Origin of the sequence: Acinetobacter sp. UNC436CL71CviS28, from assembly GCF_000620525.1 — a bacterium.
GTDB lineage: Bacteria > Pseudomonadota > Gammaproteobacteria > Pseudomonadales > Moraxellaceae > Acinetobacter > Acinetobacter radioresistens.
The window spans coordinates 1-89,095 of sequence record NZ_JIBB01000011.1; the positions used below are offsets into that span (position 1 = coordinate 1).

The window sequence follows — 89,095 nt, forward strand, 5'->3', positions numbered from 1 at the left end:
TCGACCTTGTCGGACTCGGAGCCGTCATCCATACGGGCAAAGCCGACAGACTCAGGGGCACCGGCCACATAGAGCGGGCCTTCGATGGTACGGGGAGTGCCGCCAGTAATACCGGCCTTGGCATCTGCCTCATCGGCACGCAGGTCGAGGTAGTGTTCAAGACCGAGCCCGGCAGCGAGCAGGCCGAGTTCATTGGCCTGACCTGCATCAGTCAGGTATTCGAGGCCTTTCCAGACTTCAGAGGGCTGGATGTCGAGGTCTTCGATGGCCTGGAACAGATCCCCGAGCAGGCGGACGACGATCTGCTGAATGCGCTCATCGACCGGGCCTTTGGCAGTATCGACATTCATTTGTTTTACGAGCGCATCAATTTGTTGACGGTTCATACTATCACTCCTTAAGTATGTATAAGACGCTAACAGGGGCTGACGAGAGATCAGCCTCTGAAAAAACGTCTTGTTGTTATCTTTCCTTGGTACAACTTGTTTTATGGGCTATGGCTGGTATTACTCTGTAAAAATTTTTCGCTATAAATCCGATAATCCTGCAACTCTTCAATATCCAGCCAGCTTTTGACTGCCTCAATCATGGGTGGAGGACCACACAAATACATATCAAATGCCTGCTCAGCGAGCTGGTCTCTATTTAAATGCTCCTGAATATAGCCAGTTTTTCCTGTCCATGTACTTGAAGCTTTAGTCACAATCGGCTGATAACTAAAGTTGGGAATACGTTCAGCATAACTCTGCAGCCGCTGCTGTTCACATAAATCAGCCTCACTATTTACACCATAAAATAGCTGAACGGCAGGTGTGTTAGGCTGTTCTGCGATATTGTCGAGCATACCCAAAAAGGCTGACAGTCCGGTTCCACCAGCGATAAAAACCAGTGGACGTTCTACTTCGCGCAAATAAAAGCTGCCTAAAGGGGCTTCCATCATTAAGATTTGACCAACCTCACAGCGCTCACGTAAGTAATTGCTCATTACTCCATCCGGCAACAACCGGATTAAAAACTGTAGCTGGTTAGAGTGATTTGGCCGGTTGGCAAAAGAATAAGAGCGCCAGTCTGGTGTGCCTGGAATCTGTAAGCGTGCATATTGTCCTGGCAAAAACTGTAACTGTTCCTTATGTGTGCTGGCATCAAGGTGTAAAATTGCAGTTGTTTCAGAAACCAGCTCAACAGCAGTGACTGTGGTGGCAAGCTTGAGCGTGTCACCTGCGTTACAGATATTTGAGTTATGGTCAAAATAAAAAGCAGCATTTGACATGACCCGGGTCTGACAAGCCAGCATTTTACGCTCAGCGAGATCCCGCTCGCTTAACGCATCTTCATCAACATAATCCTGCTCGTAAATGCCAGTTTCACACTGTCCTTGACAGGTGCCACATACACCTTCACGGCAGTCTAAAGGGAGGTTGATTCCCTGACGAACAGCCGCATCCAGCAATAGCTCGTCATCATTTACCGAGATAAAAAAAGTTTTACCATCTGCAAAGTTGAGTGCAACAGAATGCCCCATGTGTCACTCCTTATACATGATAAAAGTCGAGTACGGAATCAATCTTGTCATTAAGCAAAACAGTGTGCTGACGACGGATCCGAAACGTTTCTTCAGTTTTGCGCAGAATATAAGTTGCATGTCCGTAGAAACAGCCTTCCAGACCTTGACGGTTGTAGAGGGTCTGCCAGACAACATTTGCCTGAATTAAACCATCCTCAAGCATCTTGACCCGTATATTGTTAATACTGTGCAAAGTACGTGGCAGAGGAGTTGCAGATGCTGCTTTACCTGTACGGATACGGAATACCCGGTCTTCTAGTCCTGAACGGTCTGCATAATAAATATAAGACAAGCCCTGATTTGGATCTTGTACATAGGTATGGTCATCTATCCACTGTGGAATATGATATTCGCTGTCTTCATCATATAACTCGAGATAGGCCTCCCATTCATAGGCATCACAAAGCTCTGCCTTACGGTAAAGAAATTGAGAAACGGCGAAATGGAGTTCTTGAGACATGATTACACCTCATCCGTTACAGTATGATTTTCATAAGTAATATCATGCAGTTTTAAAGCTTTCTTTTTTAGGCCGTCTAACATTAACTGTTGCCAGTGACCGTGCTGGTTCACATAAAGTCCTTCATGTGTGAATTCACGCCCGGTAATGACAGGCTCAATACCCAAGTCCTGTGAATTCTGGGTAGGGCCATAACACCACGTATGGTGGCCACGTGAAATATCGCTCCAGCGTTCCAGACGTGCTTGGAAACCTTTCTGCTGTTCACGGAACTCGACCAGATCATCGGGAGTGCCTAGGCCGGATACATTAAAGAAATCTTCAAACTGACGAATGCGGTTACGGCGAGCTTCAGCTGACTCTCCTTTAACCCCAATGCACTGACTGATTACTTCTGTCTTGTTCCAGGCGACCGGGCGTACGATTCGTAACTGCGAACTGATCTGGTCCATAAAAAACAGACTTGGATAGAGGTTTAAGTTTCTGAGACGGTGCATTGCCCACTCAGCACGCTTTGGACCATATTTCTCGACCAGATAGGGCATGACTGTTTCATATCCAGGGCGGACCGTCGGGTTCGGCATATCACTAAATAAAACGCTATGACCGTTTTTAAAGCTAAACCAGCCATCATCAGTTTCATTATCACCCGCACCCAGCTTGCTATAATCAAGAGTATCAAGATCACTACCTTTGGCTGCATTGACCTGCTGGCGATGCTGTACAGTTGAAACATAATTGTAGTGAACAGTACTGACATGATAGCCATCTAGGCCATTTTCATTTTGCAGTTTCCAGTTACCTGCAAAAGTATAAGCCGACTTACCCTGTAACACTTCCAGCTCACCGGTAGGTGACTGCTCGACCATCAGGTCGAGAAATACTTTGGCATCACCTAAAAAATCTTCGAGGCTATCTGTAGCCTGCACATCAAGGCTAACAAATACAAAACCACGATAGCTGGCAATCCGGCCCTGCTTTAGACCACGACTGGATTTGTCAAAATCTTCACAATATTCACTTGGTGCTTTAACCTTAACCAGACGACCATCGGACTTATAGCACCAGGCATGGAACGGACAGGTGAAAGTAGACTGATTGCCTTTGGCAACCCTGGTTAAGGTTGCTCCACGATGTTCACAGGCGTTAACCATAGCATGCAGTTCACCCTTACCATCACGGCTGATGATGATAGGCTGTCGGCCAATCTGGACAGTTAGAAAGTCATGGTTATTGGGAATTTCACTTTCATGACAGGCATAAATCCATACTTTTTCAAAAATGAATTCCATTTCAAGATCAAACAATTCTGGCTGCGTGAACATATCACGCGCTATACGGAAAACCCCGTCATTTGGACGAAAATCAATGCATCCTGCAACGAAATCCTGCCATTCAGTTACGCTACGTGAGGCCATTTTATAATACTCCATTCAATCAGCGCTTTTCTTGATTGAACCGCGATTACCATTTGGCCTCTATCCGATTTTTCCAGAACTTTATCCAGTTTTTGCAGAAACGTCTTTAAAGTACTATATATATAAATAGAAGAAGATTCAGCGATGATATAACTTGCTTGAGATCAATAAATAAATTTTGAAATTTTATTGGCAGAGGCCGTAACCAGATTCGCAATTTCGTCTTTAAATACATTTTCATCATAAGTACTAAGAGGACAGCTCACTGATAAAACTGCAACCATTTCCTGTTTAGACTGTTTAAAGATAGGAGCAGCACAGGCAGCCATATCATGATTAAAATGACCCCAGCTCACCATAAATTTTTGTTCACGTACTAAATCAAGTCTAGCTAGTAACTCTTTTAAATTTTTGGGTGTGCGCTCGGAAAAGGACTTCCAGTCCTGAAATTTGCTATAACGCTGCCGTACCTCGTTCTCAGGCAAACTTGAAAGTAGATATTGTCCAATTACTGTAGCATGGGCTGGCCATCGGGTTCCCACCTGTAAAGTACTCGTAAATGCCCCAATAGCCTGAACATTATGAATAAAAATAATGTGTGTTCCTTCAAGAACAGACAGATGTGCAGCAACCTGAGTTTGGTCCCGCAGTTCTTTCATAATAGGTGTAGCAAGATCGGTCAGCGAAAGTTTGGACAAGCTGTTAAATCCGAGCTCCATAACTTTTGAGTCTAGGGCATAGGTCTTGGCGCTGGCTTTTCTAAGATAACCTGATGCCTCAAGCGTGTAGATCAGGCGAAAAGCGCTCGAACGGTTCACATTTAGAATCTCTGCAATTTCAGAGATGGTCATTTCACTTGCTTCCTGATTAAAAGCCTGCAAAACAGCCAGCCCTCGGACTAGGCCTGGTACCAGATATCGTTCCTCATTCTTATTGTTTGAAAGGTCTTCAGTTGTATCGTCTAGTGCAACAGTCATGATGAAATTACTCAAACCAGTAAATTTTAATATAGTTTCAGATTCATTGTAATGTTAAAGAATAATTAAAACAATTTTCACATATAAAACTTTTGATTCTATTTAAAACAAAATTATTTTAATAAAAATATTAAATATTTGATTATTAGTAAAATATAAAATTTGACATAAAAAATAATTTAAGGGTATTCTTTTATAAAGTTTCTTATATTAAATATTGTTTTATATACAAAACAAAATGAGGACGCAAGGTATGAGTTGGATCTCAGTTTGTCAGCAGGGTGACGTTAGCGAAGATGAGCCGAAAGCCATCGAAATTGAAGGGAAAAAAATTGGTGTTTTTTTTGTCGATGAAAATTACTTTGCTATCGAAAATGTTTGCCCTCATGCGTATGCCTTATTAACCGAAGGATTTATCGAAGATCAGACTGTTGAATGTCCATTGCACGAAGCAATTTTTGACATTCAGACAGGTGAGCTAAAAAGTGGACCAGGGTGTAGAAACCTATGTACGTACCCGGTTCGTGTTGAAGGACAGGATATTCAAATTCAACTCTAGTCCTCACATGTACAAGGAAGCAGAACAATGAAGACATTTAATGAAAAGTTGGCAAGCTGGATTCATGCAACGCCAGCAACCGAAGCAGGTATCAACAATATTCAAGTTCCAGGTCAATCTGAATTGTTGGTTTGGCAGACACGTTATAAAGAACCAACTCTCTACGAACAAGACTTTGTAAAAAACTTGATTCAGGCATTTTCTGCGGGCGCAACTGAGTTAGATGAGGTTGTTTCTGCCCTTAATCAACAGGGTTTCCGTTGTGAATCTGGTGATGAATGGACTTCTGCAAGCTTTACAGAAGAAATGCAACGTTTAGGTTATTGATTCAGGGAAGAATAAAATGAACGCAATCGTATCAACTTCACAAAGCGCTGAAGAATATTTAGAACTTGGTTTACGTGACCAATGGCACCCGGTTTTAGCAAGTTGGGAAGTCGCTGCTAATCCAGTCGGAATTACTCGTTTAGGCGAAAATATTGTAGTTTGGCGTGATGCTGAAGGTCAGGTTCACGCGCTTGAAGATCGCTGTCCACATCGCGGTGCTCGTCTTTCACTGGGTTGGAATTTGGGTGACCGAGTTGCTTGCTGGTATCACGGTGTTGAAGTTCGTGCTGACGGTGTTGTTGCTGATGTGCCAGCCGTTCATGAATGTCCAATGACTGGTACTAAATGTTTAAAGAACTATCCTGTCATTGAGCAACATGGCGCAATCTTTATCTGGTTTGGTCTTGATGCAAATGAACAACCAGCGCCGCTTGAGTTTCCAGAGCAACTTGCAAGCGAAGAGTGGAGTTCATTCCTTTGCCAAGCAGACTGGAAAGTAAACCATCAATACGCGATTGATAACGTGATGGACCCAATGCATGGGACCTATTTACACGCGACATCGCACTCAATGGCAGATGGTGAACGTACTGCAGAGATGAAACACCGCACGACCGATAATGGCTTTGTTTTTGAAAAAGAAGGTCAAACCGGTGTGAACTTTGACTGGGTTGAATATGGTTCAACAGGTGCAAGCTGGTTACGTCTTTCAATTCCATACCGCAAACAATTTGGCCCAGGTGGCGAATTCTGGATTGTAGGTTATGCAACGCCAATTGATGCCAACAATACTCGCGTATTTTTCTGGCGCTGCCGTAAGGTGAGTTGCTGGCAACGTAATGTATGGCGTTTCTTATATCGCAATCATTTAGAACAGTTGCATTGGGATGTATTGGAACAAGACCGAATTATTTTAGAAAACCTTGCGCCAAATGCCCGTGAAAAAGAATTCCTCTATCAACACGATGTGGGTCTTGCACGTTTACGCCGTTTAATGAAGAAAGAAGCCGAGAAGCAATTAAAGAAAATTGCTGCGTTAAATGCATCAAACCGTATCGAGATGCAGGAAGAAGCTCATGGCTAATGTAGCGTTGTTGCAAGGCAAAAAAGTTTTAGTGACTGGTGCTGCACGTGGTTTAGGCCGAGATTTTGCTCAAGCCATTGCTGAGGCTGGTGCTGAAGTCGTAATGGCAGATATTTTGTCTGACCTCGTGCAACAAGAAGCACAGGTCTTACAAAAACAAGGACTCAATGTTCATGCAGTAACAGTTGACCTTGCCAATGCAGACTCTATTGAAAATGCTGTCGCAAAAAGCATGGAAGTATTACAAGGACTAGATGGTCTTGTGAACTGTGCAGCGCTTGCAACCAATGTTGGTGGAAAAAATATGATTGATTACGATCCTGAACTTTGGGATCAGGTCATGAAGATTAATGTGAAAGGCACATGGCTCATTAGTAAGGCATGCGTTTCACATTTAAAGCAATCGGCCGCCGGCAAGATTATTAATGTTGCGTCAGATACAGCACTTTGGGGTGCGCCAAACCTGATGGCTTATGTGGCGAGTAAAGGTGCAATTGTTGCCATGACACGTTCAATGGCAAGAGAGTTGGGTCAGTTTAATATCTGTGTCAACACCTTATCTCCGGGCCTTACTCTGGTTGAGGCAACCGAGTATGTGCCTCAAGAACGTCATGATTTATATATCAACGGAAGAGCGATTCAACGTCAGCAACTTCCCCAAGATTTAAATGGAACAGCATTGTATCTACTGTCGGATTTGTCCTCTTTTGTGACAGGTCAAAATATTCCGGTCAATGGCGGTTTTGTCTTTAACTAAGGAGTGGTCAAATGATTACAGGGATCGAGATTTTAAAGTTTGGAGTTGAAGATAGAGCCGCTTCAAACAAGTTTTTGGCAGATTTTGGTTTAAGCCAAAGTACTTCAGATATTGAAGGTGCAGACTTATACCAGACTCAAAACGGTAGCAAAATTTATTTATTTAATTGTGATGATGACCGTTTGCCATCTGCTATTGAGCAAGGTTCAACTTTACGTGAAGTCACGTGGGGTGCTGATAGTCTTCAAGACCTTGAAGACTTGGCAGCTCGTTTGGCCGATGTAGACGGTTTTAAACGTACTGAAACGACAGTTCAGTGTCTTGACCCCAATGGTATGACCATTCGTTTTGAACAAAGTTTTGTAAAAGAAGTACCAGAACTTAAAACGGAAGGCATTAACCAGTACGGTAATATTCAACGTGTCAATGCAGCAAGCCCAGTTTATGAAAAAGGACAACCGGTAGCAATTGGACACGTTGTATTTTTTACGCCTGATCTGGCAACCACCGAGAAGTTTTACATTGAAAAATTAGGCTTTCATTTATCTGATGCCTACAAAAATCGCGGTGCATTCTTACGTTGTCGCGGTGAAGGTTATCACCATGATTTATTCCTGCTCAGTGTTCCAAATAAACCTGCTGGCCTGAACCACGTTGCGTTTGTTGTTCGTGATATTCATGAGGTAATTGGGGGCGGTTTACATATGAACCGTTCAGAGTGGTCAACTTTTATCGGGCCAGGACGTCATCCAATTTCTTCTGCTTATTTCTGGTACGTCAACTCACCATTGGGCGGTGCATTTGAGTATTACACCAATGATGACTATCTGACAGAAGAATGGCAACCACGTACAGAAGAACACTGCCTTGAGCTTTTTACCGAATGGGCAATCGAAGGCGGTTTGGATAACACTACTCGCCGTCAGGTGAAGTCTTTGTAAAAAATGCCTGAGCCAAGGAGAGCAGAATCATGGAAAGAATTGTAATTGTTGGAGCCGGGCAGGCTTCTGGCTGGGCCGTAAGCACATTACGCCAAAATGGGTTTTCGGGTGAAATTCATGTGGTCTCTAATGAAGAACAGGTCTTCTATGAGCGGCCACCCCTGTCTAAGCAGGTCCTGTCTAGAGAGGCTGATTATGAAAGCCTAAGCTTATTTTCAGCCGATCAAATTGAGAGCTTTAATATTCAGTGGCACAAACCGGCTTTTGCTACGCAGCTAGACCGTCAGCACAAACAGGTCATACTGCAAGATGGTAAAACTCTACCTTATGACAAGTTACTGATTGCTACAGGCAGCCGAGCACGTATACCAGTAAAAACCTGGCAGTTTATTCCTAATGTACTGACTTTACGAAATGTACAGGACTGTGAATATTTGGCTGAACGTTTAGAAAAGGCAAATAAGGTAGCAGTGGTGGGTGGTGGGTGGATTGGTCTTGAAATCGCCGCTACTGCGCGAAAACAGGGCAAGCAAGTGCATGTTTTTGAATATGGAGACCGGTTGTGTGCACGTAGTGTCAGTCCAGAGCTTTCCAGTGTTTTAAAACAGATTCATGAACAGCAAGGTACGGTGATTCATTTAGAGAGTAAGCACGTGCATCTGGTTGAGGCGTATCAGCAAAAAGTAGAGGTTGTTAATTATCCTCAGGCGAGTGAACTCTTTGATTGTGTCGTTGTAGGAGCTGGTGCAGAAATTGCAAAAGAGCTGGGCAGCAACGCAGGTCTGGATGTGAAAGATGGGATTGTAGTGAACTGTTTTGGGCAAACCTCAGATCAGGACATTTATGCCGCAGGAGACGTCGCGATACATCCGGGTTTGGGCTATTGCATTCAGTCTTGGGCGAATGCGCAGAATCAGGCTATAGCGGCCGCCAAGTCAATGCTCGGAATAGCAACTGAATATAACGATATTCCATGGCTCTGGTCGGATCAGTATCACTTTAATATCCAGATTTTAGGAAATTATCAACCTGAAAAAACTAAAAAAGTGATCATTCGTCAAGGTGGTGAAAACCAGGTGAGCTATTTATATCTGGACCATGAAAATCTTTTGCTGAACATGGTTGCCATTAATGATTCTAAACTGGTCAAACTGGCAAAACGCTGGATTCAGTCTGAAACCCAGCTTAACCCTGAACAATTACAAGATCCTGAATTTAATGTCATGAAATTAAAACCTTAGACATAGAATCCGGCACTCATTACTAGACTCAAGGAAAGACATATGAGTAATGAAGAAAAAAATGGATTAAAGCACTGGCTTCCAGCTTTTGTCCTGATGGTATGTGTAGTACTGGCATTTTTCGACAAGATCAGTATCGCAGTTTTGTTTTCCGATGCGCATTTCCAGGATGCGATGGGGATCGCAGGTGACAAGGCAAAGCTGGGCTGGCTGATGACCAGTTTCTTGCTGGCTTATGGTTTTTCATCTGTATTTTTGAGTTTTCTGGGCGATATTTTTAATCCTAAAAAAATGCTGTTCTGGAGCGTAGCTGCATGGGGCATACTCATGCTCTTTATGGGATTTACCACCAGCTACGCAGGAATGTTATTTCTACGCGTATTGTTGGGGCTTGCAGAAGGACCACTCTTTGCGCTGGCATATACCATCGTTAAACAGACCTATACAGACCGGCAGCAGGCACGCGCCTCTACCATGTTTTTACTTGGTACTCCAATTGGCGCATTTCTAGGCTTTCCAATTACTGCCGCGGTACTGGCTAATCACGACTGGCATACCACATTCTTTGTAATGGCTGGACTTACGATTGTTGCTTTACTGGCTATTGTATTTGGATTACGTAATCTGCAACTCAAGAAAACCATTGAACTAGAAGCTGGTGCTAAGCGCATCAATTTTCAAGGGCATATTGCAAACACTAAATTCCTGTTACAGAACAGTTCGTTCTGGCTGGTATGTATATTCAATATCGCCTTAATGACTTATCTCTGGGGGTTAAATAGTTGGGTCCCGTCTTATCTCATCCAGGATAAGGGCTTTAATCTTAAAGAATTTGGTGTTTATTCAAGCTTTCCGTTTATTGCCATGCTGGTTGGTGAAATCATTGGCGCCTTTCTTTCAGACAAACTGGGACGTCGTGCTGTCCAGGTCTTTAGCGGTTTGCTGGTAGCCGGAATCTTTATGTATGTCATGGTTCTGATGACTAATCCAATTCTAATCATTGCTGCGATGTCTTTAAGTGCTATGGCTTGGGGCTTTGGTGTCGCTGCTGTATTTGCCTTGCTTGCCCGCGTGACAACTGCAGATGTCGGTGCAACTGCGGGTGGAATATTTAATGGTCTTGGCAATTTTGCAAGTGCAATTGCGCCTGTACTGATCGGTTACATCGTGATGCAAACACATAGTTTTAATTTGGGAATTACCTTCTTGGCTGCGGTCGCTGTCATTGGGTCGTTGTTCTTGGTTCCTCTTTTAAAACGTTATTAATTCACTGTATAGGAGTTTAAAAAATGACTACACAACAATTCGAATCGTGGAAACAGCCAGAAAATGCTTCTTTAGAAGACTGGTTAAACACACGTATTGCTCGCTTTGAGACACGTAAATACGACTTTGATGCCTTGAAGTTCCAAGCCGATTACGATCCGAAATATCGCCGTGCACAAATGCGCTATATGGGTACGGGGGCAACAGGTGTCGTAAATGACGGTAACACCGTTCCGGCAGAAAACTTCACGTTTTCAACCATGGTTCTACCACCACAGTGTGAAGGTCCTTTGCACATTCACCACGACGTTGAAGAAGTTTTCTTTATGCTCCGCGGCGAAATTGATTTGTTCATTGAGCACAACGGCGAGAAATTTGAGACCCGTTTAAAAGAGCGTGACCTGATTTCAATTCCACCGGGTATTTACCGTGGTCTATTTAACCCAGGTCAAGAAGATGCCTTGATGTGTGTGATGTTAGGAACAGGTAAACCAACAATTCCGAACTATCCACCAGAGCATCCATTGTCTCAAATCAAACGTTAATTGTTTGATGAAGTGAATGAAGGGAAAGAATTAAAAATGATGACACTCATTGAAAAGTTAGCAGAATTTCCAGTGAAAACGGTCAATGTTCAAGGCCAGCAGCAAGCCTATCGCGAAGCCGGTCAGGGTGAGTACCTTGTGCTGTTGCACGGCATTAGTTCAGGTTCTGCTTCATGGGTAAACCAACTTGAAGTGCTGTCTCATCATTTTCATGTCATTGCCTGGGACGCACCGGGCTATGGCAAATCAGATGTACTTTTAACTGATCAGCCCAATGCGACCGACTACACAAAGCGTTTGGCAGCATTGTTCGATACTTTAAAAATTGAAAAAGCAATTGTGGTCGGACACTCATTAGGTGCCTTACAGGCGAGTGCATTTGCTGCACTTTACCCAGAGCGAGTGGAACATTTAGTTGTTGCTAACTTAGCTCAAGGCTACCAACGCCACGATGAACAAACACAAATTCAGGTTTTTGAAAAAAGACCAAAAATGTTGAAAGAACTCGGTGCTAAAGGAATGGCCGAAAGCCGTGGACCTCATTTGATTTATAAACAAGAGCCACAGGCCTTAGCTTTAGTTTCAGAGGTGATGCAGCAATTGACCCTACAAGGTTTCACACATGCATCGTACTTACTGGCATATGACGAAATACGTAATTACTTAATCGATTTAAAAGTCCCATGCACAGTGATTGCAGGGCAGCAAGATCAAATCACTCCTGCGTTAGGTATACAAGAGCTTGCTCAGGAATTGCAGTTGGAACAGCGCTTTGTCATAGAAGATGCAGGACATTTAAGTTATGTCGACCAACCGCAAGCATTTAACCAAATTATATTGACGATTCAGGAACAATCGTAAGAGAGATTAAGGATTATGAGCTTCCAAGTTGAAGGAAAAGTTGCAGTTGTTACCGGTGGCTCATCTGGGATTGGGCTGGCTGCTGTTGAAATACTGGTTGCAGAGGGTGCAAAAGTTGCTTGGTGTGGTCGCGATGAAGAACGTTTAAATGCTTCTAAGCACTATATTTTAGAAAAATATCCGCATGCCAATATTTTTACCAAAGCATGCAATGTGTTGAAAAAAGAAGAAGTTCAGCAATTTGCCAAAGACGTCAAACTCAATTTGGGCAATGTGGACATGCTGATTAACAATGCTGGGCAAGGCCGTGTTTCAAATTTTGAAAACACACAAGATGAAGACTGGATGAAAGAAATTGAGCTGAAATATTTCAGTGTTTTACATCCGGTAAGAGCTTTTCTTGAAGACTTAAAACAGTCGGCCAATGCCTCAATTACCAACGTGAACTCGTTACTGGCATTGCAACCGGAACCGCACATGATTGCGACGTCATCTGCACGCGCTGCACTGTTGAATTTAACCCATTCGTTGGCGCATGAGTTTACTCAATATGGTGTTCGTGTGAACTCGATTTTACTTGGTATGGTCGAATCTGCGCAGTGGAAACGCCGTTATGAAACCCGTTCAGATTTAAATCTGTCATGGGAAGAATGGACCGGCAATATCGCAAAAAACCGTGGTATTCCCATGCAGCGTTTAGGCCGTCCAGAAGAGCCTGCACGTGCTTTAGTTTTCTTGGCATCACCATTGGCATCTTACACCACAGGTTCAGCAATAGATGTCTCGGGTGGTTTTAACAAACATTTATAAATATCAGGTGCTGTCATGAAAAAGTTGATGATGATTGGTTTTGGCGCCATGGCAGCAGAAGTGTATGCCCATTTGCCTCAAGATCTGCAACTCAAATGGATTGTCGTGCCATCTCGCAGTATTGAAAAAGTTCAATCACAAGTCTCATCTGACATTCAAGTGATTTCCGATATTGAGCAATGTGATGGTACGCCAGACTATGTCATTGAGGTGGCAGGTCAAGCAGCAGTGAAAGAGCATGCTCAAAAAGTTTTAGCAAAAGGCTGGACCATTGGTCTGATTTCGGTGGGTACTTTGGCTGATAGCGACTTTCTGGTTCAGCTTAAGCAAACTGCCGAAAAAAATGATGCCCATCTGCATTTACTGGCAGGGGCTATCGCAGGTATTGACGGTATTTCTGCTGCTAAAGAAGGTGGCTTGCAAAAGGTCACTTATAAAGGCTGTAAAAGTCCAAAAAGCTGGAAGGGCAGTTATGCAGAGCAATTGGTCGATTTAGACCATGTTTCAGAACCTACGGTCTTTTTTACTGGAACTGCCCGTGAAGCTGCGACCAAATTTCCTGCCAATGCCAACGTTGCAGCAACCATAGCACTTGCAGGGCTTGGAATGGATGAAACCATGGTTGAGTTAACTGTTGATCCAACCATCAACAAAAACAAACACACCATTGTGGCAGAAGGTGGCTTTGGACAAATGACCATTGAACTGGTGGGCGTGCCGTTACCAAGTAACCCAAAAACATCAACTTTGGCTGCGCTTAGCGTGATTCGTGCTTGTCGCAACAGTGTAGAAGCAATACAGATTTAAGAAGGATTTGATCATGGCAAAGGAAATTTATATTGCGGGTGAATGGCGATTAGGCCGTGGTGCAGTCATTCAAAGCCTGTTTCCGGCAGATCAGTCGGTAAACGCTGAGCTTTCAACAGCAACGCTTGAAGATGTAAATGAAGCAATTGAAAAAGCGGATCAGGCTTGGCGTCAACCGAGCTGGAGAAACAGCTTGCCGCATGAGCGAGCACGGATTCTCTATAAAGTTGCAGACATTATTGAGGCGCGTGTCGATGAATTATCGAAATTATAAACACGCGATAATGGTAAGCCTTTAACCGAAACTCGTGGTTTGGTCATGAGCGCTGCGGCGACTGCACGTTATGTTGCAGCTGCATGTGAAACGTTGAATGATGAGCTCACCACTCAGCGTGCTCCAGACTTTATGACCATGAGCGTGCATGAACCTGTGGGCGTTGTGGCAGCCATTACCCCTTGGAACTCTCCAATTGCGAGTGAAGTTCAAAAACTTGCTCCAGCTTTGGCAGCAGGAAATGCAGTGGTGTTAAAACCTGCAGAAGCGACTTCACTGATTGCTTTAGAGCTTGCCAAAATTTTTGAAGAAGCTGGCTTACCAAAAGGTTTACTCAGTGTGTTAGTGGGGCGTGGTTCAGTGATTGGTGATGCCATTGCTCAACATCCATTAGTTCGAAAAATTTCTTTTACAGGTGGGACAACCACGGGTCGTCATTTGGCACACATTGCCGCAGATAAACTGATTACCACTTCACTTGAGTTGGGTGGTAAGTCACCAACCATCGTTTTACCTGATGCAGATGTTGAACTGGCTGCTAAAGGTGTAGCGTACGGTATTTTTAGCTCGGCAGGCCAAGCGTGTATCGCAGGCTCTCGCTTGTTTATTCATAGCAGTCTTTACGATCAGTTTTTAACACGTTTGGTTGAAATTACCAAAGGCTTACGTGTGGGCCATCCGGAACAAGCTGGTGTGCATTTAGGACCACTGGTCAATGACAAACATTTGCAGTCAGTTGACCGCTATGTGCAACTTGCTAAAAGCGAAGGTGGTCAGGTTCTGATTGGTGGTGAGGCACTTACAACTGGTGACTATGCCAAAGGAAGCTATTACTTACCAACCATTATCACGGGCTTAAATAACAGTGCTCAAACCTGTCAGGAAGAAATTTTTGGCCCTGTTTTAGTCGTTATGAAATATGACAATGAGCAAGATTTAATTGCCCAAGCCAATGACAGTTGTTTTGGTCTTGCCGCAGGTATTTGGACTGAAAGCTATCGCAAAGCTTGGCGTATAGCACGTGCCTTAGAAGTGGGAACGGTATGGATTAATACCTACAAAAAATTCTCGATTAGTGCGCCGTTTGGTGGCTTTAAAGACAGTGGGATTGGGCGCGAAAAAGGCCGTTTGGGCATTTTATCGTACATGCAACAAAAGAGTATTTATATGGGGCTGAATGAACAGCCTAACCCTTGGTGCGATTAATAAATTCAAGGACTGAAAACAAATTTTGAGGAACAGACATGACTGAACGTGTAAATGTAGGCGAAGCAATCGCAAGAGTATTAGAAGCGCACCAAGTTGATAGTATTTATGGTGTTATCTCCATCCACAATTTACCCATTGCCGATGCAGTAGGGCGCCGTGAAAAAATGCGCTTTGTCGCAGCCCGTGGTGAAGCGGGTGCGGTTACTATGGCAGATGCACACTCACGCTTTAAAGGCCTAGGTGTAGCGTTAACCAGTACGGGTGCTGGCGCAGGTAATGCAGTGGGTTCACTCATTGAAGCAATGAATGCAGGTAGTCCTGTATTGCATTTAACAGGTCAAGTTGAGCGTGAATATCTCGACCGTGATGCAAGCTTCATTCATGAAACTAAAGACCAACTTACATTCTTACGTGCATCAAGCAAAGCGGCGTTCCGTATTACCAGTCCAGACAATGCCGTTGGTGTGATTCGTGAAGCCATCCGTGTCGCAACTACAGTTCCAATGGGACCGGTAAGTGTTGAGCTGCCGATTGATGTGCAGGCAGCAGAAATTGATTTGCCACTTAACTTAGGGGCAGTCAAAGCACTTGAGTTACCACAGGCAGAGCAAGCAGAAATTGATCTTCTTGTCAGTGAAATCAAAAAAGCAAAACGTCCAATTTTCTGGATTGGTGGTGGAACTTTAAATAGCGTTGCTGAAGTGAAAGCAATTGCAGATTTAGGTATTCCAGTTGTGTCGTCTACACATGGTCGTGGGGTATTGCCAGATGATCATCCACGTAGTTTAGGTGCTTTCCATAACTCGGCAGGTGTGGAGCAATTATTAAAAGATGCTGACCTGATGGTTGTGGTGGGTTCTCGTTTACGTAGTAATGAAACTAAAACTTATTCGGTTGAATTCCCTGAAAACATTATTCAGGTAGATGCCAACCCGGTGGCTCAGCAACGTAATTACAAAATCCGCAACTTCATTTGTGGCGATGCGAAAGATGTCCTAACACGTGTGTTAGAGCAGCTTCAAGGAACTTCAAAAATTGATGCCGATTACGATGCTGCTGTAGTCGCGGCTAAACAGGCTGCAATTGATGCACTACACAAGCAAATCGATCAGTACGCTTTAATTTGTGACTACTTACGTGCAGCTTTACCTCAAGACGGTATTTTTGTACGTGACATCACCATGTCGGGCAGTACATGGGGCAGTCGTTTATTTCCTGTACAGGCACCAAACCAAAACATCCACTCACTTGCGGGTGCAATTGGTTTAGGTCTTGCAACAGCAATTGGTGCTTCGGTTGCTAACCCTGACAAAAAAGTAATTGGTTTAGTCGGCGATGGCGGCTTAATGCTGGGTATTGGTGAAATCGCAACCATGGTGCAAGAAAATACCAACATGGTCTTAATGATTATGAATGACGGTGGTTATGGCGTAATGCGTGGCATTCAAAATAACTACTTTGGTGGCCGCCAGTATTTCAATGAATTGCACACACCTGACTACAAACTCCTTGGCGAATCAATGGGTGTGAAAAGCTGGAAAGTCGGTAGTGCAGATGAGTTTAAAACGGTTATTCAAGAAGCTGTTGCTTTTGAAGGGCCAACCGTGATTGAGCTCGATATGAACTCGATTGGACCATTAAACTTTGCGGGTCCACCGCAAAAGAAACTGTATTAACCAGTTTGGATGGTTTAGTACATATGCTATGGGAGCTGCTAAGCCATCCTTTTTTTAGATAAATTTTTTTGTCTAAAAAACAATAAAAACGAAGTTTTACAGGTAAAGCAAATAAAGTTCCAGCAGGACGCTGGAACTCAATCAAGGATGTAGAGATGAAAAAGACTTCATTAATCATGGCATTCATTGCACCGCTTACGCTGGGGATAAGTGTAAATGTATTTGCAAAAGATTCATTGCTTGAATGGAAAAGTGCTGACGGCACCGACTCATTAAAGTTAGGTGGATTGGTTCGTTTAAATCAGCGCTATGAGAGTTGGGATAGCCCTAACCGTGGAATAGGTAAACTTGATTTTGATATTTTTAGAATTGATTTAAAAGGTACTTTTGATGATGCATATCTAAACGCGAGTTATATCATTCAGGATCAGGAAAAAACATCAATTGAAAAGGCATATGTTGGTTATAACCTAGATGTCAATAACAGCATTGAAGCGGGTCTGGTTTATAAACCTTTTACGATTTATCCCTATCCGCAAAATGGCTGGACTTACCACATTCCATTTTTTTTAGGTTATGGCAACAATATTGCACCGGGGATTAACTGGAATTATCACGACAAAGATTGGGATGTAAAACTCGGTTATTACCCGCAAATGTTAGAAACGAACTTGCGTTATTCACCTGAGAGTGCAACTTATGATGACTTGGCAGGGAATGCATTTCCATCTCAAAAAGCCTATCAAAATGAAAAACGTCATCAGGTTAATACTCGCATTGTTCGCAAGTTAGAAACTGATTTTGGTAAACAGGAGTTTGGTATATCGGGTGCAATTGCACAATTACATAATAATATTACCGATAAAGACGGCAAATATTATGCAGTCGGTTTGCATACTGAAAACAACTATAAGCGCTTTAACTTACAAAGTTCGGTCATTCACTATCAGTACGATGCTAAAAATCCGGATGGTGTAAATAGTGATATGACTTTGATGGGGGCAAACGGTTTAACGCCGGCATACTTTATAGCCTCTGAAGGTACAGTTACGAGTTTAAATCTGGCCTACACATTGCCGGTTAAAGATTTTGGGAAATTAAAAGCTATTCGTTTTTATAACGATTATAGCTATTTAGATAAAGCTCGTAATGACTGGTCCGATTCACAAATGAATACAACAGGAATGATGTTTATTGCATCACCATTTATGGTTTGGGCAGATTATACGTGGGGTAAAAACTCCAATATTATTGGTGGTTCAACTAACTCAACAGGCTATACCTCTGCAACTTCACCAAATAGTGATAAATGGCTATACCGTATTAATTTAAATCTTGGATTTACTTTTTAAACTACTAAAAGGATTAAAGGCCAAGCTTAAAAAATGGCCTTTAATTTTATTAATGGCTTAAAAATAGATGAATCTGTCAAGAACTCTATTATATTTAAAAATTAATAACGCAGGAAATAAGGTAAAACGGCAAGCACTAAACCAATACCGCCCAACAGGAAAAGATTCTCTACAAAATAGGGAAAAATGATCAATATCAGGCCGCAGACTAAGGGAACAGTCATACTCTGTTTCCTGCCATATAAGAAATAGCCTAAACCAATAGAGCTAAAGAGCACTCCAAGCAACAGTTGTGTAGCGGTCATAAACTTAACCGATAATATTCTATATTTATTTTATAATACGAGAAATTGAAGAGGGAATGTAGCTGCTTCCGTCATTTTTAATTTATTGTAAATCAAAATATAAATGTCTATTAATCGCAGGGAGAAAGAGGGATGAGGGATGAGTATCAGCTTGCCAGTAGCCCAGCGTGGTGAAAAAGTTTTAACTTTAAAAGCTGCAGAAGTTTCAGAAAATGAATTTAACACTGAATGGCTAAGGCAGCTTGCTCAAGCTATGCACACGACTATGCTTGAGCAAAATGGAGTAGGAATTGCAGCACCACAGGTCTATATCTCTAAACGTATTATTATTGTAGCATCACGCTCTAATCTACGTTATTCCGATGCACCGGAAATGGAGGCAGTAGTGATGGTGAACCCGGAAATATTAGAATTTTCCAGAGAAACTTGTATGGGAGAGGAAGGCTGCCTGAGTGTACCGGATGTGCGGGGTACTGTAGAGCGGGCTGAGACAGTTAAGCTGCGTTATTTAACTTTAGAGGGTGAACCAGTAGAAACAATATATAAAGGTTTCCCCGCCCGGATCATACAACATGAGATTGATCATCTGAACGGAATTTTATTTGTCGAGCGGTTATAGTAATCCAATGGTTCATCTTAGAATTCTATATTTATAAATATAAAATTAATTATATAGAAATAAATTTTTAAAATAGCCTAAGTATAAAAATCTGTTTTTATAAATATTTACGTCTACAATTTTTTGAAATGGGTAGGTTCACGTAAAAATATTGATTCTAATTTTTAGAACTCCTGAGTCATAAAATACAGTAAAAGTGCAGTTTTTTGCCTAACACTTTTCAAGCAGTTATGTTTATTATGAATATTAGTGAACTAAAACTATGTATGTTTTATCAATACAGCTACTTACTTTACCAAGCCTAAAATACCCAGAAAACATGTGGGCAAGATAAACTAAAAATGGATAAGGAAATTTATGTCAGCTTATTATCAGTTACTTGAGCGTAAACAGAATCAGGATGGTACGGTTACAACATTCTATAGCTCTAATCGGCATGCGCAAGGTGCATGGAATCCGCATGAACAGCATATGGCGCCTGCAACCGGAATTATGTGTGCTGAACTGGAACAGTTTATGCCACGTGATGATATGCGTATCGGTCGAATTAGCCTGGATATTTTTGGACTCATCCATTTTGGTGATTTTTCAATTACTTCTCGCGTCATTCGTCCTGGAAAAACGATTGAGCTGATCGAAGCAGAAATGCAAGCTGGAGGGAAGACCTGTATTGTGGCGCGTGCTTGGCGTATGCTGAAAGCTGACTCTTCAAAAGTGGCAGGAATTGAAGATCAATCTGTCACACATCCTGAATCGCTACCCGTTTGGGATGGTATGAAGCGCTGGCCAGGTGGTTATATTGAAAGTATCGAGGCACGTACCGATGAAAACCACCGGGCAGGTAAAGGTACGGTCTGGCTAAAAAATGAACTTGATATGGTTAACGATAAATCTACTACTGATTTTGTTCGTTTACTCGGGATGGTTGATACAGCGAATGGAATAGTGCCACGTCAGGAAGGCAATTTTGAATGGGGTTTTCCAAACCTGGACTTGCAGCTGCATTTATACCGTATTCCACAAGGAAAATGGCTGGGCATAGAAGCTGTACAACAGTATGGAGAAGATGGTATCGGTTTAACTAGCGCTGTATTACACGATACCCAAGGGCCTTTTGGACGCAGCGAACAGATACTTACCTTAAGAAAAATGAAAGCTTGAAATTCAGTAGAGCAAAAAAATGGGCCTTTAAGAGCCCATTTTTTATAAGTTTATATTTAGGGTGACTCAATTTTTATTTCATCAGGATGGTAAAGACCCAGTTCAGTTAAATGCTGTCTTAGAATATGGCGCAGTTCAAGAATAGTTTCTGGCGTCATTTGAATAGAATGGCCACCTTTAAAGATTTTTTCAGAGGCCGCGCCTTCTAGGTGAGCACTTTGATAGGTAACTACACCATCTGTAATCACATTTGGATCTTGACTGTCTGTATTATTTCCAAGAATTGAATGATATACCAGACCATCAACAGGCATCACATCTTCAGTCAAGTCAATAAATTTAGATTTATAGCTTAAATTGCTTGGTCCATTCTGAATTAGTGAGCGATCAACCTGCTGTAAGATATCCTTAATACTCAAGTCATCATTTCGTAGAGATTCGCCAATTGCATTTACGAAAGTACCTGGTATGCGGATAATTTTACGTGCTGCCAAGGTAAACCAACGATCAGCATATCTAGTTCCTTTATGAGGAGTTGCCAGAAATACAGCGCGAGTAAAATTATTGATAGGTTGCAGGCGTAGACGCTCGCGAATCATGGGCTCATTTCGATACTGTACCAGCTGGTAAGAGTTCATTTTCTGAAGTGCTGTTTCTGAAAGGTCAGCCTGACTTACCAATAAGCGGCTAATAATACCTCCCATACTATGACCAATCAGAACTGCATCTTTAGCAGAGGGAGCATTTGGGTCAAGATTCTTGAAAGCTTGCTGTAGCAAGGCATAGATCTGAAAACGACTTTCAATGATTGGCATATTGGTAGAGTAGAAAACTTGCCATACCTGATAGTGTTCACGTAATACATTATCACCCATAATGTCGTTAGTTACTGCAATCCAAGCCTCTGGACTGCTGGCCAGTCCATGGACCAATACGATTACTTTTTTGTCCGGGTTATAGGGCTCAAGCATGTATAAATGCGGCATAGTTAAATCTTGCCGCCGGTCAAGCAGGGTAAGATAAGCCGCAATACCCAGATTATTCTGAGCCAGCCACAAACCGTAAGGTGCAGAAAAGTTGGCCGCAAGTGGATAATTTTCACCTCCTACTTTAACTTTCTTGGTACTGTAAGGATCATATACATTTAACTGAAAGTGCGGACTGTTTAATATTTCTTCTATACTGCTCTCTGTCTTTGGCTGAGCTGTAATAGTTACTGCTAGATAGCGAGCCTTATGAATATTCGGATTTACGCCATTTTCATAAGAAAAGTTCATTGGGTCAAGGATATATTTATCTACTTCCTTACGCTCTTCCTGTGGTAATACTACAACAAACTCAGAGCCAAAACCGTCACGACGGTTAATTGAGCGTAGCCCTGAGAAGTTAAGGTTATAACTTGAAAGCAATTGTTCTAATGGCTGGTTTTTAAGCTGTGGGTATTGATCTACATTAATAGTGTAGATACTTTTACCCACCTTAATTTGGGGTGAAACCGTTTTACTAGGATGGCGTAAACTATAAGTTGTAACCAGCTTTGCTAGCGCCTGGTTATAAAAATCACGAATCTGTACCTGACGGTTATCAAAAATCCGGTCTTCAGGATGGCGTTCTGTTTTAAACAGATAGGCATAGCTATAACGGATGCTTTTGTCCAGAAGATTCAGCTGTTGATCCAGACACTGATTATAATTCTGTTCCTGTAATTTTCGCTTCTCCATAGCTTTAGTTGAGTCACCTTTACTCTTTGGTGCTGTGCATTCGGCTCCTCCAGAAAGTTCAAGCGACTTTGCCAGATATATCTCACTAGCAGCGGAAAGCATCTGCTCATCCATGATCTGTGGAATCTGCTCGAGTTCTTTAATACACTCATCCGGCTTCTCAGTACAGGCCTCAGCTTCACGTCCCGTCATGGACAATACGTTCAGACTGGCCTCACTCATCCGGTCACGGGTTAAAATGCTATCGCGTTCATTTGCGATACTGATATTCAATGCTTGCTGTTTAACACTGACCACCTGGCAACCGCTGAGCAGCACAACGGATAGGGTAGATAATAGCCAGATTCTATTTATTTTATTTCTAAACATGGGCTGAAGAATCAACAAGATAATCTCGATTAAATCATACGTGAATTCTGGCTGTTTTCAATTCAAACCCTATAAAAATAGGCTGCCGAAGCAGCCTAAATTGTGCAAAATGTGTGAGAGTTATGAGGCAGGTTGTGCAGGAGTGGCAGTACCTGGAGCTGCTGTAGCTACAGGTGCAGATGGAGTGGCAGGAACATTTATATTTAATATCTGCCAGACATTCCAGCGGCCCCGCTTGTCAATTTCTTCAATCAAACGGTCAGCAACTTCGGCTTCTTGCGAATATTTTACTTTATAATTTTTTAGAGTTGTGGTCGCATTCTTTTTCTGTTCCATTGCAATATAGTTATTAGCTGCTGAAAGATAAGCTTCCTGTACGCCAAATTTCATTGCTTTATCCAGATATGGAATCGCTTCACGCTGACCGCCACCTTCAGACAGGGCAAAGCCAAACCAGAAATTGGCTTCTGGATCATCTTGATTAATACGTAAAATACGCTGTGCATAAACTAGTGACTGAGTCGTATAGTTTTTACCCAGGTCCAGATTGCGTGCCATTACACTTGCTTTGAAAGCACGAATTAATACATCGAATGAAGCATTTGGATTAGCTGCCAGTGTATCGAGTCGTTGACTAACCTCTTTAAGTTTATTTTCAAAACCACGACGTTCCTGACGTTCGGTAAAGCGTGGTGGATAATGGCGTGCCTTACCTTCTACCAGCTGTAGAAAGTCATCAATTTCAGTAATATCAATTTCATTTTCACCAGCCAGTACAGCAAATTTCATGGCGCGCTGATTACTGTTGATAATTGGAACAATAAGTTTATTGGTTTCAAGGGTCGTAGTCTGGCCAGTGGTTGGGTCTGTGACCTGAAGCTTGGTAACTGGCTGTGCTGCGGCTGCTTTTAGCGCAACTTCAAATGGAGGCGGAGCATTATAATCAAACGGGTTTAGTGCATAAAATGGTGGAGAAATTTCAGGTTCAGTAAAGACGACCGGTTCATTGTTTACTTTCTGTTTTACTGGTCCGGTTGAACATGCAGTAAGAAATGAAGTAGCAATCAATGCACAGGCCAGTGGCTTAAAAGTCATATAATTCTTCCGTTAATTGTTATCTACATAAGAGAAGCACGTTTGCCAGTCTAAAAAATCCTATGCAAACATGCAATGTCCAGCTTGTGAGTATATGTTTTAATTTAGCTCAAGCTTTGGTCTGGGTACTTTGTGCTTCGCATTCACGGCGCACTTCTTCAATAATCTTTAACTCTTCTTCACTAAATGGGTGCTGTTCATTTTGTGCTGAACGCTTAAATGTCGGGTCAAGTAGCGATAAACGCTGACATAAGGTGTTCATGCGTTTCTCGTTATATTCAATACGGTCCAGCAATACACGCATACCTTCAAGAATAGGATCGGCCTGTTCCTGTGTGGCGGCATAAGGCTGGAAACCTATACGTTCTGCATAAGAACGACGACGCGCTTCCTGTTCGTTATCCTGAGCTTCTTTATCTTTAAAAATGTAACGTGCCGGTCCGCCTACCGCTGTAACCCCTGCAGGTATAGCCTTTGTAACTACTGTATTCGAGCCTACTTTGGCATTTTTCCCCACAGTAAATGGTCCAAGAATTTTAGCACCTGCACCGACTACTACGCCATCTTCAAGTGTAGGATGACGTTTGCCTTTATTCCAGGTAGTGCCGCCTAAAGTAACGCCATGATAAAGAGTAACATCGTCTCCAATCTCTGCTGTTTCACCGATCACTACACCCATACCATGATCAATAAAAAAGCGTCGGCCAATCTTTGCACCCGGATGAATTTCTATACCAGTGGCAAAGCGGCTGAATGAAGATAAAAGCCGGGCTGTACCCTTGCAGTCTTTCTTCCACAGTTCATGGGCTACCCGATGCATAATTAATGCATGAATACCTGGATAGGTCGTTAATACTTCCAATGTGTTACGGGCAGCGGGATCACGGGCAAATACGGCCTTAATATCTTCTTTAAGCTGCTTAAGCATCTGGCTGCTCCTTTTGGCTGTTCGACTTTTTCCATGTGCCATTGTTCAAGGCCTGCACCCGACTAAAAATGCCACGCAATAAATGATATTCCATACGATCTAATTGTATACGTCCGAATAAGCGACGCAAGCGTAAAGGTAACAGGCGTTTATTGTTGGGATCTAAAAATTCAATCTCTTCAAGCATTTTTTCTAGATGGGGATAAAACTGCTCCATTTGCTCATGTGTAACCAACGGCTCATCCCAGTCCATCATAGACTTGCCAGCTACCGGCATTTGATTGGTTTCTTGAGGTGGAGTATCCATCAGCTCCAGTGTAGCCATACGCATTTCATAGCAGATTACTTGAATTGCCTGAGCGACATTAAGTACGCCATAATCTGTATTGACTGGAATAGTGACATGATAATTGGCCAGTGCCAGCTCTTCATTGGTCAGGCCACGGTCTTCACGGCCAAATACTACCGCAATTTCCTGCTGTTTACTGACAACTGCCTGCATAGAGGTTTGTGCTGCCGGGCGGGCATCTAACAGTGGCCATGGGATGGTCCGACTGCGGGCACTGGTACCAAATACCACATGACAGTTCTGAATGGCCTCTTCCAGTGTTTCGACAATCTGGACCTGTTCAATAAGATCCTGTGCACCTGCTGCCAGCGCATCAATATCCGGATGTGGATAAGTTTTTGGAGCGACTAGAACCAGTCGGCAAAGACCCATTGTTTTCATGGCACGCAGAGCACTGCCAATATTAGCCGGAAGTGTGGTATTGACCATTACAATTCGGACATGGGATAAATGCTCTGAGATTAAAGCATTATCAAAACTGCTCATAGGATATCCAATTTTTGTATCAAGAATACTGGCTGACTTCAGCCTGATAAAGTTCTAAAGCTTCATCCATGCTTATATCATTTGAAGCGGGGGAAGCTGTATGTACCGGGCGCACGGGCTCTACTACCCGCGCAGCTTTGGATTTGACCTGGTATTCGATATGCAGAGCTTCCTTGCCAAAATAATCACGCAATTTTGCCAGCAACTCATCAAGTGGGGCAACTTTCCAGCTTGGACCCAAATGTAGCTCTGCTGTAGCATAGGGCTGCTCTATAAATAGCTGTACCGGAATATGCTGGTACATATCTATATTACAGTAAGGTGCAAGTATTTTTTGCAACTCCGGACCCAATGCCGGGCCTAGCAGATCATCACTCAGCTGTATCTTGATGCTGTTTGCTCGCTTCTGACGGATTTCATTTAAGCTAAAAGCCTTGCTGAGACGCGCCATCGGGCGTTCATAACCTTCGCGCTCATAAATTTCTCCCTCAATGACTACGACTTTTTCAGGCTGGATAATATCTTTAAATCGTTGGAAACGCTCATGGTTACAGCTGACTTCCACACGCGCTGTACCATCATCCAGAGTGATCATGACGCGGTTTGGAAAATTGGCGACATCGATTACCAGACCAGCGAATACAGTGGTCACGCCACGACGGGTAGGTGTCAGTTCATTCAGCCGACTTGGAACAAAAGACTTGAGTTCTGGCCGGTAGACATTAATAGGGTGCCCGGTCAGGTAAAGGCCTAAAGTGTCTTTTTCGCCTTTGAGACGAACCTCGTCACTCCAGGGTTTTACAGGTTTAGCTGGTTTACGCTGAATTTCTTCAACTTCACCGAAAAGATCCATAATCCCGGTTTCACGGTTTTGACGGGCCTGATCTGCTGCTTGTACTGCCTCTGGAAGCTGTGCCATCAGGTCGGCACGTTCAATACCTAGACAATCCAATGCACCGGCACGAATCAGTGCTTCTAAAGTACGTTTATTGATTTTCTTCAGATCAATGCGGTGGCAGAAATCGAATAGATCTTTATACGGTCCTTGCTGGTTACGCGAATCAATCACTGACTGCATTGCAGCCTCACCAACGCCTTTAATCGCACCAAGACCATATACAATAGTTTTTTCATCAATTGCATGGAACTGGTAAATTGACATATTGACCGAAGGTGGCAAAACTTCCAGATTGTTTTTTCGGCAGTCATCAATCAAAAATACCACGTTATCGGTATTCTGCATTTCCGATGACATTACCGCTGCCAGAAATTCAGCTGGATAGTGCGCTTTTAACCATGCCGTCTGGTAGGCTACTAATGCATAGGCAGCTGCATGCGATTTATTAAAACCATAGCCGGCAAATTTTTCCATATAATCAAAAATATGGTTGGCTGTAGCTTCATCAATATCTTTTTTTGCAGCACCTTCAATGAAGATTTTACGCTGCTTAACCATTTCCTCAGGTTTTTTCTTACCCATTGCCCGGCGCAGCAAATCCGCACCACCAAGCGTATAACCCGCACAGTACTGTGCCGCCTGCATGACCTGTTCCTGATACACCATAATCCCGTAAGTCGGCTCTAGTACGCCTTCAAGCAGAGGATGCAGATATTCAAACTCACCACCATGCATACGATGAATAAAGTCAGGGATCAGATCCATCGGTCCTGGACGATATAAAGATACGAAAGCAATAATTTCTTCAAATTTGCTTGGACGTGCTTCTTTGAGCATCTTTTTCATGCCCACAGATTCAAACTGGAATACCGCGGTGGTATTGGCATTGGCAAAGACCAGATAAGCGTCTTTATCTTCAAGTGGAATAGCAGCAATATCTAAAGGTTTATCGCTTTTAATACGTTTATTGATATTCTTGACTGCGTCTTCAATCACGGTCAGGTTACGCAAACCCAGAAAGTCAAACTTTACCAGACCTGCTGCTTCTACGTCATCCTTATCGAACTGCGCTACGCGCGCCGTACCATCAGCATCACACATGACCGCAGAAAAATCGGTAATCTTGGTTGGTGAAATAACTACACCACCGGCATGTTTACCGGTATTACGGGTAATACCTTCCAGTTTTAGCGCCATTTCCCAGATCTCTGAAGCATCATCATAATCCGGGTTGGATGGGTTGGTAACAATATCCTTAAGCTGAGGTTCAGCTTGCAAGGATTCTTCCAGACTTAAGCCCAAGGGTTTAGTTGGAATCAGTTTGGAAATACGATCTGCCAGTCCATAAGATTTACCTAGAACCCGGGCCACATCACGAATCGCTCCTTTGGCCGCCATAGTACCAAAAGTAGCAATCTGGGAGACGGCATCACGACCATAAGTACGTGCTACATAATCAATTACACGGTCACGGCCAGCGATACAGAAATCGACATCGAAGTCAGGCATCGAAACACGTTCCGGATTTAAGAAACGTTCAAACAGTAGTTCATAGCGCAGCGGATCAAGATCAGTAATTTTTAAACTATAAGCAACCAGAGAACCTGCACCTGAACCACGGCCAGGGCCTACCGGTACGCCATTATTCTTTGACCATTGAATGAAGTCCATTACAATCAGGAAGTAGCCCGGAAACCCCATCGAGTTAATAATATTAATCTCGTATTCGATACGTTCATCATAAGGCTTACGTATTTCCGGCCAGTATTCATCACGCTCCTCAGGTGGATAAAGGAAATTTAACCGCTCTTCGAGGCCTTCTTTGGACAAATGCGCAAAGAAGGTATCAATAGTATAACCCTCTGGAATCGGATAATCCGGCAGGAAGTACTTACCCAGTTGCAAGGTTACGTTACAACGTTTAGCAATATGATAAGTATTCTCAATGGCTGACGGAATATCCGAGAACAGCTCGGTCATCTCTTCAGAAGACTTAAAATACTGTTCGGGCGAATAGGTTTTCGGACGGCGATTATCACCAAGGACATAACCATCAGCAATACAGACCCGGGCCTCATGCGCTTCGAAGTCGTCTCGGGTCATGAAGTGCACATCATTGTGTGCCACTACACCAATATTATACTTCTGGGCCAGTTTCACCGCTTCTATAATAAAGTCATCTTCGTCCGGACGATTAGTGCGGGTTAGGGCTAAATAAACCCGATTTCCAAATTTGGCGATCCATTCTTCCAGCAAAGGTTCAGCTTTTTGAGGATTAGAGGTAATCAGCATTTTACCGACATCAGAATTCATTCCGAGCAGGGCAATCAAATCCTGGTTCTGGTCCAGTATCCATTCTTTTTGTACACAGGGAATATCTAGCTGTTGACCGCGGATATAACCTTCAGATACCAGTTCTGTCAGGTTTCGCCAGCCTGTATTGGTCATTGCCAATAAGGTCATACGATGTTCAGCATCATTCAGGCGGATTTCTGAGCCTAAAATAGGCTTGATACCTTTACCCAAACATTTTCCGTAAAATTTGACCGCTGCGTGCAGGTTAGACAGATCAGTCAGTGCCAAAGCAGGCATTTCATCTTTTTGAGCAGCTTTAACCAGATCAGGCACACGTACGATTGATTCTGTAATCGAGAACTCTGTATGAATACCAAGATGAACAAACTGCATAGAAAACAACCCTGCCTAAACTGCCCTGTATTTTAACATGCTCTTGTGAACGGCATAGCTCAATATTTACTACATTAGAATCTTTTATAATTTCATTTTAAGCAGGGCTATAAATGGAAAGACAGAAATTCCATTATAAATATACCCTCCTAATAAAAGTACCAGTAATTAACAGGTTATACCTTGGCATATATCGAAAGCACGTAACCTGCCATTTTTGAAAGTAAAGTCAAGATATGGAAAATAAGGAGGGACGTACTCATCCGGATGCTTGAGATAAGCTTTCAGGTCAGCAGAAGTTAGCAGTATTACTGTGCCTGTAATTTTTATCCCTTTTGCATTTAAAAAAACTCCTTTTTAAACTTGGCAAGAATATAATCTCTTGAGATGGAAAGATTGTTTACCAAGGTTTTTTCGCTAAGGTCTGCTGTATTTTTTCAGTTCAGACTAACTCGGCCCTAAGTATCAGTGAGTTGATTAATACTGTCTCTGCTTTTGAATAGTTTTTAGAAAAAGGGGAGTTATCTTCTGGAGATATTTCAAAAAACAGCCCCTTGTGTGGAATAGGAGCAGTTGAATATTCATAGTTACCTATACATTTCGAGTAATTTTTTTGAGTTTTTATATTTTGGATGACTAGCTGTTTGGTTAATTGAGAAGCCGTTACAGACTGTCTAAGCTCTAATACATTTACCTTTATACTCGTATCATAATCTATAAGGTAATGTAGAAGCCTCAGACACTGTACATATGCTAAAAGCAAAGATTACTAATCATATTTTTATCATAAATATTGACCGGTTAATCACAGCTATAGCACGATTATAACAAACAGCAAACCTGAAAAAAGCCCTCTATAGAGGGCGGTTAATCAGTCCTGAACCTATCTGAGACGGGCTAGCCATTCACCGAGCATCTGGACGATTTGAACCAGAATCAAAAGAACAATAACTGTTAAAATAACTACACTGGTATCAAAACGCTGATAGCCATAAGAAATAGCCAGGTCTCCAATGCCGCCCGCACCAACAGCACCTGCCATTGCAGTCGCACCAATCAGGCTAATAGTAGCTGTGGTCAGGTTAAGGATCAGTGAGCTACGGGCTTCTGGCAAAATAAAATTAAAAATAATTTGTAGGGGAGTCGCTCCCATCGCTTGAGCTGATTCAATAATTCCTTCATTTACTTCCAGCAGTGAAGTTTCAACCAGCCGACCGATATAAGGACCTACATAAATAGTCAAAGGCACGATAGCAGCCCATGTTCCAATCGAAGTTCCGACCAGCAGCTTGGTCAGTGGAATGACTGCAATAAGCAATATGATAAAAGGCAGGGAACGTAGCGCATTAACAATAGGGTTTAAACCATGATAAATCAACCGGTTTGGTAAAATACCTCCCGGACGTGTAACCACCAGAGTAATACCCTGAATAAAACCCCAGACACAACCAAATAGCATGGCAAAAAACACCATGTGGAAGGTTTCCTGTAAAGCAGTTACGAACTGGTCAATTGAAAGTGAGCTTTTCCAAAATGGCGCAGTAACGCTAGTGAGCCACTGAACAATCAAGTCTCTCATACCTGCACTCCTGACTGTTCAACCTGCACGCCATTATTTTCCAGAAACAGAATAGCTTGCTGAATCACTTCCGGGTCACCTAAAAGTTGAATAAACATTTGTCCAATAACAGTCCCATGAATTTCAGTCATATTGGCAAACAAAATATTTAAGCTTAAGTCAAACTTTTTGATTACAGCTTGAACTACCGTTTCCTGAGCAGACTTACCCAGGAATTTCAGGCAGTAAATACTATGATGATTCTGGTTTTCCAAATTATTTAGAATATTAACCGGTAATTGCTGTTGCAAAACAGTTTGGATAAAGTTCTGAGTTGTTGGATGTTGTGGCTGACTGAAGATATCTAGTGTAGAGCCTGTCTCAATGACTTTACCATGTTCCATCACTGCGACATAATCACAAACTGATTCAATCACATCCATTTCATGGGTAACCATCACAATGGTAATCCCTTGCTCTTTATTAATTTTTTTAAGCAGTTGCAAAACAGACTGGGTGGTCTGCGGGTCAAGTGCAGACGTAGCTTCATCGCAAAGCAGAATTTTTGGATGATTTGCTAGAGCGCGTGCAATACCAACCCGCTGTTTCTGTCCACCCGACAACTCATCGGGAAAAGCATCTCGTTTGTGCTTTAAATTAATAAAGTCGAGCAGTTCATTCAAGCGTTTTTCGCGTTCAGCCTTGCTATAACCCAACAGTCTCATCGGCATTTCAATATTGGCTGCTACAGTTTTAGTTTGCAGTAAATTGAAATGCTGAAAAATCATACCAATATTGGCACGTTCCTGACGCAATTTACGGGCATCCAGAGCAGTGAAATCCTTCTGGTGAATAATAACCTGACCCTCATCCGGACGTTCTAGTAAGTTAATCAGACGGATGAGTGTACTTTTACCCGCACCACTATAACCGATGATACCAAATATACTGCCATCTGGTATCTGCAGGTTAATCTGGTCAAGGGCACGAATAGTCTGGCCCTTGAGCTGGTAATGTTTGGAGATGTTCTTAAATTCGATCATAGCGTCAAGATACTGTATAAGAATGAAAAAACAGGCAAAGTTCACTTTGCCTGTTTTTTAATCGCAATTATATGATTATTTTGCGTCAGTAAGATAGCTTACCGGCTTGTTTACATCGACTTTAGTACCGCCAAATTTTTCCTGAATGTACTGCTTAACCGGTGCAGTATGGTATAGCGCGCCAACTTTCTGTAGTACAGGATCATTCTGACGATCAGCAGCAGTAGCCAGAATGTTTACATTCATTTTGGTACTCTGGTCAATTGGTTCATAATAAATAGCATCTTTAAGCACATTTAAACCGCCTTCCATTGCTAAAGTATTGCCCAATACTATGGCATCTACTTCATCTTTTACACGGACTGCAGTTGCCATTTGGACAGGCTTGATCACAATCTGCTTTTTATTTTCAACGATATCGGCAGGAGTACCCTGTACCTCGTCAAAACCGGGCTTTAATTTCACCAGACCCGCAGACTGAAGCAGTAGCAATGCACGTGACTCATTTGCCCCATCATTTGGAATAGCAATGGTGGCACCATTTGGGAACTCTTCAACTTTCTTTACTTTGGTTGAGTAAATACCCATCGGTTCTAGATAAGTAGTAGATACCGGTGCAATCTTGTCTTTATTGTTGGCATTATATGCGACCATATAGGCATACGACTGAAATGCGTTCAGGTCGACTTCCTTATTGGCTACAGCGGTATTCATGGCAACATAATCAGTGAAGTTTTTAACATCCAGTTTAATGCCAGCTTCTTTAGTTTCAGGCAGAGTTGCAATGTAGCGCCAGATATCTGCATCTGAACCAGTAGATGCCATAGTTACGGTTTTAACTTCAGCAGAATCCTGTGTAGCGTTTTCAGTTGCAGGCTGTTCAGGTTTTGAGCATCCTGCCAGTCCTACAGATACGCCTAATACAAGGCCAAGCAACTTTTTCATGTATTCGTCCCGGTAAATTTAATATATTTAAATTTACAAATTATAACATTTGATCATTAAATCAAGCTTAAACCAACCGCTCTCGTGAAATGAAGACCGGTTTAAAGCGTTAAGAAATTTGTAGTGGTCTGTTCTAACACTCTATTGTATTAGAGAAACTGACTGCTATCACTACAGCATGTTATTTAACTCAATAAAATTTAGAACCTACTCATGAGCTGCATCATACCAATAAAGCTATATGCAATATAGTGAATATAAAGTCATTCCTTATCTTATTAAGTGCTTTTGAAAATTCAAATTTGAAAAAATTTAATTATTAAAATCATGTGTTTATTTATAATTTTTTATAAAAAATATTTATCTGATAAATTTTTATCCTATATAAAATTTTATTCAATATAAATCTATAAATGAGATAAAACTGAATATAGCAATTTTAAGCTCTACATCTTTCGAATAGAAAGATGCAGAACACTATTTTATTTAACAGACTTATCGCATTTTTGCCAAAAAGCGACTTAAACGGTTGATTGCTTCGCGTAATTCATTTTCGGCAGGCAGGAACACTACACGGAAATGATCTGGAGTTGGCCAGTTAAAGCCTGTACCTTGTACTAACAATACTTTTTCTGCACGCAGAAAATCCAGCATAAATTTTTCGTCGTCTTCAATCGGATACACTGCTGGATCTAAACGTGGAAAACAGTACATGGCGCCTTCCGGTTTAACACAGAAAACTCCAGGAATTTCATTTAACATTTCCCAGGCAATATTGCGCTGCTCATATAAACGTCCGCCTGGACGAATCAAGTCATTAATAGACTGATAGCCTCCAAGTGCAGTCTGAATTGCATATTGAGCCTGATGATTGGCACACAGACGCATTGAGGCAAGCATATCCAGACCTTCAATATAGTCTACTGCACGGCTTTTATTACCGGTAATTGCCATCCAGCCTGAACGGTAACCTGCAATACGATAAGCTTTAGAGAGACCATTGAAAGAGACACATAACTGATCACCTGCCAGTGCTGCCAGGGCTACATGTTCAATTCCATCATAAATAATCTTGTCATAAATTTCGTCAGCAAACAGGATCAGGTCATATTTTTTTGCCAGTGCAACAATCTGTTCAAGTACGTGGCGCGGATAAACCGAACCGGTTGGGTTGTTCGGATTAATCACCACAATACCGCGGGTATTTGGAGTGATTTTACTTTCCATATCAGCGATATCGGGATACCAGAAATTTTCTTCATCACATTTATAGTGAATCGCTGTGCCGCCAGAGAGATTAACAGCTGCTGTCCAGAGCGGGTAGTCCGGCATTGGCACCAGCATTTCATCGCCATCATCTAGCAGACCTTGCATGGCCATAACTATGAGTTCTGATACGCCATTACCAATGTAGACATCTTTTACGCTGACATCAAATACACCTTTTTGCTGGTAATACTGGCAGATCGCTTTACGTGCCGGAAAGATTCCTTTTGAATCGGTATAACCCACTGCATTTGGCAGGTTCAGGGCAACATCATTAATGATTTCTTGTGGCGCTTCAAAGCCGAACGGGGCGGGGTTACCAATATTGAGTTTGATAATTTTATGGCCCTGTTCTTCCATTTCATTGGCGGCTCGTAACACTGGTCCACGAATGTCATAGCAAACATGCTCAAGCTTAGACGATTTTTTGATTTCGCGGGGTGTAGTGTTACCTAAAACGGACATGATCTCATCCAATTATATGTATATTAAGAGAAAAATAGATTAACTGAAATAGCACAATCTATGGTGAAATTTAGCTAGAAATTTTTTGTTGTCTAGCGTAAATATGAAAGTACTGAAGCATGACATTGAATGTCATAGAATTAAAGGAGTTAATGATGGGAAAACTCAATAAAACAGACCGAGAATGGCAAAGAGAGTTATCACCCGAAGAGTTTCGTATTGCGCGACAAAAAGGTACTGAACCTGCGTTTACGGGGAAATACTGGAACAGTAAACAGGACGGGGTATATACCTGCCGTTGCTGTGGTGCAGAACTGTTTTCTTCAGAAACCAAATACGATAGCGGGTGTGGCTGGCCAAGCTTTTTCCGTCCGATTAATTCAACTGCTATAGAAGAACATGAAGACTTAAGTCATGGGATGGTCAGAACAGAAATAGTTTGTCATCATTGTGATGCTCATCTGGGACATGTATTTGAAGATGGTCCACAGCCGACAGGACTGCGCTATTGCGTAAATTCGGCTTCACTCGAATTAAAAACACAAGAAAAAAGTGATGAGGAAACCTATCCATGACCAACATTTATCAGTTTGAAGCTGAGTTGTTAGATGGAAAAACTAAATCAATGGCTGACTATCGGGGCAAAGTCTTACTGATTGTTAATACTGCAAGTAAATGCGGTTTCACACCGCAGTTTGCTGGTCTGGAGAAAGTTTACCAGAAGTATAAAGATCAGGGATTAGAAGTATTAGGTTTTCCATGTAACCAGTTTGGCGGACAGGACCCGGGGACAAATGACCAGATTGGTGCATTTTGCCAGAAAAATTACGGTGTCAGTTTTCCAATGTTTGCCAAGGTTGATGTAAAAGGCCCAGAAGCCCATGCAGTTTTTCGTTATTTAACCAATAACAGTAAGGGAATTTTGGGCAACGGCATTAAATGGAACTTTACCAAGTTTCTGGTAGGAAAAAATGGTGAAGTGCTGAACCGTTATGCACCAACCAGTAAGCCTGAAGCTTTAGAAGAAGATATTGAAAGGGCATTGGCACAGTAAAAGTAAAAATAAAAGGGCGATTTAATCGCCCTTCATTTTTTCAGTAAATTAAGATTAAAGTACTCTCTTTAATCGTTCAATAGCCTGCTCACATTGAGCAATGTCAGCAACCAAGGCCAAACGTACATGATTTTCACCCGGATTACCTTGCGGAGTCTCACGTGACAGGTAACGTCCCGGTAGTACTTTGATATGTGCTTTTTCCATGAGCATTTTGGCAAAATTTTCATCATGGTCTACTTTTAACCAGTAATAAAAACCTGCATCTGGTTTTTGAAGTGGCAGAAGATGCCCCAGTTCATTTTGAAATAGTTCAAATTTGGCCCGGTAAAGCTTACGGTTTTCTTCTACATGGTTTTCATCATTCCAAGCCACAATTGAGGCGAGCTGATGTTGAACGGGCATGGCTGCACCATGATATGTGCGATATTTCAGGTAAGGTTTAAGCAGGTTGGCATCACCTGCGACAAAACCGGAACGCATTCCCGGCAGGTTTGAGCGTTTGGACAGGGAATGAAATACTACACAGTTTTTATAGTCATTACGTCCGATTTCAGCACAGACTTCAAGAAGGCCAACGGGTGCTTCATCGAACCAGAGTTCTGAATAACACTCATCTGATGCAATGACAAAATCATACTGGTCTGAAAGTGCAATCAGTTTTTTTAACTGATCTTTAGACAAAACCGCACCTGTTGGATTACCTGGTGTACATACAAACAGTAGTGCTGTTTTTTCCCATACCTCATTGGGTACATGGTCAAAGTCACCCAGATAGTTATTTTCTTGGGTGCAGTTAATGAAGTATGGTTTTGCACCTGCTAGAAGGGTTGCACCTTCATAAATCTGATAAAACGGATTCGGCATGACCACATAAGGTGTATCTTCTCGTTTTACCAAAGCCTGAACGAAAGAGAAAATGGCCTCACGCGTTCCCGATACAGGAAGAATATTATTTTCGGCACTAATGGTGTTCAGCTGGAAGCGGCGAGTTAACCAGTCTGCAATACTCTGTCTTAATTCAGGTAAGCCTTTGCTGTTCGGATAAGTTGAAAGCTGTTCAAAGTTATCAATAATCGCCTTTTTTACAAAATCAGGGGCAGGATGCTTGGGCTCACCAATAGAGAGGGGAATCAAGGGAAGGTCCGCAGGGACTACATCCTTAAAAAGTTGATTAAGCTTTTCAAAAGGATAAGGATGTAATAATGACAAGCTTGAGTTCATTGAAAAAATACCGTTTAGTTGTAACTTAATGCTGGCTTATGACTTGGCTTGAAGCTTCATCGAGTGCTGATTTCAGTTTTGCAGAAAAAAGCTGAGCTTCTTCAGCATTCATAGGCGTGCCATCCTTCTTTGTCACAAAGAAAATATCTTCAGCCCGTTCACCGAGTGTGACAATTTTGGCAGAATGAATATCCAGCCCCTGCATCATAAACAGACCGCCTACTTTAGCAAGTAAGCCAGGTTGGTCAAGTGTGGAAATTTCCACCATGTTTTGCTGTAAAGCCGGATTTAGGGTGATATCGACAGTATTTTTTACATCAAAATGGCGCAACTGACGAGGAATACGACGCTGCATTAACCCCGGGTAATTGTCGGCATGGCTGAGTGCCTGAACCAGCGCATCTGCAACGGTCTGCTTGCGTTCAGCATCAGTGAGTAAGGTTCCAAAACGGTCCAGTACTACATAAGTGTCTAGACTGAATGCTTTTGTGGCAGTAATAATTCGGGCGTCCTGAACATCGAGATTCATTCGGTCTAGTACTGCAACTGTAGTCGCAAACAGATTTGGCTTATCTTGAGTATAAATAAAAATCTGGACAGCATCTTGTGCAGCTTTACGATGTGCCCGCATCAATACCAGAGGAGCTGGATTATCCCCATGTTGCAGGATTGCACGGGTATGCCAGGCAATTTCATTCGCGGACTCTTTGAGAAAATACTCATCCCCCAGTTCTTGCCAGACCTTTTCTACCTCTTCCAGGGCAAACTCGTCCACCAGAAGTTCACTGGCTGCAAATTTGGTATCTTCAATGAGCATCTGGTATTCCACGGGGCGACCCAGGCCGGTGCGAATTACATCACGTGCATGCGTATATAGCTGACGCATTAATGAGGCACGCCACGTATTCCAGAGTTTTGGATTAGTCGCATTAATATCTGCTACTGTTAAACAGTATAGGTAATCCAGATGCTCCATATCACCCAATTTTTCGGCAAATTCTTTAACCACATCCGGATCGGAAATATCCTTCTTTTGAGCAGTTAATGACATCAGCAGGTGGTTCTGGATGAGCCACGCCACCATTTTGCACTCACGTTCAGTAAAACCATGTGCACGGCAGAATTCGATTGCATCAACTGCACCCAGTTCACTATGATCACCCCCGCGGCCTTTAGCAATATCATGAAATAATGCGGCTAAAAATACGATATCACGACGGGCAAGACGCTGAAAAACCGAGCTGACGACTGGAAAATCTTTCGCAAATTCTGGCTCTTTAAAGCGGTTTAAATTTCTGAGTAACAGGAGTGTATGAGCATCCACCGTATAAATATGAAACAGGTCATATTGCATTAATCCGGTAATTTTCCCAAAAGAAGGTATGTATTTACCGAGCACCCCATAACGTTTCATCGCCACCAATGTGTCGTATAAACGGTAGGGAGAGCGTATAATTGCCATGAAAAGAGCTTGATGCATGGGATTATCACGAAAGCTCTGGTCAATTCGCTTGGCTGCTAGGGTCAGCAGGCGAAGTGTTCGGGCACGCACTCCCTGAATTTCTGGCCGGTTAGCCAGTAAATAGAAAATCTCCAGAATTGCACTTGGATTTTCCGAAAATATTTTATGATGTTGTACTGCGAGTTTACCGTCTACCAGTTTAAAGTGTTCATTGATTTCTTCAATTTTACGCTCATAACTTGGTAGCCGCGGGGTAATAACAGACTCATTAAAATAAGCCAGTAGCATTTCATTTAAAGTTGAAACTTGCTGCGCAGTACGGTAATACCGCTTCATGAACTGCTCAATCGGATAGTTCGGAGATTCACCTTCCTTATGAACATAGCCAAATTTTGCTGCTATTTCGCGCTGGTAATCAAATAGCAGCCTGTTTTCATCACGTTTGACCAGACGGTGCAGGTGGTGACGGATTTCCCAGAGAAAAATTTCAGCTTCCTCCAGAACAGCAAGTTCAAATTCGGAAATAAAACCGAGATGAACAAGATCATAAATCCGATTAACCCGAAAATGCCGTTTAGCAATCCAGCCAATCTGGTTAATGTCACGAATACCGCCTGGCGCATTTTTAATATCGGGTTCCAGATTGCTTTCTGTATGATTATGCTGGGCATAACGCTTTGCCTGCTCCTGCATTTTGGCATCAAAGAAAGTTTTATCTGTCCAGGTCTGTGACACAATTCGGCGTGGCCATCTGGCCAGATGCTGATTTCCAGTAATCAGCCGCGCTTCAATCAGTGCAGTAGCAACAGTTAAATCATTGGTGGCCTGTTCTACACAACTGGCAATAGTGCGTACACTAATACCTGGCTTAAAATTTCCGACATCCCAAAGAGAAGAAATAAAAGTAGAAATTAAGCTTTCCTGTTCAGGAGTGATATCGTCTTCAGATAAAATCATGATATCGACATCTGAGTATGGCAACATTTCACGACGGCCATAGCCCCCTACAGCAAACAGACCAAGATCGGTCTGGTGGAGTCCCGCGTGTTGCCATAAGAAGATCAGAGCTTCATCGATTAAATTGGAGCGGGCCAGAATAATGTCACGGATAGACTGCCCATTTTCATAACTCTCCTGTAACTGCTTTTCAACATCAGTACGCCATACATTAATGGCCTGAATATCATGATTGCTTTTGACATAATTAAGCAGAGGCGAGGTAGTGATCATGAGCATGTTCCGCAGTAAAGCTTTATGGATTTGAGTTTACAATTACTTGTGCGGCTGTTTGCTGCGCAAGTTCACGTGCTTCTTCTATAGTTGCTGCGCGTGCAGTAGCAACACCCATACGGCGCCGTTTAAAACCTTCCGGTTTGCCAAACAGGCGTAAGTCTGTAGAAGGATGAGCTAATGCAAGATCCAGACCAGAAAATGACAGGTTAGAACCATCTTGGCCAGCATAAATAACAGCACTGGCTGCAACACTGTGTCGCGCCGTATTTACAGCTAAGCCCAGAATAGCCCGTGCATGTAGCTCAAATTCACTTTGGAACTGTGAAGCAAGGGTAACTAACCCAGTATCATGTGGACGGGGAGATACCTCACTAAACCAGACCTGATCACCTTTGATAAAAAGTTCAACACCAAAAACTCCACATCCACCCAGTGCCGCAGTGACTTTATCTGCAATCCGTTTAGACTCTTCAAGCGCCACAGGTGACATGGGCTGCGGCTGCCAGCTTTCAACATAGTCCCCGGAATCCTGTCGGTGACCAATCGGATCGCAAAAGCTGGTTTCAATTTTGCCGCTTTGCGGATTCTTGGCACGCACAGCCAATAAAGTAATTTCAAAGTCAAAATCGATTTGTGATTCAACAATGACCTTACCCTGATTTACCCGTCCCCCAGTCTGTGCATATTCCCAAGCTGCATCAACTTCATCAAAACTTTTTACCCGGGACTGTCCTTTACCAGAAGATGACATGACTGGTTTTACAAAATTAGGATAACCAATATCATCACAGGCAGCACGAAAGCTCTCCAGAGAGTCGGCAAAACGGTAAGCAGAGGTGGGCAAGCCTAATTCTTCAGCAGCCAGGCGGCGAATGCCTTCACGGTTCATGGTCAGGTTGACAGCTTTAGCAGAAGGAATGACAACAGCTTGTTGTCCAGCTTCCACCTCTAGAAGAACTTCCGTAGCAATTGCTTCAATTTCAGGGACAATAAACTGGGGTTTGACTTGCTCAATCAGTGCTTTTAACTGTTGGGGGTCTGCCATGTTGAGGCTATAAGAAAAATGAGCGGCCTGCATGGCTGGCGCGTGTTCATAACGATCCGCTGCATGTACTTCTACTCCAAGCCTTTGCAAGGAAATGACGACTTCCTTACCTAGCTCTCCCGAACCAAGCAGCAAGACTTTGACCGCTGAAGATTGAAGTGGAGTACCGATAGTCACGCTCATGCGAATCATCCTTGCAAAAGTGGACTTACAGCATAACAGAACTCATGCGCGTGTTAAGTGTTTCAGCAAGAAAAGCTTAAGTTTTTATCAAGTAATCTTCTGATCAATCAAAAGAAAATTTCATTTAGACAGGTATGTAAGTATAGACCAATCCATAAACAATGGCTGCGGTCAGAGTTGCTGGTACGATTTTCCTGAATCTAAAATATAAACCGATCAGTACAAGGAGACCCGCCAGCATGGCCAAGCTTTTATTAGGTGTTTCAATCAGGGGGGGCAATGTAGCAACTACTAGCATAGAGCTAATAGCAGAAATACCGATACTCCCCAGCGCAATTTTTAACCAGATTGCACCACGACGCTGATTCTGCTGCTGATACTTTTGAATGAAGTAAAATGGGCCAAAACGGGAAATGAAATTTGCAATTCCCACGACGAGACCGACCAGAATAATATCCAGATTCATAGTGTTTCCATTAAATCGTCATGCTGCTTGAGGATGTAATGCTTAAACAGTCCGGCCAGAATACCGGCAATAATCCCGATAAAAATTGCTGCAGAAAGATTAATAAAATAACAGGCTAAGGCCGAAACAATTAAGCATACTGCTACCACCAGAGTATGTTTTCTCTCAAAAGCCGCGAGTAAAAAGCTTAAAAACAGCGCAGGTAATAGAAAGTCCAGGGCCGCTTGCAAGAAGCGTGGCAAATTACTCACCTGATTGGCGAACATCCCCCCTAGAAATGAACCACCTGCCCAAGATAGCCAGCTAAACAGACTTAAGCCCAGCATCCATGACTCTGACCATTCCTGTCGGCGTTGGGAGAGTTTAATCATGCCACTGGCAAATACCTCATCGGTAAGTCCCCATGCCCAGGCAGCGGTCTTTTTCAGGTTTAACTGATGGTTAATCAGGTTGTATAAGGCTGGTCCATAGAGCAGATGCCGAATATCTAAAGCGATAACAGTCAGTGCTGTCATCCAGATTGATGTACCACTGCCGAGCAGGGCAACTACAAGAAACTGACTGGCACCAGCATACATGGAGCAGGATAAAAATAGAGCTTCCCAGGCAGTAAACCCAAACTGGGTAGCAGAAACGCCAAAGGCAAACGAGACAGGTAAATAGGTCAGCATAATGGCCTGGCTATCTCTGGCACCTTGCCAAAAACCGGCCTGAGTCAAAACGGAACTTTCATGTTCAGACACAATACACCCTGGAATTTTTAAAGAGTTGAACAATAGGTCAAAACGCAGATTGAGTATTCTACCCGAATTCACTAGCATATGAGGAAAATGTTTGTTTAGGCGACTTAAAATGCGGGCTCATTTAAACCGTTCATTTCTTCTTCTCCCTGTTTTAATCAGCGTGCTGGGCTTACAGGCATGCAGCAACTCATCAAACGAACCAGAGCGAAAAGTCGAGATTAAACCTGCTCCAAAACTGACCAATGATGCCACCAGTTACGCCCAGCAGGCATGGAAACTCATGAATGAGATTGATGCACTGGTTTATCAGAAGCAGACAGAGCGTCTGGAACAGGAAGTTCGTAAACCAATCCGTCAGCTTACCACTGACTGGCGAATTAATGTCAAGATGACAGACTCAGTAACTGAAGGAAAATATGCCCTTTGCCGTAAGGCATTGAGTAGTCTGGATATCTGGACGCGAGAAATTCTTGAAAATGGTTCAGAAGCTGGTCAGAAACAGGCTGATTATGAACGTGATAAGGCACAGTGTAAGGGCGCAATTGATCATCCTGAACTGGGTAATACCGACCCAAAAAAGAAAGGCGTTTAAGTAATTTAAAAAAAATAGCTCAACATATGAGCTATTTTTTATTAAATGATTAGCCTAAACATTAAATTAAAAAGGTGAAGGAATAAATTGCATAATCAGGGCAATACTCACAAGAGATAAGAGGGTACTAAGCATGACAGACGCAACTGACTGCTCAGCAATGCCATTTAATTGCCCATAGATTCCAAATGCTGTCGCCATAGGAAGAGCTGAAAGGATTAAAGCTGCATAAGCCATCTTCGCTGTGCTTCCCGGCATTATATAAATTATACTGGTCACTACAATTGGCATAATCAATAACTTGATAGTGCATACAATCAGTACATCTTTGCTAAGGTCTTTTATGGTCAATGTTGCAAGACTGGCACCAATCACAAAAATCGCAAGTGGAGACGCAGTAAAAGCTAGTGATTTTAATGGAAGCTCTAGCGAGACAGGCCACTGAACGGTATAAACTGAGCAGATCAAGCCCAATATAATTGAAAGAATAATGGGATTTTTAGCAAGATTCTGCAAAGTTGAAAGAATAATAGTGGATAGAGTCTTATCCTGTTGATCTGAAGATTCTATCAAAATCAGCATCAGACTCAGTAAAATAATATTTTCAATCACCAGTGTCATTGCCAGATAGGGGACGGCGGCCTGGGCAATTAGTAAGGTGAGTACTGCTGTACCGATAAAGCCGGTATTTGACATGGATGAACCCAGCCCAATCACAGCAGCCTGATGGCGAGGTAACTTAAAGAATCGGCGATAAAGTGTATATGCACTGAAGAATAAAATCAGTGAACCTAGCAGGTAGCCTAGAAAATAAGGCATCTGCCAGATTTCATCAAAGGAACGGGTAGAGAGGGCGTACAGTAAAAATGCGGGTAGCGAAACTTTAATAATAAACTGGATGATTGCCTGTACATGCGTAGTATTTAGCATGTTTAAGCGCAAGCTTAAATAACCCACACTTAAAATAATAAAGATGGGAAAGATGACTGAAATAATTTGTTCCATGACCTGATCGTTTGCTCCCTGCAAACTTGATTATTCCACTATTTCATTGAGTTTTAAATGTAGTTGGAACGTTTAATTAAAAAGAATACTGGATGAAGATAAAAAGAATATGTTAGCTGTATATTAAAATTATGAACAAAAGGCTTTAGTTAGCAGGGCCTAATAAAAATGCCAGTCATATTAATGAACTGGCATTTTTATTAATTTACTGGGTATATTTTTATACGTTAAAACGGAAATGCATAACATCACCATCCTGAACGATATACGTTTTACCTTCTAGACGCCATTTGCCGGCCTCTTTGGCACCAGCTTCACCGTTGTACTGTACAAAGTCATTGTATGCAACAACTTCAGCACGAATAAAACCTTTTTCAAAGTCGGTATGAATGACACCTGCCGCTTGTGGTGCAGTTGCACCAACTTTAACCGTCCATGCACGAACTTCTTGCACCCCTGCCGTGAAATAGGTTTGTAAGCCCAGTAAAGCATAACCGGCACGGATAACTACATTTAAACCCGGTTCTTCCATGCCCATTGCTTCTAGGAACTCAGCGCGATCTTCATCTTCAAGAAGTGAGATTTCAGATTCAATCTGGTTACACAGAGGTACCACAATGGCATTTTCTTCTTCTGCCAATTTGCGAACAGCATCCAGATGCGGATTATTTTCAAAGCCGTCTTCTGCCACATTTGCAATATACATGGTTGGTTTTAACGTCAGTAAACCAAAACCACGTACCAGTTTGCGCTCATCATCAGCTAAATTTGCTGCACGTGCTGGCTTGCCCTCATCCAGTAAAGGCTGAATTTTTTCTAGTACGGCTTTGGTTGCTACCGCTTCTTTATCGCCACCTTTAGCAACTTTGGTTAAGCGCAAAATAGCTTTGGCTACAGTTTCCAGATCAGCCAGTGCCAGTTCAGTATTAATAGTAGCAATATCATCTAATGGATCAATCTTGCCATTTACATGAATAACATTTTCATCTTCAAAACAACGTACGACATGAGCAATTGCATCAGTTTCACGGATATTCGCCAGAAACTGGTTACCTAGACCTTCACCTTTGGATGCACCTGCTACCAGGCCTGCAATGTCAACAAATTCCATCGTGGTGGGAATAATACGTTGCGGGTTTACAATAGCAGCCAGCTTGTCCAGACGTGGATCGGGTACAGGTACAATTCCGGTATTTGGCTCAATAGTACAAAATGGGAAGTTCTCTGCTGCAATGGCAGCCTTGGTTAATGCATTAAAAAGGGTAGACTTACCCACGTTTGGCAGGCCAACAATACCGCAATTAAAACCCATGAAATGACTCACAAAAATTGTTATCTGAAATTGCCGATGATTTTACATGAAAGCCATGACAAAGTCAGTCATGGTATCTCACAATCCCTGAAAGTCTGTATTGTTTTAAAGCTTGCGCTTATCTAGCTGGCTGGCCAAGGCATCTCCAGTTGCCTGAATAAGCATCACCAGGATCACGAGCACCAAAATAACAGCCAGCATAATCGTAATATCAAAACGCTGATAACCATAACGGTAAGCAATATCACCAAGTCCGCCTGCTCCTATAGCACCAGCAATTGCAGAAGAATTGATCATGGTTACCATCGTAACGGTAAAACCTGCCACAATTCCGGGCAAGGCCTCCGGTAAAAGTACATGCCAGATAATCTGTTTACGGTTACAGCCCATCGCTTGTGCGGCTTCAATCAAACCATGATCCACTTCACGTAAACTGACTTCAGCAATACGCGCAAAAAACGGGGTAGCAGCAATAGTTAATGGCACCACAGCAGCCCACACGCCATAACTGGTACCCACAATAAGACGTGTGAGTGGGATCAGAGCTACCATCAAGATTAAAAAAGGGACAGAGCGTGTAATATTAATGACCCATCCCAAGGGCTGATTAATCATCCGTGATGGATAAATACCATGTTCACTGGTATTGACCAGGATAATTGCAATCGGTAAACCAATTAAAAAAGCTGCAAGAGCAGATATGCCTACCATAATTAATGTATCGATAGTGCCGGTCAAAAGCAGGTTAATGAGCTGGTCGTGCATAGCCAAGTACCTCAATGTGGGCAATATATTTTTTTAGCGCTTCTTTCAAATGCTTCAGATTTAACTGTACGTCGGGTATAGCGACAATCAGTGAACCGATCAGATGCTGCTGGATCGTATCAACATGGCCCTGATATAAGTGAACTGGACCATTTAACTGCTCAAGAATGGCTTTTAAATCTGGTGTGTGGTGTATGGCAGACTCATAACAAAGTTTTAAAATAGTATGTGTAGTCTCTGTAGTTACCTTCGAATTCACTGCAAATGGTAAATCCAGTTGTTCTAGAGTTAATAATTCTTGAGTAATTGGCTGTTCAGGTTTTGAAAAAACACTCCATACCTGACCAGACTCGACAATTTCACCTTGATCAATAACAACTACCTGATCACAAATTTCCCGGATAACCTGCATTTCATGGGTAATCAGGACAATTGTGATTCCCATTTGCTGATTGATTCTTTTGAGTAACGATAAAATGACCGAGGTACTTTCCGGGTCTAGAGCTGAGGTTGCTTCATCACATAATAAAATTTCAGGGCAGTGTACCAGAGCACGTGCAATACCGACGCGTTGTTTCTGCCCACCTGAAAGTTGTGAAGGATAGTTTTCTGCTTTACTGCTTAAACCGACCAGTTCCAGTGCCTCATTAACACGCAGTTCAATCTCGGCTTTTTTATGTCCTGATATTTTAAGAGGCAGGGCAACATTTTCCCACACTGTTTTAGCTGACATCAGGTTAAAGTGCTGGAAAATCATTCCGATACGTTGACGCAGCCGAATGAGTTGCGCATGATCCAGACTGGCCAAGTTTTGTTGGTGAATATGAATACTGCCATTACTGGGCTGTTCCAGACCATTTAATGTACGTAGCAAAGAGGATTTTCCGGCACCGCTTTTTCCAATAATGCCGAAAATTTTACCTTCAGGAATATCCAGACTGACATTTTTGAGTGCATGTACAGATTTGCCTTGTACTTGGTAGTATTTGTTGAGGTTTCTGATCTTGATATGGGAAACCGTAAATTCAGTATGAGAACCAAAACTCACCATTATTCTTCTCCTTATTTCCAACCCTGAAACCACATGCCTTGACCAAAGTCCTGATCCAGTATCGTTTTGACCTTTTCTGAGGTTTGAAAGGCTTGTACAAATCTGGCAAGTTTCTGGTCTTTATCTTGATAATCTGTTCGGGTCACGAACAAGATGGCGTATTTCTTGTCTATCGGATCTAAAAATAAAGCATCCTTCGGGTTAGCTGCTTTTGCCATTTTCAGATAATGCGGAAAACCAAAAATAAGATCTGCTTCATCTATGGCATGGGCTGTTTGTGGACCTTCTACCTCAATAAACTGTAACTGTTTAGGATTGCGTATAATGTCCTGAAGTGTAGTTAATTCATTCTGAATATCTTTAACTTCAATCAGGCCGGCCCGGGCAAGCAGAATTAAAGCACGCGCCGAGTTGACCGGATCATTGGGTATGACTACGCGAGCATGAACAGGAAGTTGCTCTAGTGATTGATACTTTTTTGAATATAAGCCCACATGGCTTCCAGTACCTGGTGCAAATGCATGCAGGTTAAACCGGGTTTCACGAATTGCATTTTTCAGATAAACACTTTGCTGAAAAAAATTGGCATCAATATCACCGTTCTGAACAGCTACATTGGGTGCATGCCAGTCTGAAAACTCAACCAGCTTGACCTGAATACCTTGTGCTTTCATATCATCTGCCACACTTTGTAGCAGATCGGCATAGGGTGGGCTGATGCCGATTGTTAAAGTGTCTTTCTGCAGAGTATTACTGTTAAAACGGTAAGCAGCCAAACCGAGTATAACTAAGAGGGTTGTCAGGCCAATTAGCCAGAACTTATAAGAATCTGATTTTAATAAGGTCATCATCTGTTCCTTACTTCCAGCCAGGGAACCAGAGTTTTTTCCCAAAATCCTCATCTAAAGCGGCTTGCACTCTTGGGGAGTTCTGGTAAATAGTCACGAATTTTTTCAATTGATCGTCTTTATCTTTGTAATCATCACGGACTACAAATAAGATGGCATAGCGTTTGTTGGTATTTTTGTCGAATAACAGTGCACTTTCCGGATCAGCAGTTTTTGCCAGACGTAAATAATGAGGATAGCCAAAAGCCAAATCAACATCATCAATTGCACGTGCGGTCTGTGGTCCTTCAACTTCGATAAACTGCAGATTTTTAGGGTTTGCAGCAATATCCTGTAAACTGGACAGATGATTGTTTACATCTTTTAAGCTAATGAGTTTGGCTTGCTGCAAGAGCAGGAGAGCACGACCCTGATTTACCGGATCATTTGGTATAGCAACTCTGGCATTTTGTGGTAACTCATCAAAGCTTTTATACTTTTTTGAATACAGGCCTACATGAGATGCTGCTCCAGCTGCAAAAGCTTTGAGCTTAAAACCGGTTTCTTTTATGGCATTATCCAAAAATGGCTGATGCTGAAAAAAATTGGCATCAATATCTCCGTGATTTAGCGTAATATTGGGCGTGTTCCAGTCAGAGAATTCAACAAGCTTAATATGAAGTCCTTCTTTTCTGGCTTCTTCTGCTGCAACTTGTAACGGTTTTGCAAACGATGGGCTAATCCCGATGACCAGTTCATCTGAACCTGTTTTTTTCTGTAACGTCCAGCCAGTAAGACCTAAGATAACTATGGTCAATACTGCCCCTAAAATAGTGAATTTCGTTTTTGCTGTTTGTGCCATCATGCACCTCTAAAAATTTTTAAAATGTTTTATGCAAGCTGTTTTTGAATAGGACGGATTTCGGCGGGAGAGGCCGGGGTTAGACATCGGAACTGTTGCACCGGATGTTGTGCAGAAAGCAGGTTACCTTGCTGAAATAACTTATGTCGCAATGTACCTTCGCTATAAGCTGTTTTGTAGCGACCGCGCTGTTGCAGCTCCGGAATAACCCACCGGATAAAGTCCTGATGGGATTCCGGGGCAACCGTACGGGTCAGGTTAAAACCATCAATTCCTGTTTCATCAATTAAATGAATTAATTGTTCCGCTACAGTTGCTCCACTACCCACAATGAGGGGGTAACGTCCTCCCAGCACATGTTGGTCTTTCAGATCTGCCACTGTAATTTTCTGTTCTTTAAATTTATTGTTGACTGAAGCAATACTGTTAGTTTGCTGATAGGGAATAGTTTCTTGTTCTGTAAACTGGGACAGATCAATGCCGACAGAACTGGAATAGTGGGCAAGGCCTGCTTCAGGACTCGCATAGTGGCAATACTCTGCCAGTTTTTCCTGTGCAAGCGCATCAGTTTCAGCGCTAACCACAGTAATGCCAATAAAAATTTTAATAGCTTCTGCTTCACGACCCTGTGCAGTGGCAAGTGTTCGAATTTTCTCGACCTGCTGTTTAATTTTTTCCGGTTTATCGCCTCCAATAAATATGGCCTCAGCATGTTGAGTTGCAAAGGTAAGACCACGTGGCGAAGCACCTGCCTGAAAAAGGACCGGGGTGCGCTGGGGAGAAGGTGAAACCTGAAATACTCCTTCACTCTGGTAAAATTGGCCCTGATGCCGGATTGAATGCACTTTCGCCGGTTCAGTAAATATTCGGTTCTGCCGATCCTTTACAACTGCATCATTTTCCCAAGAGCCTTCCCAGAATTTATAGCAAAGCTCTAGAAACTCCTCAGCCTGTGCATAACGTAAATCATGTTGCTTCAAGCCTTTCTGTCCGATTAATCTTTCAGCACTATCTAAATAACCTGTCACAATATTCCAGGCAATCCGGCCATGGGTTAAATGGTCTAGACTGGCAAAACGCCGTGCAAACTGATACGGCGTTTCATAGCTCAGATTTACTGTAATACCGAAGCCCAGATTCTGGGTAACTGCGGCCATTGCTGAAACCAGAGTAGAGGGGTCATGGCTGGGAAGCTGGATTGATTCTTTTAAGGTCAGCTCAATACCGTTTTGATAGACGTCATATACACCAGTAATATCTGCAAGAAATAACCCGTCAAATAATCCTTGCTCTAAAGTTTTCGCCAAATCTGTCCAGTAGTTCAGTTCATTAAAACGATGTGATTGATCTCGTGGATGTGTCCATAACCCATGGTTAATATGTCCTGCTGAATTCATGTCAAAAGCATTAAGTAAAATCTGTTTAGGTAATTGCTTTGCCATTACAATGTCCCCCTGCGTGGAGGTAGAACTCCATTCAATACATATTGTCCAATAAAGTAATATTTCCAGCGCGCTGCATCATGTAAAGTATGGACACGTGCATTACGCCAGAAACGGTCTAGTCCGTTTTTTAACTGGCTACCCCGGCTACCTGCCAGTTCAATCAGTTTGCTGGATGCTTTTAATGCAGTTTCTGTACTATGTGCACGAACCTTAGCTACCTCAATTGAAGCCTGTGCTATATTTTCCACAGTAGGTAATGGACGGGCTACCTCAAGAGCCTGAGCAGCCTGTTTGAGGAGAACCTCACTGGCACGTACATCAGCAGCCACACGGCCGAGTTCTAGCAGAGTCAAGGGGTCTTGAGTAGCACGATCTAGTCCTGAGTCAATCCAGGGGCGCGCCTGTTTTACCTGCTGCAATGTTTCTTCAAAAGCAGCGCGGGCAATTCCTACTTCAATTGCAGCATGCATAATCTGGGCAAATGGCCCGACTAAGGTGGGCTGAGTGAATGCTGTATCAAAGGCAATCAGATCCTCTTGCTCAACAGCGACGTGATTAAATTTTACCGTACCACTTCCTGTTATACGCTGCCCAAAGCCACTCCAGTCATCCACGATTTCAAGGCCTTGGCTATTACGCTTTACAAAAGCTAAAAATTCCCGACCTTCTGCATCTGTAACTAGCGTAGGAATACGGTGTGCGAAAAGGCTTCCGGTACAATAAAATTTTTCCCCCTGAATTACGTAGTTATTTCCCGTAGCAATCAATTGTGTATGCTTATGAGCGGCAGATCTGGTTTTGAATTCTGCCAGTGCATTACCGAAACGGGCTCCTTTTAAAACTTCTGTGTAAAACTTCTGTTTCTGCTGTTCTGTACCTGTATTACGCAGGACTTCCAGTGCATAGAAATGATTTTGAGGAATCTGTCCAATTGAACCGTCCACTCCACTAAACAGGGCAATGACTCTAGCTACGGTCAGACTTGAAACTTCTGCACCCCCATATTGCTTGGGAACGGTAATCGCCCATAAGCCTGACTGGCTGTAGGCTTCTATCTCTTCAAAAGGCAAAATACGGTTTTGGTCCCGTTGAACTGCCTCGGCTTTAAACTTTTGACTTAAATCCTGTGCAATAGCCAAAGCTTCTTCATCACTTTGGATAATATGTGTCTGATTTTCTAAAACTTCTTTAAGATGAAAATTTTGATATGAGGTCATAAGATATTTCCTTAAATCCAGGCATGACGAGCAGGAAAAGCCTGGTTGAGGTAATAGTTACCAATGGCATGTAACTTCCAGCGTACTGGGTCATGCAAGGTATGAACTCTGGCATTCCGCCAGTACTGGTCCAGATGATGCTGGGATAGACAGGAACGACTGCCGCCAAGTTCGAGCAATTTTTCTGAGATCTGTAGGGCAGCGTCATTGGCATAAACTTTGGCTTCTGCAACCCTTATAGAAGCTTGTGCTGCCTGCTCCGCTGTAACTGTCTTATGCTGGTCAAGTTCATCGAGATATTCAGCTGCTTCATCCAGTAGCAAAATAGATGCATCAAGCAAGATATTTAATTTACCAACTTCCTGTAGTGTGTAATGTTCGGAGCTGGCTTTTTCTACTTGTGCGTCAATAATAGGGCGTGCTTTATGAACAGCAGTTAAAGTTTCTGCAAATGCAGCCTCTGCAATACCAACATCTATAGCCACCTGGAGTAGCTGCGAATAAGCACCGCGATAATTAGGTTTTTCATAAAGTTTTCTTTCATCAAAAATGAGATCAGGATTTACTCTGACCTGGTTCAGACGGACTGTGCCGCTAGCTGTGGTGCGCTGCCCGAAACCGTACCAGTCATTGATGACTTCTACACCTTTTTCCTGTGCGTCAATAATTACCAATACGACATGGCCTTCAGGATGAACTGCTTTAATAGCAAGCCAGTGTGCAAAACTGCTGCCAGTCGAGTAGAACTTTTCACCATTAAGAATATATTGGCCATCTTTAACGCTAAGCGTGGTCTCTAGTGTTTTACTGTCTTTGGTGTGGCGCTCTGGGCCACCATTAGCCAGACGCTTGCCATGCAGAATTTCAGAGAAAATAAAATTTTTTTGTTGCTCGTTTCCCATCATATTAATCATGTTGAGCAGGGCAATCTGGTTTTGCGGGATTTGACCGACATTGGCATCGGCTTTAGATAAAATTCTGAACACCTGAGCAAGTGTTTTGTTTGAAACGAATGCGCCTCCAAAAGCTTTAGGAATACGGATGCCACCTAATCCTTTGAAACTAAACTGTTCAATTTCTTCTATTGGCAAGATCCGGCATTGATCCCGTTCATTTCTTGTATTCAAGGCAAAATCAGCTACCTGATAAGCTGCATTCAGGGCCTGCTGATCATTTTCTATAATATAAGCGGGAGTTTGAGTAATATGAGTCATCTTTATACCTTCCTAAGATGACTCAGAACTTAAAGGAATTATCTGGCAAACTTAAACCAGGTATTATGCGAAACTTATCATTAAAAGCTTATAAGAAAAAAACTGCTGAAATTTATAAAAAATCAGATAAAGCAGATTTATATAAATCAGTAAGTTAATTAAAATTATATAGTTTTTAGCTGGTTGAAATTTATCTTATATATGTAATTGGCATAATTATGGTAAAAAAAACTATAAAAACAGATGGGATAAGGCTATAAGAAAAGAAGTAAATCTGAACAGGTGGTCAGAATTTTTAGAACCATCAGTTTTAAAGTAGAATGATATTCAGGTCTTAATTTAAAAGTCAGTTAAAATACAAAAATAATCCGGAGTTTTTATGCGTACTTTATACCAGTTTCCTTTATCTCATTTTTGTGAGAAAGCTCGCTGGTTACTCGACCATAAAGAGTTAGATTATGTTGCGCATAATTTGATTCCAGGCTTTCACCGGGCCTTTACCCAATTGAAAACCGGACAGAACAGCTTGCCTGTTTTGAAAGATGACAGCTACTGGATTGCTGACTCTACAGAAATTGCCCTATATCTGGATGAGACCTATCCTGAACACAGTTTACTGCGACGTGACCCGGAGCTGCGAGAGCAGGCATTGCAGATCAATAATGTTGCTTCTGAGCTCGGAGAGCATGTCCGTCGCTGGGGGCTGGCCCAAGCACTATCACAGGGCGATGAGCCTTTAGAAATCATGCTCGGTGAACAGGGGTATATGCGTCAGTTTGAGAAATTTTCAAAACCTTTAATCAAAACGCTTGTAACCAAGGGATACCAGCTCGAATCTGAAAAAGTAACTGAATCTAAAGCCAGAATGACTGAGCTGATAGAACAGCTAAATAGCGCATTGATCAAAAATGGAGGACGTTACTTTGTTGGTGACCGCTTAGGTCTTGCCGATATCGCAGTATGTTCCATGCTGGCGCCTTTGCTTGAGCTTGGCGGAACACCTTGGGAAAATGAGCATGAAGAGAACAGAACGGAAGACTTCATGAATTATCAGTCTTATTTACTTGATTTACCTTTAGGTCAATATATTCAGCGTATTTATGAGACAGAACGTAATGCCCGAGTAGACTGGCGTGGAATGTAGCTGGGTATATAAGTAATATAAGCCTTGTTATCGCAAGGCTTTCCAATTTTTTAGGGATAAAAAATATTGTAAAAACACAAAATAATGAGAATATAAAAACTTAAAAGCCATTAATTTGGTAAAGTTTTTAAAGAATAGACTTTAAAGTGAGAAATTTTTTCTAAAAATATTGAAATTAAATGATTAAAGGGAAATAATTCGACTCAGCCGCTGTTAAATTAATAGTCAGGGTGTGATAGGGATCGAAAAGAGGGTCAGCTTATTGGGAGATGGGCACTGACTAAACTCACAAGGTCTTAATTCGACTTCAGTTATATAAACCACAAGTTTATAAAACAGGCTATAGGTTATCCACGTATAGCTACTAGAAGGAAACAGTATCATGTTTTCCCTTGACCCTAAAAATTTATTTGATCATAAAAATAAATCTGACCATAAGTACCACAGCATGATTCAATATACGGTATGACTGGAGCTCAGAATGGGACTGGACCGTTTCGACAAGCAAATTCTTGAAATATTGACACACGAAGACCTGAATTTAAATGAACTCTCTGAGCGAATTAATCTTTCTGTAAGCTCGGTGCACCGCCGTATCAAACAGCTTATTGAAAATCAGGTGATGACTAATCTCAAGCGTGATATCAATTTTCAAAAACTAGGTTTTAAGTTGCATGTCTTGCTACAAGTATCCCTGAGTAAACATGACAGTGATACCTTTGAAAAATTTCTGCAAGAAGTCGAAGAGCTTCCTGAAGTTATTAATGCATTTTTGGTTACCGGCCAGTCTGCCGATTTTATTCTTGAAGTTGTTGCTACCGATATGGAAAATTATAGCGATTTTCTGCTTAAACGGATGGGGAAAATCGAGCATGTTGTAGCGTTGCATTCAAGCTTTGTAATTAAAGAATATAAAGTGTTTAATTGTTATAACTTGCTAAATAAAGTTCCAGAGCAAGTATAAAGCTTAAAAATAAAAAAGCGCCAGTTCTGGCGCTTTTTAATAATATTTAATCAGGCATCAAGCTGAGCCAGTACTTCATCTGAAAACTCAACGTTGGTATAAACATTTTGTACATCATCTAAGTCTTCTAGCATATCAATCATTTTCATGATTTGTTTAGCTTGATCAATATCGGTAATTTCTGCTTTGGTAGAAGGACTCATTACAACCTCAGCATTGTCTGACTTCAAGCCGGCCGCACTAAGTGCATCCTGAACGTCACCGAAGTTCTCTGGTGTGGTAATAACTAAAATCTCATCTTCAGAAATTTCAATATCTTCCGCACCAGCTTCTAGAGCAACCTCCAAGATTTTTTCTTCAAGTGACAGATCATCAAAAGAGATTTCACCACGTTTGGTAAACAAGTAAGCCACAGAACCTGAAGTTCCAAGATTACCATTAGTTTTACTAAAGCAATGACGAACATCAGGAACAGTGCGGTTTAGGTTATCTGTCATGGTTTCTACCAGTACAGCTACACCACCTGTGCCATAACCCTCATAAGTGATTTCTTTTAAATCATCATTATCTTCACCACCAGCACCACGTTGAATGGCCCGGTTAATTGTATCACGCGTCATATTTACTGAAAGCGCTTTTTCGACTACAGCACGAAGACGTGGGTTACTGGCCGCGTCCGGGCCGCCGAGTTTAGCAGCCGTTACAATTTCTCGAATGTATTTGGTAAATACTTTACCGCGACTTGCATCTTGTTTTGCTTTGCGATGCTTAATATTGGCCCACTTGGAATGACCCGCCATGCGAATTATGCTCCAGTTTTATAAACTAAAATTTCGGGTTGAAATGTTAGCATAGCCACTGATTTGTTGAAAACAGGCCACTGCCAGCTTTTAAGCGAAGTTTCCGAAAAATCTTTAGAAGCTGATGCTCTAACAAGAAGATTTAGATAAAACAAATTAATTAAACTGCAGCTTCAACTTTAAGCTCTTAGTCTTGCGAGCACATTCATAGAAAATAGCTGAGCTTTAGGCTCATTAAAACAACCAAAATTTAGAGGCTAAACTCATAAAAAATTATATTAATTAAATTAAAATTATAAAATTACTTGTAATTTGTTTAGAAAAAATTATAAATTAACAGGCTGTATACGACTTTAGTCTAACAGGTGGGCCTAAACTGTTTAGTACTGTAAGGGGAAGCGATTATGTTTTTAACGCTTATCGGCGTTGGTTTGGCTATTTTTATTCTGATCTGTGTCTGGAGTGCGATTGAAATCTACCTGGAAGCTCATCATCGCAAATAATTAACCTTGTTTTAAACAAAGCACTTTGGGAAATGCTCTGTTACAGCGGTTATCTTCCTGTTTTATCTTTATATAAAGATCAAGAGCCTAACAGTTCTTTGTAGCCAGCCATTTTTCCTTAATATAGAGATCTACCCGATATTGCTCATCATAATCATCAGCAATACAATTTGCCTGACTTTGTGTAGCTAAGTTTTCAACCTTTTTGACAAGGACAGTTGGTGTTGAAGATAATTTATCAATCTGACAAACCCACCATTGTTTTCCAATTCTTCGAACCTGAAAAAACTCACTGTTTTGCTTACGCTTAGCCATAATCATGACACCCTTTTTTCAACTGAGGAGTATTTAGATCTATTATTTTATAGGTGTATAGCTCTAGATAGTTAAGTTTTATGAGCAAAAATCGCTTAAATTTAGAACAATTAAGTGTTTATTTTATAAGATGTGATTACTGTAATACTAAGCTAGATCAAAAATTATATTAAAAATATATAATTATTTTTAATATAATATTTCAATAGGTTGTGTGTAATATTATAATAAAACTGATAGCGCAATACATTTAAGTAAGCTATTAAAAAATTATATTTAACTTTGTATTAAAGGATAACAAGGATTTTAATATATTATAAGGTTCTTTGTTTATTGATAAAATTTAACTCACCTATAATTTTATTAATTCCTGTAGAACAACGATGGAATATATAATGAAAAAACAATATTTATTGTCTGCAATTATCTGTGTAAATACAGGGTTGATCATTGGATGCCAAACAGTTTTACCTTATATCGATACTGCTAAACCGACCACTACTCTAAAGACTTCTTCTGGAACACTGTCTGTAAATACAATTGTGCAAATGGTTTACCCTAAAATACTCAATGAGCCTCTGGCGCATGTGACACCCGTACTCAATGATTATTTTAAATCTTACCCTTATCAACAGCTTGAACCAAATATATTGGGTTTTTTTCATCCTAGTATTGAATATAAAAATCCACAAGGTGAAACTCGTTACCTGGTTATTATTGAAAAAGTAAAAATCAATAATGGATACATTCAGGACTGCCGAGCCTGCTCAAGTACAGTAGATTTATTTATATTTAAAAAACAGGACAACCATTTCCAGTTAGTCAATTCAGCTTTAAATCAGAAAGATATCCCTACAGCCGGTGGGCATTTGTATGTTAGTTTTAAACATGACTTACAGAAAAATTTAAGACCGTTTGGCAAGAACATGATAGGAAGTTATACGCTTGCAACTTTTACAGGTGCAGGGGGGCAAGAAATTTCGACTTGGTATGCGGTCTTGTTGCCTGATGTCGGGAGAGTTCAAGTTCTTGAAATAGGCTCGGCGGGTAACGATACATCAAGTTACTATGCAGATCGTCCTGAGTTTGCATCCATTGTTACATCAACATTAAGAGTGGTTAATAACCAGAACACTTATTATCCTGTTGAAGTGACTTATATTGACCAAGATCAGCCAAAGAAGTCTTACAAAAGTCTATTTATGTATGATCAAGCCAAGCACATCTATGTGGAATATGAAAAAAAATAATCAAAAGACCTTTTAGTTAAATAATAAATCAAATATTGAGTGATAACTTAAAAACAGACTGTATTTTAAAATAAACCAATTTAATGATTTTAAATGATTAGAATAATCTTGGTTTTTAAGAATAACAGGCTAATGAGATTCAAAATTAAAATATGAGTTGGTTTATAAATAAATTTTGCTTTAATTGGTCATATAAAAACTTTAAAAGATTTACTACTAAAAGTATTAATTTATTAAAAAATAAATTAGTGGAATTTATAAAGTTATATAAGTCAACATTAATAAAAAAACCTCATAATTCACGAATTATGAGGTTTAATATATGGTGGGCCCACCGTGACTTGAACACGGGACCAACGGATTATGAGTCCGCTGCTCTAACCAACTGAGCTATAGGCCCTATAAATGCTTATATCTAAAGCATTTTTGCGATAGCAATACTAGCTAAATTCTCAAGTAAACACAAGCATTTCTCAAAAAAAACTGGAGAGATGCTGTTTTATTCATCAAATTTAGGAGATTAAAATGACGAAGCAAATAAATGCGGTGATAAGAAAAGTATTAGCTTGCCATAAAAAATTTCTTTAAGAAGTTAAGCTTAGTAAGTAATTTTAAACTGTTTAATAATTAAGTATTTAGATTTTGGTTTTTTCAAAAACAAAATGAAAACAATTGCTTATTTATTTATAGTGAATTAAAAAATAATATTGGATTTTTGTTTAATTCATGTTAATAAATAAATTGAAAGTACACAACAAACTTTCGATACCGTTTCAGGAAGAAACCATAACTATAGTAACAAGGAGCAAAACTATGTTTCAGTTGTTAAGAAAACTCTTCTGTATGCATGCCTATGAATATGAGCAGTTCTCAGAATTTAATGAGGTAAAAGAGTGTCGTAAATGCGGAGATCATAGGAACTAGATGTATATTTATTGGTTTAAGATACCCATGAACCTGGTATGTTTCAATCAAATCTAATTCGATTTTTATTATAAAACCTGAAGAATTTTATAAAGGCTGCTGTTTTCGGACAGCAGTCTTTTTTATAATTATCTTGAATTCATTCAAAAATTTTAAAATTTGAAAGGCGATAGGAAATAGCATGACTAAGGATTTTAAAGCTGCAACTTATATTGTAGATGATAATCTTGCAGATACGCTTTGTTGGCTATGTCAGCATCAGGACAGTTTCGACAGTTTTTCTTATGATGTGCAGACTGGTGAGTTAATAGTGAATCATGCTGCAGGTAGTGATGTGATTCGTAAAGGTAATTATCTTAATGCAAGTTATGGTGTTTTACTGACGTCTTCCTAGAAAGCAGAGATATAAAAAAGCCCCAGTTTGGGGCTTTTTAAATTTATATATCTATTTAAGCTGACATGGCATCTATACTGAGTTCAGCAACTGTTGGCTTGGCTTTCTCGGCACTTAACCCCAGTTTATTAAAGAGAATGCGGTCTTTGCCTTCACCTGCATTTGGTGTCGTTAAAAGTTTTTCTCCAGAGAACAAGGAGTTGGCACCCGCCATAAAGGCCAAAGCCTGATCTGAATCAGAAAGTGATTCACGCCCGGCAGAAAGACGGATATAACTTTGTGGCATGATGATGCGGGCAACCGCAATAGTTCTGATCCATTCGGTGACATCCAGTTTTTCAACATCAGCAAGAGGCGTACCTTCAATCGGTACCAGCATATTGATTGGTACGGATTCAGGATGAACTGGAAGAGTGGCCAGTTCATGTAGTAAGCCAATACGGTCCTGCTTGCTTTCGCCTAACCCGACAATACCTCCGCTACATACCTTCATTCCTGCCTGGCGTACATGGTCAAGGGTATCTAAACGGTCATCGAAAGTACGGGTACTGATGATATGAGAATAGTATTCACGGGATGTATCTAGGTTATGATTATAATAATCCAGTCCTGCATCTTTTAAACGTTCTGCCTGAGACTGATTCAGCATACCTAAAGTCATACATGTTTCAAGGCCAAGAGCCTTAACTTCACGAACCATTTCCAGTACATAAGGCATATCACGTTCATTCGGATTACGCCATGCAGCACCCATACAAAAACGAGAAGAACCAGACTCTAAAGCTTCTTTGGCTTCACGAATTACTTTTTCTACAGCAATACGTTTTTCTGCCTCAAGATTGGAATCATAATGCGCTGACTGTGAGCAATATTTACAGTCTTCCGGACACTTACCGGTTTTGATCGAAAGAAGCGTGCTGACTTGTATAGTATTCGGCTGAAAATTCTCGCGATGAATTCGCTGGGCTTCAAAAATCAGATCCAAAAAAGGCTGCTGATACAAAGCCTCAATTTCTTCTCGAGACCAATCATTACGTACCGGACGGGTGCTGCTCATATGTCTGTCCCTAGTCATTTATATAGTTCATTACTGTGCATATTAAGCAAAACCGATGCCAGCTTCATTAGCAAAATATGACGGAATATAAAAAAACAAAGCCCAGCGCATGGACTTTGTTCATTTAAATGTTTTTACCATATTAATTTTAATTATTCACGGTGATTTCCATGAATATTTTGATTTTGCAGATCCGCCCGATGCTGTTTATTCAGCGCGCGGTCGTCTTCTTCATGATGTGTATTTTGTGGCGGTTGTGGGGTGCCTTGCTGTTGCTGGTTTTGGGGCTGCTGATGTTGATTCTGGTCTTTATTTTGCTGATGCATGATAAATTCCTCTTCACAAAAATCATTTGGTATCTTTTTTATGCCATAAACGAGAGTATGAAAATGTAGGGCTTATGTGGGAAACTGTGAGGAGACGTAAAAATTGAAAGCTTATGATTTGCTGATCTGTTGTTCAATTGCCCAGTCAATGTGATGGTTTACAATTTCATCATGTTTTGTTCTGGCCTGTTCAAGCTGCGCTATAATTTCAGTTGTATAAGGCGCATTTCCAAGGCCAATTGCAATATTACGCTTAAAGCTCTGGTAGCCGGTCCGTCTTAAGGGGCTACCTTCAGTGTTTTTAAGAAAAATTTCTTCATCCCACTGCCATAGCTCCAGCAGGCTGATATTATCTAAACCATTACGTGGATTAAAATCTTCTATGGTGGCTTTTTTTGCAAAACTATTCCAAGGGCAGATTAGCTGGCAGTCATCGCAACCAAAAACCCGATTACCAATACTATGGCGTAATTCCTGAGGAATAATACCTTTATACTCAATAGTTAAATAAGCAATACATTTACGTGCATCCAGCATGTACGGCTCAACAATAGCTTGAGTCGGGCAGATATCAATACAGGCCGAGCAGGAACCACAATGCGCAGTTGCCGGTTCATCAAAAGGCAGATCTAGCGAAGTAAAAAGTTCCCCAAGTACAAAGAAAGAGCCGGATTTTTTATGAATTAATAGGGTATGTTTACCTGTCCAGCCCATCCCGGCACTTTCTGCCAGCGATTTCTCAAAAATAGGCGCCGAGTCTGCAAAAGGACGTGATTCAAAGTTTCCGACCTTGTCGCGAATACGGCTGGCTAACGTTTTAAGTCGTCCACGCATGATTTTATGATAATCACGGCCACGAGCATAGCGGGCAATAATGGCCGAGTTGGGTTCATAGGGTACGTAGCGCGGTTTGGGTGTTTCTACCAGATAGTTCATGCGAACACAGATAATACTTTTAGTTCCGGGTACCAGCAGGGTGGGATCAGCACGTTTTTCTAAATTTTCCTTTAAGTAATCCATATCGGCATGATAGCCTCGATCCAGATACTCCTGAAAACGGACCATTTCTGCTTGGGCATCAGGCTTGGCGACCACGCAGTCGGCAAAGCCCAGATCAAGTGCCTGAGACTTGATCCATTGCTTGAGTGCCTCGGCATCCAGCTGTGCCAGATCAATTTTTCGGGAAGGTAAAGATTCGGACATAAACCGGATAGGAAGGAAAAAAATAATGCTGAAACAAGTGTATCATAGCCAGGCAATTCAAGCATGGGAACGACGCTGGTTTAGCCAGAAAAACTCTTCTTTTGGACTGATGCAGCAAGCAGCCTGGCAAATGACCCAGTATATTATTCAGTGCCTTCAGTATAAAAAGCTTGCTCCGCGTATTGCAGTCTGGTGCGGACAGGGTAACAATGCCGGAGATGGCTATCTGGTAGCAGCTTATCTGGCGAGCGCAGGCTATGATGTTGAAATTTTCGCGGCTGTGCCAGGAGAGTCGGCAGATTTACATTCGGCAATCCAATATGCACAGAGGCAGCATATAAAAATTCATAACAGTTTCGATGTTCCAGAATATTTTAACTCTCATATTGATGCTTTATTTGGAATTGGGCTAAATCGTATTCTGGATGAGGATTGGCAAAAGATTATCTATAGTCTTAACCAGAAAACAGGTCTGAAAATTTCAATTGATATGCCTAGTGGTTTACAGGCAAATACAGGGAAACCCTTGCCTTGTGCCGTCAAGGCGGATCATACCTGTACACTATTGGCTTTAAAAGCCGGCTTATATACCGGGCAGGGCAAAGAGTTTTCTGGTCAGGTTCAACTTTTATCTCTTATCCCTGTAGATGATGAACTGGAACCAATAGCAAGCCTGTGTCCAAAGCAGATTCAACTGCCAAAACGTCAAGCCTCAGGGCATAAGGGCAGTTATGGCCATGTGCTGGTGGTGGGTGGACATGCCGATATGGGAGGAGCTGTGATTATGGCAGCCGAAGCTGCTTTTGCTGCGGGTGCCGGAAAGGTTACTGTGGTCTGTGACAGTAAACATCATAGTCCCATTCTGGCCCGTTCTCCCAATATCATGCTTAAAGATATTCATGACTTCAGTAAAGACTCTATTTGTGAAATATTGAATCAAGTCGATGCAGTTTGCTTCGGTATGGGATTAGGACGTGATAACTGGGCAGATCAGCAGTTTCAGCAATGGTTTCCTGAACTAAAACAGGCTAAACAGCTAGAAGTGTTACTTGATGCTGATGCGCTCTGGTTTTTAGCCGCAGCTAATGCCAGACTAGATACTCACTTTTATGCGACGCCCCACCCGGGTGAGGCAGCAAAATTGCTGGGTGTAAAAGTCAGTGAGGTTGAAGCGGACCGGATAGCGGCTATTCATCAATTGAAGCAGAAATATCAGGGCCAATGGGTACTTAAAGGTGCAGGCAGTCTCATATTAAGCCAGCAATTGTGGATCTGTACTGAAGGTAATGCGGGTATGGGAACAGGCGGCATGGGAGATGTTTTATCCGGTATGATAGCCGCATTAAAAGCACAGTTCCATGACAATATTCATTTACATGAGATTATCAGCCTGCATGCTCAAGCAGGCGATATGCTGGCACAAAGTGGTGAACGTGGTTTACAGGCCCAGCATATGCCTCAGGCAATTTATCAGGTGGTAAACCGCTAGAGCAGACTGCCTAGACCGCTATATAAGCCATATATTGCAATGGTAAACAGTAAAATACCACATATCAGTAAAATTCTCTGATATGCAAAAGAACGGCTAACTCGCTTAAATAGCAAATAGGCCAGGCTCAAGGTCATAAAATCCAGAATTATCCAGACCAGAGTTAATAGAAATAGACTCTGGTTTATTTCTGGCATTACCTGAATAAACTGTGGAAAAAATGCACTAAAGAACAGAATATCCTTAGGATTCGAAATACCTACCAGAAAACCCTTAGTAAATCCGCCGAATTTGGGGTTCAACATCTGGATTTCAGCCTGATGCTTCTGTTTGCTGTCTTGGATTAGTTGCCAGCCTAAATATAAAATATAAAGACTGCCTAGACATTTCAAAATATCCAGAAAAGAAGCATTTAGTGAAAGAAAACCTTTCAGAATAAGTGCTGAAATAAAAATCAGTACTAGTGAAGCTGCATTAGTTCCTAAAATAGTTTTAAAAGCTTTTTGATAGCCGGCCTGTAGGCCTGTACCAACCACCAATAATAGTACCGGGCCGGGGATAATAATCATCAGGACGACACTACTGATGTATAAGAGTAACTCTAAATGGTTCATGTCTTATCCAGTAGAAATCATTTTAACGGCGTCGACTACTATTACGGCTCCGGCCACGAGCCATACCACCCAGCACATTTAATACAGCAAGTTTGCTCATGCTACCAGAAGCATGTGCATGACAAATGGCGGCAGCTAAGGCATCCGCAGCATCCGCTTGTGGGCGAATTGAGAGGTTTAATAGTTTCATTACCATCATTTGTACCTGTTCCTTGTCCGCAGCACCATAACCGACAACAGACTGTTTGATCTGTCTAGCCGTATATTCTGCAACTTGTAAGTCAAGATTAACCAAAGCTGCAATAGCGGCACCTCGTGCTTGACCGAGTTTCAGAGCAGAGTCCGGATTTTGTGCCATGAATACTTGTTCGACGGCGGCTTCTGTTGGTCCATGAAATTTCACAATCCGCTCAATGCCTGCAAAGATACGTTTCAAGCGTTCAGGCATATCCTGGCTTTCTGTACGAATAGTACCGGCATCAATAAAGCGTAATTTATTTCCTTCTTTTTCAATGATTCCATAACCTGTTAAACGTGAACCGGGATCAATACCGATAATTAATGACATACTGGGACTTTAAAAAAGGAATAATGCCCTTATTGTTACATAAGCGTATTAAAAAAGCTTGAAGGTGATGCATTACCTGAAGGCTACACACTTTATTTTGTTGAGATTAGATTAATTTTCATGAAATTATTTCTTACTGTTTTTGCTGTCTTGGTCTTGGAAATACTCGTCTGGATCGGAGTGGGTGACCTCGTTGGCAGTATGTGGTATGTATTTTTCTGGTTTATTGCTGCCTTTTTTATCGGTATGAATCTTATCCGGAAATACTCTGCCGGTGTAATGCCACAGATGCAACAAATGCAGATGGGGCAAATGAGTGCAGATTCGTCATTGACTAATAATCTTCCAAAAATTATGGCCGGGTTTTTACTGCTTGTTCCAGGCCTCATTACAGATGTGCTCGCAGTGCTGATTTTGATTCCAGCTGTACAGAGAGTTTTCCGTGATGCACTCATGAAAATTATGGCTAAACGTCAACAGGCCATGCTTGAAAAAATGATGGGTGGAATGATGGGTGGTAATATGCAGAATATGGGCGGTAGCGGACAGAATCCATTTGCTGACATGATGCGACAGATGCAGGATATGCAGAACCAACAGGGTGGAAAAGGAGGGCGTGACTCTACCATTATTGATGGCGAGGCACGTGAAGTAACACCTGATGCTAAAAAAATAGAATTGAAAGACGTTAAACAAAAATGATTTATCGATAAATTTATAAGCCGGATCTAATGATCCGGTTTTTTAATGAAATTATTTTAACCTTCATCCTCTATCTCACTTATTACATCATTTTCTGGTTTTTCATCTTTATATTCAGGTTGATCATCAGCTGATGGCGCAACGCAGTTATAGGTACGAGGGCGAAGTGCGGTCTGTGAATTTTCGGAATTTTTATACTTTTGGCTCCGGTTTGCCCGTTCACGAAAGCCACCTTTACTGATTAGCTGGACCATATCTGGGGTCTCCTTTGGCAAAATGGCAGTTTAACAAAATATCATGCCAACATTAAAATAGTGTAGTTCTCATCAAGAGTAAAATTACTGAATATTTTTATCATACGTTATTGCTGCTATCGTACTGTCGATTTAAATGCCATTGCCTAGAATTTATGCATTGTAATTGCAATTTCTTTACCATAAGATAATAGTTGTAATACCTATTGTACTCAGCAGTTGTGTAAAACTCACAATAACAAAAACGATAAAATAGGAGGATACCTATGTTGTACCAATATCATTGTGCATGTTGCAATAAAGTGGTCTCATCAACAGAAAAAGAATGCCCTGCTTGCGGCTCTCACTCCATTCGGAGTCCTTTCGGGTTCTGGATGTTTTGTATCACTGCATGCCTGGCAGTAGTCATGACGATTACAGTAGTTCAGGTATATTTTCAGGACCATCAGGATGTGCCTGTACAAACAACCTTGCTAGATGTACTCAACCATGACCGGACACCAGCTCATACTTGGCCTAAGCCTCAGTAGGGTTATCATAAATTTTTAGAGGTGAGGAGATTTTGCGCTAAAGGATGGGCAATTAAGCAAAATTTTTACAGCTTGTATGGGCATGACCTATAAAAAAGCCAATTGATTTCAAATCAATTGGCTTCTTGTCTGATAACTTAGTAAATTTTAAAGACCAGCAGAGGCTTTAAGTGCTTCTACTTTGTCTGTTTTTTCCCAGGTAAATGCAGTATCTGAGCCTTCACGACCAAAATGACCATAAGCAGCTGTCTGCTTGTACATTGGTTGAATCAGATTCAGCATACGGGTAATGCCATAAGGACGAAGGTCAAAGTGCTCACGTACGAGCTGAATGATCAGCTCTTCTGAAACCTTGGCAGTATTAAATGTATTGATTGAAATAGAGGTTGGCTCTGCAACACCAATAGCATAAGACACCTGAATTTCGCACTTTTCAGCAAGACCTGCAGCCACAATATTTTTAGCTACATAACGTCCTGCATAAGCAGCAGAGCGGTCAACCTTTGAAGGATCTTTACCGGAGAAAGCACCACCGCCATGACGGGCCATACCGCCATAAGTATCAACAATAATTTTGCGACCTGTTAAACCACAGTCCCCTACTGGACCACCAATCACGAACATACCGGTCGGATTAATGTGGAATTTGGTTGCTACATGGAACATTTCTGCAGGAATCACCGGTTTGATAATTTCTTCAAGTACTGCTTCTTTTAGCTGTGCCTGAGTAATTTCCGGATCATGCTGGGTGGAAAGAACTACCGCGTCTAAACGCACCGGACGGCCATTTTCATAGGCAAAGGTGACCTGGCTTTTTGCATCTGGACGTAACCATGGCAGAGCACCAGAACGACGTAATTCTGCCTGTCGTTCCATCAGACGGTGAGCATAAGAAATAGGTGCTGGCATCAGCACGTCAGTTTCACGACTGGCATAACCAAACATTAAACCTTGGTCACCTGCTCCCTGATCTTCAGGTTTCTGGCGATCAACCCCCTGAGCAATTTCAGGAGACTGCTTGCCAATCATATTAATGACAGCACAGGTTGAACCATCAAAACCTAAATCAGAATGATGATAACCAATTCCATTGACGGTCTGGCGAACGATCGCTTCAACGTCAACGTTGGCAGTTGTTGTGATTTCGCCGGCAAGTACAACTGCACCCGTTTTTACTAACGTTTCACAAGCAACCCGCGCATATGGGTCTTCTTTTAAGATTGCATCCAAAATGGCATCACTGATCTGGTCAGCCATTTTATCCGGATGGCCTTCGCTTACAGATTCCGAAGTAAAAACAGCGTACTCGCGCATGAAAGTCCTATCGCAGTTATTTCAAAAGACGGAATATGTTACATCGACTTAGACGTTTGGACTAGCTGTAAATGATGAAAATCTCTTGTTTCAAGCTGAAATAGCTGCAACTTCCACCAGCTGTTCCAAGAAAACAGCAAATATTCATCATTATATAATTTAGTGATGAATATTGCATTTTTCTTCATAAGCAAGAATGTTTGTACTTTATATCCTGTTTATATCTGACTTTTAGTGCCTTATACGTATGATAAAAGGGCATTTGCAGAATACTTAACAAGAAATGCCGTCTTCACCCTTTACCCTCAACCGTTTTTTTAAGACAATATGCACTATCGCATAATTCTCTATTCATTTTCTTTTTCTGACGAATTTATTGGAATCTGACCTATGACAACCCCCCTTAATGAACGCCGTATTGCAAATGCAATTCGTGTACTCGCCATGGATGCAGTGCAAAAAGCAAATTCTGGACATCCAGGCGCGCCAATGGGGATGGCAGATATCGCTGAAGTGGTTTGGCGTGATTTCTTGAGCCACAACCCGACCAACCCGCAGTGGGCCAACCGTGACCGCTTTGTCCTTTCAAATGGTCATGGCTCAATGCTGCAATATGCTCTTCTGCATTTGACAGGTTATGACCTTTCAATCGAAGATCTAAAAAACTTCCGTCAGTTGCATTCAAAAACTCCGGGCCATCCAGAGTTAGGCTATACACCAGGTGTTGAAACAACTACTGGGCCTCTAGGTCAGGGTATTGCAAATGCAGTAGGCTTCGCACTTGCTGAAAAAACATTGGCTGCACAGTTCAATAAAGATGATATTAAGGTAGTTGACCATTATACCTACTGTTTCCTAGGTGATGGCTGTCTGATGGAAGGCATTTCGCATGAAGTCTGTTCACTGGCTGGAACTTTAGGTCTGGGTAAACTGATTGCCTATTACGATGACAACGGCATTTCAATTGATGGTGAAGTTGAAGGCTGGTTCAGTGATGATACACAAAAACGCTTTGAAGCATATGGCTGGCAGGTGTTACGTGTAGACGGTCATGATACTGAAGCTATTCGTCAGGCAACGATTGAAGCTAAAGCTGAAACTCAGAAACCAACTTTAGTTATCTGTAAAACGATTATCGGATTAGGTTCGCCGAATAAACAGGGTAAAGAAGACTGTCATGGCGCTCCGTTGGGACTGGATGAAATCACACTCTCCCGTACGACTATGGCATGGACCGATACAGACTTTATTATTGCTGAAGATGTCTATAAAGCTTGGGATGCTAAAGTAAAAGGTCAACAGGCTGAAGCTGAATGGAATGAGGTTTTTGCCCAGTATCAGGCAAAATATCCAACCGAAGCTGCTGAATTGTTACGCCGTCTAAATGGTGACTTGCCTGAAGAATTTGTTGCCAAAGCAGATGCCTTTATTGCGGAAGTTAACAGCAAAGAGGAAACCATCGCTTCACGTAAAGCGAGCCAGAACACACTTCAGGCATTTGGTCCGTTGTTACCAGAACTGTTAGGTGGCTCTGCTGACCTTGCCGGGTCAAATCTGACCTTATGGAAAGGCTGTGAAGGTATACAGACTAATCCGGCCGGTAATTATGTGTACTATGGTGTACGTGAATTCGGTATGACTGCAATTGCCAATGGTGTAGCACTGCATGGCGGTTTTATTCCTTACGTGGCGACCTTCCTCATGTTCATGGAATATGCACGTAACGCCGTACGTATGTCTGCACTCATGAAGCAACGTGTCATTCATGTTTATACGCATGACTCAATCGGTCTGGGGGAAGATGGTCCGACGCATCAGCCAATCGAACAAATTGCTTCGTTACGTTCTACGCCAAACCTGAATACTTGGCGTCCAGCAGACACTGTTGAAGCTGCAGTTTCCTGGAAATCTGCTCTACTACGTAAAGATGGTCCATCTGCCTTGATTTTCTCCCGTCAAAATCTGCCATTCCAGCAACGTACTGAAGAACAGATTCAGAATGTAGCCAAAGGTGGTTATGTTCTGGCAAAAGAAAAAGGCGAGCTAAAAGCAATTATTATTGCTACAGGCTCAGAGGTATCCCTGGCAATGGAAGCATATGCACAGCTTGAAGGTGTACGTGTAGTGTCTATGCCATGTGCCGAAGAATTCATGAAACAGGAAGCGGTATACCGTGAATCTGTACTGCCTGCCCATATTCGTGCCCGTGTTGCAGTAGAAGCAGCACATGTGGATTACTGGTGGAAGTTTGTCGGGCTGGACGGTAAAGTAATTGGTATGACCACCTATGGTGAGTCCGCGCCTGCTAAAGACCTGTTTAAGTACTTTGGTATTACTACTGAAGCTGTTGTAGCTGCGGTAAATGAACTGACTGCCTGATTCTTTGGGTAAGATAAAAAAGCGCTCTTAATCAGGGCGCTTTTTTATTCTGGCTTTAAAAGTATGACTGAGTAAATCCAGTATAACTTACGCATTACTACTTTATTTGGACTGTTTTCTATTTTAAAAATAAATTAAGTAGTTCAGATTATTTTAAAATATGACAGAGCAGCCATCTCAAGAAAAAAAGATTCCGCGACGAACAGCCCGGGTAAAATCAGATAGCTTTGATTATTCGCTCGACTTTAAAAAGATTAACTTTCGTCAGCACCCTGAGCTTTATGAAATTGGCCGTGGAGAGCAGGGTGTTTTACTGGTTGAGCCCTATAAATCCGAGATTTTGCCTCACTGGCGCTTTGCTGATATTGAAAAGGCTGAGCAGAGCAGTCAAAAAATTTATCAACTATTTCTGGACTATTTAAAGCAGCAAGATTTTGTTGGCGCAGATATGGCCCGAAAATTTTTACAGATGGGTTATACCCGTGCCCGGCGTTATGCAAATCATAAAGGGGGAAAAAAATATCAGGGGCCTGTGCCTAGTGACAAAAAAGGTCTTAGTGGCGCTCATGGCCGGCAGGCATTACCACGCGATACTGAGGATCCAATTAAAGCTGCGGCAGCACGTATTTTTAAAGAGAAATGGGATATGGCAAAACAGCATGAATTATATTTGAAGCTGAGACAAAAATTTATAGAAGACTATAAAAATTAATAGAACAGACTGGTTCGAGATGAGTTAAAGAAAAAATCTGGTGAACTACACTCAACCATCTTATTAGAATTGTAAAAACAAAAAATATACGAATTTTACTGACTCTTTGTTACTGTAAAGATTAAATTAAGTGAACAGAAGAGTTATTTAAATTCTTCTTCATAATGATGATTTTTATACGTTCTATATATGAGACGGTACGTTTTAAGCATAAGACTGTAATTTATTTTTCAATCTCTACAATAATGTTTATTCTTCTAGTGAGTTATAAAAAATGAAATCTTTAAAAGTTTTTGGTTTAGGTCTGGCAGTTGCAGTTACAACTACTTTAAGCATGGCTAAACCGGTGGATTATAAAATTGATCCAACACATACTGCGACAGTGTTTTCTTGGGACCATTTTGGTTTTTCTACACCGTATGCCAATTTTTCTAATATTCAGGGTACAATTAAGGTAGATAACGCAAAACCTGCCAACTCATCTGTAGATGTGACTATTCCTGTTTCCAGCCTGAATACGAATGTAAAGGCTTTAGATGAACACTTGGCTAAAGCTGAATGGTTTGATGCTGCAAAATATCCAACTATTACCTTTAAAAGTACTAAAGTCGAACCTAAAAAAGACAAGAAGCATTTTAAAATTACCGGTAACCTGACGGTAAAAGGAATTACTAAACCAGTTGTACTAGATGCTGTGTTAAATAAGCAAGGCGAGCATCCAATGACCAAAGCTCAATCGATTGGTTTTAATGCTACGACTTCATTTAAGCGTTCTGATTTCGGAATTGCAAGCTATGTCCCGAATGTTGGTGATAAAATCACTGTACAAATTACGACTGAAGCTTCTGTAGCTCAGGCAACACCTAAAAAATAATAGATGTTTTCTAGGCTGAAAAAGCGCCCAGTCGGGCGCTTTTTTATATTTTAAATTATAAAAATATAAATAATCTGAAAGTATAGGCTGCCAAAAGAACTTATTTATTCACTGTCTGTTCAAGTCCATTCAGGAAATTTTGAAGAACAAGTGCACACTGCTGTTCAAGCTCATCTGCATATTGCTCATGGTCAGCACGCAATTGGTTAATAGAGAGTTTCGCCTGCTTTAGCTCACAGGTATGTCCCACCAGCCAAGGCTCAAAAGAATCTCCGGCAACTTCAAGATGAAACTGTAGCGCCAGAATATTTTTGCCGAGGGAAAAAGCCTGATTTTTATATAAAGTAGAACTGGCAAGTAAAGTAGCACCAGCCGGTAAATCAAATGTATCGCCGTGCCAATGCAGAACAGGCGTATTTGCTAAAGGTGCTAATGGATTATCCTCTGTCTCATTTAAGAGCAGTGTACTCCAACCTATTTCTTTTTGCGGGCCTGCATAGACTTTAGCGTTCAAGGCATAGGCAATCAATTGTGCTCCTAAACATATACCGATAGTAGGCAGCTCGGATGCAAGCCGCTGCTTTAAAAGATCAATCTCGATCTGTAAAAACGGATATTCTTCAGTTTCATATACACCAATTGGGCCGCCAAGAATAATGGTTAGACCTGCATGTAAGAATGCCGGTTCAAGCACATCTACGCCAGCTTCAAAGTAACGTACACGATACCCCAGTTGATAAAAAAGATCTTCCAGTGATCCTAGATCTTCAAAGGCAACATGTTGAACAACGTAAATAGTTTTAGGAAATACAGATTGCTTTGACATTGTTTAAATTCGTATTCTCGGTTGGCAATATTCTAAGGCGAATTAGTGCTCAAGCAGAGCACTATTTTTAATGAATAATTGAAGAGGTCAAAAAAGTTATTTTACAGACTGATTTTTTATTTCAGTATTTAGAGTATGTTCATCTTTCAGATGGACACCTGAAAGTTGAAGCCGGGCTGATTTTTGCATAAGCGCTATTAAACGTTGAGCAGCTACATGCAGGGAGAGCCCTGCAGGGCGGATATTGGAAATACAGTTTCGGGCAGAATCCTGACAGCCAGTTTTAGCTTGCCAGGTATAATAAACGCCCATACTGTCGGGGGAACTTAAACCTGGACGTTCACCAATAAGCATAATCAACATTCTGGCCTGAAGCGTTTGTGCAATTTCGTCCCCTAGAGCAACCCGACTGCCTGTAGCCAGAATGACCGGTGCAAGCGACCAGCCTTGCTGTTGCACTTCCTGCTGCATTAACTGTATAAAAGGTATGGCATTTTCTTCAATTGCCAAAGCGGACAAACCATCGCCTGCGACAATAACTACATCGAATGTTTGAGCTGACTTTGTTACATATTCTCTGACTAATGTCCGCGATTCATCAGACAGTACCCGGCCAAGATCAGGATGTTTTAAGTAAAGCTCTTTATTGCTGGCTTGGCTTTGCACATGTATGTGTTCTAACTCTAACTGCTCAAGCTGTTGCTGAAGTTTGGGAATATTAAGCTGACACAACACGGCATCTTTAGCTTGTGCATGTGCTAGCTGGAATTTTAGAAGCTCATTTGTGGGGATACTACAACCTGCGCGTCCCAAGGCAATGCGGGCATCTGTAAAACGTTTGAGCTGTGCCCAGTCATTTTCATGCAAGGCAGCAGAATAGTGGGTGTCCGGATAAAGTTTCATCATTTCTCCTTATGATTTTAGAAGTCTGGAGAACTGTTCGGGCATTTGCTTTGCCCATTCAATCTGTTGGTGCTGCTGACGGAGAATTCCTTGCTGCTCCAGCCAGTGAGCGAACTCTGGTGCTGGCTGTAATCCTAAAAGCTGGCGAGCGTATAAAGCGTCATGAAAAGATGTAGTCTGGTAGTTCAGCATAACATCATCTGAACCCGGTATTCCCATAATAAAATTGATTCCTGCTGTGGCCAGTAAGGTCAGCAGGGTGTCCATATCATCCTGATCAGCATCAGCATGATTGGTATAACAAATATCACACCCCATAGGTAAACCCATGAGCTTGCCACAGAAATGGTCTTCCAGACCGGCACGGATAATCTGTTTGCCATTGTACAGATATTCTGGACCAATAAAGCCAACTACAGTATTTACTAAAAAAGGATTGAACTTGCGTGCAACCGCATAGGCCCGTGTTTCAATGGTCTGCTGGTCAACCCCGTGATGAGCATTACTGGACAAGGCACTTCCTTGACCAGTTTCAAAATACATGACATTTTGCCCTATTGTCCCACGCTTAAGGCTTAAGGCGGCTTCATAGCCTTCCTGTAACATGGCCAGTGAGATTCCGAAGCCTCGATTTGCAAGTTCAGTACCGGCAATCGACTGAAACATCAGATCAACCGGAACATTCTGGTTGGCCAGATGAATGCCTGAACTGACATGGGTCAATACACAGGACTGGGTTGGAATCTGATAATCCTGAATGATATGGTCCAATAGTTTTAAAAGCTCAGAAAGATTCTGTAAATTGTCAGTCGCAGGATTAATTCCAATGACTGCATCACCATTGCCGTACATGAGTCCATCCAAGATACTAGCTGAAATACCGAGCAGGTCATCTGTAGGATGGTTTGGTTGTAAACGGGTAGAAAGACGGCCCTTTAAGCCTACGGTATTACGAAAGCGGGTAATAATTTCACATTTGCTGGCTACTAGTATTAAATCCTGATTCCTCATGATTTTACTAACCGCTGCCACCATTTCTGGTATTAAACCCGGGCTTAGTGCCTGCAGTTTTTCAGTAGTTGCCTCTGCACTGAGCAGCCAGTTTCTAAAGTCACCTACGGTAAAATGTGCAATCGGGTAAAAAGACTGTGCATCATGTTCATCAATAATTAGCCGAGTTACTTCATCAGTTTCATAATCGACCAACACTTCATTTAAAAAATTTTTTAATGGAACTTCAGCGAGAGCCATTTGTGCAGCGACTCGCTCGGTTGCATTTTGCGCAGCGATTCCAGCCAGTTCGTCTCCCGAACGTAGCGGTGAAGCTTTAGCCATCAGAGTCTTTAGATCTGGAAAAATATAGTTCTGTTGAGCGATTGTGGTCTGATAACGCATAAGAATCTATCCCTTTTTAAAGTTCCTGTTCTGCCTTTCTGATATTTTCAAACTCTTCTTCAGGTGTTCCCTGTACCAGCCGATGGCGGCTATAAACCAGAAAATAGACAATAAAAGCTATATAAATTCCTGCTGCTATAAACCAGACTTTTGGATCAACCAGAAAACCTGCAATGACTGCAATTAAGGCCAGTATCAAAGCAATACCTGATGTCACTATTCCACCTGGAGTCTTATAAGGCCGATCCATATCTGGACGAGATAGACGCAGTTTGATGTGTGAAAGCATCATCAGAACATAAGAAATAGTCGCACCAAAAACAGCCATAAGAATCAGCAAATCACCTTCACCAGTAAGGGACAGGGCAAAGCCAATAATTCCAGGAATGATAATTGCCAGATAGGGAGCTTTATTTTTATTGGTTAAAGAGAGAGATGTTGGCAGATAACCGGCACGGGACAACGCAAAAATCTGACGAGAATAGGCATAAATGATAGAGAAAAAACTCGCAATCAGACCTGCCAGTCCAACAAAGTTGACAAAACCTGCAAGCCGGGTATGTTCACCATATACGGCAACCAGGGCATCCACCAAGGGAGCTCCAGAGTCTTTTAACTGGTTTGCTCCAGCTGCGCCAGCACCTAAAAACAAAATAAGCAGGGCAAATGCTGCCAGTATCAGCATTGAACCAATCAGACCACGGGGTAAGGAGCGGGTTGGGTCTTTGGCTTCTTCAGCAGCTAACGGTACACCTTCGACTGCCAGAAAGAACCAGATGGCATAAGGTACGGCAGCCCATATTCCTAAATAACCCATCGGTAAGAAAGCACTGGCACCGGCTTTGTCAGATACTGCAATATTAAACAGGTTTGCACTGTTAAAGTGCGGGATCATGGCTATAATAAAGACCAGCAATGCCACAGCAGCAATCGCGGTAATAACAAAAATAATTTTTAATGCCTCACCAGCACCTTTAAGGTGTATGCCCATAAAGACTAGATAACACACCAGATAAATGATCCAGCCACCCACACCAAACAATGATTCACAATATGCACCAATGAAACAGGCGATGGCTGCAGGTGCAATGGAGTATTCAATCAGAATAGCAGTACCGGTCAGATATCCGCCAAAAGGTCCGAATGCGGTACGGGCAAAACTGTAGCCTCCTCCGGCGGTAGGCAACATGGTGGCCATTTCTGACATAGAGAGACACATGCACAGATACATGACTGCCACTACTACTGTCGCAATAAACATACCGCCCCAGCCACCTTGTGCGAGGCCAAAATTCCATCCGGCGAAATCTCCTGAAATCACATAGGCAACACCTAAGCCGACCAGCAGCAGCCAGCCGACTGCACCTTGTTTAAGTTGCCGTTTGGCAAAGTATTCTTCTTGGGTGGGCAGGGTAGAAGAAGCAGTTGCATCGACAATCTTTGGATTGTTCATAATGTACTCCATTTTTTATTATGTTTGATCTGGTCATAAAAGCAATTTTAGTACCAAGATCTAAAGCAGGCTTCCAAGCCTGATATACCATTCTGTTTGAGTAGCAGTTTTATTATTTTGCTAGATTTATAAATTAGTAAAAGTTCAATATGGGAAAAGATTTACGGCTACCTGAGGTAGCCGTAAATAAATCAATTTGGAATTCCTAGAAGAAGCCAGCTGGTTTGGTTGAGTAGCTTACCAGCAAGTTCTTGGTTTGCTGGTAATGATCAAGCATCATTTTATGATTTTCACGGCCAATTCCTGATTTCTTGTATCCGCCGAAGGCAGCATGAGCAGGGTAGATGTGATAGCAGTTAGTCCAGACACGACCTGCTTCAATCGCACGGCCAGCACGGTAGGAAGTATGGGCTGAACGTGACCAGACACCTGCACCTAGACCATAGATTGTATCATTGGCAATTTTAATGGCTTCATCAAAATCTTTAAAAGTAGTTACCGACAGCACAGGACCGAAAATTTCTTCCTGGAAAATTTTCATGCTGTTATCACCCTTGAAGATCGTTGGTTCAATATAGAAGCCTTGACCCACCTCATTACGCTGTCCACCACCTACCAGTACCTGAGCACCTTCTTCGCGTCCGGTAGCAATACATCCTAAAATTTTATCCTGCTGCTCTTGAGAGGCCTGCGCCCCAATCATGGTGTCAGTATCTAGCGGGTGGCCTGTCTTGATGCGTTTAACACGTTCTATGGCCATTTCCAGGAACTGGTCAGCAATTGACTCCTGAATCAGGGCACGTGACGGACAAGTACAGATTTCGCCCTGATTCAGCGCGAACATGGTGAAGCCTTCTAAAGCTTTTTCCAGATAGTCATCTTGCTGATCCATAACGTCAGCAAAGAACAGGTTTGGTGACTTACCGCCAAGCTCCAGCGTAACCGGAATAATATTTTCGGTTGCATATTGCATAATCATCTGGCCCACTTGGGTTGAGCCAGTGAAAGCAATTTTTGCAATACGCGGATTGGTTGCAAGCGGGCGTCCTACTTCAACACCATAACCATTTACAATGTTTAGAATACCTGCCGGCAACAGGTCCTGGATCAGTTCAGCCAGGACCAGAATACTGACTGGTGTCTGTTCAGCCGGTTTTAGTACGATACAGTTACCGGCTGCTAGCGCAGGTGCAATCTTCCATGCTGCCATCAGGATGGGAAAGTTCCATGGAATAATCTGGCCGACTACACCAAGCGGCTCATGAAAATGATAGGCAATAGTATCTTCATCAATTTCAGAAATTCCGCCTTCCTGAGCACGGATACAGCTGGCGAAATAACGGAAATGATCAATTGCCAGTGGAATGTCGGCTGCTAGGGTTTCACGGATAGGCTTGCCATTATCCCAGGTTTCTGCTACAGCGAGTTGTTCAAGGTTGGCTTCTAGGCGATCTGCAATTTTGAGAAGCAGGTTTGAGCGTGTTGTTGGTGACGAGCGATTCCATTGCTCTTTGGCCTTATGCGCGGCATCGAGAGCAAGTTCAATATCTTCAACAGAAGAGCGGGCAACTTTAGTAAAGACTTTGCCATCGACTGGCGAGATATTTTCGAAGTATTCTCCTTTTACCGGAGCTACCCATTCTCCCCCAATGAAGTTGTCATATTGAGCTTTGAACTGAACTTTTGAACCAGGTTGATTAGGATCGGCATAACGCATGTTTATCTTCCTTTGCTTATAATTTAATTTGTGTAGCTGCGAATTTTTATACCGCTTTGGTATAAGGCTACTTTCGCATACTATTTATTTAGCATATAAAAAATAAGGTTGGAGAAAGGTTGGAAAAAGTGACAATTTGCAAGGAATGTACAAATGTTTACAAAACAAGACCTGCAGCAACAACGTAGTACCATTGAAAAGCTTAGGCACAGTAGCAGTCTATCGCCTGGAAATGCCCAGAAGCTCAGTCAGAGTATACTTAGTTCCTGGCAGCGTTCGGCTACAGCCGAGATACCTAAAGGCCGGGTAGCTGCGCCCTTGCAAGATTTAAAATATATTCCAGGCTCTGCTAATCCCTTAAAGTTTGCGCTGGAACATTGTGCTGAAGATTTACGTCATGTAGCTGAACAGTCTGCCATGGTGATTGCGGTAGGGGACATCGGAAGTACAATTATCTGGTCAGCATCGAGTGGACAAATGCGTAATGCAGCAGAAAAAGTGCATTTCGTTGAAGGCGGGCAATGGCGTGAAGAACTTGTAGGAACCAACGCGCTGGCTTTAAGTTTAAAAACCCAGCAGTCTTCCTGTGTGTTCTCTAATGAGCACTATATGGAGTCTATTCATGACTGGGTCTGTTATGCAGCACCTGTGATTGATCCGTATTCCAGACAGGTTCTGGGAGTGATTGATTTATCAACAACCTGGGATCATCATAACAGTCTGGGGCTGCTGGCCGCAGAACGCTGCGCATCGATTATTCAAACTGCTTTGATTGAACATCAGAAACAGCGCTTGTATATTCGTGCCTTTGCTGTACCAAAAGTTATTTTTAATGGTAAAGGGCTGGTTCTTACACCACGGCAAATCGAGATTTTAGCCATTTTGGCTTTATGTCCTCAAGGCTTAAATCTGGATAATTTGCATCAGGCACTCTATGGTGAGCGCAAGATCAGCATGGGAACCTTAAAAGCAGAAATGTCACAATTACGTGATGTACTGGGGGGAATGCTGGGTTCGCGTCCTTATCGCTTGCTGGCGCAGGTTGAAGCAGATTTTTTGCAGGCTGAACAGGCACTCGACGCTGGTTATGTTGAAACAGCGATTCAGGCCTGTCGTGGAATTTTCCTAGCAAAGACCGAAAGCCCATTTTTATGTGCCTGGCGTGACTGTCTTGAATCACGTTTAAGTGAAGCAATTTTCCAGTCGAATCAGAGCGATGTACTGCTTAAGCATATTGCCCACGTCCCGGAAGCAATTGACGCCATTGAACGGCTGGCCGATCTCTTGCCTGCCGGCCATCCTGCCCATCAGTTAGTATTGAAATACCGAGAAATACAGCAATAAACTGTTAAAGTTCCTGTTCGTCTAACCAGTCAAACAATTGTCTGTAGACCTGCATACGTACAGGTTTTTGTGATAGCACCAGATCATGTAAGCCATTTTTTATAGTTTGAATGGTTACCTTACCCTGAATCTTTTGTGCATATTTTTTGATATCTCTGACATTCAGAATTACATCACTATTGAGTGCAGTCTTGTTCCAGCGTCTCGGATTCTTAGTCTGGTGAGAATGCATAACCAGTACAGGCACCCTGATTGTTATGTCCTGATGAATTTCTTTTTGTGCTTCAAAAATAGCGCGGATAAAACTTAATTCAACCTTTGGATAAGCCTGAGGTTTCCAGTTCAGATCAAAAACCCATTCACCATACCACTTTTGATGCAGACTCGGGACATACCAACGGTTTAAGCCACTTGGAAAGCGTAATTTAGGCAAATATTTAGCCACCTGACTCAGCGCCGGCAAACCAAATTTTTTCTCAATAGCTGACAGGTTAAAATCATAAAATGGACTGTTTAGCCACAGAGCCTTAATTAGAGGATGCTCTGGGTAATGAGCTGCATACAAAGTGCTGATCAGCCCGCCAGTTGAGTGACCTGCCAGCAGGACCATATCATGCTGTTCCTGCTGAATCTGTAGCAGTGCCTGAGTGATCTCAGCATCATATTCCTCTAGCTCTTTAACACGGTAGAGTTCCTGATGAGGCAAATATGATCGGCCATAGTTATGCAGATCAACAGCGTAAAAGTCAAAGCCATGCTGGTTAAATTGCTCTGCCATTTCAGTTTGGAAAAAATAGTCCAGAAAGCCATGAATATAAAGCACAGCCTTGCGGGTAGCTTGAGCGGCCTTTTTACGGACTAACGTCGCAATTACCGGGCCGGAGGTATGAGCTTGTACATGTAGGCGCAGCTGCTGGTAGCCTTCACCTAGCACGTCTGGTTGGTAGTTTATTGCTGTTTTTGGGGAAGTCATAAGAAAGATTATAAGGTGTTGTTATTTTCCTTATGCTTGATGAAATGAGCAATTTTGTCAATTCCTGAAACGACCTCAAAAATGTATAAGCTAAAAAAAGGAATATCAAAGTACTGATATTCCTTAAACGTACAGCAAGTCACTGATTGGAGGATTGACTTACATCGCCGCTTTAAACATTTCTACCACCTGTGCATGTGTTGCCTTACGTGGGTTGGTGAGCATACAGGCATCTTTTTGCGCATTTTCGGCCATAATAGCCAGATCAGCTTCTTTTACGTTCAGCTCATTTAAACCTGATGGAATACCAATTGAGGTAGAAAGTTCTCGAATTGCATCAATTGCAGCGTAAGCTGCTTCAGTCACTGTTAAGCCTTCAGTATTTACACCCATCAGTTCTGCAATTTTCCGGTAACGGTCTGGGCAGGAAATCAGGTTAAATTCGCACACATGTGGTAATAAAATGGCATTACATACGCCGTGCGGCAGGTTATAGAAACCACCTAACTGGTGTGCCATAGCATGTACATAGCCTAAAGATGCATTATTAAACGCCATACCAGCCAGATATTGCGCATAGCTCATGGCATCACGGGCTTCAATATTGTCACCATTGGCGACTGCCGGACGCAACCATTCGCTAATCATACTGATTGCTTTTTCAGCACAGGCATCTGTAATCGGATTTGCTGCAGTCGAGACATAAGCTTCTACGGCATGAGTCAGGGCATCCATACCTGTGGCAGCAGTCAAGCCGGCAGGTTTAGCCATCATTAATTTAGGGTCATCAATCGCAATCAGGGGAGTACAGCGCCAGTCAACTATTGCCATTTTAACGTGGGTATCTGTATTGGTAATGATACAGAAGCGGGTCATTTCAGATGCTGTGCCTGCCGTAGTATTGATTGCAATCAGTGGCGTCATTGGTACGGTACTTTTATCAATACCTTCATAATCACGGATATGACCGCCACCAGCAGTGACAAGCCCAATACCTTTTGCACAGTCATGTGAAGAACCGCCGCCTAGAGATACAATAAAGTCACAGCCATTTTCATTGTATGCTTCGACGCCTTTATGCACATTTATATCAGTCGGATTAGGTTCAGCACCTGGAAAAATGTGGCTTTCTACTCCAGCTTCGGTTAGGTAGCCGGCAATCGTATGCGCTACACCAAATTTGAATAAGCCTTCATCTGTCACGATTAAAGCTTTTTTTGCACCCAGATTTTGTGCTTTGCTACCAATTTCCTTTGCACAGCCTGGACCAAATAAAGATACACAAGGAATATAAAAACCGTTAGTTTGATCTGCAATATTTTTAAAAGCCATGAAGAGATTCCTTCTTCTATCATTGTTGTTTACAGGTGACCCTCACCTTAAGCATAGTATTAAAAAAATTAAGTGTTTTTTGCACCTACCAAATACCTACCATTTTTTGTCCAAGGTAAAAATTTAAAAATCAAATACTTGAATTTGTTGCATGACAGGCAGATTTAATTTTTAGTGAAAAGCCGGTAAGCTATGCACGCTCTTATGAAATGATCCGGGTTATGAAACAAGAAACTGCACTTAAACTGATGAAAGCGGGTGAAAATGTCTTTTTGACAGGTTCGGCAGGTGCAGGAAAAACCTATACGCTCAACCAGTACATTAACTACCTGAAAGCACGAAAAGTCCCGGTAGCAATTACTGCCTCAACCGGTATTGCCGCGACACATATGAATGGCATGACCATTCATACCTGGGCAGGCATCGGTATTAAAGATTTTTTAAGTGATGATGATCTAAAGCGCATGAAAGAGCGCAAATACCTCAAGGAGCATCTTGAAAATGCGCAGGTGCTGATTATTGACGAGATCTCCATGTTGCATGCGAAGCAGCTCAATCTCGTTAATCAGGTATTGAAATACTTCAAAGAATCTGACGCCGCATTTGGGGGTATTCAGGTGATTGCAGCAGGCGATTTTTTTCAGCTCCCCCCGGTTGGCAAAAATGATGAGCGTAATCGTGATAAATTCTGCTTTATGTCTGATGCCTGGGTAGAAGCCAAGTTCCGCGTCTGTTATCTGACCGAGCAGCATCGTCAGGACGACGAAGTCCTGAATCAGGTATTAAATGCAATACGTGCCCAGCGAATTCATCCGCAGCATATTCAGGCTTTAAAAAAGTCCCGACAGCATGATATTGGAGAAACCTTTACCCGTCTCTATACCCACAATATGGATGTAGACAGCTTAAACTACCAGCATCTGAATGCCATCGAAGGCGACGAACACCAGTTTGAAGCTGTATGTGACGGTAATGAAAAGCTGGTAGAGACTTTAAAATCATCAGTGCGCGCTCCCGAAAATCTCACTTTAAAAAAGCATGCCAAAGTGATGTTTGTAAAAAATAATTTTGATCTGGGCTATATTAATGGCAGTTTGGGTGAAGTGATCGGTTTTGAAGAAGATGATGAACATGGCCTGTTACCGAAAGTCAAGCTGACCGATGATACAACACTGCTTGTTGCCCCAGAAACCTGGTCAATTGAAAATGAAGCCGGAAAGGTTATTGCAAGTTTTCAGCAAATTCCTTTACGTCTGGCTTGGGCTATTACGATCCATAAAAGCCAAGGAATGACTTTAGAAGCCGCAGAAATTAATCTGAGCCATACTTTTGAAAAGGGTCAAGGTTATGTGGCATTGTCCCGGCTAAAATCACTGGAAGGCTTGAAACTGGTAGGATTTAATGACCAGGCTTTGGAACTGGACAGTTTAGCTATTAAAGCAGATCGCCGTTTTCAGGAACTTTCTCAAGAAGCCGAGACCCATTTTGCCGATACAGATTTAACAGCGCAGCATAAGGCTTTTATCCGGCATTGTGGTGGTACACTTAATGAAACCGAAATCCAGCGCAATGAGAAAAAAATTGCCAAAGCAGGAAATAAGCCGAATTATGGTTCTGCTACGCTTGATGAAACCAAGGCTTTATTTGAAGATGGTTATGATATTCAGGATATTGCACAGGAACGCGGTTTAACAGCAGCGACGGTGATCAATCATCTGGCACGCTTGCATAAAGAACAGGGACTCGATATTTCAGTTGCCCATCCGGGAGAGGAAGTGGTCGAGCAGGTACGCAAACTTTATAAACGTTTGCAAAAGAGCAAGCGCAGTGAAAACTTTAATGATGATGGTTCGATTAAATTACGTCCTATTGTTGAAGCGACCAGTCCACGTATGGGTTATGATCAGGTCCGTCTGGCCCTGCTTTTTATAGAATGAACCTGAAAAATTCAAAAGTTATTATATATAGAACCAGCAGGAAGCGTTATGCCACATGTTGTTGTTGAATATTCCGCAAATATAGAATAGTTAGACCGTCCCAAACTGCTTAAACGGATTAACCAGGTATTAATTGAAAGTAAACTGTTCCATCCGAATGATATTAAGGCACGTCTTTATTGCAATGAAGATTTCCTGATTGGTGAAGGAGACAGTTCACAAGCATATATATATGTTGAATTTTCCCTGTTCAATGGCCGTACAAATGAACAGAAACAGCGGGTCCGAGAGGCTTTAATGCATGTGCTTACACAGCAGGACTATTATAAGACAGATAATGACCTGCAGATCCAGCTGTGTGTACAGTTATTAGAGATGGATAAAGAAAATTATCTTAAACAGATAGTAAACTGTTAAAAATATATGAATTAAATTGGCAATATGAAGATATTTAGCCGGAATTTCTATCTAGAAATCAATCAGCTGAAAATCAGCATATTGTAGTAGCATTTCACTATTGAGAGTGTGGATATAATCCATAAAGACCACATTAAAACTACCCACACTGGCAATTTTCTCATATGCCAGTTTGCCGGCAATAGCAAAATGCAAGTGGGCTGCCAGAGCTGCAATAGTGGGTGTAGTAACTGCACTATAAGCTGCAATCAGTGCGCCCAGCGCACAACCTGTGGCTGTAACCTTAGGTTGTAGATAGCTACCACCATTGACCTGTATGACCAGTCCAAGCTCGCGTGACAGAATAAAATCTGCTTCACCAGAAATGGCAATACACTCACTATGCACAAGCAGACATTGTGCCTGTCTGTAAACGGTATGACTGCTTATGGTACTGTCTACGCCTTTAGCCTCAACCTGCTTACCAGCGAGTGCGCTGATCTCAGAGGCATTACCCCGGATGACTGAGGGCTTAAATGCCAAGAGCTGATCAACCATACTACTGCGCCATTTTAAAACTGGTCCATAGCCTACAGGGTCCAGTACCCAAGGTGTACTTTTATGATCAACAGTTTGTGCTGAAATCAGCATGGCCTGCATCTGTTCAGTCGTCGGTGTGCCCAAATTAATACTCAAGGCTGATGTAACATTTGCAAAACTTTCTGCTTCAAAAGGGTTATCAATCATGGCTGGTGAAGCGCCCGCTGCCAGTAGAATATTCGCAGCATAATTGGTAGCGACACTATTAGTAATGCATTGTACCAAGGGTTGCTGTTCCTGTAATCGCGTCCATGCCTGTATAACCTGCTGGAGGAGTGTATTTTTTTGTTCAGTAAAGCTCATTTTTTACCTTGATGTAATCTTTAAATATGATGCGCTGATACCTAGCGGATAAAATAGTGGTCCTGATGTTTGCACTGACGACAGAACAGACTGACATATTCTGCTGTATCGTAATCTACATCAAGTTCATGAGAACCACAGTACATACAGCGTTTAGTTGAGTAAAATTCGAGACGTGGTGCAATTTTTTTCCAAGCCTTCCAGACTGGCTGAATAAAGATCTGATCATCATAACCCAAGAATTTAAACAGCAGGATATAGCTCATCTTGCTAAAGGGGATATTGGATGGGCGTGGTAAAGTACAGGTTTCCCATTTTTCCTGTAAGCCACGTTCCCGATACTGTTGTAGGGTTTTTTTCAGCAAGTTGGTATTAATAAAATTTTCATTGCGGGGTTGTAAGGCTTTATGCTTATGCAGGTATTCCAAGGCATTCTGGATCATATAATAAATCTGGCCCACTGCCAGAGAGTCCATTAAACGGTAGCAAAAGGTTGCAAAACCTTTATTACCCGAAATTTGTATTCCCCATGTACGGCAGTAGTGCTGCATAAAACAGACAATTTCCTGATAAAGTACCAGATATAAGGCTTCTTTCACTTCATCACTACTTTTAAATGGAATTCCCAAACTCAGATTATTTAAAAACCAGTACCGGAGTTGCTGGGTAATGCTGAATAAACTTGGCTCGGAATAACCATCAAGGCGTACATTAATATAATAGCTTTGTGCCTCATCACTAAATTCGCTGCATACCAGTACCTGATCTTTGACCAGCTGTTTAAGCAGACTGCTCTGAAAGAAGTAGTTAGGAGTAATAGGTTGGTATTTGATCAGATCCCAATGAATGTATTCATCATGAGGTACATTTTCTTGAATACGGTCGTCTAGCAAGCTCAATAAAAACAGTTTTTGCAAAAAATTAAGCTGATCTAAGCCAATTTCAGTAGTCTGTTTATTTTTATATTTACGTTGTTCCTGTAGTCGTGTTTCTTTTAGTATTTTTTTGCGTGACTTACCACAGCTTTCACAGTGACAGGTATGCTGCTGCTGTTTAAAAAGCCGGTGTTCACAGAAGCTGCACTCATGAAACTCTACAGGCTGTTCATGCTGCTCTGCTTCTACCCACCACATAGAGGCGCGGCATAACGGGCAAGGTGTACTTTCATCAAGCTGTTTATGCAGAACTGAATAGAGGGTACTCATGCCGTGTTTTTTCCAAAAATCGATCGCCTGATGCTCGCACGAATTATATCAAGCCTGTCTGAAAAAGGTGCCGAAACTTGTAGAGATATTCTTTCAGGTCTTTTAATTCAAAGGTTGAAAGATATTTCTATAAATACGATATCAGTTATATATTCATTTACTCAAATACTGGACATTCAGGAATTGAAAAGCTTGAATCATGCCTTACATAAGTTGAATAGAGTATCTATATGTTTAAAGTTCAGCGTATGATAAAAGTATTGATAAAAATGATCTGATCCGATATACGGTCAAAAAAGGAATAGCTATGAATATTGCAGCACAACCTCCTGTTCAGGATACCCAGACGGTCTATCTGAAAGATTATCAAAAGCCTGCTTTTCTGGTTGAAAGTGTTCAGCTAGATATTCAGGTCTATGATGATTATACGCAGGTTGACTCAATTCTTGTGGTGCAACGCCAAACGGCAGGTGACCTGATACTTTTAGGCCGTGATCTGGAATTAAAATCGATTCAAATGAATGACCAACTGCTTTCAGCAGATGACTATCACCAAGATACTGAACAGCTGACTATTTCAAACGCACCAGATACGGTTACATTGCAGATCAGTGTAATTATTCATCCGGAAAGTAATACTCAGCTTGAGGGTCTTTATAAAGCCGGCAACCTCTTTGTAACCCAGAATGAACCAGAAGGTTTTCGCAAGATTACTTATTATCCCGACCGCCCAGATGTTTTATCTGTCTTTACTACACGGGTTGAAGCCGATAAAAAGTATCCGGTTCTACTGGCTAATGGCAACCTGCTTGAAACCGGAGAAGCAGGTGAAGAGCGTCATTACGCGATCTGGGAGGACCCGACCAAGAAACCAAGTTATTTATTTGCCTGCGTAATTGGTGATCTGGCAGTTCTGAAAGACCGTTATGTGACCTCGGAAGGACGAGATGTTGCACTTGAGATTTATGCTATAGAGAAAGATATTCCAAAGTGCCATATTGCGATGGAAGCATTGAAGCATTCTATGCGCTGGGATGAAGAGCATTACGGCCGTGCCTATGATCTCGATAACTATATGATTGTGGCGGTTAGCCAGTTCAATATGGGGGCTATGGAAAATAAAGGTTTGAATATTTTCAATACTTCCTGTGTACTGGCCGATGAAGAGTACACCACAGATGCTGCAATTATGCGGGTGCAATCTGTGATTGCCCATGAATATTTCCACAACTGGACAGGTAACCGGATTACCTGTCGTGACTGGTTTCAGCTCTGTTTGAAAGAAGGTTTAACTGTATTCCGTGACCAGTCTTTCTCTGAAGATTTACAGTCTGCTGCTGTACAGCGAATTGATGACGTGGCTGTACTGAAATCGCATCAGTTTCCTGAAGATGCGGGCCCATTGTCACATCCACCACGTCCAGACCATTTTGTGGAAATTAATAATTTTTATACTGCCACCGTATATGAAAAGGGGGCAGAAATTAACCGTATGATGGCAACCTTGCTGGGTAAAGAAAAATTCCGTCTGGGAACAGATGAGTACTTTAAACGTCATGATGGTCAAGCTGTTACTGTGGAAGACTGGATTGCAGCGCTAACTGCCGGTTCAGGTGTAGATCTGTCTGCATTTTTGACGTGGTATAACCAGCCCGGCACACCAACACTTGAGGTACAGGGTGAATATAACAGTATAACCCAAACCTACCGTTTAAACTTTAAGCAAAGTATAAAGCCGAACGTAAAATATCTGAACCTGAAATCAGTTCCAATTCCAGTCGCGTTGGCGCTTTTTAACCAGAAAACAGGGGAGCAGTACACACTGCAATCTCCGGATCTATTTGTAGATCAGGTAAAAGATGGGGTTTATCTGTTTGATCAGGATACAGCTTCGATTGAGATTAGCCATATTCCTGAAAAACCGGTTGTCTCATTGCTGCGAAATTTCTCTGCGCCAGTAAATTTGAAATTTGATTATTCCGATGCTGATCTGGCTTTTCTGATTCAGCATGAAACTAACGGCTTTAACCAGTGGCAAGCTACCCAGACCTTACTTGAGCGTATTTTGCTGGATAATCATCAGGTCGACATCTATATTGAGGCTATTCGCCATACTCTGCCAGATATGGTACAGAAAGATCCGTTACTTGCTTCGCGACTGCTCGATGTGCCGAGTGAAAACTATCTGGGTAGCCGTATAGATCATGATTATAATCCGGTCATTATTCAGGAGCGCCGTGAAGCCTTACTGAATGAACTGGCCCGTGAATTGGGTTCATTCTGGCAAGAGACATATCAGGCACTTAATCCTGATTTACAGCAGGACTTTTCTCAAGCTATGGGAGAGCGTGCACTAAAAAATATCATGTTGATGATGATGGCTCGTCAAGGTGACGAGCTGGCATTTGCATGGGCAGGTGAGCAGTATCAAAATACGCATAATATGTCTGAGCGTCTGGGCGCTTTACGTGTGCTGGTCTGGCATGATGCACCGCAGGCACAGGAAATACTTCAGGATTACTATAATCGATTTAAAGATGAAGCCTTGTCTTTGGATCAATGGTTTATGGTGCAGGCAGCTCATCCAAAAGCCACTGAAGAGACTTTACGTTATTTGACCTCCCATGCAGATTATGATTTAGGTACACCTAACCGGATCCGTTCGGTCAGCGGCGGTCTAAATGCAAATCCGGTCAATACCTGGAGTTTTGGTGTAGATTATCTAGTAGACCTCGCAGCTTATTTAGATGAGAAAAATCCGATTGTAGGCTCTCGTCTGCTTCAGTCGTTGTCACGGTGGTATACACTGGCTGAGCCGCAACGTACTCAGGTTCAGGCTACTTTACAGCAGCTTAAGGGACGGGTTAAATCTAAAAACGTATCTGAAACTTTAAGCAGCATGCTTAATATATAAAGTGGATTATGTGTAATTATGATGCTCCGGATGTGTTGCACTGCCGGAGCATCATTTTATAGTAAATATAAATAATATAGCCTTAGCAAGATTTTAGAAAAAATTATTATAATTTAAGATATTACTGTTTAACAATCATCACTTGCGTTTCAGTATTGGTGAGAACTTCTTGCGCTACACTGCCGAGCATATATTTTTGTAGTCCCTTATGTCCATGAGAACCCATTACAATCAGATCAGCTTTTACTTCTGCGGCTATTTTAAGTATGCCAACTGACGGTATTTCACCCATAACAACACGCGTATCGGCCTTTACATTCTGTTCAATACATAATTGATTTACTTCATCTAGTAGCTTTTCTGCCTCGGCCTTAGCGGCCAGATAGTAATCTTTTAAATTAGGTAAGGCACTATAAAAATCAATTCCTTTGAAAGGGTCAACCGCAACAATACTGATAATTGAAAGCTGACATTGAAATGTTTTAGCAAGTGTAATCGCATGCTTTACTGCTGCCATAGAGACTGAAGAACCATCAATAGGTGCTAAAATATTTTGATATATCATAATATTATGTCCTTTTATAAAGTGAAAAGTTTGGCTTATCGTTTTGTTTATTATATTAAATCGCTGACAACAAGAATATTAGGAAATTATAACTACTTAATTTGGAAAAAGTTAATTCACTACTCTGTGATAAAAAATATACACTTTAATTTTTAAGGTTCTTTAATTTTAAAGATTGTATTTTTATATCTTTGAGGCTAAAAAATAGCCATACTCTCTCCTAAAAATTATAAAAGCTTGATACATTATTTTACCATTTGTTAAAATATTGGTTACAAATAAGTGTATGTAAAATTAAAAGATTATGAATATTTTAAAGTTTATCAAGAGTTTCAATACAATCAATGCCTATCTCGTAGCTGCAATTATTTTACTCATAATATTGGTAGTCAATTTTTATTTTATACATCCTTCTTGACTATGAATTAGCTGAAAAGATAGTTAACCTTTGGTACAAAACAAGGTTATCTATCTTTTAGTTATTAATTAAATTACACAATATATTTAGAATACATAAACGCTATACTCTTCACTTAAACTTTCAATAGCATCAAACAAGAATTGCTTTAATGGATTTTTAGAACCATGTAGTTACGCTAGGTACACTTCATAGCATTCAATACGTTAAACCTAAATTTTTTATTACCTTTAAACATAGTAACTTTATTTCATGTTCTGAAATAAAAAGGACTACTATGAGCCGTAACTTGCGTATAGCTAAAAATATCTATTTAAGTGTAAGTAAAGAAAAGGGATTCTCTTTTGATCCATTGGGAGATCTGAATGCACTTTTATTGAAACTACTAGAAAAAGACAAAAAGTTATTTATCAAATTACCAATAAATTATGAAGACCTGAGCAAAATGGAACTTATATCATGGCGAATTCAAACATGAGGTGCGACAGTTTCAAAAGCCATATGATAATCAACAAGCTGAGCAAATTTCTCTAATGGTGTAAGCCAATCTAACGCCTTTCTAGGACGAGTATTCAGTGACATGGCAACTTGATTTAAATAATGCTGATCTGCCTGATTTAAATCAATCCCTTTAGGTAAATATTGCCTAATTAAACCATTCATATTTTCGCATGTGCCTTTTTGCCAAGGTGAATGTGGGTCACAGAAATATACATCTATGCCTAAATCTTCTTCGAGTATTTTATGTTCTGACATCTCGCGTCCACGGTCATA

At 41.7% G+C, this 89,095-nt stretch carries 82 protein-coding genes, 1 tRNA gene and 1 pseudogene; 34 read left to right on the forward strand and 50 right to left on the reverse strand.

Annotation, left to right across the window (positions count from 1 at the left end; genetic code table 11):
* The 5 genes from N518_RS0105570 to N518_RS0105590 form a co-directional block, all read right to left on the reverse strand.
* On the reverse strand, nucleotides 1-386 hold a 386-nt coding region (locus N518_RS0105570; protein ID WP_026444053.1), incomplete at its 3' end, for a dioxygenase.
* Between the two features lie 101 nt (nucleotides 387-487).
* Nucleotides 488-1,522: an anthranilate 1,2-dioxygenase electron transfer component AntC gene (gene antC, locus N518_RS0105575; protein WP_005026435.1), complete on the reverse strand. Its 1,035-nt coding sequence runs from the start codon at nucleotides 1,520-1,522 to the stop codon at nucleotides 488-490.
* 10 nt (nucleotides 1,523-1,532) lie between these two features.
* Entirely contained in the window at nucleotides 1,533-2,024 is a 492-nt protein-coding gene (gene antB / locus N518_RS0105580; protein WP_005026433.1) for an anthranilate 1,2-dioxygenase small subunit, read from the reverse strand.
* 2 nt (nucleotides 2,025-2,026) lie between these two features.
* Nucleotides 2,027-3,442, reverse strand: a complete 1,416-nt coding sequence (gene antA, locus N518_RS0105585) for an anthranilate 1,2-dioxygenase large subunit (RefSeq protein ID WP_005026432.1) — start codon at nucleotides 3,440-3,442, stop codon at nucleotides 2,027-2,029.
* A gap of 164 nt (nucleotides 3,443-3,606) precedes the next feature.
* The gene (locus N518_RS0105590; protein WP_005019800.1) at nucleotides 3,607-4,419 is read right to left on the reverse strand and encodes an IclR family transcriptional regulator; all 813 of its coding nucleotides are present in this window, start codon (nucleotides 4,417-4,419) and stop codon (nucleotides 3,607-3,609) included.
* A gap of 253 nt (nucleotides 4,420-4,672) precedes the next feature.
* Between N518_RS0105590 and N518_RS0105595 the strand changes: the two genes are divergently transcribed.
* The 14 genes and pseudogenes from N518_RS0105595 (at nucleotide 4,673) to N518_RS0105660 (ending at nucleotide 18,128) form a co-directional block, all read left to right on the forward strand.
* Entirely contained in the window at nucleotides 4,673-4,978 is a 306-nt protein-coding gene (locus N518_RS0105595; RefSeq protein ID WP_002117586.1) for a non-heme iron oxygenase ferredoxin subunit, read from the forward strand.
* Nucleotides 4,979-5,005: 27 nt separating this feature from the next.
* Complete coding sequence (locus N518_RS0105600) at nucleotides 5,006-5,305, forward strand: recombinase-like helix-turn-helix domain-containing protein (RefSeq protein ID WP_005019803.1); 300 nt, start codon at nucleotides 5,006-5,008, stop codon at nucleotides 5,303-5,305.
* A gap of 16 nt (nucleotides 5,306-5,321) precedes the next feature.
* Nucleotides 5,322-6,389 (forward strand): aromatic ring-hydroxylating oxygenase subunit alpha, encoded by a 1,068-nt coding sequence (locus N518_RS0105605; RefSeq protein ID WP_005026431.1) that lies wholly within the window; start codon nucleotides 5,322-5,324, stop codon nucleotides 6,387-6,389.
* Nucleotides 6,382-7,146, forward strand: a complete 765-nt coding sequence (locus N518_RS0105610) for an SDR family oxidoreductase (RefSeq protein ID WP_005019809.1) — start codon at nucleotides 6,382-6,384, stop codon at nucleotides 7,144-7,146. Before N518_RS0105605 ends, N518_RS0105610 begins: the two co-directional genes overlap by 8 nt.
* 11 nt (nucleotides 7,147-7,157) lie before the next feature.
* Nucleotides 7,158-8,087 carry a VOC family protein gene (locus N518_RS0105615; RefSeq protein WP_005019810.1) on the forward strand — a complete coding sequence of 310 codons (930 nt, stop codon included), beginning with the start codon at nucleotides 7,158-7,160 and terminating at the stop codon, nucleotides 8,085-8,087.
* A 29-nt stretch (nucleotides 8,088-8,116) separates the two neighbouring features.
* Entirely contained in the window at nucleotides 8,117-9,328 is a 1,212-nt protein-coding gene (locus N518_RS0105620; RefSeq protein ID WP_005026430.1) for an NAD(P)/FAD-dependent oxidoreductase, read from the forward strand.
* Between the two features lie 42 nt (nucleotides 9,329-9,370).
* Nucleotides 9,371-10,594 (forward strand): MFS transporter, encoded by a 1,224-nt coding sequence (locus tag N518_RS0105625; protein ID WP_005026429.1) that lies wholly within the window; start codon nucleotides 9,371-9,373, stop codon nucleotides 10,592-10,594.
* A gap of 23 nt (nucleotides 10,595-10,617) precedes the next feature.
* On the forward strand, nucleotides 10,618-11,139 hold the full coding sequence (locus N518_RS0105630) for a cupin domain-containing protein (RefSeq protein ID WP_005026428.1): 522 nt from the start codon (nucleotides 10,618-10,620) through the stop codon (nucleotides 11,137-11,139).
* 36 nt (nucleotides 11,140-11,175) lie between these two features.
* The gene (locus N518_RS0105635; RefSeq protein WP_005026426.1) at nucleotides 11,176-12,000 is read left to right on the forward strand and encodes an alpha/beta fold hydrolase; all 825 of its coding nucleotides are present in this window, start codon (nucleotides 11,176-11,178) and stop codon (nucleotides 11,998-12,000) included.
* Between the two features lie 15 nt (nucleotides 12,001-12,015).
* Nucleotides 12,016-12,810, forward strand: coding sequence for an SDR family oxidoreductase (locus N518_RS0105640; RefSeq protein WP_005026425.1), 795 nt, complete (start codon nucleotides 12,016-12,018; stop codon nucleotides 12,808-12,810).
* Between the two features lie 15 nt (nucleotides 12,811-12,825).
* Nucleotides 12,826-13,617 carry an aspartate dehydrogenase gene (locus N518_RS0105645; RefSeq protein WP_026444046.1) on the forward strand — a complete coding sequence of 264 codons (792 nt, stop codon included), beginning with the start codon at nucleotides 12,826-12,828 and terminating at the stop codon, nucleotides 13,615-13,617.
* A gap of 13 nt (nucleotides 13,618-13,630) precedes the next feature.
* Nucleotides 13,631-15,097: pseudogene (locus N518_RS16120) on the forward strand (aldehyde dehydrogenase).
* 38 nt (nucleotides 15,098-15,135) lie between these two features.
* On the forward strand, nucleotides 15,136-16,776 hold the full coding sequence (locus N518_RS0105655) for a thiamine pyrophosphate-binding protein (protein WP_017400629.1): 1,641 nt from the start codon (nucleotides 15,136-15,138) through the stop codon (nucleotides 16,774-16,776).
* Nucleotides 16,777-16,931: 155 nt separating this feature from the next.
* A complete protein-coding gene (locus tag N518_RS0105660) occupies nucleotides 16,932-18,128 on the forward strand; it encodes a hypothetical protein (RefSeq protein WP_017400628.1) in 1,197 nt (398 codons plus the stop codon).
* Between the two features lie 101 nt (nucleotides 18,129-18,229).
* On the opposite strand, the gene N518_RS0105665 is transcribed toward N518_RS0105660, so the two are convergent.
* Nucleotides 18,230-18,433 carry a hypothetical protein gene (locus N518_RS0105665; protein WP_005026418.1) on the reverse strand — a complete coding sequence of 68 codons (204 nt, stop codon included), beginning with the start codon at nucleotides 18,431-18,433 and terminating at the stop codon, nucleotides 18,230-18,232.
* 139 nt (nucleotides 18,434-18,572) lie between these two features.
* On the opposite strand from N518_RS0105665, the gene def reads away from it, so the two are divergent.
* Entirely contained in the window at nucleotides 18,573-19,052 is a 480-nt protein-coding gene (def, locus tag N518_RS0105670) for a peptide deformylase (protein WP_005026415.1), read from the forward strand.
* Between the two features lie 357 nt (nucleotides 19,053-19,409).
* Complete coding sequence (locus N518_RS0105675) at nucleotides 19,410-20,213, forward strand: thioesterase family protein (protein WP_005026413.1); 804 nt, start codon at nucleotides 19,410-19,412, stop codon at nucleotides 20,211-20,213.
* Between the two features lie 56 nt (nucleotides 20,214-20,269).
* Here N518_RS0105675 and N518_RS0105680 read toward each other — a convergent pair whose 3' ends face one another.
* The 9 genes from N518_RS0105680 to N518_RS0105720 all read right to left on the reverse strand — a co-directional run bounded on the left by N518_RS0105680 (nucleotide 20,270) and on the right by N518_RS0105720 (nucleotide 34,024).
* On the reverse strand, nucleotides 20,270-22,303 hold the full coding sequence (locus N518_RS0105680; protein WP_034431553.1) for an esterase/lipase family protein: 2,034 nt from the start codon (nucleotides 22,301-22,303) through the stop codon (nucleotides 20,270-20,272).
* A 120-nt stretch (nucleotides 22,304-22,423) separates the two neighbouring features.
* Complete coding sequence (locus N518_RS0105685; RefSeq protein WP_017400626.1) at nucleotides 22,424-23,398, reverse strand: ABUW_2363 family tetratricopeptide repeat lipoprotein; 975 nt, start codon at nucleotides 23,396-23,398, stop codon at nucleotides 22,424-22,426.
* A 109-nt stretch (nucleotides 23,399-23,507) separates the two neighbouring features.
* A complete protein-coding gene (gene cysE, locus N518_RS0105690) occupies nucleotides 23,508-24,326 on the reverse strand; it encodes a serine O-acetyltransferase (RefSeq protein WP_005026406.1) in 819 nt (272 codons plus the stop codon).
* Nucleotides 24,319-25,161, reverse strand: coding sequence for an RNA methyltransferase (locus N518_RS0105695; protein ID WP_026444047.1), 843 nt, complete (start codon nucleotides 25,159-25,161; stop codon nucleotides 24,319-24,321). Before N518_RS0105695 ends, cysE begins: the two co-directional genes overlap by 8 nt.
* 19 nt (nucleotides 25,162-25,180) lie before the next feature.
* Nucleotides 25,181-28,747 (reverse strand): DNA polymerase III subunit alpha, encoded by a 3,567-nt coding sequence (gene dnaE / locus N518_RS0105700; RefSeq protein WP_026444048.1) that lies wholly within the window; start codon nucleotides 28,745-28,747, stop codon nucleotides 25,181-25,183.
* An 883-nt stretch (nucleotides 28,748-29,630) separates the two neighbouring features.
* Nucleotides 29,631-30,326, reverse strand: a complete 696-nt coding sequence (locus N518_RS0105705; protein ID WP_005019833.1) for a methionine ABC transporter permease — start codon at nucleotides 30,324-30,326, stop codon at nucleotides 29,631-29,633.
* The gene (locus tag N518_RS0105710) at nucleotides 30,323-31,348 is read right to left on the reverse strand and encodes a methionine ABC transporter ATP-binding protein (protein ID WP_026444049.1); all 1,026 of its coding nucleotides are present in this window, start codon (nucleotides 31,346-31,348) and stop codon (nucleotides 30,323-30,325) included. Before N518_RS0105710 ends, N518_RS0105705 begins: the two co-directional genes overlap by 4 nt.
* 75 nt (nucleotides 31,349-31,423) lie before the next feature.
* Entirely contained in the window at nucleotides 31,424-32,293 is an 870-nt protein-coding gene (locus tag N518_RS0105715) for a MetQ/NlpA family ABC transporter substrate-binding protein (protein ID WP_005019838.1), read from the reverse strand.
* A 495-nt stretch (nucleotides 32,294-32,788) separates the two neighbouring features.
* A complete protein-coding gene (locus N518_RS0105720) occupies nucleotides 32,789-34,024 on the reverse strand; it encodes a pyridoxal phosphate-dependent aminotransferase (RefSeq protein WP_017400622.1) in 1,236 nt (411 codons plus the stop codon).
* A 155-nt stretch (nucleotides 34,025-34,179) separates the two neighbouring features.
* On the opposite strand from N518_RS0105720, the gene msrB reads away from it, so the two are divergent.
* Both msrB and N518_RS0105730 read left to right on the forward strand, forming a co-directional pair.
* Nucleotides 34,180-34,599 carry a peptide-methionine (R)-S-oxide reductase MsrB gene (gene msrB / locus N518_RS0105725; protein WP_005026396.1) on the forward strand — a complete coding sequence of 140 codons (420 nt, stop codon included), beginning with the start codon at nucleotides 34,180-34,182 and terminating at the stop codon, nucleotides 34,597-34,599.
* On the forward strand, nucleotides 34,596-35,078 hold the full coding sequence (locus N518_RS0105730) for a glutathione peroxidase (protein WP_005019841.1): 483 nt from the start codon (nucleotides 34,596-34,598) through the stop codon (nucleotides 35,076-35,078). Before msrB ends, N518_RS0105730 begins: the two co-directional genes overlap by 4 nt.
* Nucleotides 35,079-35,132: 54 nt before the next feature.
* On the opposite strand, the gene dapC is transcribed toward N518_RS0105730, so the two are convergent.
* From dapC to N518_RS0105755, 5 genes are all read right to left on the reverse strand, one after another.
* Nucleotides 35,133-36,302 carry a succinyldiaminopimelate transaminase gene (gene dapC / locus N518_RS0105735; RefSeq protein ID WP_005026394.1) on the reverse strand — a complete coding sequence of 390 codons (1,170 nt, stop codon included), beginning with the start codon at nucleotides 36,300-36,302 and terminating at the stop codon, nucleotides 35,133-35,135.
* Nucleotides 36,303-36,327: 25 nt separating this feature from the next.
* Nucleotides 36,328-38,994, reverse strand: coding sequence for a [protein-PII] uridylyltransferase (glnD, locus tag N518_RS0105740; RefSeq protein WP_005019843.1), 2,667 nt, complete (start codon nucleotides 38,992-38,994; stop codon nucleotides 36,328-36,330).
* 22 nt (nucleotides 38,995-39,016) lie between these two features.
* Nucleotides 39,017-40,234 (reverse strand): formate-dependent phosphoribosylglycinamide formyltransferase, encoded by a 1,218-nt coding sequence (purT, locus tag N518_RS0105745; RefSeq protein WP_171057097.1) that lies wholly within the window; start codon nucleotides 40,232-40,234, stop codon nucleotides 39,017-39,019.
* Nucleotides 40,235-40,349: 115 nt separating this feature from the next.
* Nucleotides 40,350-40,691 carry an L-valine transporter subunit YgaH gene (gene ygaH / locus N518_RS0105750; protein ID WP_005026392.1) on the reverse strand — a complete coding sequence of 114 codons (342 nt, stop codon included), beginning with the start codon at nucleotides 40,689-40,691 and terminating at the stop codon, nucleotides 40,350-40,352.
* On the reverse strand, nucleotides 40,688-41,362 hold the full coding sequence (locus N518_RS0105755; protein WP_171053894.1) for an AzlC family ABC transporter permease: 675 nt from the start codon (nucleotides 41,360-41,362) through the stop codon (nucleotides 40,688-40,690). Before N518_RS0105755 ends, ygaH begins: the two co-directional genes overlap by 4 nt.
* 181 nt (nucleotides 41,363-41,543) lie before the next feature.
* Between N518_RS0105755 and N518_RS0105760 the strand changes: the two genes are divergently transcribed.
* On the forward strand, nucleotides 41,544-42,026 hold the full coding sequence (locus N518_RS0105760; RefSeq protein ID WP_005019855.1) for a hypothetical protein: 483 nt from the start codon (nucleotides 41,544-41,546) through the stop codon (nucleotides 42,024-42,026).
* A gap of 66 nt (nucleotides 42,027-42,092) precedes the next feature.
* Here the strand turns inward: N518_RS0105760 and N518_RS0105765 are convergent, their stop codons facing one another.
* The 9 genes from N518_RS0105765 to N518_RS0105805 all read right to left on the reverse strand — a co-directional run bounded on the left by N518_RS0105765 (nucleotide 42,093) and on the right by N518_RS0105805 (nucleotide 51,724).
* Nucleotides 42,093-43,031: an AEC family transporter gene (locus tag N518_RS0105765; protein WP_005404483.1), complete on the reverse strand. Its 939-nt coding sequence runs from the start codon at nucleotides 43,029-43,031 to the stop codon at nucleotides 42,093-42,095.
* Between the two features lie 220 nt (nucleotides 43,032-43,251).
* Nucleotides 43,252-44,343, reverse strand: a complete 1,092-nt coding sequence (ychF, locus tag N518_RS0105770; RefSeq protein ID WP_005026380.1) for a redox-regulated ATPase YchF — start codon at nucleotides 44,341-44,343, stop codon at nucleotides 43,252-43,254.
* Nucleotides 44,344-44,448: 105 nt separating this feature from the next.
* The gene (locus tag N518_RS0105775) at nucleotides 44,449-45,108 is read right to left on the reverse strand and encodes a methionine ABC transporter permease (RefSeq protein ID WP_005019858.1); all 660 of its coding nucleotides are present in this window, start codon (nucleotides 45,106-45,108) and stop codon (nucleotides 44,449-44,451) included.
* On the reverse strand, nucleotides 45,089-46,159 hold the full coding sequence (locus N518_RS0105780; RefSeq protein ID WP_017400620.1) for a methionine ABC transporter ATP-binding protein: 1,071 nt from the start codon (nucleotides 46,157-46,159) through the stop codon (nucleotides 45,089-45,091). The genes N518_RS0105775 and N518_RS0105780 overlap by 20 nt, the downstream gene beginning before the upstream one ends.
* A gap of 11 nt (nucleotides 46,160-46,170) precedes the next feature.
* Nucleotides 46,171-47,007, reverse strand: coding sequence for a MetQ/NlpA family ABC transporter substrate-binding protein (locus N518_RS0105785; protein WP_005019860.1), 837 nt, complete (start codon nucleotides 47,005-47,007; stop codon nucleotides 46,171-46,173).
* Between the two features lie 10 nt (nucleotides 47,008-47,017).
* Nucleotides 47,018-47,848, reverse strand: a complete 831-nt coding sequence (locus N518_RS0105790; RefSeq protein WP_005019862.1) for a MetQ/NlpA family ABC transporter substrate-binding protein — start codon at nucleotides 47,846-47,848, stop codon at nucleotides 47,018-47,020.
* A 29-nt stretch (nucleotides 47,849-47,877) separates the two neighbouring features.
* Nucleotides 47,878-49,290: an LLM class flavin-dependent oxidoreductase gene (locus tag N518_RS0105795; protein WP_005026375.1), complete on the reverse strand. Its 1,413-nt coding sequence runs from the start codon at nucleotides 49,288-49,290 to the stop codon at nucleotides 47,878-47,880.
* Nucleotides 49,290-50,510 carry an SfnB family sulfur acquisition oxidoreductase gene (locus tag N518_RS0105800; RefSeq protein WP_005026372.1) on the reverse strand — a complete coding sequence of 407 codons (1,221 nt, stop codon included), beginning with the start codon at nucleotides 50,508-50,510 and terminating at the stop codon, nucleotides 49,290-49,292. Before N518_RS0105800 ends, N518_RS0105795 begins: the two co-directional genes overlap by 1 nt.
* A gap of 11 nt (nucleotides 50,511-50,521) precedes the next feature.
* The gene (locus N518_RS0105805; protein ID WP_005026370.1) at nucleotides 50,522-51,724 is read right to left on the reverse strand and encodes an SfnB family sulfur acquisition oxidoreductase; all 1,203 of its coding nucleotides are present in this window, start codon (nucleotides 51,722-51,724) and stop codon (nucleotides 50,522-50,524) included.
* Nucleotides 51,725-52,103: 379 nt separating this feature from the next.
* On the opposite strand from N518_RS0105805, the gene N518_RS0105815 reads away from it, so the two are divergent.
* Nucleotides 52,104-52,868 carry a glutathione S-transferase family protein gene (locus N518_RS0105815; RefSeq protein ID WP_005026367.1) on the forward strand — a complete coding sequence of 255 codons (765 nt, stop codon included), beginning with the start codon at nucleotides 52,104-52,106 and terminating at the stop codon, nucleotides 52,866-52,868.
* Between the two features lie 481 nt (nucleotides 52,869-53,349).
* Entirely contained in the window at nucleotides 53,350-53,832 is a 483-nt protein-coding gene (locus N518_RS0105820) for an Lrp/AsnC family transcriptional regulator (protein WP_005019868.1), read from the forward strand.
* 50 nt (nucleotides 53,833-53,882) lie between these two features.
* Here N518_RS0105820 and N518_RS0105825 read toward each other — a convergent pair whose 3' ends face one another.
* On the reverse strand, nucleotides 53,883-54,632 hold the full coding sequence (locus N518_RS0105825) for a YebC/PmpR family DNA-binding transcriptional regulator (RefSeq protein ID WP_005026364.1): 750 nt from the start codon (nucleotides 54,630-54,632) through the stop codon (nucleotides 53,883-53,885).
* A 590-nt stretch (nucleotides 54,633-55,222) separates the two neighbouring features.
* Nucleotides 55,223-55,450: a hypothetical protein gene (locus N518_RS0105835; RefSeq protein ID WP_005405020.1), complete on the reverse strand. Its 228-nt coding sequence runs from the start codon at nucleotides 55,448-55,450 to the stop codon at nucleotides 55,223-55,225.
* Nucleotides 55,451-55,845: 395 nt separating this feature from the next.
* On the opposite strand from N518_RS0105835, the gene N518_RS0105840 reads away from it, so the two are divergent.
* Nucleotides 55,846-56,700 carry a hypothetical protein gene (locus N518_RS0105840; protein WP_005026362.1) on the forward strand — a complete coding sequence of 285 codons (855 nt, stop codon included), beginning with the start codon at nucleotides 55,846-55,848 and terminating at the stop codon, nucleotides 56,698-56,700.
* Nucleotides 56,701-57,023: 323 nt separating this feature from the next.
* On the opposite strand, the gene N518_RS0105845 is transcribed toward N518_RS0105840, so the two are convergent.
* Nucleotides 57,024-57,100 (reverse strand) — tRNA-Ile (locus tag N518_RS0105845).
* Nucleotides 57,101-57,805: 705 nt separating this feature from the next.
* Between N518_RS0105845 and N518_RS0105850 the strand changes: the two genes are divergently transcribed.
* Entirely contained in the window at nucleotides 57,806-58,018 is a 213-nt protein-coding gene (locus N518_RS0105850) for a hypothetical protein (RefSeq protein ID WP_005026360.1), read from the forward strand.
* Between the two features lie 55 nt (nucleotides 58,019-58,073).
* On the opposite strand, the gene bioB is transcribed toward N518_RS0105850, so the two are convergent.
* From bioB to queG, 3 genes are all read right to left on the reverse strand, one after another.
* Nucleotides 58,074-59,075 carry a biotin synthase BioB gene (gene bioB / locus N518_RS0105855; RefSeq protein WP_005019880.1) on the reverse strand — a complete coding sequence of 334 codons (1,002 nt, stop codon included), beginning with the start codon at nucleotides 59,073-59,075 and terminating at the stop codon, nucleotides 58,074-58,076.
* Between the two features lie 152 nt (nucleotides 59,076-59,227).
* Nucleotides 59,228-59,401: a hypothetical protein gene (locus N518_RS17085; RefSeq protein WP_005019882.1), complete on the reverse strand. Its 174-nt coding sequence runs from the start codon at nucleotides 59,399-59,401 to the stop codon at nucleotides 59,228-59,230.
* Between the two features lie 111 nt (nucleotides 59,402-59,512).
* The gene (gene queG / locus N518_RS0105865; RefSeq protein ID WP_026444050.1) at nucleotides 59,513-60,604 is read right to left on the reverse strand and encodes a tRNA epoxyqueuosine(34) reductase QueG; all 1,092 of its coding nucleotides are present in this window, start codon (nucleotides 60,602-60,604) and stop codon (nucleotides 59,513-59,515) included.
* 25 nt (nucleotides 60,605-60,629) lie between these two features.
* On the opposite strand from queG, the gene N518_RS0105870 reads away from it, so the two are divergent.
* The gene (locus tag N518_RS0105870; RefSeq protein WP_026444051.1) at nucleotides 60,630-62,093 is read left to right on the forward strand and encodes a bifunctional ADP-dependent NAD(P)H-hydrate dehydratase/NAD(P)H-hydrate epimerase; all 1,464 of its coding nucleotides are present in this window, start codon (nucleotides 60,630-60,632) and stop codon (nucleotides 62,091-62,093) included.
* Here N518_RS0105870 and N518_RS0105875 read toward each other — a convergent pair.
* Nucleotides 62,090-62,707, reverse strand: coding sequence for a LysE family translocator (locus N518_RS0105875; RefSeq protein ID WP_005019892.1), 618 nt, complete (start codon nucleotides 62,705-62,707; stop codon nucleotides 62,090-62,092). The two genes, N518_RS0105870 and N518_RS0105875, sit on opposite strands and share 4 nt — an antisense overlap.
* 22 nt (nucleotides 62,708-62,729) lie before the next feature.
* A complete protein-coding gene (ruvC, locus tag N518_RS0105880; protein WP_005019893.1) occupies nucleotides 62,730-63,275 on the reverse strand; it encodes a crossover junction endodeoxyribonuclease RuvC in 546 nt (181 codons plus the stop codon).
* 120 nt (nucleotides 63,276-63,395) lie between these two features.
* Here ruvC and N518_RS0105885 point away from each other — a divergent pair, with 120 nt between their 5' ends.
* Complete coding sequence (locus N518_RS0105885; protein WP_005019894.1) at nucleotides 63,396-63,977, forward strand: FxsA family protein; 582 nt, start codon at nucleotides 63,396-63,398, stop codon at nucleotides 63,975-63,977.
* Between the two features lie 56 nt (nucleotides 63,978-64,033).
* Here N518_RS0105885 and N518_RS0105890 read toward each other — a convergent pair whose 3' ends face one another.
* On the reverse strand, nucleotides 64,034-64,231 hold the full coding sequence (locus N518_RS0105890; RefSeq protein ID WP_005026350.1) for a hypothetical protein: 198 nt from the start codon (nucleotides 64,229-64,231) through the stop codon (nucleotides 64,034-64,036).
* Nucleotides 64,232-64,497: 266 nt separating this feature from the next.
* Here N518_RS0105890 and N518_RS0105895 point away from each other — a divergent pair, with 266 nt between their 5' ends.
* Nucleotides 64,498-64,761, forward strand: coding sequence for a hypothetical protein (locus N518_RS0105895; protein ID WP_005026343.1), 264 nt, complete (start codon nucleotides 64,498-64,500; stop codon nucleotides 64,759-64,761).
* Between the two features lie 147 nt (nucleotides 64,762-64,908).
* Here N518_RS0105895 and metK read toward each other — a convergent pair whose 3' ends face one another.
* Nucleotides 64,909-66,075, reverse strand: coding sequence for a methionine adenosyltransferase (gene metK, locus N518_RS0105900; protein ID WP_005019905.1), 1,167 nt, complete (start codon nucleotides 66,073-66,075; stop codon nucleotides 64,909-64,911).
* Nucleotides 66,076-66,465: 390 nt separating this feature from the next.
* Here metK and tkt point away from each other — a divergent pair, with 390 nt between their 5' ends.
* From tkt to N518_RS0105920, 3 genes are all read left to right on the forward strand, one after another.
* Nucleotides 66,466-68,454, forward strand: a complete 1,989-nt coding sequence (gene tkt, locus N518_RS0105910; protein WP_005026341.1) for a transketolase — start codon at nucleotides 66,466-66,468, stop codon at nucleotides 68,452-68,454.
* A gap of 160 nt (nucleotides 68,455-68,614) precedes the next feature.
* A complete protein-coding gene (locus N518_RS0105915) occupies nucleotides 68,615-69,166 on the forward strand; it encodes a DUF4385 domain-containing protein (RefSeq protein WP_005026340.1) in 552 nt (183 codons plus the stop codon).
* 274 nt (nucleotides 69,167-69,440) lie between these two features.
* Nucleotides 69,441-70,040, forward strand: a complete 600-nt coding sequence (locus N518_RS0105920; protein ID WP_005026338.1) for a YceI family protein — start codon at nucleotides 69,441-69,443, stop codon at nucleotides 70,038-70,040.
* Nucleotides 70,041-70,140: 100 nt separating this feature from the next.
* Here the strand turns inward: N518_RS0105920 and N518_RS0105925 are convergent, their stop codons facing one another.
* The 5 genes from N518_RS0105925 to N518_RS0105945 form a co-directional block, all read right to left on the reverse strand.
* Entirely contained in the window at nucleotides 70,141-70,866 is a 726-nt protein-coding gene (locus N518_RS0105925) for a glutamine amidotransferase (protein ID WP_005026330.1), read from the reverse strand.
* A gap of 96 nt (nucleotides 70,867-70,962) precedes the next feature.
* Nucleotides 70,963-71,769 carry an ethanolamine ammonia-lyase subunit EutC gene (eutC, locus tag N518_RS0105930; protein WP_005026328.1) on the reverse strand — a complete coding sequence of 269 codons (807 nt, stop codon included), beginning with the start codon at nucleotides 71,767-71,769 and terminating at the stop codon, nucleotides 70,963-70,965.
* Nucleotides 71,770-71,778: 9 nt separating this feature from the next.
* A complete protein-coding gene (locus tag N518_RS0105935; protein WP_005026325.1) occupies nucleotides 71,779-73,164 on the reverse strand; it encodes an ethanolamine ammonia-lyase subunit EutB in 1,386 nt (461 codons plus the stop codon).
* Between the two features lie 16 nt (nucleotides 73,165-73,180).
* The gene (gene eat / locus N518_RS0105940; RefSeq protein ID WP_026444052.1) at nucleotides 73,181-74,617 is read right to left on the reverse strand and encodes an ethanolamine permease; all 1,437 of its coding nucleotides are present in this window, start codon (nucleotides 74,615-74,617) and stop codon (nucleotides 73,181-73,183) included.
* A 205-nt stretch (nucleotides 74,618-74,822) separates the two neighbouring features.
* Nucleotides 74,823-76,334 (reverse strand): aldehyde dehydrogenase family protein, encoded by a 1,512-nt coding sequence (locus N518_RS0105945; protein WP_005026321.1) that lies wholly within the window; start codon nucleotides 76,332-76,334, stop codon nucleotides 74,823-74,825.
* A 153-nt stretch (nucleotides 76,335-76,487) separates the two neighbouring features.
* Between N518_RS0105945 and N518_RS0105950 the strand changes: the two genes are divergently transcribed.
* Nucleotides 76,488-77,678 carry a transcriptional regulator gene (locus N518_RS0105950; protein WP_005026318.1) on the forward strand — a complete coding sequence of 397 codons (1,191 nt, stop codon included), beginning with the start codon at nucleotides 76,488-76,490 and terminating at the stop codon, nucleotides 77,676-77,678.
* 4 nt (nucleotides 77,679-77,682) lie between these two features.
* Here the strand turns inward: N518_RS0105950 and N518_RS0105955 are convergent, their stop codons facing one another.
* Both N518_RS0105955 and mdh read right to left on the reverse strand, forming a co-directional pair.
* The gene (locus N518_RS0105955) at nucleotides 77,683-78,651 is read right to left on the reverse strand and encodes an alpha/beta hydrolase (protein ID WP_017400618.1); all 969 of its coding nucleotides are present in this window, start codon (nucleotides 78,649-78,651) and stop codon (nucleotides 77,683-77,685) included.
* A 159-nt stretch (nucleotides 78,652-78,810) separates the two neighbouring features.
* Entirely contained in the window at nucleotides 78,811-79,983 is a 1,173-nt protein-coding gene (gene mdh, locus N518_RS0105960) for an iron-dependent methanol dehydrogenase (protein ID WP_005019926.1), read from the reverse strand.
* A 221-nt stretch (nucleotides 79,984-80,204) separates the two neighbouring features.
* Here mdh and N518_RS0105965 point away from each other — a divergent pair, with 221 nt between their 5' ends.
* A complete protein-coding gene (locus N518_RS0105965) occupies nucleotides 80,205-81,920 on the forward strand; it encodes an AAA family ATPase (protein WP_016801289.1) in 1,716 nt (571 codons plus the stop codon).
* A 105-nt stretch (nucleotides 81,921-82,025) separates the two neighbouring features.
* The gene (locus N518_RS16700) at nucleotides 82,026-82,337 is read left to right on the forward strand and encodes a 5-carboxymethyl-2-hydroxymuconate Delta-isomerase (RefSeq protein ID WP_228133330.1); all 312 of its coding nucleotides are present in this window, start codon (nucleotides 82,026-82,028) and stop codon (nucleotides 82,335-82,337) included.
* Nucleotides 82,338-82,388: 51 nt separating this feature from the next.
* On the opposite strand, the gene thiM is transcribed toward N518_RS16700, so the two are convergent.
* Both thiM and N518_RS0105980 read right to left on the reverse strand, forming a co-directional pair.
* Nucleotides 82,389-83,219, reverse strand: coding sequence for a hydroxyethylthiazole kinase (thiM, locus tag N518_RS0105975; RefSeq protein WP_005026310.1), 831 nt, complete (start codon nucleotides 83,217-83,219; stop codon nucleotides 82,389-82,391).
* A 41-nt stretch (nucleotides 83,220-83,260) separates the two neighbouring features.
* Nucleotides 83,261-84,424: a hypothetical protein gene (locus tag N518_RS0105980; protein WP_005026308.1), complete on the reverse strand. Its 1,164-nt coding sequence runs from the start codon at nucleotides 84,422-84,424 to the stop codon at nucleotides 83,261-83,263.
* Nucleotides 84,425-84,731: 307 nt separating this feature from the next.
* Between N518_RS0105980 and pepN the strand changes: the two genes are divergently transcribed.
* On the forward strand, nucleotides 84,732-87,338 hold the full coding sequence (gene pepN / locus N518_RS0105985; RefSeq protein ID WP_017400617.1) for an aminopeptidase N: 2,607 nt from the start codon (nucleotides 84,732-84,734) through the stop codon (nucleotides 87,336-87,338).
* Nucleotides 87,339-87,459: 121 nt separating this feature from the next.
* Here pepN and N518_RS0105990 read toward each other — a convergent pair whose 3' ends face one another.
* Nucleotides 87,460-87,903 carry a universal stress protein gene (locus tag N518_RS0105990; protein ID WP_005026303.1) on the reverse strand — a complete coding sequence of 148 codons (444 nt, stop codon included), beginning with the start codon at nucleotides 87,901-87,903 and terminating at the stop codon, nucleotides 87,460-87,462.
* Nucleotides 87,904-88,598: 695 nt separating this feature from the next.
* Between N518_RS0105990 and N518_RS16125 the strand changes: the two genes are divergently transcribed.
* A complete protein-coding gene (locus N518_RS16125; protein ID WP_228133329.1) occupies nucleotides 88,599-88,799 on the forward strand; it encodes a hypothetical protein in 201 nt (66 codons plus the stop codon).
* On the opposite strand, the gene N518_RS16705 is transcribed toward N518_RS16125, so the two are convergent.
* On the reverse strand, nucleotides 88,790-89,095 hold a 306-nt coding region (locus N518_RS16705; protein WP_010591098.1), incomplete at its 5' end, for an IS30 family transposase. The genes N518_RS16125 and N518_RS16705 overlap by 10 nt on opposite strands.

Bases quoted from the DNA above. Each gene is read 5' to 3' on its own strand.
- antC (WP_005026435.1), bottom strand. From the start codon at position 1,522: ATGGGGCATTCTGTTGCACTCAACTTTGCAGATGGTAAAACTTTTTTT.
- antB (WP_005026433.1), bottom strand. From the start codon at position 2,024: ATGTCTCAAGAACTCCATTTCGCCGTTTCTCAATTTCTTTACCGTAAG.
- antA (WP_005026432.1), bottom strand. From the start codon at position 3,442: ATGGCCTCACGTAGCGTAACTGAATGGCAGGATTTCGTTGCAGGATGC.
- N518_RS0105590 (WP_005019800.1), bottom strand. From the start codon at position 4,419: ATGACTGTTGCACTAGACGATACAACTGAAGACCTTTCAAACAATAAG.
- N518_RS0105595 (WP_002117586.1), top strand. From the start codon at position 4,673: ATGAGTTGGATCTCAGTTTGTCAGCAGGGTGACGTTAGCGAAGATGAG.
- N518_RS0105600 (WP_005019803.1), top strand. From the start codon at position 5,006: ATGAAGACATTTAATGAAAAGTTGGCAAGCTGGATTCATGCAACGCCA.
- N518_RS0105605 (WP_005026431.1), top strand. From the start codon at position 5,322: ATGAACGCAATCGTATCAACTTCACAAAGCGCTGAAGAATATTTAGAA.
- N518_RS0105610 (WP_005019809.1), top strand. From the start codon at position 6,382: ATGGCTAATGTAGCGTTGTTGCAAGGCAAAAAAGTTTTAGTGACTGGT.
- N518_RS0105615 (WP_005019810.1), top strand. From the start codon at position 7,158: ATGATTACAGGGATCGAGATTTTAAAGTTTGGAGTTGAAGATAGAGCC.
- N518_RS0105620 (WP_005026430.1), top strand. From the start codon at position 8,117: ATGGAAAGAATTGTAATTGTTGGAGCCGGGCAGGCTTCTGGCTGGGCC.
- N518_RS0105625 (WP_005026429.1), top strand. From the start codon at position 9,371: ATGAGTAATGAAGAAAAAAATGGATTAAAGCACTGGCTTCCAGCTTTT.
- N518_RS0105630 (WP_005026428.1), top strand. From the start codon at position 10,618: ATGACTACACAACAATTCGAATCGTGGAAACAGCCAGAAAATGCTTCT.
- N518_RS0105635 (WP_005026426.1), top strand. From the start codon at position 11,176: ATGATGACACTCATTGAAAAGTTAGCAGAATTTCCAGTGAAAACGGTC.
- N518_RS0105640 (WP_005026425.1), top strand. From the start codon at position 12,016: ATGAGCTTCCAAGTTGAAGGAAAAGTTGCAGTTGTTACCGGTGGCTCA.
- N518_RS0105645 (WP_026444046.1), top strand. From the start codon at position 12,826: ATGAAAAAGTTGATGATGATTGGTTTTGGCGCCATGGCAGCAGAAGTG.
- N518_RS0105655 (WP_017400629.1), top strand. From the start codon at position 15,136: ATGACTGAACGTGTAAATGTAGGCGAAGCAATCGCAAGAGTATTAGAA.
- N518_RS0105660 (WP_017400628.1), top strand. From the start codon at position 16,932: ATGAAAAAGACTTCATTAATCATGGCATTCATTGCACCGCTTACGCTG.
- N518_RS0105665 (WP_005026418.1), bottom strand. From the start codon at position 18,433: ATGACCGCTACACAACTGTTGCTTGGAGTGCTCTTTAGCTCTATTGGT.
- def (WP_005026415.1), top strand. From the start codon at position 18,573: ATGAGTATCAGCTTGCCAGTAGCCCAGCGTGGTGAAAAAGTTTTAACT.
- N518_RS0105675 (WP_005026413.1), top strand. From the start codon at position 19,410: ATGTCAGCTTATTATCAGTTACTTGAGCGTAAACAGAATCAGGATGGT.
- N518_RS0105680 (WP_034431553.1), bottom strand. From the start codon at position 22,303: ATGTTTAGAAATAAAATAAATAGAATCTGGCTATTATCTACCCTATCC.
- N518_RS0105685 (WP_017400626.1), bottom strand. From the start codon at position 23,398: ATGACTTTTAAGCCACTGGCCTGTGCATTGATTGCTACTTCATTTCTT.
- cysE (WP_005026406.1), bottom strand. From the start codon at position 24,326: ATGCTTAAGCAGCTTAAAGAAGATATTAAGGCCGTATTTGCCCGTGAT.
- N518_RS0105695 (WP_026444047.1), bottom strand. From the start codon at position 25,161: ATGAGCAGTTTTGATAATGCTTTAATCTCAGAGCATTTATCCCATGTC.
- dnaE (WP_026444048.1), bottom strand. From the start codon at position 28,747: ATGCAGTTTGTTCATCTTGGTATTCATACAGAGTTCTCGATTACAGAA.
- N518_RS0105705 (WP_005019833.1), bottom strand. From the start codon at position 30,326: ATGAGAGACTTGATTGTTCAGTGGCTCACTAGCGTTACTGCGCCATTT.
- N518_RS0105710 (WP_026444049.1), bottom strand. From the start codon at position 31,348: ATGATCGAATTTAAGAACATCTCCAAACATTACCAGCTCAAGGGCCAG.
- N518_RS0105715 (WP_005019838.1), bottom strand. From the start codon at position 32,293: ATGAAAAAGTTGCTTGGCCTTGTATTAGGCGTATCTGTAGGACTGGCA.
- N518_RS0105720 (WP_017400622.1), bottom strand. From the start codon at position 34,024: ATGTCCGTTTTAGGTAACACTACACCCCGCGAAATCAAAAAATCGTCT.
- msrB (WP_005026396.1), top strand. From the start codon at position 34,180: ATGGGAAAACTCAATAAAACAGACCGAGAATGGCAAAGAGAGTTATCA.
- N518_RS0105730 (WP_005019841.1), top strand. From the start codon at position 34,596: ATGACCAACATTTATCAGTTTGAAGCTGAGTTGTTAGATGGAAAAACT.
- dapC (WP_005026394.1), bottom strand. From the start codon at position 36,302: ATGAACTCAAGCTTGTCATTATTACATCCTTATCCTTTTGAAAAGCTT.
- glnD (WP_005019843.1), bottom strand. From the start codon at position 38,994: ATGATCACTACCTCGCCTCTGCTTAATTATGTCAAAAGCAATCATGAT.
- purT (WP_171057097.1), bottom strand. From the start codon at position 40,234: ATGATTCGCATGAGCGTGACTATCGGTACTCCACTTCAATCTTCAGCG.
- ygaH (WP_005026392.1), bottom strand. From the start codon at position 40,691: ATGAATCTGGATATTATTCTGGTCGGTCTCGTCGTGGGAATTGCAAAT.
- N518_RS0105755 (WP_171053894.1), bottom strand. From the start codon at position 41,362: ATGCTGACCTATTTACCTGTCTCGTTTGCCTTTGGCGTTTCTGCTACC.
- N518_RS0105760 (WP_005019855.1), top strand. From the start codon at position 41,544: ATGCGGGCTCATTTAAACCGTTCATTTCTTCTTCTCCCTGTTTTAATC.
- N518_RS0105765 (WP_005404483.1), bottom strand. From the start codon at position 43,031: ATGGAACAAATTATTTCAGTCATCTTTCCCATCTTTATTATTTTAAGT.
- ychF (WP_005026380.1), bottom strand. From the start codon at position 44,343: ATGGGTTTTAATTGCGGTATTGTTGGCCTGCCAAACGTGGGTAAGTCT.
- N518_RS0105775 (WP_005019858.1), bottom strand. From the start codon at position 45,108: ATGCACGACCAGCTCATTAACCTGCTTTTGACCGGCACTATCGATACA.
- N518_RS0105780 (WP_017400620.1), bottom strand. From the start codon at position 46,159: ATGGTGAGTTTTGGTTCTCATACTGAATTTACGGTTTCCCATATCAAG.
- N518_RS0105785 (WP_005019860.1), bottom strand. From the start codon at position 47,007: ATGACCTTATTAAAATCAGATTCTTATAAGTTCTGGCTAATTGGCCTG.
- N518_RS0105790 (WP_005019862.1), bottom strand. From the start codon at position 47,848: ATGGCACAAACAGCAAAAACGAAATTCACTATTTTAGGGGCAGTATTG.
- N518_RS0105795 (WP_005026375.1), bottom strand. From the start codon at position 49,290: ATGGCAAAGCAATTACCTAAACAGATTTTACTTAATGCTTTTGACATG.
- N518_RS0105800 (WP_005026372.1), bottom strand. From the start codon at position 50,510: ATGACCTCATATCAAAATTTTCATCTTAAAGAAGTTTTAGAAAATCAG.
- N518_RS0105805 (WP_005026370.1), bottom strand. From the start codon at position 51,724: ATGACTCATATTACTCAAACTCCCGCTTATATTATAGAAAATGATCAG.
- N518_RS0105815 (WP_005026367.1), top strand. From the start codon at position 52,104: ATGCGTACTTTATACCAGTTTCCTTTATCTCATTTTTGTGAGAAAGCT.
- N518_RS0105820 (WP_005019868.1), top strand. From the start codon at position 53,350: ATGGGACTGGACCGTTTCGACAAGCAAATTCTTGAAATATTGACACAC.
- N518_RS0105825 (WP_005026364.1), bottom strand. From the start codon at position 54,632: ATGGCGGGTCATTCCAAGTGGGCCAATATTAAGCATCGCAAAGCAAAA.
- N518_RS0105835 (WP_005405020.1), bottom strand. From the start codon at position 55,450: ATGGCTAAGCGTAAGCAAAACAGTGAGTTTTTTCAGGTTCGAAGAATT.
- N518_RS0105840 (WP_005026362.1), top strand. From the start codon at position 55,846: ATGAAAAAACAATATTTATTGTCTGCAATTATCTGTGTAAATACAGGG.
- N518_RS0105850 (WP_005026360.1), top strand. From the start codon at position 57,806: ATGACTAAGGATTTTAAAGCTGCAACTTATATTGTAGATGATAATCTT.
- bioB (WP_005019880.1), bottom strand. From the start codon at position 59,075: ATGAGCAGCACCCGTCCGGTACGTAATGATTGGTCTCGAGAAGAAATT.
- N518_RS17085 (WP_005019882.1), bottom strand. From the start codon at position 59,401: ATGCATCAGCAAAATAAAGACCAGAATCAACATCAGCAGCCCCAAAAC.
- queG (WP_026444050.1), bottom strand. From the start codon at position 60,604: ATGTCCGAATCTTTACCTTCCCGAAAAATTGATCTGGCACAGCTGGAT.
- N518_RS0105870 (WP_026444051.1), top strand. From the start codon at position 60,630: ATGCTGAAACAAGTGTATCATAGCCAGGCAATTCAAGCATGGGAACGA.
- N518_RS0105875 (WP_005019892.1), bottom strand. From the start codon at position 62,707: ATGAACCATTTAGAGTTACTCTTATACATCAGTAGTGTCGTCCTGATG.
- ruvC (WP_005019893.1), bottom strand. From the start codon at position 63,275: ATGTCATTAATTATCGGTATTGATCCCGGTTCACGTTTAACAGGTTAT.
- N518_RS0105885 (WP_005019894.1), top strand. From the start codon at position 63,396: ATGAAATTATTTCTTACTGTTTTTGCTGTCTTGGTCTTGGAAATACTC.
- N518_RS0105890 (WP_005026350.1), bottom strand. From the start codon at position 64,231: ATGGTCCAGCTAATCAGTAAAGGTGGCTTTCGTGAACGGGCAAACCGG.
- N518_RS0105895 (WP_005026343.1), top strand. From the start codon at position 64,498: ATGTTGTACCAATATCATTGTGCATGTTGCAATAAAGTGGTCTCATCA.
- metK (WP_005019905.1), bottom strand. From the start codon at position 66,075: ATGCGCGAGTACGCTGTTTTTACTTCGGAATCTGTAAGCGAAGGCCAT.
- tkt (WP_005026341.1), top strand. From the start codon at position 66,466: ATGACAACCCCCCTTAATGAACGCCGTATTGCAAATGCAATTCGTGTA.
- N518_RS0105915 (WP_005026340.1), top strand. From the start codon at position 68,615: ATGACAGAGCAGCCATCTCAAGAAAAAAAGATTCCGCGACGAACAGCC.
- N518_RS0105920 (WP_005026338.1), top strand. From the start codon at position 69,441: ATGAAATCTTTAAAAGTTTTTGGTTTAGGTCTGGCAGTTGCAGTTACA.
- N518_RS0105925 (WP_005026330.1), bottom strand. From the start codon at position 70,866: ATGTCAAAGCAATCTGTATTTCCTAAAACTATTTACGTTGTTCAACAT.
- eutC (WP_005026328.1), bottom strand. From the start codon at position 71,769: ATGAAACTTTATCCGGACACCCACTATTCTGCTGCCTTGCATGAAAAT.
- N518_RS0105935 (WP_005026325.1), bottom strand. From the start codon at position 73,164: ATGCGTTATCAGACCACAATCGCTCAACAGAACTATATTTTTCCAGAT.
- eat (WP_026444052.1), bottom strand. From the start codon at position 74,617: ATGAACAATCCAAAGATTGTCGATGCAACTGCTTCTTCTACCCTGCCC.
- N518_RS0105945 (WP_005026321.1), bottom strand. From the start codon at position 76,334: ATGCGTTATGCCGATCCTAATCAACCTGGTTCAAAAGTTCAGTTCAAA.
- N518_RS0105950 (WP_005026318.1), top strand. From the start codon at position 76,488: ATGTTTACAAAACAAGACCTGCAGCAACAACGTAGTACCATTGAAAAG.
- N518_RS0105955 (WP_017400618.1), bottom strand. From the start codon at position 78,651: ATGACTTCCCCAAAAACAGCAATAAACTACCAACCAGACGTGCTAGGT.
- mdh (WP_005019926.1), bottom strand. From the start codon at position 79,983: ATGGCTTTTAAAAATATTGCAGATCAAACTAACGGTTTTTATATTCCT.
- N518_RS0105965 (WP_016801289.1), top strand. From the start codon at position 80,205: ATGAAACAAGAAACTGCACTTAAACTGATGAAAGCGGGTGAAAATGTC.
- thiM (WP_005026310.1), bottom strand. From the start codon at position 83,219: ATGAGCTTTACTGAACAAAAAAATACACTCCTCCAGCAGGTTATACAG.
- N518_RS0105980 (WP_005026308.1), bottom strand. From the start codon at position 84,424: ATGAGTACCCTCTATTCAGTTCTGCATAAACAGCTTGATGAAAGTACA.
- pepN (WP_017400617.1), top strand. From the start codon at position 84,732: ATGAATATTGCAGCACAACCTCCTGTTCAGGATACCCAGACGGTCTAT.
- N518_RS0105990 (WP_005026303.1), bottom strand. From the start codon at position 87,903: ATGATATATCAAAATATTTTAGCACCTATTGATGGTTCTTCAGTCTCT.
- N518_RS16125 (WP_228133329.1), top strand. From the start codon at position 88,599: ATGAGCCGTAACTTGCGTATAGCTAAAAATATCTATTTAAGTGTAAGT.